The sequence below is a fragment of the Massilia sp. KIM genome (assembly GCF_002007115.1).
Classification (GTDB): domain Bacteria; phylum Pseudomonadota; class Gammaproteobacteria; order Burkholderiales; family Burkholderiaceae_D; genus Telluria.
Map to the genome: position 1 here is coordinate 1078793 of NZ_MVAD01000001.1, position 113489 is coordinate 1192281.

At 67.4% G+C, this 113489-nt stretch carries 100 protein-coding genes and 1 pseudogene (2 of these 101 running past the window's edge); 59 read left to right on the forward strand and 42 right to left on the reverse strand.

The features are described from left to right. The 4 genes from B0920_RS04720 to lldD form a co-directional block, all read left to right on the forward strand. Positions 1 to 192: the 3' end of a LysR family transcriptional regulator gene (locus B0920_RS04720; RefSeq protein WP_078031398.1), read on the forward strand. The gene continues 708 nt to the left of window position 1, outside the view; only the last 192 of its 900 coding nucleotides appear in the window; the start codon falls outside the window, past its left edge; its stop codon occupies positions 190 to 192. 141 nt (positions 193 to 333) lie between these two features. Further along, positions 334 to 705 carry a DsrE family protein gene (locus B0920_RS04725; RefSeq protein ID WP_078031399.1) on the forward strand — a complete coding sequence of 124 codons (372 nt, stop codon included), beginning with the start codon at positions 334 to 336 and terminating at the stop codon, positions 703 to 705. Between the two features lie 61 nt (positions 706 to 766). Continuing rightward, positions 767 to 1423: a cupin domain-containing protein gene (locus B0920_RS04730; protein WP_078031400.1), complete on the forward strand. Its 657-nt coding sequence runs from the start codon at positions 767 to 769 to the stop codon at positions 1421 to 1423. A 125-nt stretch (positions 1424 to 1548) separates the two neighbouring features. After that, complete coding sequence (gene lldD / locus B0920_RS04735; RefSeq protein WP_078031401.1) at positions 1549 to 2682, forward strand: FMN-dependent L-lactate dehydrogenase LldD; 1134 nt, start codon at positions 1549 to 1551, stop codon at positions 2680 to 2682. Here the strand turns inward: lldD and B0920_RS04740 are convergent. The 6 genes from B0920_RS04740 to B0920_RS04765 form a co-directional block, all read right to left on the reverse strand. After that, on the reverse strand, positions 2679 to 3377 hold the full coding sequence (locus tag B0920_RS04740) for a trimeric intracellular cation channel family protein (protein ID WP_229455179.1): 699 nt from the start codon (positions 3375 to 3377) through the stop codon (positions 2679 to 2681). The genes lldD and B0920_RS04740 overlap by 4 nt on opposite strands. 103 nt (positions 3378 to 3480) lie before the next feature. Further along, positions 3481 to 4440: an enoyl-CoA hydratase/isomerase family protein gene (locus B0920_RS04745; protein ID WP_078031402.1), complete on the reverse strand. Its 960-nt coding sequence runs from the start codon at positions 4438 to 4440 to the stop codon at positions 3481 to 3483. Between the two features lie 26 nt (positions 4441 to 4466). Next, positions 4467 to 5123 carry a DsbA family protein gene (locus tag B0920_RS04750; RefSeq protein ID WP_078031403.1) on the reverse strand — a complete coding sequence of 219 codons (657 nt, stop codon included), beginning with the start codon at positions 5121 to 5123 and terminating at the stop codon, positions 4467 to 4469. Between the two features lie 23 nt (positions 5124 to 5146). Beyond that, the gene (locus B0920_RS04755; RefSeq protein WP_078031404.1) at positions 5147 to 5890 is read right to left on the reverse strand and encodes an SDR family NAD(P)-dependent oxidoreductase; all 744 of its coding nucleotides are present in this window, start codon (positions 5888 to 5890) and stop codon (positions 5147 to 5149) included. A 245-nt stretch (positions 5891 to 6135) separates the two neighbouring features. Beyond that, positions 6136 to 7164, reverse strand: a complete 1029-nt coding sequence (locus tag B0920_RS04760) for an LLM class oxidoreductase (protein WP_078031405.1) — start codon at positions 7162 to 7164, stop codon at positions 6136 to 6138. A gap of 99 nt (positions 7165 to 7263) precedes the next feature. Further along, entirely contained in the window at positions 7264 to 8322 is a 1059-nt protein-coding gene (locus B0920_RS04765) for a nitronate monooxygenase family protein (protein ID WP_078031406.1), read from the reverse strand. A 106-nt stretch (positions 8323 to 8428) separates the two neighbouring features. Between B0920_RS04765 and B0920_RS04770 the strand changes: the two genes are divergently transcribed. The 8 genes from B0920_RS04770 (at position 8429) to B0920_RS04805 (ending at position 13889) form a co-directional block, all read left to right on the forward strand. Next, on the forward strand, positions 8429 to 9379 hold the full coding sequence (locus B0920_RS04770; RefSeq protein WP_078031407.1) for a LysR family transcriptional regulator: 951 nt from the start codon (positions 8429 to 8431) through the stop codon (positions 9377 to 9379). Positions 9380 to 9590: 211 nt separating this feature from the next. Then, a complete protein-coding gene (locus tag B0920_RS04775; RefSeq protein ID WP_078031408.1) occupies positions 9591 to 10328 on the forward strand; it encodes an SDR family NAD(P)-dependent oxidoreductase in 738 nt (245 codons plus the stop codon). A 34-nt stretch (positions 10329 to 10362) separates the two neighbouring features. Then, the gene (locus B0920_RS04780) at positions 10363 to 10602 is read left to right on the forward strand and encodes a 4-oxalocrotonate tautomerase family protein (RefSeq protein WP_078031409.1); all 240 of its coding nucleotides are present in this window, start codon (positions 10363 to 10365) and stop codon (positions 10600 to 10602) included. 36 nt (positions 10603 to 10638) lie between these two features. Continuing rightward, complete coding sequence (locus B0920_RS04785; protein ID WP_078031410.1) at positions 10639 to 11193, forward strand: flavodoxin family protein; 555 nt, start codon at positions 10639 to 10641, stop codon at positions 11191 to 11193. 64 nt (positions 11194 to 11257) lie between these two features. Beyond that, entirely contained in the window at positions 11258 to 11650 is a 393-nt protein-coding gene (locus B0920_RS04790) for a nuclear transport factor 2 family protein (protein ID WP_078031411.1), read from the forward strand. Positions 11651 to 11815: 165 nt separating this feature from the next. Next, positions 11816 to 12229 carry a cupin domain-containing protein gene (locus tag B0920_RS04795; protein ID WP_078031412.1) on the forward strand — a complete coding sequence of 138 codons (414 nt, stop codon included), beginning with the start codon at positions 11816 to 11818 and terminating at the stop codon, positions 12227 to 12229. A gap of 15 nt (positions 12230 to 12244) precedes the next feature. Further along, positions 12245 to 13321, forward strand: coding sequence for a thioredoxin family protein (locus B0920_RS04800; RefSeq protein WP_078031413.1), 1077 nt, complete (start codon positions 12245 to 12247; stop codon positions 13319 to 13321). A gap of 148 nt (positions 13322 to 13469) precedes the next feature. After that, a complete protein-coding gene (locus B0920_RS04805) occupies positions 13470 to 13889 on the forward strand; it encodes an Ohr family peroxiredoxin (RefSeq protein ID WP_078031414.1) in 420 nt (139 codons plus the stop codon). Positions 13890 to 13956: 67 nt separating this feature from the next. Here the strand turns inward: B0920_RS04805 and B0920_RS04810 are convergent, their stop codons facing one another. The 3 genes from B0920_RS04810 to B0920_RS04815 all read right to left on the reverse strand — a co-directional run bounded on the left by B0920_RS04810 (position 13957) and on the right by B0920_RS04815 (position 16269). Then, positions 13957 to 14694, reverse strand: a complete 738-nt coding sequence (locus B0920_RS04810) for a response regulator (RefSeq protein WP_078031415.1) — start codon at positions 14692 to 14694, stop codon at positions 13957 to 13959. After that, the gene (locus B0920_RS26385; protein WP_267873358.1) at positions 14681 to 14812 is read right to left on the reverse strand and encodes a hypothetical protein; all 132 of its coding nucleotides are present in this window, start codon (positions 14810 to 14812) and stop codon (positions 14681 to 14683) included. The genes B0920_RS04810 and B0920_RS26385 overlap by 14 nt, the downstream gene beginning before the upstream one ends. 119 nt (positions 14813 to 14931) lie before the next feature. Then, positions 14932 to 16269 carry an ATP-binding protein gene (locus tag B0920_RS04815; protein WP_229455181.1) on the reverse strand — a complete coding sequence of 446 codons (1338 nt, stop codon included), beginning with the start codon at positions 16267 to 16269 and terminating at the stop codon, positions 14932 to 14934. A 235-nt stretch (positions 16270 to 16504) separates the two neighbouring features. Here B0920_RS04815 and B0920_RS04820 point away from each other — a divergent pair, with 235 nt between their 5' ends. Continuing rightward, entirely contained in the window at positions 16505 to 17146 is a 642-nt protein-coding gene (locus tag B0920_RS04820; RefSeq protein WP_218669337.1) for an NUDIX hydrolase, read from the forward strand. Positions 17147 to 17164: 18 nt separating this feature from the next. Here the strand turns inward: B0920_RS04820 and B0920_RS04825 are convergent, their stop codons facing one another. The 3 genes from B0920_RS04825 to B0920_RS04835 all read right to left on the reverse strand — a co-directional run bounded on the left by B0920_RS04825 (position 17165) and on the right by B0920_RS04835 (position 20541). Further along, positions 17165 to 17761, reverse strand: a complete 597-nt coding sequence (locus B0920_RS04825; protein ID WP_078031418.1) for a cyclopropane-fatty-acyl-phospholipid synthase family protein — start codon at positions 17759 to 17761, stop codon at positions 17165 to 17167. 15 nt (positions 17762 to 17776) lie between these two features. After that, a complete protein-coding gene (locus tag B0920_RS04830; protein WP_078031419.1) occupies positions 17777 to 19180 on the reverse strand; it encodes an APC family permease in 1404 nt (467 codons plus the stop codon). A 335-nt stretch (positions 19181 to 19515) separates the two neighbouring features. Continuing rightward, positions 19516 to 20541 carry a sugar kinase gene (locus B0920_RS04835; RefSeq protein ID WP_078031420.1) on the reverse strand — a complete coding sequence of 342 codons (1026 nt, stop codon included), beginning with the start codon at positions 20539 to 20541 and terminating at the stop codon, positions 19516 to 19518. 148 nt (positions 20542 to 20689) lie between these two features. Between B0920_RS04835 and B0920_RS04840 the strand changes: the two genes are divergently transcribed. Further along, positions 20690 to 21640 (forward strand): 2-hydroxyacid dehydrogenase, encoded by a 951-nt coding sequence (locus tag B0920_RS04840; protein WP_078031421.1) that lies wholly within the window; start codon positions 20690 to 20692, stop codon positions 21638 to 21640. Between the two features lie 90 nt (positions 21641 to 21730). Here the strand turns inward: B0920_RS04840 and B0920_RS04845 are convergent, their stop codons facing one another. Next, on the reverse strand, positions 21731 to 22819 hold the full coding sequence (locus B0920_RS04845) for an alpha/beta fold hydrolase (protein ID WP_143745644.1): 1089 nt from the start codon (positions 22817 to 22819) through the stop codon (positions 21731 to 21733). 170 nt (positions 22820 to 22989) lie between these two features. On the opposite strand from B0920_RS04845, the gene B0920_RS04850 reads away from it, so the two are divergent. After that, complete coding sequence (locus B0920_RS04850; protein WP_078031422.1) at positions 22990 to 23352, forward strand: DUF2784 domain-containing protein; 363 nt, start codon at positions 22990 to 22992, stop codon at positions 23350 to 23352. Positions 23353 to 23356: 4 nt separating this feature from the next. Here B0920_RS04850 and B0920_RS04855 read toward each other — a convergent pair whose 3' ends face one another. Genes B0920_RS04855 through B0920_RS04865 form a run of 3 tightly spaced genes read right to left on the reverse strand, consistent with a single transcriptional unit; the run spans position 23357 to position 27764 of the window. Beyond that, positions 23357 to 25762: an ABC transporter permease gene (locus B0920_RS04855; RefSeq protein ID WP_078031423.1), complete on the reverse strand. Its 2406-nt coding sequence runs from the start codon at positions 25760 to 25762 to the stop codon at positions 23357 to 23359. A gap of 11 nt (positions 25763 to 25773) precedes the next feature. Beyond that, positions 25774 to 26454 (reverse strand): ABC transporter ATP-binding protein, encoded by a 681-nt coding sequence (locus B0920_RS04860; protein WP_078031424.1) that lies wholly within the window; start codon positions 26452 to 26454, stop codon positions 25774 to 25776. A gap of 26 nt (positions 26455 to 26480) precedes the next feature. After that, positions 26481 to 27764, reverse strand: coding sequence for an efflux RND transporter periplasmic adaptor subunit (locus B0920_RS04865; RefSeq protein ID WP_229455184.1), 1284 nt, complete (start codon positions 27762 to 27764; stop codon positions 26481 to 26483). Positions 27765 to 27960: 196 nt separating this feature from the next. On the opposite strand from B0920_RS04865, the gene B0920_RS04870 reads away from it, so the two are divergent. The 3 genes from B0920_RS04870 (at position 27961) to B0920_RS04880 (ending at position 31201) form a co-directional block, all read left to right on the forward strand. Next, positions 27961 to 29316 (forward strand): sigma-54 dependent transcriptional regulator, encoded by a 1356-nt coding sequence (locus tag B0920_RS04870; RefSeq protein ID WP_078031426.1) that lies wholly within the window; start codon positions 27961 to 27963, stop codon positions 29314 to 29316. Beyond that, a complete protein-coding gene (locus B0920_RS04875; RefSeq protein ID WP_078031427.1) occupies positions 29306 to 30541 on the forward strand; it encodes a PAS domain-containing sensor histidine kinase in 1236 nt (411 codons plus the stop codon). Before B0920_RS04870 ends, B0920_RS04875 begins: the two co-directional genes overlap by 11 nt. A gap of 114 nt (positions 30542 to 30655) precedes the next feature. Beyond that, complete coding sequence (locus B0920_RS04880; RefSeq protein ID WP_078031428.1) at positions 30656 to 31201, forward strand: hypothetical protein; 546 nt, start codon at positions 30656 to 30658, stop codon at positions 31199 to 31201. Positions 31202 to 31279: 78 nt separating this feature from the next. Here B0920_RS04880 and B0920_RS04885 read toward each other — a convergent pair whose 3' ends face one another. Then, on the reverse strand, positions 31280 to 32203 hold the full coding sequence (locus tag B0920_RS04885; protein WP_078031429.1) for a LysR family transcriptional regulator: 924 nt from the start codon (positions 32201 to 32203) through the stop codon (positions 31280 to 31282). Positions 32204 to 32377: 174 nt separating this feature from the next. Here B0920_RS04885 and B0920_RS04890 point away from each other — a divergent pair, with 174 nt between their 5' ends. Next, positions 32378 to 33016, forward strand: a complete 639-nt coding sequence (locus B0920_RS04890; protein ID WP_078031430.1) for an NAD(P)-dependent oxidoreductase — start codon at positions 32378 to 32380, stop codon at positions 33014 to 33016. A gap of 49 nt (positions 33017 to 33065) precedes the next feature. Here B0920_RS04890 and zwf read toward each other — a convergent pair whose 3' ends face one another. Then, entirely contained in the window at positions 33066 to 34532 is a 1467-nt protein-coding gene (gene zwf, locus B0920_RS04895; RefSeq protein ID WP_078031431.1) for a glucose-6-phosphate dehydrogenase, read from the reverse strand. A gap of 387 nt (positions 34533 to 34919) precedes the next feature. Here zwf and B0920_RS04900 point away from each other — a divergent pair, with 387 nt between their 5' ends. The 4 genes and pseudogenes from B0920_RS04900 to B0920_RS04915 form a co-directional block, all read left to right on the forward strand. Then, positions 34920 to 36347, forward strand: coding sequence for a glycoside hydrolase family 30 beta sandwich domain-containing protein (locus tag B0920_RS04900; RefSeq protein ID WP_078031432.1), 1428 nt, complete (start codon positions 34920 to 34922; stop codon positions 36345 to 36347). A gap of 261 nt (positions 36348 to 36608) precedes the next feature. Beyond that, on the forward strand, positions 36609 to 39308 hold the full coding sequence (locus tag B0920_RS04905; protein WP_078031433.1) for a TonB-dependent receptor: 2700 nt from the start codon (positions 36609 to 36611) through the stop codon (positions 39306 to 39308). A 31-nt stretch (positions 39309 to 39339) separates the two neighbouring features. Continuing rightward, positions 39340 to 40794, forward strand: a complete 1455-nt coding sequence (locus B0920_RS04910; RefSeq protein WP_218669338.1) for a glycoside hydrolase family 30 beta sandwich domain-containing protein — start codon at positions 39340 to 39342, stop codon at positions 40792 to 40794. 65 nt (positions 40795 to 40859) lie between these two features. Continuing rightward, positions 40860 to 41837: pseudogene (locus B0920_RS04915) on the forward strand (LacI family DNA-binding transcriptional regulator); the annotation flags it as partial. Here B0920_RS04915 and B0920_RS26525 read toward each other — a convergent pair. Then, positions 41827 to 41967: a PEP-CTERM sorting domain-containing protein gene (locus B0920_RS26525; RefSeq protein ID WP_373887893.1), complete on the reverse strand. Its 141-nt coding sequence runs from the start codon at positions 41965 to 41967 to the stop codon at positions 41827 to 41829. The pseudogene B0920_RS04915 and the gene B0920_RS26525 sit on opposite strands and share 11 nt — an antisense overlap. Positions 41968 to 42002: 35 nt before the next feature. Then, positions 42003 to 43157: a UDP-galactopyranose mutase gene (gene glf, locus B0920_RS04920; RefSeq protein ID WP_078031435.1), complete on the reverse strand. Its 1155-nt coding sequence runs from the start codon at positions 43155 to 43157 to the stop codon at positions 42003 to 42005. 194 nt (positions 43158 to 43351) lie between these two features. On the opposite strand from glf, the gene B0920_RS04925 reads away from it, so the two are divergent. Beyond that, positions 43352 to 44044: an SOS response-associated peptidase gene (locus B0920_RS04925; RefSeq protein ID WP_078031436.1), complete on the forward strand. Its 693-nt coding sequence runs from the start codon at positions 43352 to 43354 to the stop codon at positions 44042 to 44044. Positions 44045 to 44048: 4 nt separating this feature from the next. On the opposite strand, the gene B0920_RS04930 is transcribed toward B0920_RS04925, so the two are convergent. Next, positions 44049 to 45083, reverse strand: a complete 1035-nt coding sequence (locus tag B0920_RS04930) for a DUF4380 domain-containing protein (protein WP_078033295.1) — start codon at positions 45081 to 45083, stop codon at positions 44049 to 44051. 192 nt (positions 45084 to 45275) lie between these two features. Between B0920_RS04930 and B0920_RS04935 the strand changes: the two genes are divergently transcribed. After that, complete coding sequence (locus B0920_RS04935; protein ID WP_078031437.1) at positions 45276 to 45926, forward strand: zinc ribbon domain-containing protein; 651 nt, start codon at positions 45276 to 45278, stop codon at positions 45924 to 45926. A 327-nt stretch (positions 45927 to 46253) separates the two neighbouring features. Here the strand turns inward: B0920_RS04935 and B0920_RS04940 are convergent, their stop codons facing one another. The 7 genes from B0920_RS04940 to tssK all read right to left on the reverse strand — a co-directional run bounded on the left by B0920_RS04940 (position 46254) and on the right by tssK (position 54481). Further along, positions 46254 to 46967, reverse strand: a complete 714-nt coding sequence (locus B0920_RS04940; protein WP_373887894.1) for a M949_RS01915 family surface polysaccharide biosynthesis protein — start codon at positions 46965 to 46967, stop codon at positions 46254 to 46256. Positions 46968 to 47089: 122 nt separating this feature from the next. After that, positions 47090 to 47743 (reverse strand): GAD-like domain-containing protein, encoded by a 654-nt coding sequence (locus tag B0920_RS04945; RefSeq protein WP_078031439.1) that lies wholly within the window; start codon positions 47741 to 47743, stop codon positions 47090 to 47092. Positions 47744 to 47753: 10 nt separating this feature from the next. Then, a complete protein-coding gene (locus B0920_RS04950) occupies positions 47754 to 48773 on the reverse strand; it encodes a polymorphic toxin type 15 domain-containing protein (protein WP_078031440.1) in 1020 nt (339 codons plus the stop codon). Further along, positions 48770 to 49696 carry a DUF4123 domain-containing protein gene (locus tag B0920_RS04955; protein WP_179119095.1) on the reverse strand — a complete coding sequence of 309 codons (927 nt, stop codon included), beginning with the start codon at positions 49694 to 49696 and terminating at the stop codon, positions 48770 to 48772. Before B0920_RS04955 ends, B0920_RS04950 begins: the two co-directional genes overlap by 4 nt. 13 nt (positions 49697 to 49709) lie before the next feature. Next, a complete protein-coding gene (locus tag B0920_RS04960) occupies positions 49710 to 52355 on the reverse strand; it encodes a type VI secretion system Vgr family protein (RefSeq protein WP_078031442.1) in 2646 nt (881 codons plus the stop codon). Beyond that, on the reverse strand, positions 52355 to 53122 hold the full coding sequence (icmH, locus tag B0920_RS04965) for a type IVB secretion system protein IcmH/DotU (protein ID WP_078031443.1): 768 nt from the start codon (positions 53120 to 53122) through the stop codon (positions 52355 to 52357). The genes B0920_RS04960 and icmH overlap by 1 nt, the downstream gene beginning before the upstream one ends. An 18-nt stretch (positions 53123 to 53140) precedes the next feature. Beyond that, positions 53141 to 54481 carry a type VI secretion system baseplate subunit TssK gene (gene tssK, locus B0920_RS04970; RefSeq protein WP_078031444.1) on the reverse strand — a complete coding sequence of 447 codons (1341 nt, stop codon included), beginning with the start codon at positions 54479 to 54481 and terminating at the stop codon, positions 53141 to 53143. A gap of 235 nt (positions 54482 to 54716) precedes the next feature. Between tssK and B0920_RS25895 the strand changes: the two genes are divergently transcribed. From B0920_RS25895 to B0920_RS25460, 13 genes are all read left to right on the forward strand, one after another. Then, entirely contained in the window at positions 54717 to 55352 is a 636-nt protein-coding gene (locus tag B0920_RS25895; RefSeq protein ID WP_078031445.1) for a hypothetical protein, read from the forward strand. Between the two features lie 33 nt (positions 55353 to 55385). After that, positions 55386 to 55898, forward strand: a complete 513-nt coding sequence (gene tssB, locus B0920_RS04980; protein WP_078031446.1) for a type VI secretion system contractile sheath small subunit — start codon at positions 55386 to 55388, stop codon at positions 55896 to 55898. A gap of 1 nt (position 55899) precedes the next feature. Beyond that, the gene (gene tssC, locus B0920_RS04985; protein WP_078031447.1) at positions 55900 to 57378 is read left to right on the forward strand and encodes a type VI secretion system contractile sheath large subunit; all 1479 of its coding nucleotides are present in this window, start codon (positions 55900 to 55902) and stop codon (positions 57376 to 57378) included. 27 nt (positions 57379 to 57405) lie between these two features. Beyond that, positions 57406 to 57897, forward strand: a complete 492-nt coding sequence (locus tag B0920_RS04990) for a type VI secretion system tube protein Hcp (RefSeq protein WP_078031448.1) — start codon at positions 57406 to 57408, stop codon at positions 57895 to 57897. Between the two features lie 21 nt (positions 57898 to 57918). Further along, positions 57919 to 58410 (forward strand): type VI secretion system baseplate subunit TssE, encoded by a 492-nt coding sequence (gene tssE / locus B0920_RS04995; protein WP_078031449.1) that lies wholly within the window; start codon positions 57919 to 57921, stop codon positions 58408 to 58410. A 1-nt stretch (position 58411) separates the two neighbouring features. Next, positions 58412 to 60256 (forward strand): type VI secretion system baseplate subunit TssF, encoded by a 1845-nt coding sequence (gene tssF / locus B0920_RS05000; RefSeq protein WP_078031450.1) that lies wholly within the window; start codon positions 58412 to 58414, stop codon positions 60254 to 60256. After that, complete coding sequence (gene tssG / locus B0920_RS05005) at positions 60220 to 61323, forward strand: type VI secretion system baseplate subunit TssG (RefSeq protein ID WP_078031451.1); 1104 nt, start codon at positions 60220 to 60222, stop codon at positions 61321 to 61323. Before tssF ends, tssG begins: the two co-directional genes overlap by 37 nt. A gap of 43 nt (positions 61324 to 61366) precedes the next feature. Beyond that, on the forward strand, positions 61367 to 64012 hold the full coding sequence (gene tssH / locus B0920_RS05010) for a type VI secretion system ATPase TssH (protein WP_078031452.1): 2646 nt from the start codon (positions 61367 to 61369) through the stop codon (positions 64010 to 64012). A 115-nt stretch (positions 64013 to 64127) separates the two neighbouring features. After that, the gene (locus tag B0920_RS05015) at positions 64128 to 67163 is read left to right on the forward strand and encodes a type VI secretion system Vgr family protein (protein ID WP_078031453.1); all 3036 of its coding nucleotides are present in this window, start codon (positions 64128 to 64130) and stop codon (positions 67161 to 67163) included. Positions 67164 to 67182: 19 nt separating this feature from the next. Beyond that, the gene (locus B0920_RS05020) at positions 67183 to 67692 is read left to right on the forward strand and encodes a hypothetical protein (RefSeq protein ID WP_078031454.1); all 510 of its coding nucleotides are present in this window, start codon (positions 67183 to 67185) and stop codon (positions 67690 to 67692) included. A 1-nt stretch (position 67693) separates the two neighbouring features. After that, positions 67694 to 69541 (forward strand): LysM peptidoglycan-binding domain-containing protein, encoded by a 1848-nt coding sequence (locus tag B0920_RS05025; RefSeq protein WP_078031455.1) that lies wholly within the window; start codon positions 67694 to 67696, stop codon positions 69539 to 69541. 652 nt (positions 69542 to 70193) lie between these two features. Beyond that, positions 70194 to 70928 carry a hypothetical protein gene (locus B0920_RS25455; RefSeq protein ID WP_143745646.1) on the forward strand — a complete coding sequence of 245 codons (735 nt, stop codon included), beginning with the start codon at positions 70194 to 70196 and terminating at the stop codon, positions 70926 to 70928. Between the two features lie 588 nt (positions 70929 to 71516). Next, positions 71517 to 72017 (forward strand): hypothetical protein, encoded by a 501-nt coding sequence (locus B0920_RS25460; protein ID WP_143745647.1) that lies wholly within the window; start codon positions 71517 to 71519, stop codon positions 72015 to 72017. 288 nt (positions 72018 to 72305) lie between these two features. Here B0920_RS25460 and tssA read toward each other — a convergent pair whose 3' ends face one another. The 7 genes from tssA to B0920_RS05060 are packed head-to-tail and all read right to left on the reverse strand — an operon-like array spanning position 72306 to position 81403. Beyond that, on the reverse strand, positions 72306 to 73319 hold the full coding sequence (gene tssA / locus B0920_RS05030) for a type VI secretion system protein TssA (protein ID WP_078031456.1): 1014 nt from the start codon (positions 73317 to 73319) through the stop codon (positions 72306 to 72308). A 30-nt stretch (positions 73320 to 73349) separates the two neighbouring features. Beyond that, entirely contained in the window at positions 73350 to 74120 is a 771-nt protein-coding gene (locus B0920_RS05035; protein ID WP_078031457.1) for an OmpA family protein, read from the reverse strand. 2 nt (positions 74121 to 74122) lie between these two features. Then, complete coding sequence (gene tagF / locus B0920_RS05040) at positions 74123 to 75109, reverse strand: type VI secretion system-associated protein TagF (RefSeq protein WP_078031458.1); 987 nt, start codon at positions 75107 to 75109, stop codon at positions 74123 to 74125. After that, positions 75106 to 78873, reverse strand: coding sequence for a type VI secretion system membrane subunit TssM (gene tssM / locus B0920_RS05045; protein ID WP_078031459.1), 3768 nt, complete (start codon positions 78871 to 78873; stop codon positions 75106 to 75108). The genes tagF and tssM overlap by 4 nt, the downstream gene beginning before the upstream one ends. A 23-nt stretch (positions 78874 to 78896) precedes the next feature. Beyond that, positions 78897 to 80285 carry a hypothetical protein gene (locus B0920_RS05050; RefSeq protein WP_078031460.1) on the reverse strand — a complete coding sequence of 463 codons (1389 nt, stop codon included), beginning with the start codon at positions 80283 to 80285 and terminating at the stop codon, positions 78897 to 78899. 1 nt (position 80286) lies between these two features. Continuing rightward, positions 80287 to 80550: a PAAR domain-containing protein gene (locus tag B0920_RS05055; protein ID WP_078031461.1), complete on the reverse strand. Its 264-nt coding sequence runs from the start codon at positions 80548 to 80550 to the stop codon at positions 80287 to 80289. Positions 80551 to 80560: 10 nt separating this feature from the next. After that, positions 80561 to 81403: a M15 family metallopeptidase gene (locus B0920_RS05060; RefSeq protein ID WP_078031462.1), complete on the reverse strand. Its 843-nt coding sequence runs from the start codon at positions 81401 to 81403 to the stop codon at positions 80561 to 80563. Positions 81404 to 81749: 346 nt separating this feature from the next. On the opposite strand from B0920_RS05060, the gene B0920_RS05065 reads away from it, so the two are divergent. The 5 genes from B0920_RS05065 to B0920_RS05085 all read left to right on the forward strand — a co-directional run bounded on the left by B0920_RS05065 (position 81750) and on the right by B0920_RS05085 (position 88978). After that, entirely contained in the window at positions 81750 to 82511 is a 762-nt protein-coding gene (locus tag B0920_RS05065; RefSeq protein ID WP_078031463.1) for a hypothetical protein, read from the forward strand. 2 nt (positions 82512 to 82513) lie between these two features. After that, positions 82514 to 85384 (forward strand): type VI secretion system Vgr family protein, encoded by a 2871-nt coding sequence (locus tag B0920_RS05070; RefSeq protein ID WP_078031464.1) that lies wholly within the window; start codon positions 82514 to 82516, stop codon positions 85382 to 85384. Further along, positions 85381 to 86271, forward strand: coding sequence for a DUF4123 domain-containing protein (locus B0920_RS05075; protein ID WP_179119096.1), 891 nt, complete (start codon positions 85381 to 85383; stop codon positions 86269 to 86271). Before B0920_RS05070 ends, B0920_RS05075 begins: the two co-directional genes overlap by 4 nt. Positions 86272 to 86441: 170 nt before the next feature. After that, on the forward strand, positions 86442 to 86906 hold the full coding sequence (locus tag B0920_RS05080; RefSeq protein WP_143745648.1) for a hypothetical protein: 465 nt from the start codon (positions 86442 to 86444) through the stop codon (positions 86904 to 86906). A 56-nt stretch (positions 86907 to 86962) separates the two neighbouring features. After that, on the forward strand, positions 86963 to 88978 hold the full coding sequence (locus B0920_RS05085; protein WP_078031467.1) for a DUF2235 domain-containing protein: 2016 nt from the start codon (positions 86963 to 86965) through the stop codon (positions 88976 to 88978). A gap of 232 nt (positions 88979 to 89210) precedes the next feature. On the opposite strand, the gene B0920_RS05090 is transcribed toward B0920_RS05085, so the two are convergent. Next, a complete protein-coding gene (locus B0920_RS05090; protein ID WP_078031468.1) occupies positions 89211 to 89672 on the reverse strand; it encodes a hypothetical protein in 462 nt (153 codons plus the stop codon). A 108-nt stretch (positions 89673 to 89780) separates the two neighbouring features. Here B0920_RS05090 and B0920_RS25465 point away from each other — a divergent pair, with 108 nt between their 5' ends. The 6 genes from B0920_RS25465 (at position 89781) to B0920_RS05110 (ending at position 93980) form a co-directional block, all read left to right on the forward strand. Next, entirely contained in the window at positions 89781 to 90242 is a 462-nt protein-coding gene (locus B0920_RS25465) for a hypothetical protein (RefSeq protein ID WP_143745649.1), read from the forward strand. Between the two features lie 307 nt (positions 90243 to 90549). After that, positions 90550 to 90945 carry a hypothetical protein gene (locus tag B0920_RS05095; protein WP_143745650.1) on the forward strand — a complete coding sequence of 132 codons (396 nt, stop codon included), beginning with the start codon at positions 90550 to 90552 and terminating at the stop codon, positions 90943 to 90945. Positions 90946 to 91067: 122 nt separating this feature from the next. After that, positions 91068 to 91439 carry a hypothetical protein gene (locus B0920_RS05100; protein ID WP_078031470.1) on the forward strand — a complete coding sequence of 124 codons (372 nt, stop codon included), beginning with the start codon at positions 91068 to 91070 and terminating at the stop codon, positions 91437 to 91439. An 83-nt stretch (positions 91440 to 91522) separates the two neighbouring features. Next, positions 91523 to 92008 (forward strand): hypothetical protein, encoded by a 486-nt coding sequence (locus B0920_RS25470; RefSeq protein WP_143745651.1) that lies wholly within the window; start codon positions 91523 to 91525, stop codon positions 92006 to 92008. Between the two features lie 116 nt (positions 92009 to 92124). After that, entirely contained in the window at positions 92125 to 92604 is a 480-nt protein-coding gene (locus B0920_RS05105; protein ID WP_078031471.1) for a nuclear transport factor 2 family protein, read from the forward strand. Between the two features lie 53 nt (positions 92605 to 92657). After that, entirely contained in the window at positions 92658 to 93980 is a 1323-nt protein-coding gene (locus B0920_RS05110) for a GDSL-type esterase/lipase family protein (protein ID WP_078031472.1), read from the forward strand. An 11-nt stretch (positions 93981 to 93991) separates the two neighbouring features. Here B0920_RS05110 and B0920_RS05115 read toward each other — a convergent pair whose 3' ends face one another. Further along, on the reverse strand, positions 93992 to 94678 hold the full coding sequence (locus tag B0920_RS05115; RefSeq protein WP_229455186.1) for an MOSC domain-containing protein: 687 nt from the start codon (positions 94676 to 94678) through the stop codon (positions 93992 to 93994). Between the two features lie 58 nt (positions 94679 to 94736). Here B0920_RS05115 and B0920_RS05120 point away from each other — a divergent pair, with 58 nt between their 5' ends. Further along, entirely contained in the window at positions 94737 to 95897 is a 1161-nt protein-coding gene (locus B0920_RS05120; protein WP_078031473.1) for a Gfo/Idh/MocA family protein, read from the forward strand. A 9-nt stretch (positions 95898 to 95906) separates the two neighbouring features. On the opposite strand, the gene B0920_RS05125 is transcribed toward B0920_RS05120, so the two are convergent. Continuing rightward, entirely contained in the window at positions 95907 to 96707 is an 801-nt protein-coding gene (locus tag B0920_RS05125; protein ID WP_078031474.1) for an HDOD domain-containing protein, read from the reverse strand. Between the two features lie 162 nt (positions 96708 to 96869). Beyond that, entirely contained in the window at positions 96870 to 98324 is a 1455-nt protein-coding gene (locus B0920_RS05130) for a M28 family peptidase (RefSeq protein ID WP_078031475.1), read from the reverse strand. A gap of 222 nt (positions 98325 to 98546) precedes the next feature. Between B0920_RS05130 and B0920_RS05135 the strand changes: the two genes are divergently transcribed. Beyond that, a complete protein-coding gene (locus tag B0920_RS05135) occupies positions 98547 to 99644 on the forward strand; it encodes a sensor histidine kinase (protein WP_078031476.1) in 1098 nt (365 codons plus the stop codon). Beyond that, complete coding sequence (locus tag B0920_RS05140) at positions 99641 to 100438, forward strand: LytTR family DNA-binding domain-containing protein (protein WP_078031477.1); 798 nt, start codon at positions 99641 to 99643, stop codon at positions 100436 to 100438. Before B0920_RS05135 ends, B0920_RS05140 begins: the two co-directional genes overlap by 4 nt. Positions 100439 to 100444: 6 nt before the next feature. Here B0920_RS05140 and B0920_RS05145 read toward each other — a convergent pair whose 3' ends face one another. Both B0920_RS05145 and B0920_RS05150 read right to left on the reverse strand, forming a co-directional pair. Beyond that, positions 100445 to 102568: a bifunctional diguanylate cyclase/phosphodiesterase gene (locus B0920_RS05145; RefSeq protein ID WP_078031478.1), complete on the reverse strand. Its 2124-nt coding sequence runs from the start codon at positions 102566 to 102568 to the stop codon at positions 100445 to 100447. Positions 102569 to 102673: 105 nt separating this feature from the next. Beyond that, complete coding sequence (locus B0920_RS05150; protein ID WP_078031479.1) at positions 102674 to 103387, reverse strand: hypothetical protein; 714 nt, start codon at positions 103385 to 103387, stop codon at positions 102674 to 102676. Positions 103388 to 103598: 211 nt separating this feature from the next. On the opposite strand from B0920_RS05150, the gene B0920_RS05155 reads away from it, so the two are divergent. Both B0920_RS05155 and B0920_RS05160 read left to right on the forward strand, forming a co-directional pair. Continuing rightward, entirely contained in the window at positions 103599 to 104399 is an 801-nt protein-coding gene (locus tag B0920_RS05155; protein WP_078031480.1) for a ferritin-like domain-containing protein, read from the forward strand. Next, positions 104399 to 106783: a DNA polymerase II gene (locus B0920_RS05160; RefSeq protein ID WP_078031481.1), complete on the forward strand. Its 2385-nt coding sequence runs from the start codon at positions 104399 to 104401 to the stop codon at positions 106781 to 106783. The genes B0920_RS05155 and B0920_RS05160 overlap by 1 nt, the downstream gene beginning before the upstream one ends. Here B0920_RS05160 and B0920_RS05165 read toward each other — a convergent pair. Further along, positions 106780 to 107976 (reverse strand): NAD(P)/FAD-dependent oxidoreductase, encoded by a 1197-nt coding sequence (locus tag B0920_RS05165; RefSeq protein ID WP_078031482.1) that lies wholly within the window; start codon positions 107974 to 107976, stop codon positions 106780 to 106782. The two genes, B0920_RS05160 and B0920_RS05165, sit on opposite strands and share 4 nt — an antisense overlap. A gap of 202 nt (positions 107977 to 108178) precedes the next feature. On the opposite strand from B0920_RS05165, the gene B0920_RS05170 reads away from it, so the two are divergent. The 5 genes from B0920_RS05170 to B0920_RS05190 form a co-directional block, all read left to right on the forward strand. Continuing rightward, positions 108179 to 109138: a chemotaxis protein gene (locus tag B0920_RS05170; RefSeq protein ID WP_078031483.1), complete on the forward strand. Its 960-nt coding sequence runs from the start codon at positions 108179 to 108181 to the stop codon at positions 109136 to 109138. A 73-nt stretch (positions 109139 to 109211) separates the two neighbouring features. Next, positions 109212 to 110180, forward strand: a complete 969-nt coding sequence (locus B0920_RS05175; RefSeq protein ID WP_078031484.1) for a LysR family transcriptional regulator — start codon at positions 109212 to 109214, stop codon at positions 110178 to 110180. Positions 110181 to 110299: 119 nt separating this feature from the next. Further along, complete coding sequence (locus B0920_RS05180; protein WP_229455188.1) at positions 110300 to 111733, forward strand: efflux transporter outer membrane subunit; 1434 nt, start codon at positions 110300 to 110302, stop codon at positions 111731 to 111733. A gap of 13 nt (positions 111734 to 111746) precedes the next feature. Continuing rightward, positions 111747 to 112928, forward strand: coding sequence for an efflux RND transporter periplasmic adaptor subunit (locus tag B0920_RS05185; RefSeq protein ID WP_078031485.1), 1182 nt, complete (start codon positions 111747 to 111749; stop codon positions 112926 to 112928). A gap of 13 nt (positions 112929 to 112941) precedes the next feature. Further along, positions 112942 to 113489 carry the 5' portion of an MFS transporter gene (locus B0920_RS05190; RefSeq protein WP_078031486.1) on the forward strand. It continues 889 nt past the right edge of the window, so only the first 548 of its 1437 coding nucleotides appear in the window; the start codon lies at positions 112942 to 112944; the stop codon falls past the right edge of the window.

Consider the following 113489-nt stretch of genomic DNA (forward strand, 5'->3'; position numbering starts at 1 on the left):
TGCCGGCTGCTGTCCTACCAGATCGCGGACGAACTCGGCGCCGGCCGCCTGAAGATCGTGCTGGAAGAGTACGAGGAGGCGCCCTGGCCGGTGCACCTGGTGCACCGCGAGAGCAAGTTCGGTTCGTCCAAGGTGAGGAATTTCATCGACCTGCTGGCCGAGCACCTGCGCGCCCACCCGCACCTGAACTGACGGAGCTGTTTCGCGTGGCGTAACGATCTATTGCTTTACACATGGTTTATCTCTCCGTGCGGCGTCCCTAGAATGGCCTCATCCGCTGCAGACACAGCGGACCGAACTCTAGCGACTCAACCAACACCAAGGAGAACCACCATGAAAGCAGCCATCATCATCCTGTCCGATCCGAAAGCCGGCGAAGAAGCGCTCGGCCGCATGTTCAACGGGCTGGCCGCCGCCTACGACTTCAAGCAGAAGGATACCGAGGTCGGCATCTACTTCCAGGGTACCGGCACCCGCTGGCCCGGCGTGCTGGCGAACAGCGCGCACCCGATCCACGCGCTGTATAAAGCGGTGGAAGACCGGGTGGTGGGCATCTCCTGCGGCTGCGCCGACGTGTTCGGGGCGCGCGAGGAAGTCGAGAAAGCCGGCTTCGACCTGATCACCGACAACAGCGTGCCCGGCACCTCGGGCCTGCCGAGCATCGCCCAGATCTCGGCTGACGGCTACACCGTCTTCACCTTCTAAGCCTGCGCCGGACGGGACCCGATCACAATAGTGGCCGGGCCCGTCCTCATGCGACACCGCAATGAACACCGTCGTCCTTCCCCCGGCGGAGCCAGCCGAGATCCTGATGCTCTACCCTGGCGGCTATCCGGTCCATCTCGATGTCCCTCAGTGCGACATCGGTGGGGCCGGGACCGCGATGCGGTTCACCTTACCCCTGCGCGGCCATAACCTTCCCCTACGCCACGCGCGCGAGCGCAAAATGGTGGTCGCCCTGTCCGGCGAACTGCGGGTGCGCAGTGGTGCGCGAGTCCTGGCGGTGCTTCGTCCCGGCGAGGCGCTGTTGCTGCCGCAGGGCGTCGGTCACAGGATTTTCCAGCATGGACCGGAGCCGAGCACCGTCGGCGTCGCCCTGTGGCCAGGGAGGGTCGAAGAAGCCTTTCGCGCGCTGGCGCGGGCCGTCGAGGCGCGCGGCTTCGCGCGTGAGGAGGCCGCGCGAATCCTGGCGTCATTCGGGCTTGCCTGGGACAATGGCGCGACGCATGAGGCCAGAGGCGACGTCGCTGTCCTGCCGGCCTGCGTGGCGCTGGAACGGCTGCCGCTCCTGCTGGCGGGCGCGCTGCGTGAGCGATGGCGAACATGGCTGCGGCTGTCCCCGGGAACTGGACGCGCGAACCGCATCGAGGGGATGGAGCCTGGTGCGACACTCGCCCCGGTGAACGCGAGCAAGCGCTCGTAAACGCTTGTTTCCCCTCTGGTCGGCTGGCGATTCGAACCGCATTTCGAGGTGATCCAGCAATCCGGCGAGTGCGGGGCTGCGCAGGCGATATACTGCTGGGCGCCACCTCTTGCCCAGGACGCCCGATGATCATCTCTTCCGCCACCGACTTTCGCGAAGCCGCCCGGCGCCGGCTGCCGCCCTTCCTCTTCCACTATCTCGACGGCGGCGCCGGCGCCGAGCAGACGCTGCGCGCCAACGTCGAGGACCTGCAGGGCGTGCGCCTGCGCCAGCGAGTGCTGCGCGGCTCGGAGCAGCTCGACCTCGGGGTCGAATGGTTCGGCCAGCGCTACGCCCTGCCGGTCGCGCTGGCCCCGGTAGGGCTGGCCGGGATGTATGCCCGGCGCGGCGAGGTTCAGGCGGTGCGCGCGGCCGGCCGCTGCGGCATTCCCTTCATCCAGTCGACGGTGTCGGTGTGCCCGCTGGCCGAAGTGGCGGCCCAGGCGGCCAGCCCGATATGGTTCCAGCTCTACGTGCTCAAGGACCGCGGCTTCATGCGCGACGTGATGCGCCGCGCCTGGGAGCTGGGCGCCACGACCCTGATGTTCACGGTCGACATGCCGGTGCCGGGCGCGCGCTACCGCGACGCCCACAGCGGCATGAGCGGGCCGAACGGTCCGCTGCGGCGCGTGCTGCAGGCCATGCGGCACCCGCGCTGGGCCTGGGACGTGGGCTTGTTCGGCCGCCCCCACGACCTGGGCAACATCTCGGCCTATCGCGGCCATGCCACCGGGCTGGCGGACTACATCGGCTGGCTGGGCGCCAACTTCGACCCCGGCATCGGCTGGCGCGACCTGGAGTGGATCCGCGACGAATGGGGCGGCAAGCTGGTCATCAAGGGCATCCTCGACGCCGAGGACGCGCGCGACGCACTGGCCTTCGGGGCCGACGGCATCGTGGTGTCCAACCACGGCGGGCGCCAGCTGGACGGCGCGCCGTCCACGGCCCGGGCGCTGCCCGCCATCGCCGAGGTGGCCAAGGGGAGCATGACGATCTTCGCCGACGGCGGGGTGCGCACCGGGACCGACGTGTTCCGCATGCTGGCCCTGGGGGCGGACGGGGTGCTGCTGGGGCGGGCCTTCATCTACGCGCTGGCGACCCAGGGGCAGGCCGGGGTCGAGCGCCTGCTGGCCATCATGGAGAAGGATTTGCGGACCAATATGGTGCTCACCGGTGTTGGGTCCGTGGGCGAGATCGGACCGCAGGTACTGGCCGCCTAGCGCGACTGGTCGCGGTTGCCACTCTCTGGCTGCTGGGCCTCGTCCGGTTCGCGCGAGCGCACCGTCGGCAAGTGCCAGTCGTAGCGGATCGCCGCCATGCGCAGACCGAAGCAGAGCACGGCGCCGGCGATGGCGGTCGGGGTGGTGGGCAACTGCAGCGCGTCGCCCAGCACCACCACGCCGGCGCCGGCCAGCGCCGCCACCGCGTAGACGTCCGAGCGGAACACGGCCGGCACGTTGGACAGCAGGACATCGCGCGCGATGCCCCCGCCGATCCCGGTCAGCATGCCGAGCAGCGCCGCCATCCAGGGCTCCAGCCCGAACACCAGCGCCTTCTGGGCGCCGGCCACGCAGAACAGGGCCAGGCCGGCGGCGTCGAAGATCAGCACCGAGTTGCCCAGGCGCTTGACCAGGGGGTCCCAGAAGAAGATGCACAGGCCGGCCAGGCTGGACACCACCAGGTAGCGCCAGTCGCTGATCGCGGCCGGCGGGGTGGCGCCGATCAGGAGGTCGCGCACGATGCCGCCCGAGCAGGCGGCCACGAAGGACAGCACCAGCACCCCGAAGATGTCGAGCCGGCGGCGCGCGCCCGCGGCGGCGCCGCTCAGGGCGAACACGAAGGTGCCGATCAGGTCGAGCGTCAGCACCAGGGTCTTCATGGCGGCCCCCATGTCGAGGGAGAGGACTTCAAACACGATGGATGTCGGATAAGCAAAGAGGTACCACGCCGAACGCATGGCAATCCGGCATGGTACCCGGCCCGGCCGACATTGGGAAGCGCAGGCTTCCCGGGCGGGCTTACTGCTTGCGGTAGGCGGCGGTGCGGGCGCCCAGCTTGCGCTCGACCTCGGGCTTGCGCTGCAGGCCCTGGTCGACCAGGGACTTCAGGCGCGCCTGGGTGGCGGGACGCTTGACCGAGGCGATGAAGGCGTCCCAGCCCGGCTGCATCTCGGCGTCCGGCGGCAGACTCGCCACGTCGACCAGCTTCTTGGTCTCGACGATGGCTTCGCGCTCGAAGGAGGCGATGCGGCGCGCCAGGCCGTCGACGAAGGCGTCCAGCTCGGCGTCCGGCAGGGCGCGGTTGACGTAGCCGTAGCGCTCGGCCAGTTCGCCGCCGATGTCGTCGGCGCCGACCAGGATTTCCAGCGCCCGGCCGCGTCCGACCAGGCGGGGCAGGCGCGCCATCGGGCCGCCGCCGGCGACCAGGCCGGCGCCCACTTCCCATTGCGACAGGATGGCCTTCTCGCGGCTGGCGAAGCGCATGTCGGCCGCCAGCGCCAGTTCGCTGCCGATGCCGGTGGCGCGGCCCCGGATCGAGGCGATGGTGATCACCGGCAGGCGTGCGATGCGCACCATCAGGTCGGGCACCGGATGCATGCCGGTCGGGCCGGGCGCCATGCCGGTCGAGTCTTCCAGCGGCGTGAGCAGGTCGTAGTGGGCGATGAAATAATCGGGCACCGCGCTGTCGAAGACCACCACCTGGACGGCTGGATCGGCTTCGATCTGCTCCACGATGCGCACCAGCTGGCGCACTTCCTTGGGGCCGACGATGTTGAAGGGCGGGCTGGCGAAGGTCACCTTCCAGTAGGCCGGGGTGACGCGGGTGAGGCGGATCTGGTCCTGGGCCGCCTGCTGGCTTGACGCTGCCGCCACCGCTGCCGGTGCTGCGCCGGCAGCGCCGCCTTCTTCGGCATGGGCCGCGCCGATCACGAATGCGGCGGCGATGGTGGCGGCGGCGAGTTTGAGAGTGGTTTTCATGATCGTTCCTTTCAGTCTGGATTGACTTAGTTATTGCGGGAGCCGCCGGCACGGACCAGCAGCGATTGCAGGCGCTCTTCCAGCACGGAGGCATGGGCATAGCCGGGGCTGAGCTCGGCCAGGCCTGCGGGGGTTTCCAGCAGCAGGGCCGGGAAGCTGCGCACGCCGAGCGAGCGCGCCAGATGGAAGTCGGCCCGGGTTTCCGCGATGGTCTCCGCCGACTGCCAGACGGCGAAGTAGTCGTCCGCGCTGGTCGGGTGGCCAAGCTCGCTCAGTGCCCGCGCGCCGACCTCGGACAGCACGCGGCCGCTGGTCGTGTCGAGGCCGTCGACGTAGAAGGCGTGCTGCAGCTTGCGGAACACCGTCAGCAGGTCGGCCTCGGGGGCCAGCTTCCGGGCGGCGACCACGGCGCGGCAGATCGGCTCGGTGTCGTACACGAAGTTCTCGCGCGCCAGCAGGGCCTCGCGGTTGAAGGGCAGGCCGCTGTTGGCGGCCACGCGCTCCCAGTGGCCGAGGCGGAACTGCTTGCCTGCGTCGTCCAGGATGTCGGTGGCGCCGGCGCGCACGCCGCCGACCACGATGTCCAGTTCCAGCTCGGGGTGCATCTGCACCAGGGCGCTCAGCTCCTTGCCGAAGCCGTAGCACCAGGAGCACATCGGATCGCCCACGTAGATCAGTTTCATGTCGTTCTCCCGGAAGCGCTCGATCAGAACACGCCGGCGGTGCCGCCGCCGTCGACCGGCAGCACGATGCCGGTGGTGAAGCTGGAATCGCTCAGGTAGAGCACCGCGTCCACCACGTCCTGGGTGACGCCGGTGGTGGCGGTCGGGGCGAGGGTGTTGTAGAAGGCGCGGGTGCTTTCGTAGTCGCCGTGCAGCGGGGTTTCGATGATGCCGGGGGCGACCGAGTTGACCTTCACGCCGCTGCCCGCCAGTTCCAAGGCCAGGGCGCGGGTTGCCTGGTTCAGGCCGCCCTTGATGAGGACCGGCAGCAGGGCCGGCACCTTGATGTTCGGCTGGATCGAGATGCTGGCGGTGATGTTGATGATGTGGCCCTGCTTGCGGCCGGCCATGTGCTGGGCGGCGAGCTGCGAGGGGTAGAAGAAGCCCTTCAGGTTGGTGCCGACGATGGCTTCCACGTCCTGCTGGGTGTACTCGGCGATCGGCTTGGCGATGAAGATGCCGGCGTTGTTGATCAGGATGTCGACCTGGCCGAAAGCGGCGATGGCGCGGTCGAACAGGGCGCGTGCGGTGGCCGGTTCGGCGATGTCGCCGGCCACGCCGATGAAGTTGGCCGGGTTGCCCAGTTTGGCGGCGGCGCTGTCGAGGCGGTCCTGGCTGCGGGCGTTGCCGACCACGTTGTAGCCGCGCTGGAGGTAGGCCTCGGCGATGGCGAAGCCGATGCCGCTGGAGGCGCCGGTGACGATGACGGTTTTCTGATTCGAGCTCATGAGTTTCTCCTTGGGTGACTGGTTGGCGCAGCGTTCGTTGCTGCGATGGGGAAACTATACTTTTGCGCCCGATGCGGATAAATATGCATTGGCACAAGATAATTGATACACCGTGTAATGAATGGCGCGAGGCGGAACGCCGTTCTCTCTGGACGTGGGCGCGCCTGCGCCCACTGGGGCGCACGGCAAGGCGGAACGAAATGGGGAAGAGAGCGCCGCCGCCCGCACGGGCGGCGAGCCGGGACTTACTCGTGGGCCGGGAAGGCGGGGAGGATGGTGTCGGCCAGCTGATCGAGGATCTCGGCATAGGGCTGGCGGCTGACCTTGGGATTGAGGGCGATGTGGGACACGCCCGCTTCGCGCGCCTGTTCCAGGTAGTCGCGCAGGCCCTCGCGCCCGGCGCGAAAGCCCCCGGGCACCCGCATGAAGGGGTGGTGCGGGTCCTCGTGCAGGTCGAAGTAGCCGCCGATCCCCAGCGGCTTGAACACCGGGGTGTCGTGCTGGGCCGCGACCTGGGCCCGCCAGGCGCGCCCCAGGGTGGCCAGCTCGCCGGGCTGGGGCACGAAGGCAAGATAGCCGTCCATGTGGCGCGCCAGCCAGTCCAGGTGCTGCTGCGACTGGCCGACGGCGATCGCGGGTATTCGCCCGAAGGCCGGACGCGGCACCAGGTCGAGCAGGCCGCCGGCATGGCCGAAGCGCGCCGAGTCGTAGCGCGGGTAGCGCTGTTCGAGCAGGGTGCGCAGCACGCCGTAGGCGTCGCGATAGCGCTCGCCCCGGCTCTCGTAGTCGATCCCGAACATCGGATAGTCGCTGGGCCGGTCGCCCGAGGACAGCCCGAGCACCAGCCGGCCGCCGCTCAACTGGTCGAGCGAGGCGGCCTGCTTGGCCAGCATCAGCGGTTCGCGCGTGGGCAGGACGATGCCGGTGGTGCCGAGGGCGATGCGGCGGGTGACGGCGGCCAGGTGGGCGATGTAGACCAGCGGCTCGAAGATCTGGGCCACGTCGCCATAGTGCGGATCGTAGAAGGGGATGTCGCGCATCCAGAGCGCGCCGACGCCGAGCCGGTCGGCGCGCTGGGCCATCTCGATGTGGCCCTCCATGGTTGGCGCGGGTCGGCCCGGGTGGGTCTCGAGCGGCAGGATCAGGCCGACCGTGAGGGCGCCGGGCCGGAACAGGCGCCGGAAGCCCGGATGGCGGGCAAGGCCGGGGTGGGGCGAGGGTTGGGGAGCGGCCGGGCTGCCGTGGCGGTCGGCCAGGGCGGGCGAGGTGTTCATCGGGTTCTCCTTCGGCGGGTGGTGGGGTATGCCTGCACTCTAGAGAAGGGGCCGGCGCTCCGGTAGCCGGCCGTCCCGCAAAAAACCTGTTCCGCGATGTTAAAGATCGGCGCGCATCTCAGCCGCCAGCAGGCGCACCAGCTCGGCCGCCGGCATGGCACGCGCCAGCGCATACGCCTGGCCGGCCCAGTTCACCGAATAGTCCTGCACGCCCTGGGCGGCGGCCGCCGCGTGCAGGGCCTTGGCGGCGTCGTAGGCGATCGGGTAGTCGGGCACGGAAGGGTGGCCCGGCCCGCCGATCTCGTCGAAGAAGCGGTTGACCAGCCCGCGCGCCGGCCGGCCGGAGATGGCGCTGGTGATTGCCGTGCCGCGCGCAGCGTCCTGCAGGAGGGCGCGGTGGTGGGGCGTGGCCGAGGATTCCGGGGTCGGGATGAAGGCGGTGCCGAGCTGGGCGCCGCTGGCCCCCAGGCGCAGCGCGGCGGCGATGCCGCGCCCGTCCATGATGCCGCCGGCGGCGACGATGGGCAGCGCCACGGCGTCGCGCAGAAGCTGCACCAGGGCGAAGCTGCCCAGGCCCTCGTCCGGCGCGTCCGGGTCGAACACGCCACGGTGGCCGCCGGCCTCGTTGCCCTGGGCGACGATGGCGTCGATGCCCGCGTCGCGGGCCGCGCGCGCTTCCGGCGCCGAGGTGGCGGTGGCCAGCAGCACGCTGCCGGCGCGGTGCAGGGCCTCCGCCTGGCCGGCCGTGGGCAGGCCGAAGTGGAAGCTGACCACGGCCGGCCTTGCCTCGACCAGCGCCTCCAGCAATTCCGGGTCGGCCAGGAAGCTGGTGTAGATCTCGCGCAGCGCGCGCGGCGGCTCGGCGCCCTGGGCAGCGAAGTGAGGCGCGAGCCAGTCCAGCCAGGCCGCTTCGCGCGCCGGGTCCGACTTGGCCGGGCGGTGCGCGAACACGTTGACGTTGAAGGGGCGATCGGTGAGCGCCCGCAGCTCGGCGATGGCGGCGCGCGTCTGGGCCGCGCTGCCTGCGCCGACCGCGATCGAGCCGAGCGCGCCGGCGTTCGAGACCGCCGCCGCCAGGCGCGCGGTCGACACGCCGGCCATCGGCGCCTGGATGATGGGCAGCTCGACGCCGAGCAGGCGGGTGAGGGAAGTGGTCATGCTGGCCTCCGCGTGGTTGACAGGTGTTGGCCGAGTATAGGCAGTCCACGGCAGGGCGAACAATCAAGTATGATGCACAACTATTGATACATCGTGTAATGAAACGATGACACGCCAATTCGACGATATCCTGCTGGGCAGCATCGAGCTGTTCTGCTCCGCCGCGGAACTGGGCAGCTTCACCGCCGCGGCCACCGCCGCCGCCGTGACGCCGGCCGCCGTCAGCCGCGCGGTGTCGCGCCTGGAAGCGCGCCTGAACGTGCGCCTGTTCGTGCGCACCACCCGCACCCTGCACCTGACCGAGGCCGGACGCGAATACTTCGCCCAGTGCCGCCAGGCCCTCAACCAGCTGGTCGAGGCCGAGCGCCTGGTCACCGGGCGCCAGAGCGCGCCTTCGGGCCTGCTGCGCATCTCGATGCCGACTCCCTACGGCCACTACCGGGTGCTGCCGCTGCTGCCGGAATTCACGCGCCGCTATCCGGACGTGAAGGTCGAGTTCCACCTCAGTAACCGCAACGTCGATTTCGGCGACGAGGGCTTCGACCTGGCGATCCGTGGCCGCGCGCCGGCCGATTCGACCATGATCTCGCGTAAGCTGGAGGACTCCGAACTGGTGGTGGTGGCCACCCCCGACTACCTGCGCCAGGCCGGCACGCCGCGCAGCCCCGAGGACCTGCGCGGGCATAACTGCATCCAGTTCGCCCTGCCCAGCACCGGCCGCAACATCCCCTGGCTGTTCCACCAGGACGGCGAGGACATCGAGCTGCCGACCGCGGGCCTGTACGGCTGCGCCGAGGACATCCTGGGCGCGGTGACCCTGGCGCGCGCCGGCGGCGGCCTGTTCCAGACCTACCGCTTCATTGTCGACGCCGACCTCAAGGCGGGGCGCCTGGTGGAGCTGATGCCGGAATATGGCGGACGCTCGCGCCCCTTTTGCCTGATCTACCCGCACGGCCGCCACGTGGCGCTGCGGGTGCGCGCCTTCGTCGATTTCCTGGTCGAGCAGTTGCGCGACCAGCCCGCCCGTCCCGCGCGCCGCCAGCCGGTCGCGCCCTGATTTTTCCCTCCTGAGCATGGCCCGCCCCGCCCTCGGCGGCGGGGTAGCCGCGTCCTTCGCGCGCGCATCGATTCATTACATCGTGTATCGATTGTATTGCTCTTATCCATCTTTTTCGCCCCGTCCCCGCTGCCTATAGTTCAGTCCAACGACGGCGCGCTGCATCCATCCGGACGCAGGCGCCGCCCCCTCAACGGACAAGGAGTACAGCATGGACGCAGCAGCACGCACCGTCGTCATCACCGGCGCCTCGAGCGGCATCGGCCTGGCGCTGGCCAAGGCCTACCTGGAACGCGGCTTCAACGTGGTCGGCAACGCCCGCACCGTCGAACGCCTCGAACAGGCCAAGGAACAGCTGGGCAACCCGGACAACTTCTACGGCGTGGCCGGCGACATCGCCGAAGCCGACACCGCCGAAGCCATCTTCACCGTCGCCAAGGCGCGCTTCGGCAAGGTCGACATCCTGATCAACAATGCCGGGATCTTCAACGCCAAGCCCTTTCATACCTACACTCCGGAGGAAGTCGAGCGCCTGGCGGACACCAACCTGAAGGGCTTCTTCTATCCCTCGCAGCAGGCCGCGGCCCACATGAGCGCGAACAAGGGCGGCCACATCGTGAACATCACCGCCAGCGTCTCCATCCAGCCCAACGCGCAGGTGCCGGCCGTGCTGCCGGTGCTGGTCAAGGGGGGCCTGAACAGCGCGACCCGCGCCCTGGCACTGGAACTGGCGCCGCACAACGTGAAGGTGACGGCGGTCGCTCCCGGGATCATCGATACCCCGCTGCACGACCCGGGCGCGCGCGAATTCCTGCAAGGCCTGCAACCCACCGGCCGCATCGGCCGGGTGGAGGACATCGTCGACGCCGTGCTGTACCTGACGGACGCCAGTTTCACCACCGGGATCGTGTTGAGCGTCGACGGCGGCGCCACCGCGGGCACCTGGTAATCACCGACCCACTCACACAAGCAAGGAGAACATCATGCCCTACATCCTCATCCAGGTGACCGACGAAGGCGTCACCAAAGCACAGAAAGAAGCCATGATCGCCGGCGCGACCGATCTCATGGTGAACGTCCTGAACAAGGACCCGGAGTCCACCTTCGTCGTGATCGACGAAGTCGACACCGACAACTGGGGCCATGGCGGCGAGGTCGTGACCAAGCGCCGCGCACGCCAGGCGGCCGAGAAGGCCGCCAAGGCCGCCAAGGCCGCGAAGTAAGCAAGCACCCACCGAACACCCTGAAAGGAGCACATCATGAGCAAGAACATCGTCATCGTCTATCACAGTGGCTACGGCCATACCCGCCGCATCGCCGAAGCCGTCGCCGAGGGCAGCCGCGGCCACCTGCTGGCCATCGACGCCGAAGGCAACCTGCCGGAAGGCGGCTGGGAGCGCCTCGAGGCCGCCGACGCCATCATCTTCGGTTCGCCGACCTACATCGGCAACGTGAGCTGGCAGTTCAAGAAGTTCGTCGACCAGTCGTCCAAGGTGTGGATCACCCAGGGCTGGAAGGACAAGCTGGGCGCCGCCTTCACCAACTCGGCCTCGGTCAACGGCGACAAGCAGACCACGCTGTACACCATCTTCACGATGGCCCAGCAGCACGGCATGCTGTGGGCCGGTACCGGCCTGATGCCGAGCAACGCGAAGTCGGCCCAGCGCGACGACGTGAACTACCTGTCCTCGTTCGCCGGGCTGGCCACCGCCACGCCGTCCGACGCATCGACCGACGAGATGGTGGCCGGCGACCTGCGCACCGCTGTCCTTTTCGGCGAGCGGGTGCGCGCCAGCGCCGAACGCCTGGCCTGATTCGCGTTTTTCTGCATGACGTGGCGGCCACGGCGCCGCCGCGCCGCCACCCAAGGAGCCCATCATGCACGACCACCAAGCCATCCTGACCGTCCTGGCCGACTATTTCAATGGCCTGTACACCGGCGACACCGAGCTGCTGCGCTCGGTGTTCGATCCCGATGCCGCCCTGTTCGCCGAGATCGGCGGCCAGTCCTACCACAAGCGCCTCGACGACTACCTCGAGGGTGTGTCCCAGCGCGAGTCGCCCGAAGAACTCGGCGAGCCTTACCAGATGAAGCTGCTGTCCCTGGACGTCACCCACAACATCGCGAGCGCGCGGGTACATGTCCCGGCTCGAGGTTTCAATTTCTACAACTATCTGACACTGCTGCGCCGCGACGGGGTCTGGGTCATCGTCAACAAGACCTTCGCCGACGTACCGGTCCGCGCCGACAGGCCGGAATCCAGGGCCTGAATTGTGTCGGTATGTGTCAAGCGCGGCGGCGGAAACATCTCCCTTCAGTTCGGGGCGGTTTTCGACACGCGCGGGACACTCCCGGCGGGTGTAATGCACACATCGACTTCCTGCACGCGACCGCCATCCTGGCGGCGCGGGAGCAGGTACCACCGGAGGAATATCATGAACCTTGCCCGCAACCTCGTCCGCAGCGCCGCCCTTGCCCTCATGCTTGCCGCCGGCGGTGGCCTTGTTCCCGCCCACGCACAGAAGCTCGACGCCAACGGCATCGGCCGCACCGAAGTCGTGCGCCATAGCTACGACCACAAGCACGAAGCCATCCAGGTGAAGGTCGATTTCGGCCCCGGCGTGAAGTTCCCGAAGCATTCGCATCCTGGGGTGGAACTGGCCTATGTCCTGAGCGGCGAATTCGAGTATGAACTGGACGGCAAGGTGGTGCGCCTGAAGGCCGGCGAATCCCTGTACATCCCGGCCGGCGCGGTCCACTCGGCCAAGAACGTCGGCACCGAGGTCGCCAGCGAACTGGCCACCTACATCGTCGAGAAGGGCAAACCCGTTCTCACCCTCGACAAATAAGCCCGGAGCCCGACGATGAAACGCCATTCCCTCGCCGCCCTCGGCGGCATCGCGGTCCTGGGTGCGGCGGCCGCCCTGGCGGTCTCCGGGCCCCTGGCCGCCGGTCCGGCCCTGCTGGGCGGCTCGCTCCCGGTGAAGGGCAGCAGCCCGGGCTTCGCCGGCGCCACCACCTGGCTCAATGGAACGCCGCTGAACGCCCAGCAGCTCAAGGGCAAGGTGGTGCTGGTCGATTTCTGGACCTATTCCTGCATTAACTGCATTCGCACCTTCCCCTACCTGCGCGCCTGGGCCGACAAGTACCGCGACCAGGGCCTGGTGGTGGTCGGCGTGCACACGCCCGAGTTCAAGTTCGAGCAGGACCTGAGCAACGTGAACGCGGCCCTGGCCCGTTACAAGATCGACTTCCCGGTGGCGGTCGACAGCGACTACCGGATCTGGGAAGCCTGGAACAACCAGTACTGGCCGGCCTTCTACCTGGTCGACGCCAAGGGCAAGATCCGCTTCCAGCACTTCGGCGAGGGCGACTACGCCAAGGTCGAGCGCGCGATCCAGTCGCTGCTGGTGGAAGCCAACGGCAAGCCGGTCGACGAGAGCATCGTCAATCCGAGCGGCGCGGCCGAGCAGATGGCGCCGGACCTGGCCAACGTCGGCTCGGGCGAGGCCTACCTCGGCTATCGCAAGGCGCAGGACTTCCGCTCGCCCGAGCGCCTGAAGCCGGACAGCCCGCGCGACTACACGGTCGGCAAGCTGAACGTCAACCAGTGGGGCCTGTTCGGACAGTGGAACGTCGGCGCGGAAAGGGCCGTCGTGGCCCAGCCCGGCGCCGGCGTGGCGCACCAGTTCAGCGCCCGCGACCTGCACCTCGTGATGGGTCCGGGCGCCCCCGGCCGCAAGGTGCGCATCAAGGTGACGGTCGACGGCCGCGCGCCGGGCGCGGACCATGGCGCGGACGTCGACGCCGAAGGCAATGGCGTGGTGACCGAGACCCGCCTGCACCAGCTGGTGCGGCAGTCGGGCAAGGTTGGCCAGCGCCGCTTCGAGGTCCGCTTCCTGGACGCGGGCGCCCAGGCCTACGCCTTCACCTTTGGCTGAACTCCCGGCCGCGATGTATGTCCGATTGTGTCGCGGCCGATTTTCACTACAAAACCAATATAAGGCGCGGCGGCGCGCTTGCTAGCATGACCGGCATGCGTACACCGCACATCACAACCCAGCACCACCTACCCTGAAGGAGCACACCATGCAAGCAATCGAACAAGTTCTCTACACCGGCAAAGTCACCACCAGCGGCGGCGGCCGCGACGGCGTCTCGCGCAGCGACGACGGCCGCCTGGACGTGGCGCTGTCCTCGTTCACCTCGGGCGGCCAGGGCACCAACCCCGAGCAGCTGCTGGGCGCCGGCTGGTCGTCCTGCTACATCGGCGCGCTGCACCTGGCCGCGGCCGAGCGCAAGCTGCGCATGCCGGAAGGCGCGCGCGTCAACGCCGAAGTCGACCTGGGCAAGACCGGCTCCGAATACTACCTGCAGGCGCGCCTCGAAGTGCACATCCCCGGCCTGCCGCTCGAGGTGGTCGAGGAGCTGGCCGAGCGCGCCCACGCGACCTGCCCGTATTCCAAGGCCCTGACCAAGAGCATCGGCGTGACCACCCGCGTGGTCTGAGCGACGCGCCACTAAAAAAGCCCGGCACGCGCAGGCGTGCCGGGCCTTTTATCGTTCGGGGCCGGGCTTACTTGGGCTCGATGATGGTGACGGTAGACGAGAACACGTAGCCCTCGTTGCGCAGGGTCTTGATGTAGCGCGGGTCGCGCGCGTCGTCGCCCAGGCGGGTGCGCAGGCGGCTCACCAAAATGTCGATCGAGCGGTCGAACAGGTCGACCCCGGCGCCATGGGTCAGGCTGATCAGCTGGTCGCGCGAGAGCACGCGCTGCGGATGGTCGAGGAAGACGCGCAGCAGGCGGTACTCGGCGCCGCTCATGGTCACCACCACGTCGTCCGGCCCCACCAGGTGGCGCGCCGCCGTGTCCAGGCGCCAGTCGCCGAAGCCGAGCATGGCGGCGGCGTCGGTCACCTGCAGGTTGGGCGGCAGCATGTGGGTGCGGCGCAGCACGGCGCGGATGCGCGCCAGCAGCTCGCGCACCGCGAAGGGCTTGGCGATGTAGTCGTCGGCGCCCATTTCGAGACCGACCACGCGGTCGGTTTCGTCGTCGCGCGCGGTCAGCATCACGACCGGAATGGCGCGGTACTTCCCGGCGCGCAGCTCGCGGCACAGGACCAGGCCGTCGTCGCCCGGCATCATGATGTCCAGCACGATCAGGTCGGGCGTGGCGCGCGAGAGCGCGGCCCACATCTCGCGGCCGTTGGCGGCCAGGGTGCAGTGCAGGCCCTGCTTTTCGAGGTAGGCTCCCACCAGTTCGCGGATGCCGCGGTCGTCGTCGACGACCAGGATGTGTTCAGTGTCGCGCATGCTTGTCCTTCTCCGTTGTCAGGCTCGGGCGGCTGGTCGAGAGCGGGCAGGGGCCCGGCCTCAGTTCGGCGGTAAACGTGGCGGCCACCAGCGCGGCCCAGGCGAACAGGCGTTTCATAGCATTCTCCAGGATCAGGGAATCCTACTCTAGCCAAGTTTCGCCACCGCTTTGTTTCCGATTATGTCGGCGCCCGCCGCCGACACAATCGCCCTGCAAAATTCCTTGTAGGCGCGGCCTCACGCGCGCGTTTCCTGCTCCAGGCTGCGCAGCCGCAGGCGCGCTTCCAGCCCACCCTCGGGCCGGTTGTGCAGCGTCAGCTCGCCACCCAGCGAGAGCGCCAGCTGGCGCGCGATCGACAAGCCGAGGCCGGTGCCGCCGGTCTCGCGGTTGCGCGAGCTCTCCAGCCGGTAGAAGGGCTCGAACACGGCCTCCAGCGATTCCGCCGGGATGCCCGGCCCCTCGTCGCGCACCGTGATCACGGCTTCCCGGTCGCTCGGGCGCTCCAGCAGCACCTCGGCCTTGCCGCCGTACTTGATGGCGTTGTCGATCAGGTTGCTCAGCACCCGGCGCAGGGCTTGCGGGCGGGTCACCAGCGCGCCGCCGCCGGCCCGCGCCTGCAGGCTCACCGGCTGGCCACTGTCGCGGTAGTCGAGGGTGATGGTGTCGAGCAGGTTGCCGAGGTCGAGGGCGGCGGCCGGCTCCGGCTTGCCGTGCATCGAGCGGGCGTAGCCCAGGCCTTCGCGCACCAGGTCCTGCAGTTGCTGCAAGTCTTCCGAGAAGCGCTCCTGCTGGCTCTCGTCGTCCATCATGTCCACCCGCAGGCGCATGCGCGTGATCGGGGTCTGGAGGTCGTGCGAGATCGCCGCCAGGATGCGCAGGCGCTCGTCGACATAGCCCTGGATGCGGCGCTGCATGGCGTTGAAGGCGCGCGCCGCCGCTTCGACCTCGGAGGGGCCGTGTTCGGGCAGGTCGACCGGGCGCAGGTCGGGGCCGAGGGCGTCGGCCGCCTGGGCCAGGGAGCGCAGCGGCCGGGTCGCCAGGCGCACGGCGGCCCAGCAGGCCAGGGCGACCAGGGCCAGCTGGCCCGCCAGCACATAGGGCAGCCAGGGCGAGAGCGGCAGTCCGCGGCGCGGGAAGAAGTCGACCGTGAGCGGCTGGCCGTCCGCCAGGCGCAGGTGGACCTGGAAATCGTCGCGCCCGCCGGGCACGGCATTGGCGGTGAATGGGTAGTCCGGCGTGAGCGCCCGGGTGACCGAGTTCATGAGGCGCAGCGCATGGTCGGAGCTGACTTCCGGCCCGGTCTCGCCAGGCCCGAGGATGAAGCCGTAGCCGCCGCGGCGCAGGCGCGGCAGCCATTCCTTGCGCTGCTCGTGCGGCAGGCGGTCGAGCAGGGCGACGGCGGTGCGCAGGTCGATCTCGACGTAGTCGATCATGGTTCCCATGCTGACGTCGTTGCGCTCGGTGTAGGTGAGCGTGGTCGACAACAGCTGGGCGGTGGCCAGGCCCGCGATCAGGATCAGGCTCAGGCGCGCGAACAGGCTGCGCGGGACCAGCCTGGCCAGCAGGCCGCTCACGGTCGCCTCCCGACTGCGGGGTGTGGGGTGTCGAACATCGGCTGCCTCCTCGAATACTGGCAGGCGGGCCGGGCCCGGCGGTGCCGAATGGGTCGTGAATGATACGCCGCGCGCCTGGGCAGCGGGCTGAACTCTTGCATTGTAGACGCGTAGCTTGGCGCCGATCAAGATGGACCGAGGATAGAGCGCCGGGTCTCGCCGGGTTATCATGGCGCTCCATCACCCACCAGCGACCATGAGCGACATCGTCTACCACCCCAAGCCGAACGACGAAGGCAGGCCGGAGCGCCTGCTGTCCCCCAGCAGCGAGGCCGGCCTCGAACGCATGGCCGATCCCGCGGCGAACCTGGTGTTCGTGCCGGGCAGCGTGTGCGGGGAGGTGCTGAACGGGGTCGCGCTGGCGCGCTGCGCGATGGCGCCGGCGCCCGAACTGGCGCCGGACCCGGACAGCCTGGCGCTCGCGGAGCCGCCTTTCGTGCCCGCGCTCGGCCTGAAGCCGGCCGCCGGCGCGGTGGTGCTGGAGCCGGACGGGCGGGTGTGGCTGGTGGCGCCGTCCAACGGCTTCGGCGGCTACCGGATCAGTTTTCCGAAGGGACGGGTGGAGCCGGGCGTGTCGCTCAAGGCGACCGCGATCCGCGAGGCCTGGGAAGAGACCGGCCTGCGGGTCAGCCTGAGCGCCTGGCTGGGCGACTTCGCGCGCACCCAGACCTGCACCCGCTTCTACCTGGCACGCCGCACCGGCGGCCACCCGGGCGACATGGGCTGGGAATCGCAGGCCGTGCACCTGGCCACCCTGGAGCGGGCGGCCGAGCTGCTGCACCGCGATACCGACCGCGCGGTGCTCGCGGCCCTGCTGCGCGCCCTGGGACGGGCCTAGGCGTCTTCCCTCAAGGGCTCAGGCGACTTCCTTCTTGTTGGCCTGGGTGATGGTCCAGTAATAGATGCGGCGGCCGTCGACCTCGGCGGTCTTTTCGGGCGGCCACTCCGGTCCCATGTCGAAGGCGTGCGAGACCACGCGCGTGCCCACTTTGAGCTGCTTCCAGAGCTGCGGGCGCAGCTTCACGTTCACGGTCGGCAGCAGGTAGAGCGTGACCACGGTCGCCTCCGAGACGTCGGTCTTGAACAGGTCGCCCACCCGGAAGCTGGCGCGGTCGGACACGCCCGCCTTCTTGGCGATCTCCTTGGCCTCGGCGATGCGGGCCGGATCGAGGTCGATGCCGGTGCCGCGCGCGCCGCGGTTCTTGGCGGCGGTGACCACGATGCGGCCGTCGCCGCAGCCCAGGTCGTACAGCACGTCGTTCTTGCCGACCTTGGCCAGGTCGAGCATCTTGTCCACGACTTCCTGGGGCGTGGGCACGTAGGGCACGTCGAGATTGCGCTCGGGCGCGGCGGCGGCGGCCTGCGCCAGCGCGCGGTGGGCGGGCAGCATCAGCAGGCCAGTGGTGGCGGCTGCGGACAGCAGCAGGGTACGGCGGCGGGGTTGCGGCTTCATCGGCACATCTCCTGTCTATGGTGTGGACTGGGGTGGATGGTGGTTTTCGCGGCGCCCGCGCAGGAACAGCAGCAGCACCAGCCCGAAGGCCAGCACGGCCACGCCGATCCAGGCGGCGTTCAGCCCGCCCAGGGTCTGGCTGTAGACGTACGACAGGCTGGACCACAGCATGTAGGCGCAGGTGGCGCAGAACAGCAGGGGAAGCAAGGGGTAGAGCGGGACCCGGAAGGGCCGGGGCGTGCCGGGCTCGCGCCGGCGCAGCACGAACAGCGAGACGCCGGTGAGGAAGAAGAACAGCCAGAACACCGGCGCGGTGAATTCGACCATGGCCTTGAAGCCGCTGCCCAGCGTCGCGCCGACGCCGACCAGGACCAGGGCGGCCCCGCATTGCACCGCCATCGCCACGCGCGGCGTGCCGCGCTCGCCGTCCCAGTGGCCCAGGCCGCGCAGCGAAGTCCAGTCGCGGCCCATGGCGTAGCCGGTGCGGGCGCCGACGATCATGGTGGCGTTGATCGAGGTGAGAGCGGCGATGGCGACCAGCACGGAGATGATTTTCTCGCCGGTGGGCCCGAAGACTTGCCGCATGAGGTCGGCGGCCACGGCGTCGGAGGCGGCCATGCCGCCCATGCCGAGCACGGTCCAGTAGGCCCAGCTCACCAGGAGGTAGAGGCCGGTGATCACGGCGATCGAGATGATCAGGGCCTTGACCATGCGCGCCGGGCCGCCGCGGATCTCTGCGCTGATGTAGGCGGCCTCGTTCCAGCCGCCGTAGGTGAGCAGGACGAAGACCATGGCCAGGCCGACGTTGGGCGGCCCGGTGGCGGCGGGCGGCCCGGCCGGAGCCGGGCCGGCGAAGAACAGGGCGGCGGCCGCGATCAGGAGCAGGCCGCCGATCTCGGCCAGCGTGAGCAGGGTCTGGGCCCCGGCGCCGGCGCGGATGCCGCGCAGGTTGAGGGCGGAGAGCACGACGATCACGGCGCAGGCGTAGAGCGTGCTGCCCCAGCCGTCGGAGACGCCGAGCGGCAGGGCCTGCTGCATGTAGTCGCCGAACACGAAGCCGAGCAGGGCGATCGAGCCGGTGGTGATCACCGAGAAGCGCGCCCAGCCGAACAGGAAGGCGACCGAGCGCCCGAAGGCGCGCTGCAGGTAGTGGTAGTCACCGCCGGCGTGGGGGTAGGCGGTGGTGAGTTCGGCGTAGCACAGGGCGCCGATCAGGGAGACCAGCCCGCCCAGCGCCCAGAAGGCGAACATGGCGCCGGGGCTGCCACTGAAGCCGGCGACCAGCGAGGGCGACTTGAAGATGCCGGCGCCGATGACCACGCCGACGATGACGGCGATCGCCTCGCGCAGGCCGAGCGTGGGCCGCGGCCGGGCGTCGCGCTGGGCAGAGGCAAAACGTTCCGCTTCGATGGCATCCATGACGAAAGGGGTGCATTGCCGACGCCCGGGAAACGCGACGCCGTACAGGGTTGGAAAACCTGGTAGCCGCTACAGTTCGACCGGATCATAACGGCGCGCTCGTCCGAACGTCGCGCGATTGAACTCGTGCGTTCGACACCTTTCTTGTGGCAGGTTTCCATGCTAACCGAGACGCACGCTATCAGCTCATCGCACGGAAGGTAGAAATTGTCATCCTACTAAGGTCTGGGCAAGGGGGGCGGCAAGGCCGGCGACCGGGCTGGCAAGGCCGATGACCGGGCCCGCAAGCATGGCGGGCACGGGCGCGGGCTGCGCCCGTCGTGGCGCGCCGCCTGCTAACGCCGCACGTCCAGCGAGCCCGAGGCCACCGCCTCGATCTGGGCCCGCGAAGCGGTATTGAAATCTCCTGCGATCGAGTGCTTCATGGCCGCCGCCGCTAGTCCGAAGCGGGCCGATTCTTCCAGTCCGCGGCCGCGCATCAGTCCATCCAGCACCCCGGCCGCGAAGGCGTCGCCGGTCCCGATCCGGTCCACGATCTCGTGCAGGTCGAAGGGCCCGGCCACCGCGCAGGCCCCGCGCGCATGCAGCACTCCCTCCAGCTCGTGCTGCTGCACCCCGATCTGGCGCCGGCGCGTGTAGGCCACGTGGGCCAGCTGCGGGAAGGCCGCGAACGCCGCCTCCACCGCCTCCTGTTCGCGCCCGCCCTCCGCCAGCTCGGGCCTGCCCAGGACCAGGGCGAAATCGCGCTCGCCCGCGAAGGCCAGGTCGGCCTCGGCCATGAGGCTGCGCAAGGTGGCGGCGCCGTCCTCGCCGCGCGCCGCCCACAGGCTGGCGCGGTAATTGCCGTCGTAAGAGACCTTGACGCCCAGCGCGCGGGCGGTGCGCATCGCTTCCAGCACGGCGCGCGCCGGCAGTTCGCCGACCGCCGGCGAAATCCCCGAGACGTGCAGCCAGGTGGCGCCGTCGAGGATCGCCTTCCAGTCGTAGCGCGCCGGGTCGGCCGTCGCGAATGCCGAGCCGGCGCGGTCGTAGACGATCTCGGAGGGGCGCAGCACCGCGCCCGGGGTCAGGAAGTACAGGCCCATGCGGCCCGGCCCATTCAGCACGGCCGCCGTGTCCACCCCGTGGGTGCGCAAGGCGTCGCGCGCGATGTCGCCAAGGGCGCTGTCCGGCAGGACCGTCACCATCGATGCCCGGTGGCCGAGGCGGGCCAGGGAGACCGCCACGTTGGCCTCGGCGCCGCCGGTGCACAGCTCCAGGTGCGAGGCCTGGGGCAGCAGGCGGCCGGCCGGCGCGGACAGGCGCAGCAGCATTTCGCCGAAACAGATGATACGGCCGGGGACGGGATGCGACGCGGACATGGGGCTCCTCTGGGTGACGTGGTGACGCCGGCCAGTATAGTCGAGGCGGCGCGCATGCTCCAGCCGCGTCTGGCATACTCCTCGTGTCCGTCACTTTCGGCCTGAGCGCGCGTGCCCGCTTGTCCGCGCCGAAGCCAGCTATCGCCCCATGAAACCCGAACTTCTTGTCCTCGGCAGCGACTGGCCGGCCCATGTGCTGAGCCAACTGGAACAGCATTTCCACTGCCACTTCCTGGCCCAGGTGCCGCAGGAGCGGCGCGCCGCCGCGCTCGCCGACATCGGTCCGCGCGTGCGCGCCGTGCTCACCACCGGCACGGTCGGCATCCAGGCCGCGATGCTGCCGGCGCTGCCGGCGCTCGAACTGGTGGCGGTGAACGGCGTCGGCGTCGACGCGCTGCCGCTGGCGCTGCTGGCCTCCAGAGGCATCGCCGTGACCAACACCCCCGACGTGCTGACCGACGACGTGGCCGACCTCGCCGTGCTGCTCCTGCTGGCCGCCGTGCGCCGCCTGCCCCAGCTCGACCGTTACGTGCGCGAGGGCCAGTGGGCGCGCGCGGCGCCCCTGGAGCACGCGCGCAGCCTGAAGGGAAAGGTGGCGGGCATCGTCGGCTACGGACGCATCGGGCAGGCGGTGGCCGCGCGCCTGAAAAGCTTCGGGCTGCGGATCCGCTATTACCAGCGCAGCCTGGGGCCGGCGCCGGAGCAGCGCAGCGCCTCGCTGCTCGAGCTGGCGCGCGATAGCGACATGCTGGTGCTGTGCATGCCCGGTGGCGCCCAGACCGAGCGCATGGTCGGCGCCGAGGTGCTGGACGCGCTCGGGCCGGAAGGCACCCTGGTGAATGTCGCACGCGGCTCGGTGGTCGACGAGGCGGCCCTGGTCGCAGCCCTGCGCGAAGGGCGGCTGGGCGCGGCGGCCCTGGACGTGTTCGAGCACGAGCCCGAGGTTCCCGAAGCGCTGCGCGCGCTGGCGAACGTGGTGCTCACGCCCCATGTCGGCAGCTTTACGGTCGAGACCCGCCGCGCCATGGGCGATCTGGCGGTGGCCAACCTGCTGGCCCATGCCGAGGGCAGGCCGCTCCTTACGCCCGTGCGCGCCTGACCCAGCCCGCTTGCAAACGATATTTGCACCGGGACGCCCCTGTGCAAATTTCCTTTGCACGCGGGCTGGAACAGGCGTCCTGGCCCGGAATCAGGGGCGCGCTTCGCGATCCAGCCAGTCGAAGATCGCCGGCCAGATGCGCGCATGCGCGCTGTGCCCGACCAGCACGCCCACGTGCTGGAGGTTGACGCCGACGTCGCCCTCGTAATGCAGCAGCAATTTACGCGCGCTGCCCGCTGCGTCGTGGAAGGCCACCATGGCGTCGAGCGGGATCACCTTGCTGCGCGGGTCGGCCACGCAGGCCAGCGGCTGGCGCAGGTCGGCCGGCCCGATCTTGCGGCCGTCGATGTCGAGGGCGCCGCGCATGAAGGCGTCCTTGCGGTACAGGTCCTCGACGATTTCGGTGAAGAGCCGCCCCGGCAGCGGGAATTCGTCGTGCGACCAGCGCTCGACCCGCATGTGGTTGGCCAGCGCCTGCGGGTTGGCCATGGACAGGAAGCGGTCCACCATGCGTTCGAGCTGGAAGGCCTGGGGCTCGGCCATCGCGCTCATCATGTTGAGGAACATGCCGGGCACCTGGCGGTAGGTTTCGGCGATGGCGCGCGCATGCGGCACCTGCCGGATCAGCTTGTGGAAGCAGCAGGACTCGGGATCGACGTGCAGGGGCGACTCCAGCAGCACGGTCGCGCGCAGGTGCTCGGGATGCATGGCGCTGTAGATCGCGGCGAGGATGCCGCCCAGCGAGTGGCCGGCGATGACGGCCTGGCGCTGGCCGCTGTCCTGGGCCATCACCTCGCGGCAGACGCCCAGCAGGTAGTGGCCGTAGTCGTCCAGGCCGAAATGGTCCTTGTCTTCCGGCACCGGCACCCATTCCGCCAGGTAGACCTGGTAGCCGCGCTGCAGCCAGCGCTGGACCACGCTGACCTGGGGCGCCAGGTCCCAGATGTAGGAACGCTTGATCGGGGCCGGCACCAGCAGCACCGCCGGGCCGTCGGGCTGGGCGCCTTCGTAGCGCCGGACATTGAGGCCGGTTTCGCTGTGCAGCACGGTCGACGGCGTCTGCTGGGGGCCGTAGCCGGCCCGCTCCAGCATCTTGCCGCGCGCCTGGCGCGAGCGGTCCATGTTCTTGAGGGCCTGGGCCCCGAGGGTGTTCAGGTAGTTCCAGCTTGTGGCGTACATGGCGACCTCGTCGGATTCGGAACCCCAAGACTCTACGCCGTTTCTGCTTCGCTTCCAACCGTGTTCCAATTGAACGCCGCCGCGCCTTGCGGTGGGCCAAATACCGCCCTCGCCGGAAGGCTGCTAGCATTGGAACAAGGCATCCCCTTACCCGGATTGGGTCGATAACCATGCTCTACCGCATCCTGGCCGACGCAGTCCTGCTGCTGCACCTCGGCTTCATCCTCTTCGTCGTGTTCGGCGCCCTGCTGGTGGCGCGCCGGCGCGGCCTGATGCCGGCCCACCTGCTGGCGGCGGTGTGGGGCGTCGGCATCGAAGTCACGCGCGCGGTCTGCCCGCTCACCCATGTCGAGAACGCGCTGCGCCGCAGGGCGGGCGGCTCCGGCTACGAGGGCGGCTTCATCGAGCATTACCTGTTGCCGCTGATCTATCCGCCGGGCCTCGACCCCGGTTTCCAGTACCTGCTGGCGGCTACGGTGCTCGTGATCAATGTTGCTCTGTACACATGGATCCTGCGCCGACGCCGCGCCTGAGGGCTTATTCGCGCAGCGCCTGGGCCGGACGAATGCGCATTGCCGCCAGTGCGTGGCGCGCCGTCGAGCCCAGCGCCACCAGACAGGCGATCGCCAGCGCCGCGCCCACGGTCCAGGCGCCGATCGGCGCGCGCTCCATGAAGCTGGCCAGGTAGCGCGTGATGGCGACATAGGCCAGCGGCAGGCCGATCAGGGCGCCCACGCCCAGAAGGAGCGCGAACTCGCGCCCGACCAGGCGCCCGATCGCCGCGTTGCCGGCGCCATACAGCTTGCGCAGCACGATTTCGCGCGCGCGCCGCTGCACGCTGTAGGCCGCCAGCACGTAGATGCCGAAGGCGGCGATGGCGGTCGCGATCACGCTCGACGCGGCCAGCAGCTTGGCCAGGCGCAAATCGTCGGCGTAGTTGAGGGCGAACAGGCTGGCGGCGCGCTTGACCTCCAGCACGTCGTTGGGGAAGTAGCGCGGCCACAGTTCCTCGATCGCCTGGCGCACCGCCCCCTGGCGCGCGTCGGTGCGCACCGTGAAGGTGCCCACCCGTTCGTGCAGGATGTAGAGGGTGTCCTGCATCTCTTCGCGCGCCGAGCGGTGGCGGATGTCGGGCACCACGCCGATCACCTGCATCGGCGCGTACGAGCCGTCCGGCACGCCCACGTATTTGCCGACCGCGTCCTCGGCGCTGGCGAAGCCGAGCTTGTGCACCGCGGCCAGGTTGATCACCAGCCTGTCGCGGTCCTGCAGCTTGTCGCGCGCCGGGTCGTACAGGCGGCCCGCGAGCGGCGCCAGGCCGTACACGCCGAAGAACTCGGGGCTGACCAGCGAGGTGCTGATCTCCACCGCGTCGCCGCCGTCGCGCTTGAAGGCGCCGCTGTTGTAGTTGACCGTCACCGGCGTGTCGCTCTCGGCCACGCCGGTCACGCCCGGCACCCGCAGCAGGGCGTCGCGGAAGGCGCGCACATTGGCGCTGCGCATGTCGCCGGACGTCTCGACGATGAGCAGGGGATCGGGGTCGAAGCCTGGATACAGGCTGCTGGCGTAGCGGGTCTGCCAGGCCACCGCCAGGGTCATGCCGATCAGGCCCATGGCGGTGGCGAACTGCAGCACCGTCAGCACCCGGCGCAGGCGCAGCCCGCCCACGGTCTCGCTGTTGCCGCGTCCCTGGAGGGCGGCGGTCGGATGCACCTTGAGGGCCGAGAAGGTCGGGTAGGCGCCGGCCAGCATTCCGAGCAGCACGCCCAGGCTCAGCGACAGGCCGAGCGAGAGCGGGGTGAACATCCGGTCCAGCCTGCGCTGCACCAGGTCGGCGAACACCGGCAGCAGCAGCCAGGCCAGCAGCAGGCCGATCAGGGTCGCCACCAGGCAGACCAGGATGGACTCGGCCAGGAACTGGCGGCTGACCGCGCCGGCGCCCGCGCCCAGCACCTTGCGCACCGCGATCTCGCGCTGGCGGCGCAGGGTGCGCACCGTGGCCAGGTTGACGTAGTTGGTGGCGGCCAGCGCCAGGATCAGGAGCGCCACGGCGGCCAGGCCGAAGATGGTCTGGCGGTCGCCGTGGCGGGTCGGCTCGCCGCGGGTGTCCGGGTCGAGATAGGCCTCGGCCAGCGGACCGAGACGGAAGTCGATCAGGTCGCGCCCGTTGAGGGCCGCGATCTGGTCCGGCGTCTGGCGCTGGTAGAAACTGGAGGCCAGCATGGCGCGCCGCACCGCGTCCAGCACCTGCCGGGCGTCGGCGCTGGAAGCCAGCTTGACGTAGACCTGGCCGTGCGAGGAGCCCCAGTTGGTGGTCACCAGCTGGCGGTATTCCTCGTCCCAGATGCTGGTGCCGATTCCGGCCAGGATCCCGAAGGGCAGGGTGGTGGCGGCCGGCGGGTCTTCCAGCACGGCGGCGATGCGGTAGGGGCGCCCGCCCACATGCACGGTCTTGCCGAGGGCGTCGATGCTGCCGAACAGCTTGACGGCGGTCTCGCGCGTCAGCGCCAGGGTGTCGGGCCGCGCCAGCGCTTCCTCCAGGTTGCCGGCCAGGACGGGCGGCTGGAAGATCTTGCGGAAGTCCGGATCGACCACGGTCAGCTGCATGGTCTGGACCTCGCTGCCGAGCTTCACGTTGATGTCGCGCTGGATGTAGGCCGCAGCCAGCACCGGCACCCCGCTGCCCACCACGGCCTCGCGCGCGCGCAGGCTGCTGGCGTCGCTCCAGCGGCCGCTCGCGCCCGGGTTGTTCCAGCGCTGCATAAGGCGATAGACCTGCTCGCGCTCGGGCACGTGCCGGTCGTAGGACAGCGAATGGACCACGTAGCCGAGCAGCAGGAAGCAGGCGGCGAAGCCCACCGCCAGGCCCAGGATCACCACCGCCGAGTAGGCCGGTTCCTTGACCAGCAGGCGCCAGCCGATGCGGAAGTCGCGCAGGTTCATGGCGGCGCTCCTCATGCCGCCTGCAGCGCGTCGACCACCACGCGCCCGTCGAGCAGGTGCAGGGTGCGCGAGGCCTGGGCCGCGTGGGCCGGCGAGTGGGTCACCATCACCACCGTCGTGCCCTCGGCGTTGATGGCGCGCAGCAGGCGCATCACCTCGTCGCCATGGGCGGTGTCGAGGTTGCCGGTCGGTTCGTCGGCCAGCAGCATGGCCGGCCTGGCCACGAGGGCGCGCGCGATCGCCACGCGCTGCTGCTGGCCGCCGGAGAGCTGGGACGGGCGATGCCGCGCGCGGTGGGCCACGCCCAGCCGCTCCAGCATGGCCTCCACGCGGCGGCGGCGCTCAGCCGCCGGGGTGCCGGTGTACTCGAGGGCCAGCTCCACGTTCTCGTAGACGCTCAGCTCCTCGATCAGGTTGAAGCTCTGGAAGATGAAGCCGACCTTGCCGCGGCGCAGCGCGTTCAGCCGCGCTTCGCTCCAGCCGGCCACGTTCTGCCCCTCGAACCAGTAGGCCCCCGCGGTCGGCACGTCGAGCAGGCCGAGCACGGAGAGCAGGGTGGACTTGCCGCAGCCGGAAGGGCCGGTGATGGCGACGTACTCGCCGGCGGCGATCTCGAGGTCGATGCGGTCGAGCGCGGTGGTCTGGACTTCGCCCGCGACGTGGATCTTGCTGACGCCTGATAGTTTGAGCATGCTGTTTCCTTGGTGAGTATGGGATCTTAACGTGTGATCCGGAGCTGTTCGGCCTTGCCGAAGGGCTGGTAACTGGAGACGATGACCTGCTCGCCGGCCTTGAGGCCGGACAGGACTTCGACCTGGCTGTTGTTGCGCCGGCCCAGGCGCAGGCTGCGCCTCTCGGCGTGCGCGCCACCGGCGTCGAGCACGAAGGCCCAGGCGCCGCCGCTGTCGTTAATGAAGGCGCCGGTGGGCAGGAGCAGGGCCTGGGCCGGTTCGCCCAGGCTCAGGCGGGCGTCCAGGCTCTGGCCGGGGCTGATGACGGGCGGCTGTTCGCCGGTGAACACCAGCTCCGCCGTGAAGCGGCCCTCGCGGATCTGCGGAAAGACCGCATGCACCGTCACCGGATAGCGGGCCTCGCCCTGGGTGACGCTGCCCTGCAGGCCGGTCTTCACGCGGCTCAGGTAGAACTCGTCGATCTGCACCCTGAGCTTGAAGCGGCGCGGGTCGTCGATGCGGCCGATGTGCTGGTCGGGGCGCACGGTCTGGCCGACCTGGAGGCGGAAATCGGCCAGCATGCCGTCGGCCGGGGCGCGCACCGCCAGCGCCTCGACGGTGGCGTCGACCAGCTGCAGCCCGGAGCGCAGGCCGCGGATCGCGCTTTCCATCTGCTGCAGGCCCTGCTGGCGCACGCGCTCCTCGGTCGCCACGCTGTCGCGCTCGACCCGCAGGGCGCGCCTTTGCTGGGCCAGCTTGTCGGCCGACTCTTCCAGCGCGACGGCGGAGATGAAACCCTGGGCCGCGAGCCGGGTATTGCGGGCGTGCTGCTTTTCGGCCTGTTCGAGCGCGAACTCGAGGTCGGCGATGCGGCGCTGGTGGTCGGTGCGGCCGGCTTCGCGCGCCACCTGCAGGTTGGCCAGGTTGGAAATCTGCTGGGCGTGTTCGGCCTGGCGTTCGAGCAGCTCGAGGTTGCGCTGCGGGTTCGACAGGCGAAAAAGGAGCTGACCTTTTTTGACGGCGTGGCCGTCCTGCACGAACACCTCTTCGACCCGGCCCGATTCGACCGAGTCGAGCATGATGGAATTGAGCGGCTCGGCGCTGGCGCGCACCACGATGTCGTCGCGGAAGATGCCGGGGGTGGCGCGGGCGATGCGCAGGTCTTGCGCCGCCACCTCCAGGCCGCGCGGCATCGCCTGCCAGCCGGCCCAGGCCAGCACGGCCAGCAGGGCGGCCGCGAGGCCAAGGCGTGCATAGGTCCTGGCGCGGCGCCTGGGCAGCGGCGCGTCCATCGCGGCCCCGGTCACGGCATGGGAAGGAGGTCGGTCCATGGTGGTCCTCGAAACGAAATACACGGGCTTTTGCAAGCTCCGTGCCACCCGCTCCAGCGGGCGCTTTGGGCCGCGTTCTCGCGCGAAGTGTCCGGATCCGGACAGGTGGCGGTGTGCGCATCCGGACAGGTGTGCGCGGCCCGTCGCCGGGGCCGCGCGGCGCTGCTAGAATGGCGCACCAACCCTGCCGGACGCCATGGCCGAATCCACCGCCCACATCCTGATCCTCGACGACGACCGCGACGTCGCCTGCGCCGCGCAGATGCTGCTGCGGCGCCGCCACGGCAGGGTCGAGACCCTGGAGGATCCGGCCGGGCTCGACGCCCTGCTGGCGGCGCGCACGCCCGACGTCGTGCTGCTCGACCTCAACTTCACGCCCGGCCGCATCGACGGCGCCGAGGGCCTGCAGGTGCTGGACCGCCTGCGCGCCCAGCCGCGCCCGCCCGCGGTGATCGCCCTGACCGCCTATGCCGACGTGCCGCTGGCGGTGGAAGCGCTCAAGCGCGGCGCGGGCGACTTCATCACCAAGCCCTGGGACAACGCGCGCCTGGCGGCCGCCGTCGACGCCGCCATCGCCCGGCGCGCGGCCAGCGGCGGCGGGCTGTCCTCGAGCCTGATGGGCGACTCGCCCGCGCTGCGCGAGGTGAAGGCGATGATCGCCAGCGTCGCGCCGACCGAGGCCAACGTCATGGTGCTGGGCGAGAATGGCGTGGGCAAGGAGCTGGTGGCGCGCGCCATCCACGCGGCCTCGCGCCGCGCCGCCGCCACCTTCCTGGCGGTGGACATGGGCGCGGTGCCCGAATCCACCTTCGAGAGCGAACTGTTCGGCCACCGGCGCGGCGCCTTCACCGACGCCAAAGCCGACCGCGCCGGCCGCTTCCAGGCCGCGCGCGGCGGCACGCTCTTCCTCGACGAGATCGGCAACATGCCGCTGGCGGCCCAGGCCAAGCTGCTCACCGCGCTGGAGCGGCGCGAGGTGACGCCGATCGGGGCCGACCGGCCAGAGGCGATCGACGTGCGCATCGTCAGCGCCACCAACCTCGACGAGGCGCGCCTGTTCGATCCGAACGTGTTCCGTCCCGACCTGCTGTTCCGGCTGAACACCATCGTGATCCGGGTGCCGCCGCTGCGCGAGCGCCGCGACGACATCCCGGGCCTGCTGCACCATTACCTGTCGCTCTACGAGTCGCAGTACCAGCGGCCGGTGCGCGAGCTCGCGCCCCAGGCCCTGGAGCGCCTGTGCGCATGGTCCTGGCCCGGCAACGTGCGCGCCCTGCGCCATGCCTGCGAGCGCGCCGTCATCCTGGCCGGGCAGCCGGAATACCGGTTCGAGGACTTCGGCCTGGCGGGTCCGGCCGCCGCCGTGACGGCAAGCGCGGCGCCCGAGCCGCCCCGCGCGCCTGGGCCGGAGAGCTTCAGCCTGGATGCACTGGAACGCGAGACCATCGCCGCGGCGCTCGACAAGGCCCAAGGCAACATCAGCCTGGCGGCGCGCATGCTGGGCCTGAGCCGGGCCGCGCTCTACCGCAAGCTGGGCAAGCATGGCTTCTAGCGCGGTCTTGAAGGCGGGGATGGCGCTCGGCCTGCTCGGCGTCGCCGCGCTGTCCTTCGCCGCCGGCGCCCAGCACGAGTCGCCGCGCCTGGCGGTGCTGTGCGTGCTCGCGGCCCTGCCTTTCGCCGCGCTGCTGTGGCGTTGCGGCGCACGCTTGCTGGCCTTGCGCAGCGCGCCTGCGCCGCGCCAGGGCAGCGCGCTCAACATCGAGCAGCAAAGCCTGGTCGACAACGCGCTGGCGCTGGAAGCGCGCCTGGAATTCGCGCCGATCGCCCTGTTCCTGATCGAGGGCGGGGCCGGCGAGGGCGCGGTCACCCCGCTCAATGCCAACGCCCGCAAGCTGGGCGCACCGGGCCGGGCCACGGACCGCGCGGAGCTCTACCGCCAGCTCGCCTCCCAGACTGCCGAGCGGCGCGCCATGATGCAGTTCGAGACCGAGCGCGGCGCCGAGCGTGCGCTGGTCGCGGTGGCCTCCGTGGCGCTCCAGGGGCGGGCGCAGCGCCTCGCGGCCCTGATGCCGGTCGAGAGCGAACTGGAGGCGGAAGCGCTGAACGCCTGGCGCCAGCTGGTGCACGTGCTGACCCACGAGATCATGAATTCCCTGACGCCGGTGGCCTCGCTTTCGCACACGGCCTACGACCTGTTGCGCGAGGAGGGCGGGGCGCTGGATCCGGGCGTGCACGCCGACCTCGGCACGGCGCTCGATGCGATCCGCCGCCGCGCCGACAGCCTGGTCGATTTCGTGGCCAGCTACCGCAGCCTGTCGAATGTGCCGCCCGCCAACCCGGAGCGCATCCGCGTGAGCGAGATGTTCGAGCGGGTGGGCGCGCTGGTCGGCCCGCTGTGGCGTGCCCGCGGCGGGCAGGTGCACTTCTCGGTGGAGCCGGCGTCGATGGAGCTGGTGGCGGATCCCGGCCAACTCGAACAGGCTTTGATCAACCTGCTCAAGAACGCCTTCGAGGCCAGCGCCGGGGTCGAAGGCGCGCAGGCCTGGGTCAGCGCGCGCCTGGTGCGCGGGGCGCGCCTGCGCATCGAGGTGCGGGACGAAGGCCCAGGGGTGCCGGAAGCGGCCGTGCCCCACATCTTCACGCCTTTCTACACCACCAAGAAGCAGGGCGGCGGCATCGGCCTGGCGATGGTGCGCCACCTGGTGCACGCCAACGGCGGCACGGTGCGTTATGCCCGGCCGCTGGGCAAGGGAGCGCGCTTCATCATCAGCTTCTAGCGCGCGGCAGATGAGGCCACCCTTGCGCTAAGCGGGCGACATGGAGGTGCGGGACGGTGGATAATGTCGGGCACAATATTTGTCCATGAAACGGCTTTATTTCGAAGGGAATGTATGAAACCCGTTGTCCACGCCACCATCGCCTTGTCCCTGGCCTTCTTGAGCCCTGCCTTCGCTGCCGCCAGCGCGCCGCCGGCGACAGCGCCTGCGGCCGCGCCGAGCGCCGCCCACCTCAAGTCCGTGCAGGACCTGCTGGCCGCGATGCAGGCCGAAAAGCTGATGCGCAACGTGGCCGCGCGCAGCCGCTACGCCAGCGAGGCGCAGCGCCAGTCCGTGTTCGCCAAGATCGACAAGACCCCGCCCGCCGAGGTCTACCAGCGCCTGGCGGCGCCGGTGGCGAAGATCGTGTCCGCGGAGACCGCGGCCGAAATGACGCGCTTCTATGGCACTCCCTACGGCAAGAAGGTCATCCACGACAAGTACAACAGCAGCTCGCAGATCATCTTCCCCGGCGCGACGCCCGCGGTTCCTCCGGAAGAGAAGAAGGAGCGCAAGCGCCCGGCCTATGTCCGCGCCAGCAAGGAGCTGGCCGACGCCCAGCCGGCGATCGAGCACGAGGCCTTCAAGCTGCTGCAGGCGATCATCAAGGAAAAACGCTGAGGTCCCGGTGCGCGTCTCGAGGGCGCGTACGTGCCGCAGGGATGCGCGCGCGCCCGTCCCTTGAGGCGTCCCGCAGCCTCACGCCCCGCTGGCCGCCGCCAGCCCGTTCAGGTAATCCTGGTAGAAATCGATGAAGGCCCGCAATTTGGCGGGTAACTGGCGGCCGGGCGGCAGTACCGCGTAAATGCCGGCCGGCGGGAGCGACCACTCCGGCAGCAGGCGCACCAGGCTGCCGTCCGCGATACCCACCCCGGCGTTGTACTGATCGAGCACCGACACCCCGGCGCCGGCCTGCAGCAGGGCGCGCAAGGCGCTCGGAGAGTCCACGCGCATGTGCGCTTTCACCTGCACGGTCTCCGCCTGTCCGTCGGGACCCGAGAAGCGCCAGGTCAAGGGCGTCGGCAACAGGCCGAGCGCGATCCACTCGGTCTGCGCAAGCGCATGCGGCCCGTTCGGGCGGCCGGCGCGCCGCAGGTAGGCGGGCGATGCGACCACCATCTGCTGGAACTCTCCCAGCTTGATCGCCCGCAGCGATGAATCCTTCAACCACCCCAGGCGTATGGCAAGGTCGAGCCCCTGCTCGATCATGTCGACCACGCGGTCGCTGGTGCGCAGGTCGATCGTGAGGCGCGGGTGGCGGCGCGCGAACTCGGCCAGGGCCGGCGCCAGGGTCAGGCTGGCATGGTCCACCGTCGTGCTGATGCGCAGCGAGCCTGCCAGCTCTCCGCGTTCCGCCCCCGCCTGCGCGAGCGCGCCGTCCAGGCCTTGCAGCAGGGGGCGGCATTCCTCGTACAGCGCCTGGCCGGCGTCGGTCAGCGCGACCCGGCGCGTGGTGCGTGAAAACAGCGTCACCCCCAGCGCCGCTTCGAGCCGCACGATGTCCACGCTGACCCTGGCCGTCGCGATGCCGAGGCGGTTCGCCGCGGCCGTGAAGCCGCCGGTCTCCGCGACGGCGTCGAAGACCACGAGGGCATTCAGGTCGATCCTGCCGGGTAGCGCCATGGACTGTCCTATTTTTAAGAAATCCGTAAAAGTGAATTATGGATTATTGCATTTATCTGATCAATTCCTCGTGCGAGGATGCGCCGGTCGCTTCACCGAACACAGCCGTACGAATCTCCGGACGGCCGACGTGCGGTGGGCCATCCATCCACAATCAGATCAGGAGTCCATACCATGAATATCGCAATCATCGGCGCAAGCGGCTACGTCGGCTCGGCCTTGCTGGCGGAGGCGCTGGCGCGTGGCCACGCGGTGACCGCGCTCGTGTCGAATCCATCCAGGCTGTCGCCGTCGGAAGGACTGCGCGTGGTCCAGGCCGACGCGCAATCCCCGGATGGGCTGGCGGCGCGCCTGTCCGGCCATGAGGCGGTGATCAGCGCCTTCAGCGGCCACGCACAGGAAGACGTGCTTGGCTATTACCTGTCGGGGATGCGCTCGATCATTGCGGCCACCAAGGCGGCCGGCGTGCCGCGCCTGCTGGTCGTCGGCGGCGCCGGCGGCCTGGAGGTGGCGCCCGGCGTGCAGCTGCTCGACACGCCGCAGTTCCCGGCCCAATGGAAGGCGACTGCCGAGGGGGCACGCCAGGCGCTGGCCCTGCTGCGCGACGAGACCGTCCTGGACTGGACCGTGCTCGCGCCCTCGGCGCACCTGGAGCCGGGCGAGCGCACCGGCGTTTTCCGCCTCGGCCGCGACCAGTTGCTGGTCGACCAGGGCGGCGCGAGCCATGTCTCGCTGGCCGACTATGCGGTAGCCATGATCGACGAACTGGAACGGCCGGCGCATTCGCGCACCCGCTTCACGGTCGGCTATTGAAGGGAAGTCCGGCGCCGCGGGCTTGCTTGCCCCGGCGCCGCGCCGGCTGCTACTCGACCCAGGCGTGGCCGTCGCGCGCCAGCAGCGCGAAGGATTCGGCCGGGCCCCAGGAGCCTGCCGGGTAGGGATGCGGCTTCTCGCCCAGGGTGGTCCAGCCGTTGATGATCGGATCGGCCCATGCCCAGGCGGCTTCCAGTTCGTCGCGGCGCATGAAGTGGGTCAGGCGGCCGCGCACCACGTCGATCAGGAGGCGCTCGTAGGCTTCGGCGCGGCGCTGCTGGAAGGCCGACTGCAGGTCCAGGTTGAGGGTCACCTGCTGCATCTGCATGCCGCTCCCAGGCTGCTTGGCCATGATCTGCAGCTTGATCGCTTCCTCGGGCTGGAGTTCGATCACCAGGCGGTTGGCGACGCCGCCCGGCGCGTCGGGGAACAGCGGGAAGGGCGGGTTGGCGAATTCCACCACGATCTTGGACGAGCGGCGCTGCATGCGCTTGCCGGTGCGCAGGTAGAAGGGCACCTTGGACCAGCGCCAGGTGTCGATGTAGGTGCGCAGGGCCACGAAGGTCTCGGTCTTGCTGTCTTCCGGCACGTTGCGCTCTTCCAGGTAGCCCTCGACTTCCTGGTTGCCGCTCACGCCGTGGGTGTACTGGCCACGCACGGTGTCGCGCGCGATGTCGGCAAGGGTGAAGCGGCGCAGCGAGCGCAGCACCTTGAGCTTTTCGTCGCGCACCGCGTCGGCGTTGAGCGAGGTGGGCGGCTCCATGGCCACGATGCACAGCAGCTGCAGCAGGTGGTTCTGCAGCATGTCGCGCATGGCGCCGGTGCCGTCGTAGAAGCCGGCGCGGCTGCCCACGCCCAGTTCCTCGGCCACGGTGATCTGCACGCTCGAGATGTTCGGCGCGCGCCACAGCGGTTCCAGGATCGAGTTCCCGAAGCGCAGCACCATCAGGTTCTGCACGGTTTCCTTGCCCAGGTAGTGGTCGATGCGGTAGATCTGCGATTCGGCGAAGTGCTTGCCGACCGCCTCGTTGATCTCGATCGCCGAAGGCAGGTCGTGGCCGAGCGGCTTTTCCAGCACCACGCGGGCGTTGCCGTCCACCAGGCCGGCCGCGGCCAGCTTGTCGCAGATGATGGTGAACAGGGCCGGCGCGGTCGAGAGATAGAACACGCGCTGGGCGCCCGGACGCGAGACCTGGGCCAGGCCGCCGAAGTCGGGCGCCGCCTGCACGTCCAGGCGCACGTACTCGAGCAGCTTGAGGAAACCGTCCCAGGTCTTGTCGTTGAAGGCGGACTGGGTGATGAAGGAACGCGAATTCTCCTCGACGTGGGCAAGGTAGGCCTCGCGGTCGAAGTCCTGGCGGCCGGTGGACACGATGCGGGTCGTGGCGGGCAGGTTCCCGTGCAGGAAGGCCATGTACAGGGCCGGCAGGAGCTTGCGCATCGCCAGGTCGCCCATGCCGCCGAAGATGATCATGTCGAGGGGAAGGCCGTTTTCAATCTCAGTCGAGGGATTCATTTCGTGTGTGCTGTAAGAGGTTGGATGATGGCCCTGTGCGCGGGGCCGCAGTCGCCTGCGCCGCGCCGCCGGGCCGGCAAAGCGGGGAAAAGACCGCCGGCGCGCCGCGGATGCGGGACGCGAAGGCAGCGGTCGCACACTCCCTGCATGCGGCTTGTGGCCGGCCGGGAGTGCGGATGAAAAGCTGGCGGGAGGGGTCGCCCGGGTGTCGTCATGTGAGCCAGTACGCTGACATCTTAAACAATCTTCGTCAAATGATAACCGTTGTTGTCCGCGAGTGTGAGAATTGCCGGTGCTTGCGGAGCCGCCGGATGCCCGTGCTATATTGTGAACCGATTTTGGCAACGTTTCCAAAATTCGTCCACAGACCACTACAAGGAGACAAGCATGCACAATCCATCCGGGCGGCTGCAGGCCGCCGTGCTGGCATTGCTGGCCGCGGGCTCGCTGTCGGCGGCCGCCGCCGGCAGGCCGGTTCAGGCCTGGATCACCACCGGGGACCAGTCCAGGTTGCTGGCGCGCGAGGCCGACCTCCGTTTCGGTCCGGGCCAGCCGGCCACCACCGTGATCGAGATCGACCCGTCCCGGCGCTACCAGGAGATGCAGGGCTTCGGCGCCTCGATCACCGACGCCTCCGGCATCCTGATCCAGCAGCGCATGAACCCGGCCCAGCGCGAAGCCCTGCTGCGCGAACTGTTCGGCCCCAGCCCCGGCCTGGGCATGGCCTTCACCCGCCTGACCATCGGGGCCTCGGACTTCTCGCCGACCCATTACAGTTTCGACGACATGCCGGCCGGCCGCAGCGACCCGGAGCTGAAGCACTTCAGGATCGAAGCCCAGCGCGCCACCGTCCTGCCGACGGTCAAGGCGGCCCTGGCGATCAATCCGGAGCTGAAGGTGATGGCCTCGCCCTGGAGCGCCCCCGGCTGGATGAAGAGCAGCGACAGCCTGGTCAAGGGCACGCTCAAGCCGCAGGCCTTCGACGCCTTCGCCCGCTATCTCGGCCGCTACGTCAGCGTGATGAAGGAGGAGGGCGTGCCGATCTTCGCGCTCACCCTACAGAACGAGCCGCATTTCGAGCCCGACAACTATCCGGGCATGCGGGTCGAGCCGGAAAAGCGCGCCGCCTTCATCGGCCGCCATCTCGGCCCGCTGCTGCAGCGCGAGCATCCCGGCACCCAGATCTTCGACTGGGACCACAACTGGGACGAGCCGGATTCGCCGCTGACCGTGTTGGCCGACAAGACCGCCCGGCGCTATGTGCAAGGCGTGGCCTGGCACTGCTACGGCGGCAATGTCAAGGTGCAGGCCGAGGTGCGCGCCAAATTCCCGGACAAGGACACCTGGGTCACCGAATGCTCGGGCGGCCGCTGGTCGCCGGATTGGGCGAACAACCTGATGTATTTCACCCGCACCCTGATCATCGACACCACGCGCGGCTGGGCGCGCGGCGTGCTGCTGTGGAACCTGGCCCTGGACGAGAACGACGGCCCGCACCTGGGCGGCTGCAACGACTGCCGCGGCGTGGTGACCATCGATTCGCGCACTGGGGAGGTGACCCGCAACGTCGAGTACTATGCGCTGGCCCATGCCAGCCGCTTCGTGCGGCCGGGCGCGCGCCGCGTGGCCTCGAGCGAGGCGGCGGGGCAGTTGTCCAACGTCGCCTTCCGCAACCGCGACGGCTCGCTGGCCCTGGTGGTGGCCAATGGCGGCAAGGAAGCGCGCGCGTTTTCCGTCAGGCTCGGCAAGGAGCAGTTCTCGTACACGCTGCCGCCGCAGAGCGTCGCCACCTTCGCCTGGGATGGCAAGCCATGAGAAAACGCCACACTCCCGCTCGCCCTTATTGACAGTGAAATAAAAGCAAGCAGATAATGTGTCCAACGGTTTGGCAACGTTTCCAATTCGAGCTGCATGAATTGGCGGACGTGCCGCACCGAATGGAAGCGTCGGCCGACCGGGTCCGGCGGCTTACTGGCAATGCTCCAGTGCGTCTTGGTCTGGAAACGTTGCCAATAATTTTCGCCACATCTGGCAACGTTTCCAAACACATATAACAACATTCTCTGGAGACCGAACATGGCAAGTCTTGGCAACGCCCGCGGCGCCCGTCCCGCCCTCACCGTCACCCCGATCGCCGCCGCCTGCGCCGCGCTGCTGTGGAGCTTCGCTGCCGCGGCCCAGGATGGCGCGCCGTCCACCGTGGTGGTGACCGGCATCCGCGGCAGTATCGAGAGCTCGATCGCGATCAAGAAGGAATCCGATTCGATCGTCGAGGCCATCACCGCCGAGGACATCGGCAAGCTGCCCGACTCCTCGATCGCCGAATCGATCGCCCGCCTGCCGGGCCTGACCGCCCAGCGCGTGGCCGGCCGCGCCCAGGTGATCTCGCTGCGCGGCCTGGCGCCGGATTTCGGCGTCACCCTGCTCAACGGCCGCGAGCAGACCAGCACCAGCAACGACCGCAGCGCCGAATTCGACCAGTATCCGTCCGAGCTGCTCAGCGGCGTGACCGTGTACAAGACCCCGGACGCCAACATGACCGCGGCCGGCCTGTCCGGCACCATCGACCTGCGCACCGTGCGCCCGCTCGACCGCAAGGGCCGCACCATCGCCTTCAACCTGCGCGGTGAGCACAACAGCAACAAGGAACTCAACAGCGGCTGGTCGAACAAGGGCAAGCGCGTGTCGGTGTCCTATATCGACCAGTACCTGGACGGCAAGCTGGGCCTGGCGATCGGCTACGCCCACCTCGACACCCCGGGCCAGCAGAAGGAATACAAGTCCTGGTGGTGGGGCACCGACAACAACCTGGGCCCGGGCAACCAGGACGTCACCGCGCTCAAGGGCGCGGAAGTCACCGCCACCTCGCGCAAGCAGGTGCGCGACGGCGTGCTGGCCGTGGTCGACTTCAAGCCCAACCGCGACCTGCGCTCGACCCTGGACCTGTACTACTCGGAGTTCGACCAGAAGGAGATCATGCGCGGCGTGATGTGGAACTCGGCCGGCACCGTCACCTACCGCGATCCGCGCATCGAGTCGGTCGGCGGCATCCGCATGCTCACTGGCGGCACCCTGGTCAATCTCGAGCCCATCGTGCGCAACGACTACAACACCCGCAAGGACGAGATGTCGGCCGTTGGCTGGAACACCAGGCTGCGCCTGAACGAGCGCTGGTCGGTGGATGGCGACCTGTCCTATTCCTCGGCCAAGCGGCGCGAAATGACCTCCGAAACCTACGCCGGCCTGGGACCGGGCGGCACGGGCGCGGCCGACAACAACTTCGGCTTCGACATCCCGCTCGGCGCCGGCCTGCCGCGCTTCACGCCCTCGGTCGACCTGGCCAACCCGGCCCTGATCCGCCTGACCGACGTCGGCGGCTGGGGCCACGACGCCACCCAGCACCACCCGATCGTCGAGGACCGCCTCGGCGCGGCCAAGCTGAACGTGCGCGGCGAGCTGGATGGCTTCTTCCGCGACGTCCAGGCGGGCCTGAGCTATTCCAAGCGCGAGAAGTCGCACTCGGACGTGTCGCAGACCTTCTGGCTCAAGAACAACCGCGCCCTGACCACGGTGCCGGCCGACCTGATCGGCCCGACCACCTCGCTGGCCTGGGCCGGCATCCCGGGCGTGCTGTCCTTCGACCCGCGCGCCGCCCTGGCCACCTTCTACGACAAGCGTCCAGTCGACACCGACGTCGCCCAGCAGGACTGGGAAGTCGAGGAAGAGCAGGCCATCGGCTACCTGCGCCTGGGCATTGACAGCGCGCTGGGCAAGGTGCCGCTGCGCGGCAACCTGGGCGTGCAGTACGTGCGCGTCGACCAGACCGGCATGGGCAAGGCGGTCAGCGGCAACGTGATCACCCCGCTGCGCGGCGACCACAGCTACCACGACTGGCTGCCCAGCCTGAACCTGAACTTCGACCTCGGCAACTACGTGCACGACACCTACCTGCGCGTGGGCATGGCCAAGACCGTGGCGCGTCCGCGCATGTCGGACATGCGCGCCGGCGTCTCGGCCGGGGTCAGCACGACCACCCTGCGCTGGAACGGCGGCGGCGGCAATCCCAAGCTGGAACCGTGGCGCGCCAATTCCTTCGACCTCTCGCTCGAACACTACCTGGGCAAGGGCAGCTATGTCTCGGCCGCCTACTTCTTCAAGGACCTGAAGAGCTACATCTACAACCAGCAGCGCGAGTTCGACTACACCGGCTTCCCGAATTCGAGCGCCGTGGTGCCGATCTCGAACATCGGCACCATCAACCAGCCGGCCAACGGCCAGGGCGGCTTCGTGCGCGGCATCGAGATTACCGCCGCCCTGCAGTTCGGCATGCTGTGGGAGCGCCTGGACGGCTTCGGCGTGCAGGCCAGCGCCTCGGGCACCGAGAGCTCGATCCACCCGAACGGCCCGAACACCAAGGAAAAGCTGCCCGGCCTGTCGGGCGTCGTGGCCAACCTGACCATGTTCTACGAGAAGAATGGCCTGTCGGCGCGCGTGGCCCAGCGCTACCGCTCGGCCTTCCGCGGCGAAGTGACCGGCTTGTTCGCCCAGCGCGCCTTCAGCGAGATCCTGGCCGAGAAGCAGGTCGACCTGCAGCTGGGCTACGAGTTCCAGGACGGTCCCTACAAGAACCTGTCCTTCCTGCTCCAGGTGAACAACCTGGGCAACGAGCCTTACGAAACCCGCCAGGGCAGCCCCTTCGCCAGTGGCGCCAATGCGCCGGAACGCTACACGACCTACGGCCGCCAGGTGCTTTTCGGCGTGAACTACAAGCTGTAAGCTTCGGCTTACCGAAACAGAGGAGAACAGAGTGACGACACGACGACATGCGATGCGCCTGCTGTGCGGGGCATCCCTGATGGCCGCCTTCGCGGCCCACGGGGCCCCGGCGGCCAAGGCAGCGCAGTGGCAGGTGTTCACGACCGCCGAAGGCGCGCCGCAGCGCTTCGCCGCAAGGACCCTGGACGCGCCGCGCCCCGCCGGCCAGCCGCTCGAGACCGAGACCGCGGTGTTCGTGGACACGCGCCAGCGCTACCAGGAGGTGTTCGGCTTCGGCGGCGCCATCACCGACGCCACGGCGGAGGTCTACGCGCGCCTGACGCCCCAGGCCCAGCGCGAATTCATCAAGGCCTACTTCGACCCGCGCGAAGGCCTGGGCTACAACGTGCTGCGCACGACCATCCACAGCTCGGACTTCAGCAGCGAGAGCTACACCTACGTCAAGGACGGCGACCGCTCGCTGGCGTCCTTCAGCATCGAGCACGACATGAAGCACCGCGTGCCGCTGCTGCGCCAGTCGCTGGCCGCCAGCAAGTCCTACGGCACCGGCATGCGCGTGTTCGCCAGCCCGTGGAGCGCCCCGGCCTGGATGAAGACCAACAAGAACATGCTGCAGGGCGGCAGCCTGCTGCCGGGCGACCGCGACCTGTGGGCCAGCTACATCGTCAAGTTCGTGCAGGCCTACGAGAAGGCGGGCATCCCGCTGTGGGGCCTGTCGGTGCAAAACGAGCCGATGGCCAAGCAGACCTGGGAATCGATGCTCTACACCGCCGAGGAGGAGACCCGCTTCCTGGGGGACCACCTCGGACCGGCCTTGAAGCGCGCCGGCCTGGGCGACAAGAAGATCATCGTCTGGGACCACAACCGCGACCTGCTGCCGCAGCGCGCCGCCCACATCCTGTCCGACCCCAAGGCCCGACCCTACGTCTGGGGCGTGGGCTTCCACTGGTACGAGACCTGGGCCAAGGGCCAGCCCATGCACCGCAACGTGGCCGCCGTGCACGCGGCCTACCCGGACGTGCCCCTGATCATGACCGAGGCCACGGTGGAGAAGTTCGACCCGGCCAGGCTGCAGTCCTGGGCCAACGCGGAGCGCTACGGCAGCGAGATCCTGGCCGACCTGGCGGCCGGCGCCTCGGGCTGGGTGGACTGGAACATGCTGCTCGACATGCGCGGCGGTCCCAACCACGTGGGCAACTACTGCTTCGCGCTGCTGCACGCGACCGACGACGGCCAGCTGGTGAGCACCCCGAGCTATGCCTACATGGGCCACTTCACCCGCTACATCAAGCCCAAGGCGCGGCGCGTGGGCGCCACCACCAGCCGCAGCACGCTCGACACGGTGGCCTTCCGCAACGCCGACGGCAGCCTGGCGGTGGTGGTGCTCAACAAGACCGACGCGGCGCAGCGCTACCGCCTGATGGTCGACGGCCAGGAAGTGGCGGTCGAGATTCCGGCCCACGCGATCCAGACTGTGGTACGGTAGCGGCAGCCCAGGCGGCGGGCCCGGACAGGCCGGCCGCCGCCCGCTTTTTTGACCAAGGATCCTTCGTGCCGACCATCAAAGACGTCGCCCGCCTGGCCGGGGTGGGACTCGGAACCGCCTCGCGCGTGGTGCGCGGCAAGGGCTCGGTGTCGCCGGACAAGTTCGAGCGCGTGAAGAAGGCGGTCGACGCGCTGGGCTACCGGCCCTCGCACGCTGCGCGCTCGCTGCTGTACGGGAGCTCGCGCATGATCGGCGTCTACATCCCGATGCTGTCCGGGACCTTCTACACGGCGATCCTCAAGATCGTCGACGCCGAGCTGCGCGGCGCCGGCCTGCACATGATGGTCGCCTTCGGGGTGGGCAAGGGCGATGCGCGGCGCGAGGCGATCGACGGCGTGGGCCTGCTGATCGAACGGGGCTGCGACGGCGTGATCGTGCTCACCAGCCCCCTGCAGGAAAGCGACCTGGCCTTGTTCGGCCCGCGCCGCGAGCGTCTGATCGCGCTGAACACCAGTTTCGACAGTATCGCCAGCCAGTGCTTTACGGTCGACCACCGCCTGGGCGGCCGGCTGGCGGCGCGCGCCCTGCTCGAACAGGGCCACCGCGAGATCGCGGTTATCGCCGGGCCCTGGAAGGTGGCGGACAACGTGGAGCGCCTTCAGGGCTTCATGGAGGAACTCAAGACGGCGGGAATCGACACCGAGGCGATCTGGGTGGCCGAGCGCGACTTCTCCTCCAGCGGCGGCTGGTCGGCGGCGCACGAGCTGCTGGCCTCGCGCCGGCGCTTCACGGCCCTGTTCTGCGCCAACGACGAGATGGCGCTGGGCGCCATGTCCTGTTTCCATGAAGCCGGCATCCACGTGCCGCGCGACGTATCCGTAATCGGCTACGACGACGCGCCCAGCGCGGCCTTCTCGGCGCCGCGTCTGAACTCGGTGCGCATACCCTGGCGCGAGATGACCCACAGCGGCATCGCGATGCTGCTCAATCTTCTCGACGGCGGGCAGCGGCCGGTAATGCGCAACTTCCCGATCAGCGTGACCGTGCGCGCGTCCCTGGCCGCGCCGGGAGCGGGCGTGCCCGCCGCCGCGGCGCCGCCAGCAGCACCAGCAGCCCGGCGCCGCTCAGCGCCCAGGACGCCGGCTCGGGCGCCGCAATGAGCGCGAAGGCGATGCAGCGCCACGCGCTTTAGGCGCGGGGCGGTAGGATCAGGCCAGCGGATCGATCGCGAAGGCCGGCATCTGCGCACTGTCGCGGGCGCAGGCCAGGAACTTGTCGGCGGTGACCAGGGCTTCGTTGATGGTCACGTCCATGTCAAGGTAGCGGTAGGTGCCGAGGCGGCCGACGAAGGTCACGTTCGGTTCCTTGCGCGCCAGGTTCACGTACAGTTCCAGCTGCTGCTTGTCGCGCGCCAGGCGGATCGGGTAGTAGGGGATGTCCTTCTCCTCGCACTGGCGGCTGTATTCGACATAGCAGACCGTCCCTTCGTGGCTTTCCCAGGGCGAGAAGTGCTTGTGCTCGGTGATCCGGGTGTAGCGTTTCTCGTCGTCGCAGTAGTTGATCACGGCGTTACCCTGGTAGTCGCCGGTGTCGCGGAAGACCTCGAAGTCCAGGGTGCGGTAGGGCAGGCGGCCTTCGGCGTGGTTGAACCAGGCGTCGATCGGACCGCTGTAGAACACGTGCGCATAATCGCCCTTGTTGGCCGGGTCGAAGCGGGTGTTCAGGTGCACGCTCACGCCCGGCACGTCGAGGATGCGCTCGACCAGGGCGGTATAGCCGTCGGCCGGCATGCCCTGGTACTTGTGGGCGAAGTAGTTGTCGTCGTAGTTGAAGCGCACCGGCAGGCGCTTGAGAATGCTGGCCGGCAGCTCGCTGGGGTGCAGACCCCACTGCTTCATGGTGTAGGTCTTGAAGAAGGCCTCGTACAGCTCGCGGCCGACGAAGCGCAGCGCCTGCTCCTCGAAGGTGGTCGGGTTCTCGATGCTCTTGTCGCCCAGTTCGCGCAGGAACTCCTGGGCCTCGGCCGGGCGCAGGGTCTTGTTGAAGAACTGGTTGATGGTCAGGAGATTGATCGGCAGGGTGAACACCTGGCCGCGGGTGATGGCCTTGACGCGGTTGACGAAAGGCTTGAATTCGCTGAAGCGGTTGACGTACTCCCAGACCCGCTCGTTGTCGGTGTGGAAGATGTGCGGTCCATAGACGTGCACCATGACGCCGGTATCGCTGTCGCGCTCCGAGTGGCAATTACCAGCGATGTGGTTGCGCGACTCGAAGACGTCGACCGTGTAGCCGGCCTGGGCGAGCTGATTCGCAATGACAGCTCCTGAGAAGCCCGCGCCGACGATGGCGATGTTTTTTTTCATGAGTGGTTCCTATGTTTCTGTAGTGATCTGTTCCGTTTCATTCCACGGTCTTGTTATGGAGATATCGGTGAGGCGGTGAGAATGGTGCTAAAAATATATCATCGATACCCGGTTTCATACCGCACAATTGACAATGGCGGCCGCCCGTTGGCGGCGCTGTTATCATCTTGTTCCCTGCAGGAAGTGAACCCATCATGTGTGTCAACTATCGGACTCCCACGCGCGAGGAATTCGGCACCCTCGGCGCCTTCAGCGAGCTGCCGGCCGACTGGCGCTGGCCGGAAGAGGTGTGGAAGGATTACCAGGCGCCCATCCTGCGCCGCGACGGCGCGGGGCGCCTGGCGCCGGCGCTGGCGAGCTACGGCATGGTGCCGCGGCGGCACATCCCGCCCGGGGTCAAGCCTTTCGACACCATGAACGCGCGCGCCGAATCGCTGGGCGAACGGCGTTCCTTCGCGCCGGCCTGGCGGCGGCTGCAGTTCTGCGCGGTGCCCATGACCTGTTTCTACGAACCCTGCTACGAGAGCGGGCGCGCGGAGCGCTACGGCATCGGCATGCAGGACGATGCTGTGTTTTTCGTGGCGGGGCTATGGCGCGAGTGGAGCGAGGCGGATGGATCGGTGCAGGCCTCCTTCACCCAGATCACCATCAACGCCGACGAGCATGCGCTGATGCGCCGCATGCACAAGCCGGACGACGAAAAGCGCTCGCTGGTGATCCTGCCGGCAGGCGAGGTCGAAGAGTGGCTGGCCTGCCGCGACCTTGAGACGGCGCGCAGCTTCCTGCGCCACTATCCTGCGGAGAGAATGAAGGCATGGGCGGCCCCGCGCACCGTGGCCAAGGCCGCGCCGGCGCCCGAGGTCTCGCCCAACCTGTCCCTGTTCTGAGCGGCTAAAGGGCCGACAGTCCCAGGTGCCTGGCGTGCTGGCGCAGGAAGGCCAGGTGGGCTTCGCGCGTCGGCGGGCCGTCGTAGGGCAGGACGGTCCAGCGTTCCGAGGCCCGCATCGACCGGCCCGGCGCCAGCGTGCGCAGGGGCGCGTGCACTTCCATTTCGATCATTCCCGAGACCGGATCGCCCGGCGCCACGTCGTGGTAGAGCTCGACCTGTCCCTGGTCGGGATGGATCGCGCCGCGCGGCTGCAGCGGAAACTGGATGATGAAGGCCTGGGCACTGTGGAAGCCCGCCATCCAGCCCGCCGCCGGCTGGATGAACAGCTTGCCCTTGCGGACGGCCGCGTCCGGCTCCGGCAGGTCGACGCTCACGAAGCCGTCCTTCATGGTGTAGCGGATCGGATCGACGCCTTCGGGCGACTGCATGCGCACGTCGCCTTCAGCGGCGATCGGCACGTAGACGTGGGTGTCGACCCGCACGCGGGTGTTGAACCAGATGTCGCGTACGACCTTCTTCTTGCGAATGTTGGTCGCGGTGACTTCGAGCTGGAGGCTGTTGGGACGGTTCTTGACGAAGGCGTAGCGCTTGCGCAGCTGGATGCCGGTGACTTGGCTGGGCAGGCTTTGTACGACCAGTTCGGACGGCGTGCGCTGCATCAGGCTGTAAGGGGCCAGGGTCAGGAAGGGATCCGGCGGCCAGCTGGCCTTGGCGGCCGCGCGATCGGGCAGCACGTCCTGGTCGGTCCACCAGGTCTTTTGCGGGCCGACCCAGACTTCGTGGCCCTGGTAGCGGATGTAGCCGGTGGCGGCGTTCACGGGCGCGTCGGCGTCGCCGGCGGTTTCGTCGACGTGGAGGACGTTGGCCTTGCCGCTCAGGCCGAAAGACAGCACGCGGCCGCCCGCGGCCTCGCTGGCCAGCACGGTGATGCTGCCGTTGTCGAGGCGGTGGGCGGGGATCGGGGCCGCGGCCTGGGCGGCGGTGTGGACGGCGCCGATGAGGGCAAGCGCAAGCGTGAACCGTGAAGAGGCGGGCATGTCGGTGTGTTCGGCAGGGACCAGGACCGCCAGCATAGCAAGAAAGCATCGTCCTGCGGCGGGCGAGCGACAGCGATGTGCCGGTTTCCTATGGGTGTTGCATAGAGTGCACGAGATATCATGCGCACAAGGTTTTACGGGGTGAGCTCTGGTTATAATTTCACGCTTACCAATCCAACCGGGCAGGGCGTCATGTCGGCTGAAATACAGTTCTCGAACAACTACCGTGACCTGAGCAATTCATCCGGCGTCGATGCCGGCTTCCAGTTCGAGTTCTACTGCCAGCGCTGCAGCGACCGCTGGCGCACCCACTTCAAGCCTTATCGCAGCGCCCAGGCCTCGGGCTGGCTGCAGAAGGGCGCCAGCATGTTCGGCGGCATGCTGGGCAATGCGAGTTCAGTGCTGAGCGGGATGGCGCAGGCCGGGTGGCACAGCGCGCGCGACGAGGCCTTCAAGGAGGCGGTGGCGGCGGGCAAGGCCCACTTCAACCGCTGCGGCAACTGCCACAGCTACGTGTGCAGTCCATGCTTCGATGGCGCCAACGGCTTGTGCTTCAACTGCGCGCCGAACGTGCAGGTCAAGATCACCCAGGCGCGCGCGGCAGGCGAGGTGCAGAGCGCGTCGGACCTGGCCTACGACGAGGGCAAGAGCCGCGGCGTGCGGCACGACGTGCGCCAGACCATGCAGCTCGTGTGTCCGCAATGCCGGGCGGAGACCCATGGGGCCAAGTTCTGTCCTGAGTGTGGCTACCGGATGGCGCAGCAGGTGGCGTGCGTGAGCTGCTCCACGATGCTGCAGCCGGGGTCCAAGTTTTGCACGGAGTGCGGGACGCGGCAGGGCTGACGGACAGGGGGGGGGGCACCGGCTGATGGACGGCGAAGGTGGCGCGGTCGGGCTGATGGTGGGGCCCGGGGGGGCGCTATACGCTGTCGCTGTTTCAAATGCCGTCCCATCGTCACGCGTACGCCTTCGTACCGCTTGCTAACATCGGTGCGGGAATCCTGGTTTCATTAGCGGTCAGCGCATGTCGCGTCGAGCGCTCGTGACATGCTTTCGGATCTCATTGATGCGCCAAGGTCGCTAATTACGTCTTTACATTGGTAACCGGACGCTCCCAATCATCTCACCGGTTCTGGCTCCCCAAGCACTTGGCTTGCACGAGATGGCGACCTAGCGCTTCTCGACTGCGACCTGGTCCCAAATCGCGGTCATGTGCTGCCTGTAAAGCGCCGCTTCGGGCTTATTCAGTGCAGCGTCGAGTTTGCGCTCCCCTCCAAATGCTTCGACTCCCGGCTGCCGTGGCTGTACCAAGGAGGCGCCGCGAATTGCCAGTTTTGTCGCGCCTTCACGCAGGATGACCTTGATAGTCGAGGGGTCGACCCCGCCTCCACAATATAAGCTATAGGGTACGGTGACCTCTGCCTTCCCGTCCTTGTTGAGATCCGTGAAACGAACCTGCGCCGTAAAGAATTCACCGTCGACGTCCAGGCCGGGGCAATCGCTCATGTCGCGGATGGTCCATTCGCGTTGCCACTGACCGGGGGAGAGACGTCGATAAAAATCCGCGCGGAGGTCGACGCGTTCGATGCGGCCCGAGTGTGGTGCGGAGGGTGACGCGCCGGACTTTCGGCTGAGAACCAGGATGTGTTCGCCATCGCGGTCGGCAATGCGAAAGGCCGCGGCGAGCCTGCCTTCAATGGGAATGCGCTCGGCCGCGAGCTGCTTGGCGTGGACTCCGTGTGGCTTGCCGACCCCAGCCTGCGCTTTGCTGTCGCCCGTTGACCACAGCATGCAGGCGCCCACGACAATATGTGTTAAGTATGCAAGGGCTGAACAAGCACCTTTCTCGTACAGCAATTGCGAAGTTCTCGAGAACTGCGCCATCAGCGTCACTATGTTGCCTGCGCTACGCGCCCTGAGTTCATGTCGGGCGCTGGAGGATATGCCGGATGTGGATTCCCGTTGCAATCGACACCAGAATGGCCAGGATCACACATGTCGTCAGGCTATATCGATCCCAGATGCTGTCTGATCGCCATGCTAACAATCTCGACGTCGCCTAACTGCGGTAGCAGCAGGAGATGCTCTATCGCACTTACCTTTCTTAGGTTTTCGAGAACGGGCATCCCGCCCAGCACAAGGGCTGGCTCAAAACCGTACATTTCGTTATCGTTGAGCGGTCCGAGCTTCTTCAGAGCTCGCCGGAATAATCCCTTTTCGTTGACATCCTCGAGATCGAGGTCGTCGGGATTCTGCATGCCGATAAAGATCGACAGGTGCAGATCCGCTTCTTCTGGTACTGGCGCGGTGCGCGCGTCTGATCGGTAAATGGTTTGATCCGAAGCCGATATCGTGACTATCGATGTCGTTGACTCGTCCCATAAAAAGAGTTGGCCAAAGGCGCTTCTCGCGATGATCCATAAACCACCGCTGTCAAGGCCACCTGCTTCGGCCCAAGCCTTCGCCACTGGCGAATACTCGATCGGATCGACGAGCCAGAACAGGCCATCACCAAACCCGCCCAACCCAACTTCGCGCCAATACTCAAAAAGCTTTTCCGGTAAGTGGCCGGACAATATCTTGGCGTGCTCAGCACTCGGTTGACGACGCAAGCTTGTGGGGGGGAGATGAGCAATGAGGTCCTTCAGATCATCATCCATGATTATTCCTTCAACATTTTGGTAATTTTACATTCATCAAGGTCACTTTTCGATCAGCCGCTGGAACTTGTGAGGCCGCATCGTCGAGCTGCTCTATTCGAGATTTCCACTGGCTACCAATAGACGAGTTAACTGATCGGTCGCCCATTCTGGCGACCCTATCAGCGCCGCCGGCAATCATATCTGGTTCGTGTAAGGCGGCAAGGTTCTTCATCACTTCGCCAGCCCGCGTCCGTGCAGCCCCTTCAGCTTCGTCCCGTGACATCCCTTTCCTTCGGTATTCTGCTCGCAGCCCGGCCTCCAAATTCTTTCTATACTCAGCGCGTGCCTTCCGCTGGGCGCTTCCTCTGCCACGTCCATTTTTTTTGAAGTAAGCTCTGGCGTTTTCAAACTCCTCAACCGTCAGTCGGTTCAGTGCTTCTTCCTGACGTCGGAGCTGTGCAGCAAACTCATCGGCTTTCGCAGGGTCGAGGTTCTCTGCGCTGAAGCACGGCTCGACGCGGCGAAGCGGCATCTTGCGTGCGCGCGTCGCCACCGGATTAGATTCGCCGCCACATTCCTGACAGTCCTTGTCTTTCGACGGAGCCAATCCAGTTTCGACCTCGTCGGAGTTTTTCGTGCTTCTTGCGGTTTTTCCGTCGCCGGCGCGCTCGATCGCCTTCGCGTCCGTACCCGCGAGTCGCTTTTCGGCCTTGCGGAGCGTCTCGGCTTTCTCGTTAAGATCACTCAACTGCGCGCGAAGCGCAGCCAGCCTCTTGGTGGCCCGACCTGCTTTGACCGGCTTCGCAAGCGCATCGCCGGCATACGGGATCATACTCGCGAGGCTGAGACCTGCACCAATCCAGTCACCTTTATAGATGGCGATGCTTGCGCCCACAATATCGGAAGCTGGCGTCGGGTCGACTATGCCGGTCAAATCGGCAGCACTGGCGGCCATCTCGAGCTGCAGCGCCCTGTCTGCATTAGCAATCGCAGCGGTAGTTTCTGCGAGCTGCGCTCGAACTTCCGCAAGACTCATTCCATAGTTCATGCGAGACTCGTCCTCGGACGCGGTTCCTTTTCGAACAGCGCGTCGTAGCGTTTTGCGGTTTCAATTTCGCGCCAGGCGTCTTCCGGCAGCGCTTTGATCAGGTAATGCACGCGCTCTTCCTGCGCTATCCCCGCATCTTCGAGAATCCGCCTTGCCGCAGGATGATGGTCGAACGAAGGCGAAACCTTCATCATCAGCCCGGCAAACAGGATCTGACTATTGGGCGAGACGATGCCGTAGCTTGTGCAGCGTGCTACGGCCGCGATGGCGATTTCGCGCTGGACCGCAACACCCAGGTGTTGGACAAGCCGGGGAGCCTGCACTGCCCAATGATCGAGAATCGCGTCGTACAGGTTTTCCTTGTCGTAGTACATGAGCTGCTCCCGCTGCGCATCGGTGAAACTCAGCGGAGCAAAGGCAAACCTTGGCGCCGGTGCGGCATCCTCGGGTGGGGAGACGGTGTAGTAACGCTGTCGTCGGGATTCCCAGGTAGTCCAGGCGCTCACCGGAAAGAAGAAGTGGCGGCGTTGCTCCACATCGAGCGCTGATGCAAGGCCGAGTAGAATCCGCGGATCCCAAAATCGGAGTATGGCTTCCTTGTCTCCATCGATCAGGCAGGGCATCCGTCCGCTAAGCATCGAGCCAAGTGTCGCGAGTCCGAACCTGCTTTCGATCCAGCTCACGCTTGGGACGCGGCGTTCCAGCTCAATGAGCCATTTCCTCAAACGAGAGTCATCGCTATCGGGCCTGACTGCCAAGAGAATCGGGGCAGCACTTACCAGTTCGCTCTCTGACGTTCCCTCGAACAGCGAATACCATGCCGACTCCGGAAAACGGCTCACCAGCTCTGCATGGGCGCCATCATGAGCAGCGCAGTCGAGAAGGGCGTAATAGTTGACGGTCTGGTCGGTGTCGTTCGACATAAAGAATCGCATTTCAACGAACAAGGAAGGCAGCCCCTTTCGCGGCCGCCTTCTTCAAGCAATCGATACAAACCGTGGTCTTTGCCGAGGGAAGTTCTCCGAGACTGGCTGCCTTGTTAGCACCGCTTTCGAACGAATGCTGACCGCCTTTGACAGTGAAGCTTCCGGGACAGGCAAAGGTAATGTTGGCGCCATCAAGGGTGACGGACGACTGTCCCGCATGCAGCACGATCTTCTGCTTGGCCTGGATCGAAATGCAATCGTTCGCCGACAGCACCGTGACTTCCTTGTCCGCGAGAATCTCCAGCTGATCCGTGTGCGATTGCAGCGAAACCGGACCATTGCCCGCGATTGCCCGAATCCCGCCTTCATGCGCATAGACGCTGGTCGCCTCCGCCGCCACCGACGAAACTGTAAACCCGGCGGCGATGTGTGCATCTCGCTGCGTTGTCCATTGCATTTGCTGGCCTGCAAATAACACCGTCGACGCCGGCGTCGCCCAATTCATTCCGGCCTGTGCATCAAGGATCACATGCGGCGCCGCAAACTTCTCCACCGGCGCACCCCGGTCCAGCTCCCGCGCCCCGGTCTTCCCCTTGAGCGCATCCTGCCCGCCTACGGCGCCGTCGAGTTTGCCTTTCTGCTCTGGATCAATGGCTGACAGCAGCTCCTTGTGCGCCGCGCGAGCGGCCTTGCTTGTCAGCGCCTGCTGTGCGCTGGCGGCGTCCAGCAGCGCGGTATCCAGGGTTTCCGCCGCCTTCAGGGCAGCCACGCTCTCGCTCGTGTCCATCTGCGTCGACGTCACGCCGCTGCCATTCGCCGCTCGCGCCTGCGTCGTCAGCAGCACCCCTTCACCCCCGCGCACCACGCCCCAGGCGTCGGTGCGCAGCTCGAAGCCGCTCCCGCGGTAGCCGCCGCGCTGCGCCGTCCCCGGCGACTGCTGCACCAGATGGCCCAAGTTCAGCTGGGTATTAGCGGTGCTGGTCGCCAGCCGCATGCGCAGCTGCCCCTGCGTATCGTCGAGCTGCCACTGGTTGTAGCCGGCTCCGTCGAAGCTCCGCGTATGGATCCCCGAGATCGTCCCCGCATGGTTGGCCTGCGCATCGACCCCGGCCGCGAAAGGCGGCGCATCGGCGCCCGTGTAGAGCTGGGCCACGACCAGCGGCCGGTCGATGTCGTTCTCGATAAAGTCCACCAGCACCTCGGTGCCGATACGGGGCGTGAACTGCGAGCCCCAGTTCGGCCCGGCCAAGGCCTCGGCCACGCGCACCCAGGTGCCGGAGCGCTCGTCACCCGGCGCCGCGCCTTGCTCATCGACGTCGTGCAGCATGCCGCCCGGATTGCTCCCCTGGCCGCGCTGCCAGGCGAACTGCACCCGCACCTGGTGGTCGCGCACCGTGGTGGCGACTGAATCGGCCACCCCGACCACGAGCGCCGTCTGCGGCCCGAGCGCGGTATGGGCGTGAGGCAGGGCGGTCGCACGCGGCACGATCGGCACCGCCTCGCGCACACAGCCGAAGCGGTTGCGATACGTGCCCGCCTCGACCCAGCCAGCGGCGTCCGCCACCGCGATCTGGGCATCGATGTTGTTGCGCGCCTCGTGCTCCACCCACAGGGTCTTGAACGCATTGTCGCCCTCTGGATAGCGCTCGTGCCGCGTGAGCTGGAAGGCGCAGCCGGGCGCCAGCCGGCGCACCGCGCCCTCGCCCTCGAACAGCTTGTTCTCCAGCTCCAGCGCGCGCAGCATGAGTTGCCCGTGCAGGTCGGCGGCGTCGGCGGCGATGCGTTCTCCACTGCCGTCATAGACCGGCAGCGGCGGCAGCTCCCCCGCGTCGAGGCTGGACGCCAATTCGGCACTTGGGGCGAGCAGCTGCGCCGGGTCCCAGCTGCTGATGCTGACCAAGTTGGCCGCCACCTGGCGGCGCGCGCTGAACTTGTCGATGGCGTCGTCCACGTCGGTCGCACGCACCCCGTGGAAGCGCAACGCTGCATCGCCCGGTAGTGCCGGCGCCGCCGCCTGGCTGTCGAAGATCACCAGCTTGTGGCGCGCCTGCCCGTCCTCGCCCTCCGGCGCCTGGTCATGCTCGAAGCGCCAGGACAGCCCCTCCGAGGCCATCAGGCGCACGAAGAAGTCGTAGTCGCTCTCGCGGTACTGGGTGCAGATCGGGCGCACCGCCAGCTCCTGGCTCAGGTCGAACTCGAAGCGCAGCTGGGGGTAATCGGCGAACAGCTCGGTCAGGATGTCCTGGACGTGCTTGTCCTGGAAGATGTAGCTGTCGCGGCGCAGGCGCAGCAGGGCCAGCGCCGGCTCCAGGCGCAGGCGGTAGCGCGCCACGCCGCCGTCGGCGCCCAGCCACTCGGCGCGGGTGCACAGGCCATGCCAGGCGCGCCGGCTGCCGTCGGGCTGCAGCAGGGTCACGGTCAGCTCTTCGCCGATGAACTGCTCGAGCTCGAGGTCGGTCGAGGTGGACAAGGCGTCCACGTCGAAGCGATACAGCTCGTTGAGCGCTTCGCGCCCGCGCAGGCGCTCGGCCATCAGGGCCTCGGGCAGGGCGCCGTCCTGGCTGCTCGCCAGGGTGACGAGGCGCGCGTGCTGCGACAGCCTGGTCCCGAAAGGGCCCAGCCCGGACACCGCGCCGATCCGGTCCAGCAGCTCCATCAGGGCAGGGTGATCGTCAGGTTGGCCTGGCGCGGCGCCATCTTGACCACGTCGTTGTGGGCCGCCATGCGCTCCTCGGTGGTCTTGGCCAGCGTGGTGCGCAGGCCGATGTAGCCGAGGGCGCAGATGAGCGCGAACACGGTCGCCAAGACCCACAACGGCAGGTCGTTGCGCAGCTTGTGCACCACCTGGTCGGGACGCTCCGCATGGGGCGCGAAGCCGCCGCGCTTGCCCTTCATCTGCGCGATCTCGTCGCCCAGGCGCGAAGTGAAGTAGTTCAGCTTTTCGGTGCCTTCGAGCGCGTAGCGTCCCTGGAAGCCGAGCAGCAGGCACATATGGAACACCTCGAGCGCCTCGAGGTGGCTGGAGCCGCGCACGCGCAAGGCTTCCAGCCGGTTGAAGAAGTTCTCGCCCGCCAGCTGTTCGCCGAACAGGGTCAGCTGCAGCGGATTCCTGGCCCAGCTGTCGCGGATCGTGAAGCCGCTGCGCAGGATGATCTCGTCGACCGCCGCGCAGAAGGCGTACTTGGAGGCGTCGATGTCGTCGGTCGACGCGCCCTGTTTCCTGGCCGCGCGCCCGAACTCGTCGAGGAACTGGGTCATGCGGGCGGCGAACTCGCCGTCGTTCTTGGGTGCGTTGCCGTTCTTGAGCATGAACAGGGCGTAGAAGCCGTCATACATCAGGTCGAGCAGGGTCTGGGGCGCGGCCGGGGCTGCGTTGGGCAGGGGCGCGGCGCCGATCAGGGAAGGTGCGGTCATGGTGTTCATGGTGCGCTCGATGGGGTTCTAGGAGGCGACGGCGACCAGTTCCATCGACAGGTCGCTCATGCCGGCGGGGACGTAGACCGAGACCGACTGGGCCTGGAGCATGCGCTCGTACAGCTGGCCCTTGGCCTCGACCAGGAAGTAGACGGTGTCCGGCCGCACCGGCACCGCAGCCGGCACTTGCGGCGCGTGCTGCAGGCGCACGCCCGGCATCGCCGCCAGCACCAGCTTGTCGACGTCGTCCGGCGAGCCGACCTTGAAGCGCAGCGGCACCGCGCCCACCAGCTCCACCACAGGCATGGCGGCGGTCACGGCGAGGTAGAACACGGTCTTGTCGTCGATCTTGCCGGAGTCGAGCTTGCCCAGCCAGTAGGAAGGCTTGATTTCCTCCAGCGCGATGGCGAAGTACTTCGAGGAGATCACGGTGTCGATCAGCTCGCGGATGATGGCGTACAGCTTGCCGAAGGCCGGACCCGGGTCGGCGTGCTGGTAGGCCGGCAGGTCGGCCAGGGTCCAGCTTTTCGAGAAGGTCATGAGCGAGCCGGCCAGGCCGAGCAGCTGCTCGTACAGGCGCTCCGGATGCAGCGCCGGATGGTGGTAGTAGTGGGTCAGCGAGGCGTAGGCGGTGCTGGCCGTGTGCAGCAGCCAGAACGAGGACATGTCGCCCGAGCGGTACTCGATCACGTTGCGGTTCGGCTCGCGGTGGTGCCCGTACAGGGCGCTGACCTTGGCCTGCAGGGCGTCGAGCAGGCGGCGCAGCTGGTTGCCCAGCACCGGCGCGCTGTGCACCGACATGCTGGGCGGGACGAAGTCCGGATCGAGCTCGAAGCCGCCGGTGGCCACGCGGCGCAGGCGCAGCAGCGGGAAGCTGGTGTAGGAATCGCGCGGCTCGTGCTCGGGCACCAGGCGCACCGCCTTCTTCAGGTAGGACAGCTGGGCGTGCGCGGCCTGGGTGTAGAGGTCGGGCGTCTCTCGGTTGTCCTGCACGTAGCGGGCGCTGTCCTGCGCCTGGCCGGGCTGGGCGAAGTTGCCGCCGAAAGGCTTGAAGGCGGGCAGCGCGGCGTAGAAGGTCACGCTCTGCTGGTTCTGCAGCAAGGTCGAGAGATCGATGCTGGCCGGTAGTACGTCGACGGCCGGCGCGTCGACCAGTTCGCCGTCCTGGAAGCGCAGCGACAGCTCCAGCACCCGCAGCACATTGCTGCCGAGGGCGTCGATGTCGATGCGCAGCGTATTGACGCCCCAGGCGTAAGGATGGACCGCGCGCAGGCTCTCGTGCAGGCGGCGCTCGTGGTACTGGTCCTGCTGCTGGAAGTGCTGGGGCCGCAGCAGGAGCCCCTCTCCCCATAAGACTTTGCTTGTCATTCCGTCATGATCCCGAAGGGCCGAAAAAGAGACCGGCTTTTACAAAATTGAGCGGATAGTAACATTCCTGCGGGACACAAGTCGCGCCGGATTTCAATCGTGCGCGGGTAGCACAGAGTGAGAATTAGTGAGATTCAATTGAAAATTGCAAAAATTTGTTTTCTGCTATTGTGCCGCCGAACGTGCAATGTTTAACACAAGTAATAACCACTAGTTACCCGTTAAGGATAAAAAAATGCCGTACAGCATCTCGCCCTTGTCCTCGCTGTCGCTCCGTGGCCTGCGCCGTGGCGTCCGCCTTGGCTTCCGCCTTGGCGCCGCCGTCGCCCTGGCCGTCACGCTCAGCGCCTGCAGTTCGACCCCGACCGCCGTTCCCAAGGCGCCGAACCTGGACGAACTCCTGACCCAGGCCAGCCAGGCCGCCGCCACCGGCAACAAGGAGCAGGCCGTCACCCTGTGGAAGCAGGGCGCCGCCGCCTTCCCGGCCGAAAAGGCGCCGTGGAGCCACATCGCCCAGACCCGCTACGAGGCCGGCCAGTACGGCGACGCGATCCAGGCTGCGCTCGAGGTGCTGGTGCGCGACCCCAACGACAAGCTGGCCAACAGCATCATCGCGATCAGCGGGCTGCGCCTGTCGACCCGCGCCCTGGGTGACCTGAGCCGCCAGAACAACCTGTCCGGCTCGATCAAGAGCGAATCCCAGGAGCTGGCCAAGCTGCTGCGCGAGAACCTGGGCGAATCGGTCCTGGTGCCGCCGCCCGCGGCGCCGGCCGTGGCCGAGCGCCCGCCGGTGCGCAAGGCCAAGAAGGCCGCCAAGTCCGCCGCCAATACCGGCAGCGGCAACGCCAATCCCTTCCAGGCGCTGAACTGACGCCTTCCCGCAACCCCAACACAAGAGGAAACCATGTCCAAGTCTGAAAGTGTGCAGAAGCGCCTGCAGAAGATCCGCCCGCCGCGCGTGCAGATGACCTATGACGTCGAGATCGGCGACGCCATCGAAACCAAGGAAGTGCCGTTCGTGCTGGGCGTGGTCGGCGACTTCGCCGGCAAGTCCGAAGTCGAGCAGAAGCGCCTGAAGGACCGCAAGTTCGTCAACGTCGACCGCGACAACTTCGACGAAGTCATGAAGGGCATCGAGCCGCGCGCCGCCTTCCAGGTCGAGAACACCCTGGCCGGCGACGAGACGAAGATCGGCGTCGATCTCAAGTTCACCTCGCTCGATGACTTCCGTCCGGAAGCCGTGGTCGAGCAGGTCGAGCCGCTGCGCAAGCTGCTCGAGGCGCGCACCAAGCTGGCCGACCTGCGCAACAAGATGGCCGGCAACGACAAGCTGGAAGACCTGCTCAACGACGTGTTGAACAGCACCGAGAAACTGGCCGAACTGGGCCAGCAAGCCACTAGCAAGAAGGAAGACTGACATGTCCGCCGTACTCACTCCCTCCGGCGCCGGCGCCCAGGAAGCCGGCCTGCTCGACCAGATCGTCGAGGAAAGCCGCGTCGCCAAGTCCAGCACCGAGCATGCCCGCGCCAAGGACCTGATCTCGGAACTGGTGAACCAGGTGCTCGAGGGCACCGTGGTGGTGTCCGACAACCTGGCCGCGACCATCGACGCCCGCGTGGCGGAGCTGGACCGCCTGATCTCCGAGCAGCTCTCCGCGATCATGCACGCGCCCGAGTTCCAGACGCTGGAATCGAGCTGGACCGGCCTGCACTACCTGGTCAAGAACAGCGCCACCGGCGCCAACCTCAAGATCAAGATGCTCAACGCCACCAAGCGCGAGCTGGTCAAGGACTTCCAGAGCGCGCTCGAGTTCGACCAGAGCACCATGTTCAAGAAGGTCTACGAAGAGGAGTTCGGCACCTTCGGCGGCGCGCCCTTCGGCGCCCTGGTCGGCGACTACGAGATCACCCGCCAGCCGGAAGACATGTACTTCATCGAGCAGATGTCGCACGTGGCGGCCGCCGCCCACGCGCCTTTCATTTCGGCCGCTTCGCCGGAACTGTTCGGCCTCGAGAGCTACGCCGACCTGGGCCGCCCGCGCGACCTGGCCAAGGTCTTCGACACCGTCGAATACGCGAAGTGGAAGTCCTTCCGCGAATCGGAAGACGCGCGCTACGTCGGCCTGACCCTGCCGCGCTTCCTCGGCCGCCTGCCGTACAACCCGCTGGACGGCGCCACCACCGAGGGCTTCAACTTCGTCGAGGACGTGGACGGCACCGACCACCACAAATACCTGTGGTGCAACGCCGCCTATGCCTTCGCCAGCAAGCTGACCGCGGCCTTCGAGGACTACGGCTGGTGCGCCGCGATCCGCGGCGTCGAAGGCGGCGGCCTGGTCGAGAACCTGCCGACCCACACCTTCAAGACCGACGAAGGCGAGGTCGCGCTCAAGTGCCCGACCGAGATCGCGATCACCGACCGCCGCGAGAAGGAGCTGTCCGACCTCGGCTTCATCTCGCTCGTGCATTGCAAGAACACGGATTACGCCGCCTTCTTCGGCGCCCAGTCGGCCCAGAAGGCCAAGAAGTACAACTCGGACGCGGCCAACGCCAACGCGGTGCTCTCGTCCCAGCTGCAGTACATCTTCGCGGTGTCGCGCATCGCCCACTACATGAAGGCCATGATGCGCGACAAGATCGGCAGCTTCGCCGCCGCCTCGAACGTCGAGGATTTCCTGAACCGCTGGCTGGCCCAGTACGTCCTGCTGGACGACAACGCGAGCCAGGAGCAGAAGGCGCAGTTCCCGCTGCGCGAGGCCTCGGTCCAGGTGTCCGAGGTGCCGGGCCGCCCGGGCGTGTACCGCGCGGTGTCCTTCCTGCGTCCGCACTTCCAGCTCGACGAGCTCTCCGTTTCCCTCCGACTGGTCGCGGAGCTTCCGGCATCGACCAAATCGTAATCACTCATCATCACTGAAAGGAACAACATGGCAATCGACGTCTACCTCCAAATTGACGGGATCAAAGGCGAATCCGCCGACTCGGGTCACAAGGACTGGATCGAGGTGAAATCCGTCAACTGGGAAGTGCTGCAGCCGAAGTCGGCGACCGCCTCGACCGGCGGCGGCCACACCGCCGAGCGCACCGAGCACCGCGACATCGTGATCTCGAAGCTGGCCGACCTGTCGACCCCGCTGCTGCTGCAGAACTGCTCGTCGGGCAAAACCCTGCCGAAGGCGAAGCTGGAATTCCTGCGCGCCGACGGCCAGGGCGAGCGCGTCAAGTACTTCGAGATCGAACTCGAGAACGTCCTGATCAGCAGCGTGGCGCCCTCGGTCCAGCCGGGCGACATCCTCACCGAGGACGTCAAGCTGAAGTACTCCAAGGTCAAGTGGAAGTACACCCAGCAGAAGGTCGGCGGCGGCGCGGGTGGCAACACCTCGGGCGGCTGGGACCTGGCCTCGAACAAGACGGCCTGATAGCCTGAAGGCGTGGCGACCATGCAAGGATACGTTCCCGGGCTGCTCGACCGCTTGATGGACGGCCCGTCGCATGGTCCCGGCGGCGCCGGGGTCGCGCGCGTGTCGATCGAGGAACTCAAGGACTCGGTCGCGCGCGACCTCGAGGCGCTGCTCAACACCCGCATCGCGATGCCCGAGCTGCATCCCAAGCGTTTTCCGGAGTGCCGGCGCTCGCTGGTGACCTATGGCCTGCACGATTTCGCCGGCCTGTCGCTGTCGAGTTTCGACGACCGCGCCCACATCTGCGCCTGCCTGGAGCAGGCCATCGCGCGCCACGAGCCGCGCCTGCGCAACGTGCGCGCTTCGCTCGAACTGCGCGAGGACGCCGTCAACTGCCTGAATTTTTCGATCACCGCGCTGCTGGTCGTGCATGCTGCCCAGGAGCCGGTCAACTTCGACGCCATCCTGCAGCCCGCGAGCCAGCACTACACCATCAGCCGGGCGCGTCGCAGCCATCTCGCAGGAGCCTGAGTTGGAAGAGCTGTTACCGTATTACGAAAGCGAACTGGGATTCCTGCGCCGCTACTCGCGCGAGTTCTCGGAACGCTACCCCAAGATCGCCGGGCGCCTCCTGATGGGGGGCGAGGTCTGCGAAGACCCCCACATCGAGCGCATGATCCAGGCCTTCGCCCTGATGAACGCGCGCGTGGCCAAGCGCCTGGACGACGACTACCCCGAATTCACCGAGGCGCTGTTCGAGGTGCTCTACCCGCACTACCTGCGCCCCTTCCCGTCCTGCTCCATCGTGCAGATGGACTACGCGGCGGCGGCCAGCCAGCTGACGGCGGCCACCAGCATCGCGCGCGGGACCCTGCTCGGCACGCGCAAGGTGCGTGGCGCCGAATGCACCTTCCGCACCGCCTATCCGGTCACGGTGGCGCCGGTGGCCCTGAGCCATGCGAGTTTCGCGCCGATCATCGAGGCGCCGGCGGCGGCGCGCCTGCCGGCGGGGGCGAGTTCCGGCATCCGCATCACCCTGTCCGGCACCGCGCCCGAGGTGCCGCTCGCCAGGATAGGCCTGGGCAGGCTGCGCGTCTTCATGGATGGCGAAGCCTCCTTCTGCGCGGCCCTGCGCGACGCGATCTTCATGCGCACCGTGGCGGCTTACGTCGAGGACGGCGACTCGGGGCGCTGGATCCAGCTCGACGCGCTGCCGGTGATCCCGGCCGGCTTCGACGAGGAGGACGCCCTGATCGACTTTTCGGCGCGCTCCCACCCGGCCTATCGGCTGCTGACCGAATACTTCAGCTTCCCGGAGAAGTTCAACTTCATCGACATCGACACCGACGCCCTGGCGCGCGCGCTGCCGGCCGGCTGCCGCGCGGCGACCCTGCACCTGGCCTTGAGCAGCGTGCGCAGCGACTCCAACGTGGCGCGCACCCTGGGCACGCTCTCGAGCCGCAACCTGCTGCTGGGCTGCACCCCGGTGGTCAACCTGTTCAAGAAGCGCGGCGAACCGATCCGCCTGACCCACACCAAGGCCAGTTATCCGGTGATCGCGGACGCGCGCCGCGCCTTCGCCTACGAGGTGGTGTCGATCGACTCGGTCAAGCTGGTGCGCCAGACGCCGCAGGGCGAATCGGTGATCCAGTTCCGTCCCTTCTATTCGCTGCGCCACGGCCAGACGCCGGACAAGCACGGCCACTACTGGGTGATGCGGCGCGACGAGACGGTGGCGCGCCTGAGCCCCGGCTACGAGACCGAGATCTCGATCGTCGACATCGATTTCGATCCGGCGGCGGTGGAAACCGACACCCTGAGCCTGGAGCTGACCTGCACCAACCGCGACCTGCCGGCCATGCTGGCCTGGGGCCAGCGCGGCGGCGACCTGTTCATGGAAGGCGGGGCGCGCGTGAACGCGATCACCTTCCTGCGCAAGCCCAGCCTGTCGCACGGCTTCGAGCGCGGTGGCGGCGCCCACTGGCGCCTGATCTCGCACCTGTCGCTGAACCACCTCTCGCTCAGCGGGGCTGGCGTGGAAGCGCTGCGCGAAATGCTGGCCATGTACGACCTGCCGCGTTCTCCGGCCTCGCAGCGCCAGATCGGCGGCATCCACGCGGTCGAGTACAAGGCCAGCACCGCCTGGCTTCCCGGGAATCCCTTCGCCAGCCTGGTGCGAGGCATGGAGGTGCGCCTGACGATCGACGAGGAGGCATTCGTCGGCAGCGGCATCCACGCGTTCGCGCATGTGATCGAACGTTTCCTGGGCCTGTACGTCCACGCCAACAGCTTCACCCAGCTGGTGGTGGTATCGAGCAAAACCGGAGAAGAGCTATTGAAATGCAAGCCCCGCAGCGGCGATTCGAGCCTGCTGTAATCGAGCGCCTGTTCGCGCAGCCGCAGCGCTTCCAGTACTTCCAGGCCGTGCGCCTGCTCGAGCTCTGGCTCAAGCGGCACGGCGGGGTGCGCAGCGGCGCCGTGGCGAACCTGCTGCGCTTCCAGAATTCGACCCGCCTGAGCTTTCCCGCGAGCGAGCTGGAAGCCATGCAGGCCGAGCCGCGCGAGCGCACCCCGGGACGCGGCGAGCCGGGGCAGGACGCCGAACCGCTGCGCTACGTGCGCATCACGCCGGCTTTCATGGGCCTGCTGGGCGGCGCCGGCGCGCTGCCGGCCCACTACACCGAACGCATCGCCGGCCAGATCCTGCACGAGAAGGACGAGGCGCCGCGCGCCTTCCTCGACACCTTCTCGAACCGCTCCCTGGCGCTGTTCTACGAGGCCTGGCGCAAGTACCGGCTCGAGCTCAAGTACCAGGTCGACGGCCGCGACGGCTTCCTGCCGCTGCTGCTGTCGATGGCCGGCGTCGGCCAGGAGCCGCTGCGGCGCCGTTTCGTCGACGACGTCCACGGCGAGCTGCTGGACGAGTCGGTGGCCTACTTCGCCACCAGCATGCGCCACAAGCCGGCGTCCGCGGTGCAGATCGCGCGGGTGCTGTCGGAGTACTTCGGGGCACCGGTGAAGGCCGAGCAGTTCGTCGGGCGCTGGTACGACGTGCCGCCGGAGCAGCAGAGCCGCCTGGGCTTCGGGGCGGCGGTGCTGGGCGCGGGCGCCATGGCCGGGACCCGCGTCTGGCAGCGCGACCTGCGGGTGCGCATCGTGGTCGGCCCGCTCGAGCGCAGCCGCTTCGACGCCTTCCTGCCGGGCGGGAAGGCGGCGCGCGCCCTCGGCAGCATGCTGTCCATGATGACCGGGGTGACCCTCGAATACGAGGTCCAGCTGGTGCTGCGCGCCGCGGACGTGCGCGGCGCCGCGCTCGGCGGCGCCCAGGACGAGGCCGGCGGCGCCTGCGGCCGTCTGGGCTGGGACAGTTTCCTGTTGACCGGCGAGGAGGGGCGCGATCGCGACGACGTGCGCTACGACATCCATGCCCTGGAATTGGCCTGAGAGCGGCCTGAATGACAACATCGACATCCAAAGGGATCCCTGTATGAGCCTCAACCTGAAGACCCTGATCGGCAAACTGAACGACACCTGCCGCAACGCCGCCACCCGCGCCGCGGGCCTGTGCGTGGCCCATGGCCAGTATGAAGTCGACCTGGAACACCTGTTCCTGGCGCTGCTGGAGCAGCCCAAGAGCGACTTCGCCATCATCGCACGCCAGAGCGGCATCCCGGCCGGCATGCTGGAAGCCGACCTGCAGGCCGAGATCGCGCGCCTCCGGTCAGGCAACGCCCGCACGCCGGTGTTCTCGGCGCGCCTGCCCAAGCTGTTCGAGCACGCCTGGCTGATCGCCTCGCTCGACATCCCGGCCGGACGTCCGGCCGCGATCCGCAGCGGCCACCTGCTGCAGGCGCTGCTGGGCGACCCCGAGCTGTCCCAGCTGGCCTACCGCGGCTCCAAGCTGTTCGACCGTTTCGACGTCGACCAGATCAAGCATAACCTCGACAAGATCGCCGCCGGCTCGCAGGAGGTGGTGAGCGTCGAGCCGCCCAAGGCCCAGGGCAGCGACCCGGTGGGAGAACTGACGGCCGCCGCCGCGTCCAGGACCCCGGCGCTGGACCAGTACACCACCAACCTGACCCAGCGCGCACGCGAGGGCAAGGTCGATCCGGTGATCGGGCGCGACCCCGAGATCCGCCAGGCGATCGATATCCTGATGCGCCGCCGCCAGAACAATCCGATCCTGACCGGCGAGGCGGGCGTCGGCAAGACCGCGGTGGTGGAAGGGCTGGCCCTGCGCATCGCCGCAGGCGACGTGCCCGAGGTGCTCAAGGGCGTCGAAATCCATACCCTCGACATGGGCTTGCTGCAGGCCGGCGCGTCGGTGAAGGGCGAATTCGAGAACCGCCTCAAGAATGTCATCGACGAGGTCAAGAAGAGCCCGCACGCCATCATCCTCTTCATCGACGAGGCCCATACCATGATCGGCGCGGGCGGGCAGGCCGGCCAGAACGACGCCGCCAACCTGCTCAAGCCGGCCCTGGCGCGCGGCGAACTGCGCACCATCGCGGCCACCACCTGGGGCGAGTACAAGAAGTACTTCGAGAAGGACGCCGCGCTGGCGCGCCGCTTCCAGGTAATCAAGGTCGAGGAACCGAGCGAAGAACTGGCCTGCGCCATGCTGCGCGGGATGGCGCCGCTGATGGAGAAGCACTTCGGCGTGCGCATCTTCGACGAGGCGATCACCGAGGCGGTGCGGCTTTCGCACCGCTACATCGCGGGCCGCCAGTTGCCGGACAAGGCCATCAGCGTGCTCGATACCGCCTGCGCGAAGGTGGCGCTGGGACAGAACGCGACGCCGGCCCTGATCGAGGACCTCACGCGGCGCCTGGAGCGCCTGGAGGCCGAGGCGGGCGCGCTCAGGCGCGAGCGGGCTGCCGGCGCCGCCCATGCGCAGCGTCTCGGAGAGCTGGAGGAAGAACGCGCCCAACTGAGCGCGCGGCGCGAAAGCCTGGCGGCGCGCTGGGAGCAGGAGAAGGGCCTGTCGCAGCGTATCGTGGACGCGCGCCAGGCGCTGGAGCAGGGCGGCGGCCTGGATGGCGGGGCGGGCAAGGACGTCCAGGCGCTGGTCGGCGAGCTGCGCGCGCTGCAGGGGGAGAGCCCGATGGTGCCGGTGCAGGTGGACGGCCATGTGGTGGCCGAGATCGTCGCCGGCTGGACTGGCATCCCGCTCGGGAAGATGGTCAAGGACGAGATCCGCACCGTGCTCAACCTGAAAGGCACGCTGGAAGAGCGGGTGATCGGCCAGCCGCACGCGATCGAGGCGGTGGCCCAGCGGGTGCGCACCGCGCGCGCCAACCTCGACGATCCGAACAAGCCGAAGGGCGTGTTCCTGTTCGTCGGCCCCTCGGGCGTCGGCAAGACCGAGACCGCGCTGGCGCTGGCCGACGTGCTGTATGGGGGCGAGCGCAAGCTGGTGACGATCAACATGAGCGAGTACCAGGAGGCGCACAGCGTCTCCGGGCTCAAAGGATCGCCGCCGGGTTATGTCGGCTATGGCGAGGGCGGGGTGCTGACCGAGGCGGTGCGCCGCAATCCCTACAGCGTGGTGCTGCTGGACGAAGTCGAGAAGGCCCACCCGGACGTGCTCGAACTCTTCTTCCAGGTGTTCGACAAGGGCGTGATGGACGATGCCGAAGGGCGCGAGATCGACTTCCGCAACACCATCATCATCCTGACCTCGAACGTGGCGTCGAGCGTGATGATGCAGGCTTGCCTGAACAAGGGCGAGGAGGAGCTGCCGTCCCCGGACGCGCTGGAGGAGATGATCCGGCCCTACCTGGTCAAGCAGTTCAAGCCGGCTTTCCTGGGGCGCCTGAAGGTGGTGCCGTACTACCCGCTGTCGGACGACGTGCTGGCCGAGATCATCGAGCTCAAGCTGCGCCGCATCGGCGAGCGCATCGCCGCCAACCACAAGGCGGACTTCGAGTTCGACGAGGCGCTGGTGGAGGCGGTGCTGGCACGCTGCACGGAAGTGGATTCGGGGGCGCGCAATGTCGACAACATCCTCAACGGCACGCTGCTGCCGGAGGTGGCGGAATCGGTGCTGGCGCGCATGGCCGAGGGGGCAGTCATCGAGCGCATTGCCGTGACGGCGGATGGGGAGGGTAGATTCGCCTACACGATCGCTTGATGCCGTACAGGCCTGCCACCCAGCGTTCATGAGCAGGCGTCCTGGTCAAAATCCGTGTTTAGATCAACTATAGAATGGCATTTTATTTAACGTTGGCAACTTCTAGGGGAACAGCATGACAGCCTCGATCGCATCCTTGGCGTCCGCTGTCCTGGAAGGCCTTGGTGGCCGCTTTACCCAGCACCGGCGAGTCCTTCGCTTGAGCACGCCCGCTGGCCCGGACGTGCTGCTGGCCGAAAGCCTGCGCGGCAGCGAGGGGTTGAGCGAAGGCTTCCGTCTGGAGGTGGCGGCGCTCTCGCTGGACGCCGCGCTGCCTCTGAAGGGACTGATCGGCCAGCCCGTACTGGTCGAGCTGCTGACCGACGGCAGCCATGACGCGCCGCGTCCATTTCATGGCCACGTCACGGCGGCCGAGCTGACCGGGGCCAACGGCGGCTTCGCGCGCTACCGGCTACTCATCGAGCCCTGGACGCGCTTCCTCGGCCTGGGCCGGGACAGTCGCGTGTTCCAGGACATGACGGTGTGCGACATCCTCGACGCGGTCTTCCGCGCCTATGACCACAAGGGGCGTCTGGCGCCGGCCTGGCGCTTCGAGCTGAGCGACCGCAGCGTCTACGCGAAGCGCAGCCTCACCACCCAGTACCAGGAAAGCGACCTCGCCTTCGCCGAGCGCCTGATGAGCGAGGAAGGGCTGTTCTACTTTTTCGAGCACGAGGGCGACGCGTCCAGCCCCGGCTTCGGCAGCCATACGCTGGTCGTCGCGGACCACAACGGCGCCTTTGCCCGCAATGCGAGGTCGGATGTGCGGTTCACCCAACCGGGCGCGGTCATGCGCGAGGACAGCATCGACCGCTGGCGCATCGAGACACGCTTGCAGACCAACGCCATCGAACTGGCGAGCTGGGACTACCGCAGCCGTTCGCTGCGCGAAGTGAGCAGCGGCACGGGTGAGGCGATCAGCCTGGCCAGCCGCGACATGCCCGGTGTCTACGCCTATGGCACGCGCGAGCAGGGTTTGCGGATCGCCGACCGCCAGTTGCAGGCGCTGCAGGCAGGACGCGAAATCCACGTCGGCGCTGGCACCGTGCGCAGCTTCCGGCCCGGGACGAGCTTCACCCTGCACGATCACAGCCGCTTCGATGGCGGCGAGGATGCGGCCTTCAATCTGGTCCGTGTCACCCACCTGGCGCACAACAACCTCGACGCCGACACCGGCAACGCGCTGGCGCGTCTGCTCGGCGAGTGCGCGCTGCGCCGGGCGAACGACGAGGATCTTGCCGGCAGCCTGCACGCGCTGGGCTGCGGGCCAGGCGAGCGGCCGGTCTACCGCAACCGCTTCGAGGCGATTCCTGCCGCGGTGCCTTACCGCGCCAGCCGCACCGACGGGCATGGAAAGCTGCTGCACCCGAGGCCGCGGGTGCAGGGGCAGCAGACCGCGATCGTGGTGGGGCCGCCGGGTGCGGTGATCCATACCGACCGCGATCACCGCATCAAAGTGCAGTTCCACTGGCAACGCGGCGATGCGAGCCATAGCCGGCTGCCGCATCCGGCGCCCGATGGGCACTCGGGAGCGCCGGGCAACGACCAGGCGGGAACCTGGGTGCGCGTGGCCACGCCGCTGGCGCCTGTCGCCGGCGCCAACTGGGGCAGTCATGCACTGCCGCGTGTCGGCCAGGAGGTGCTGGTCGATTTCCTTGACGGGAACATCGATCGTCCTGTAGTGATCGGAGCGGTCTATAACGGAGCGGGTCGGATGGATGCCCAGCACAACCAGGTAGCCCAGGGCGGCGGCGCCGCGACCGGCAACGCGCCGGCGTGGTTTCCGGGCGAGGGTGGGGCGCACGCGCATCCGGCGGCGCTGTCGGGCATCAAGAGCCAGGCCATGCAGGCCAGCCAGGCCGGTAACGGCGGGTATGGGCAACTGGTGTTCGACGACAGCGCCGGGCAGGCGCGGGTCGCGCTGCAGCGGCATGCCAAACCCCACGAGGGCACGGACGAATTGAACCTGGGGCACCTGCGGCACCAGACCGACAACCAGCGGCTCGATCCGGTGGGATTCGGCGCGGAGCTGAAGTCGGCGCGCTCGGTCGCGCTGCGGGCGGGGAAGGGGATGCTGGTGTCGACCGATCAGGCCTCGGTGGGGGGCGCGCAGCTGGATTCGACGCCGGCGGCGATGCAGATCGAGCGGGCGCTCAATCTGGTCGGGGATCTTGCGGCGACGGCGCTCAAGCACAAGGCGCAGTTGCCGGGCGAGGGCAAGCCGGAGGATTTGTCGGCCGCGCGCGATTTGCGGCGCAGTCTGGAGACGGTGCAGGAAACCGGGGCGGGGGCAGCCGGGGCGGGGGCAGCCGGGGCGGGTGAAGGTGGTCTGGGAAGGGCGGTGGCCTATGGCGAAGCGCAGATGCAACTGTCTTCGCCGTCGGGAATTGCGGCGCTGACGCCGGCCAGCGCGGTGTTCAGCGCCGGTGCGTCGACCAGCATTGCAGCCAGCCAGGATGTCAACTTCGCCGCTCAGGCTAATTGGTTCCATGTGGCCAGGCTTGGGATAGGCATGTTCACTTACGGTAAGGCAAGCGATGCGAACAAGCCGAATCAGGAGACGGGGATTCGCCTGCACGCCGCGTCGGGGAAGTTCAGCATGCAAAGCCAGAATGGTCCGAGCTCACTGATGGCTGATAACTCGGTCATCGTGGCTAGCGTCGAAAAAGACATCAGGATCGCTGGAAAAAAGCATGTGCTCCTGACAGCGCAAGGAGCTTACATAAAGCTCGAGGGTGGGAACATCGAAGTACACGGTCCTGGGAGGATCGAGTTTAAAGCTTCGTCAAAAGAGCTCGCTGGACCAAAGTCTTCGACACTTTCTGAATTGCGTCTCCCCACTCGAAACATCATGCTGAGCAATGAGATTTGGCACACTTTTGCCGCAAGATACAGAGTCGTGTCGAATAACGTCGCGAAACCCGCTCAAGCATATATCTTGGATTTGCCGGACGGTTCTCGATACTTCGGAGAAACGAATTCCGATGGCGAAACGATCAAGGTAGGCACGTCTGAGCCGAAGGATATCAAATTGTCACTAATCGAAAAGGATGATTGGGGCCAGGAGAATATCAACGTCTGGCACCAAGAGATGGATAAGGACTGGGACTGACCGAAACTCGGAGATCACAATGAGGAATGCCACTAAATTCATGCTTGTCTTTGCTGCCATTGGCGCATGGGGGCATGGCCAGGCCGCGAACTTAGCCTACAAAGAATACACGGCCAAGATGACTTGCGGGAAAATTAGCTATGCGGTCACATCGATTTGCAAAAAAAGCGGAGATGCTTTGACGTTGAATGAATGCAAACGGCAAACCTTGAAAGTGGCGAACGGCGGCGTAAAGCGTGTGGCTTCCTTGCCGGACTTGACCAAGCTAGAGCGCGCGCGTATCAGGGAAAGTGGTGGAGATTTGAAGGACTTATACGTGATCGCATGGGCCTGCACAGAGTCGAGTATTGGGCCCGTCGCAACGTTCTACTACTCTATCGGCGGAGGCACCGCGGAGTATTCTGAGGCGCTAGCACACTACGACATGTCGGGTATGTTGATGGATGCCGGGCCCAGACTCACACCGAACGATATATCGGAGGCAATGCGAAACTTGAAGCCGGTGCCATCCATCATGCCTGATCAATAACATGGGAACGATCTACGATTACTTGCGCACGAAACGTGGCGCGGCATACTCTGACAAGCAAATTATAGAGCGTTCCTACCTACGCCGGAAACCTGAGATTGACAAGCCTCCCGGTGCGCTTGCAGGGCGCTCTCGTGTGATCGGTGACGCGACGGACGAGGTACAAGACCGTGTAATGGATATCCTCATCGAAATCGGGGCTCGTTATAAGCTTTCATATCGGGATATCGCACATACTCTGCTAATCTGTCGGGTTGAGTCTGGGTTCAACCCGGACGCTGCCGCCGGAACAACAACGGCTGCTGGACTTGGGCAGTACACGGAGGCCACCGTTATTGAAGCAGCAAAGGACCATATCTCGAAGAAGCGTTTGGGATTCAACCTCGATCTATCCGGAGATGGCGTCTTCGACGCAGAACGCGGTGCCTACGGTGTAGTGCTTTCCTACATGTTGAGCAAAGAGAAGGCGCTAAAGTTTTTCGGCCGGGATTGGGAAAGACATGTATACATCTTTCATCACGAATCTTGGTACTTCAATCCGACCCCCAAAAGAATGGGCCGCGAAACTGTTCGCGAGGTCCAGAAAATTATTGGCACCAAGATCATGCCGCTTCTTGGCCCCGCGGAGGCGCTCTTGAGGCAAAAAGGCATCGTATCCTTTAAACTCCTTACAAGTGATAACAAGCCCTATGCGGATCAACCCTACGTCGCAATCGTGCCACCAGTTGCATCGGTGAAGCGTCCTTCCACTATTCAAGCCGATAAACCGCCCAAGCCGAGTATCGTGAAAGGGCGCACGGATGGAAGTGGCAAAACCCAGCAGATCGAGACGTCAGGTCTGGCTGAGGTCGTATTTGTTATCCTTAACCATAACTACAAAGATTATATTGACGTTTCTGGCACGGTTGAAGACGTGGTGCACACGGTAAAACCGGGAGAAACTCTCGGTCGTATCGCTGCTGCCAACGGAAAAACCGTAGAGGAACTGCAAAAATTGAACAATCTCAAAAATCCTGACCGGATCAGGGCAGGCCAGATTTTGCGGATCCATGATGGAGAGTACCTCTGGCGGCGCCCGCCGATCGAACTCATAGGTAGTTATCTGTCGGAGGTATTAAACATGCGCCCCGCAGCTGCTCCAGCGATCGTAGAGCACAAGCGCAGTCATATCGTCTTGCCTGAAGGAAACGCTGCTCAGCGGCATGGCGGCGAGTCTAGAGTCATCGCTATACGCGGAAAAGCCACGAGTGAACAAGTTGCTACTCGGGCGAAAGCGACGAAAATCCCACACACGACCGTAGAAAAGGAGATTAAAAAGACCGTCGCCGTACCCGGCAGGAACGGACGAGTGCTACGCGAAGGGCTGTTATTCCCAGTACCATTCCGCTCGACGGCCAGATACGATACGGAGGCCCGACGTTTTGGCTCTCCCCGCGGGAATGGACGCCTTCACGGGGGGTGCGATCTCTATGCTCCTGTAGGGACACCGGTTAGAGCAATGGACGACGGTCGCATCTTGAATGTGTACGGGTTTTATTGGGGAACTGATGCAATTGAGGTTCTCCATGGAAATTTCATCGTTCGGTACGGCGAGGTAGCTCCGAGATCCGTTGCGGAGCGGAAGAAATTGGTCGGGAAGACCGTTGTACGTGGCGAAACTATCGGAACGGTAGGCCGTTTGGTTATGCCCAGTGGCAAGCCGTATAAGCACTCCATGCTTCACCTCGAGATGTATTCCTCAGATGAATTACCATCGAAATCTGAGCTTACCGTTAATTCCGGACCTTATAGGCGAAGGGCGGATTTGGTAGACCCAACGCCAACTTTAGATAAATGTGTTGATAGATGATAAATATGAGATGCTTAACAGGTTTTACCTTAGTCTTTTTAAGCTTGATCGGATGCTCTGCCCAGGCCCAGGATCCGCCAGGGGACTTCCGAAAGGTTTTTGAATTGATCAGTAGTAGAAAGGTTCTTGCGACACCTTTTAAGCACGTAATTTCACAGTTAAGTGGAGTGTGCAGTGAGCGGTTGAGCAGCGATCCCGATTATCTGACCAGAGGCAACGTGGCTTGCGGAAAATCTGCAGGCTCTGATTCCTTGCTACTTAGCGGCTCAAATAGTCCTGCTATTTCAATGGTGCAGGCTAGTTTTGTTGGGTCCGAGAAATGCGGGTATATGTTCACTCGACTGGTAAGCAGCTATGGAAAGCCAAAGCCGGTTAAGCAACCGTGCGGTGGTGTTTGGAAATTGTCTGGGGGGCAAGATTCACGTGCGCTCGTTATTGAGCTTGAGGTATCTAAAGAAGAAAATCTGGTCTACTTTACGATGATGCGAGAACAGGGCCCATAATAGCTACCTCGTCGCAAGAAGTTGAGATTGGGCGATTGGCCTACGGCAGCCATGACGCGCCGCGTCCTTTCCTGGCGACGGCTACGTAGTCGCAGCTATGCTCGTCGAGTGGCGGATGAGTAACTTCATCTCAAGAATAAGGTTGCAGAATGGACGCGGTGAAGGAAGATGTAGGTTCTGGAAAGTTGATCTTGTCGCTCAGCCTTCTTCTACTCGGCGTGGCTGGCGGGTGGTTATTGACGTCTAAAATGGCGGGTACTGGCGCAGGTTACAGCGCTTTGCTCGTTTGTGGTATCTTGGCGGCACTGACGTTCGGCATTCAGCTTGCCGTACATTTCACGATCAATAACCGTTTGTGGTTGGCACCTCTCTTCTACGCCGTGTTCGGTCTGGACCTTGCATGGTTCTTGTTGAGCTTGTTCCTTCCTATTTACTGGGTTGAAGGCTTACCCGTTTCGGTGAAAGTACTTGTTACCTGTATTCTAGGATGGCTATGCGCGGCAAATTTTGGCAGGGGTTACAAGGCGTTTTCGAAACGCTGGTCAGAGTGTCATGATCCGGCTCGTATCGGAAAAGTCAACGCACAACGACGTACCATCGAATGGTGGAGAGTGCAAAAAATATTGCGGCATCATACGCACCTGTATATCCCAGGTGTGCCACACCGAGCCATATCTTTCATTGCGGTGGTGTCCGTCTTCTCTATGCTAATCGGACTGAATTTGCGTATTCCCTATCCGGTATTTAGCGCATTCGCGTGGGGAATTCCTTGTGCCATATTTGGCGCATTTTTCTTTCAACTGATCGGGAATCGGATTGCCGAGGCCAAGGCGATCGACGACTTACAAAAGCAGCTCGGAATTATCTTCACGTGCGCGCCCTAGTGAGTGCAAGACTAAACCCGACGCCCTGGCGAGGTGGTGCCGCATCCCACGCTGACCGCAGTTCCGACGGTTAAAAGTAGCGTCAATCACCCGTTTGCAGCGAGATCGGCGTCTCGCTCGGAGACCATGGCGGCGAGGAGAAATCTTCTGGCTTCTTGAACTTTCGGGGCCATCGCACATAGCTGCAATGAATGACGCCGTGGAGGAGGAGTAGGCGGCCGGCGGCAAACTTGTTCGAACGAAAGAAATCAGGACGAAACAATGAATGGTGACTTCGAGCGACGTCGTCGTCAGCCCTATATCGATGCCCAGTGCTACCACGCTACGCTAAGGCATCTTAATGACGACCTGGCCAGGTTGGCGCAACCTGCACAATCGATGAACGACGAACAGAATGCGGTGTGCGCTGGTCCTCCACACGACGGTCGCTGTCCGCTGGGATCGCTTTCTCAACTCGTTGATCCATCTCGAGATGTACTCGACAAACAAATCGCCTGTGAAGAACAGGTTGACAAACAAGTCAAGCCCTTATATGCGCAGAGCGGATCTCGGGGACCCAACTGCGACCCTGGATAAAAGCGTCGATCAATGAACTATCAAGCATTCAAACAAGCTCTCGTCCTCATATTGGTCTTGGCGGGTTGCCAAGCCCATGCGCAGCCCCCGACGCCAGAATTCGCAGCGGTATTCGCCGTGATTAGTTCTGAGCAGGTTCTAACGTCGTCCTTTCCGGCCATCATGCTCAAGCTAAAAGGCATTTGCACGGAGCGAATGGCAGAAGACTGGGACTACGTTAAGAGAGGCAATGTTTCATGCACTGAGGCTGCAGCCGTCAACCGACTGACACTAAGCGGCAGCGACGAGCCCTCTTTATCGATGGTGCAAAGCAGTTTCAAACAGGCCGAAAATTGCGCCTACATGAAAGCTGAACTGAGTCGGCGTTATGGAAAACCGCATTCCAGTGATGGCGTATGTGCCAGCAAATGGCGCATCACCCCCAAGAAGAAGCCAGCCCGGATAATCAAGCTAGCCGAGCGCAAAAAATCCAATCTTGTGTTCTTCACATTTCAGGAAGAAGAAAGCCCTTGAATTGGTGGTTAGCTGCTGACGTGCAAGAACGCCCGGTGCGGACCCAGGATTAGTGGCGCGTTGTCTCCGCCGCATCATCATCGTTTAGATCTTAGACCTTGGAGTGGCGGTACGATCAAGGTCAGCAGCCCGAAACCGAAGGATGTCGACCAGGCGTGAACATGATGATGCAACGCTGTTCGGTATCGCCGCTCATGGTCGGCGCGGCGGGCGCCATCTACGTGAGCGCAATTGCCGAGGACCCGCAGATTGGTCAGCCCGCTCCCGTTGCTACCGCGAGTTCTTCCCTTAACTTTGCGGCGGTTGCACCCCAAGCATCTCCTCGATATGCGCCAGCGAGGCCGAATCCTTCACCACCGAGCGCAGCCATGTATGCAAATCCTGCTCCCCCGCATTGGCCGCCTTGTCCGCAAAATAGGACACCGGGCTATGCGGCTCCGTGCGTCGGAAGAAGTCCGCAATCGCCCGTAACTGGGTGATCGCCTGCTGACGCGAGCTGATCGCCCCCGCTGGCCCCGCCTGGATCACCGTGGTCGGCGCCGCATCGCCCGCCAGCGTCAGCGCGCCCTCCGCCTCGATTGGCGCTGCCGGTGCGTTCCCCGGCGCCGGCATCAAGCGCGCCAGGTTCTGCACAGCGTCGCGCGCCCCAACGAAGCCCGGCGCGTCATTGCCGAGGCGCGCGTCTGCCGCCCGCTCCAGGTCGAGCAGCGCCTCCAGGCAGGCCTGAGCGTCGGCCGCGAACGCGGCGCGGAAAGCGGCCGAACTGGCGCGTTTTGCCGCCTCCATCTCCGCCAGCCTGCGCCCATCATCGAGATTCGCCTTGCGCGCAGTATCGAAGTCGAGCAGGGTCCAGGCGCTGCCCTTGCCGTCGGTGACCGGAATCTCCTGCAGCATGGCCGGAATGCGCGCGAGCAGCCAGGCCAGGTTGCCGATCCGCTGTTCCTGGTCACCGTCCTCGGCTTCCGGATACAGCCCCTGATCCCAGAAGCGCTCCACCAGCCCGGCGACCACCCGCAGTCCCTGCGCCAGGCCGGAAAGCTGGTGGCGCTTGGTCGCCGCCTCGGTCAGCCAGACCGCCAGGCGCAAGTCCTTGCTGGTGTCGTTCAACAGGGCCGCGCAGCGCCGCACCACGAAGTCCCAGTCCGCTTCCTTCAGGTCGGTCACCCATTCGCCCTGGTCGAGCGAAGGATCGTCGAAGCGGCGCGCATGGGCGATCGCGTCCATGTCGCTGGAAAAGGTCAGATCGCTCCCGGATGGCTGGTCGGGGCTGATGGGCTGCAGCAGTTCTTCTGCGGTGAACATGATTCGTCCTCTTGAGCGTGAGCCTCGCGCTTATTGCGCGATGCGGAATTCGATACGGCGGTTGCGCGCCCGGCCCTCAGGCGTGTCGTTGCCGGCGACCGGCCGGTCCGATCCCTGGCCGGATGCGCTGAGCAAATCGCCATTGATGCCATTGGCGGCCATGTAGGCCTTGACGGCGTCGGCGCGCGCCTGGCTCAGGCCGAGGTTGGTGGCGCGCAGGCCCACATTGTCGGTGTGGCCGATGATCTCGACCTTGCGCCCTTTTACCTTCTGCATGGCGCGGATCATCTCGTCCAGGATCGCGCGGCCAGCCGGCGTCAGGGTCGCCTTACCGCTCTCGAACTCCACGGTGCGGTTGGCCAGCGCGCTGTCGAGGATGCCCTGTTCGCTGCTCGACACACGCAGCCCGTTGTTGACGGTATAGGTCGGGTTCAGGCTAGTCGCGACGTCGCTGGCGATCTTCTGGCGCTGGGCCTCGTTGGCCACCTCGCCGCGCAGGCTGACCGTGGTGCCGTCGATCTTGAGCTGGCCGCGGCTGATCTGCTTGAGGTCGGGGCTCAAGAGCTTTTGCACGTAGCCATTCCAGTTGGCCGGCATCGCCACCTGTCCGATGCTGATCTGGTCGACCACCTTGTCGTCGCCATACAGTTCGCGCAGGCGCGTCAGCACGCTCGCCTTGGTGGCTTCGTCCGGCACGGTGCCCGAGGCCAGCACCTGGCCAGGCTGGGGCGCGACGCCCTGTGCCTGCGTGTTCGCGCAGCCGGCCAGGGCAAGGAGGATTGCGGGTAAGAGTCTTGCCATGATCAGGTTCCAATAAAGGCCGTGCCGAGGGAATCGAGCGCGGACTTGAGCGAGAGGTCGGATTGCGCCAGATAAGTGGAGAGCTTCTTGACGGCGTAGTCGTCGTCGACCTGGTCTTCCACCCAGTCCAGCTGGTCGAAACTGATGTGCCGTTCCAGGCCCGCATGCGGGTCGATGATGGCTTGCAGGGTATGGGCGGACGCGCCCGAAAATCCCAGCACCAGCGCCGGCCGGTCCGCGATCCGGGTCAGGAACAGGGCGAGCTCGAAATCGGCGCGCGCCAGGAAGGGCGTGATCAGGTGCATCCAGTAGGCCGCGACCAGATTGCGGTACATCGGGTCGCGCGGCAGCGGCAGCAACAGGCTCTTTTCCAGCCGGCTGGAGCTGCTGGCCAGCACCGGCTGCAGCAGCATGCCCAGGGCCAGCAGCACCTGGCGCACCGAGCCCTCGAAGCCGGCCTGGGCCAGCATGGCCTGCAGGCCGCCGACGGTCTGCATCTCGAGGAAGTCGGCGAAGGCGGCGTCGTAGGCCGAGGCGCGCAGGTCGAGTTCGACCGTCTGGCTGGCGGCCGCCGCCAGCGGCGCGCTGGCGTCCGGCGCGCTGACCACGCCGGTGCTGAGGGTCTCCAGCCGGTTCCACAGCCGGTTCAGGACCAGCGGCGCGTCCGGCACGAATTCGGACGGGTCGTTCACTTCCAGGGCGCTCATCATCAGGAAGGGAAAGCGGCGGCTGGACTGGTCGGCGCTGGCGACGATGTGGCCGGCGATCGCGTGGCGCCGGCGTGGCCCGATGATGGCGAAGTGCAACGGCGCCATGGCGTCGTAGCTGAGCTTCCAGCGCGCGTCGCTGCTGAGCAGGTCCATGGCGCGCGCCAGCCAGTCGTCCAGCACCTTGATCAGGGCCGGGTTGTCGCTGCCCTTGATGAAATCGCCCCGGCTCGGAATCTTGCCGAAGTAGCCGATGGTGGCGGGGGTGGCGGCGCGGCTCATTGCGCGGCTCCTGCCGGTGCGGCGGCGGCGATCACGGTCTCCGGCAGGCGCAGGCGCTTGAAGCCCTGGCCTGCGCTGGGAGCGGGCGCGGCCACCGGCTTGCGGGTGCCGACCACCTTCAGGTTGGCGGTGACGCTCACGCCTTCCGCCGACCAGGTCAACTCGAACACGCCGCCGTCCTTGCGCTTGCGGTTGGACGACTCGATCATGTTCTTCAGGCCCGAGCGCCCCGGTTCGTTGAGCAGGGTGACGGTGCGGCCCTGCGGGGTGATGGCGGTGATGCGCGCGCCGGGCGCGCCGAAACTGCTCGGCCAGGCCATGTGCACCCAGGGCTGGGGCTGGCCGCGCCAGCGCAGCGCCTGGCCGTCGATCTCGATGGTGAACTCGGTGGCGCCATTGGCGCCCAGGGCCTGGAGGTCGAACATGGTCTGCTCCTCACCGCCGCTGACCGCGGCCACGTTGGCCACGCCGCCCGCCGACAGCGGCGCGACCCAGCCCGGGAAGCTGGACATCACCGCCGGCGACAGGCGCACGCCCATGTCGGCCCAGGTGCGGGCGGCCAGGGTGTCGCCACGCCGGACCACCAGCGGGCCGACGGTGGTGTCGAAGAACCTGGCGATCGCGCCGCTCGGGCCGAACACCTCGCCGATCTCCTGGTTGCTGGCCTCGAGCTTGGATTCGACCGAGAACGGGTATTTCGGGGCCAGGTTCTGGCGGAAGGGCTTGACCACCTGGGCCGCCCAGACCTTGTCGATCTCGGCCTCGGTCGGCTTGACGATCACCGCGAAGCTCTGCATCAGCGGGCGCACCAGCAGGGGGCGCACCGCCTGCTTCTGGACGTCGGTCATCCCGGTCAGCATCTGCTCGTCCACGTACTTGAGGGCGTCGGCCAGCTCGGAGCCGTTGCCGTCCAGGGTCTGCTGCATCAGCTGCTTGGCGCCGGGGCCGGGGTCGCCCTGGTTCTTGATGGTGTTGAAGCGGCTGCGCAGCTTGGACATGTGCTCCATGTAGCCGCGCATGAGCGAGGCGTTGTTGTCCTTGGCGACCACCATGCGCGCCACGCCGGCGAATTCGCGTCCGACCGGTCCGAGCGGGAGGGCGGCGTTCTGCGCCTTGGCGTCGGCAGGGATGTTGATGTTCACCTGCGAGGGCTTCTGGCGCAGGATGGTCTCGCGGAACCAGGCCATCGCTCCGCGCTGGGCCTGCTGGATGCCGGCGTCGACCAAGGTCGGGTTGTCCCAGGAGGTCTGCTCGTAGACCGTGGTCACCAGCTTCGCGATCGGCGAGGTCTGCGGGTCGCCCAGGCGGTTCATGGCGCCGGCGGCGGCGTCGAAGCCGCCCAGCTCGCGGATGGTCACGCCCTGCAGGAACTTCTGCCACTCCTTGGCGTACTCGTTCTTGTACAGTTCCACCAGGGCCTTCTGGATCTGCTCCGGACTGCCCTCCAGCGTCAGGTCGTCCTTGGAAGCGGTCTTGAGCACCCAGTCGGCGCTTTGCAGCTCGCGGTTGGCGGCGTCGCGGAAGGCGTCCTGCACGAAGCCTTCCCAGGCCTGGCGGGTGAAGGTGCCGGGAATGGCGTAGCTGCCCAGCACCAGCTCCTTGTCCTGCTCGCCGACGATGCGTGCCACGGTCATGGTCGGGAAGCGGGTGGCGGCGCGCGCCTTGACGTCCGCGTAGACGCGCTCGCGCGCCGGCATGCCGCGCACCACGCGGCGCAGGTTGTCGCGGGTCTGGTCGACCAGGGCCAGCTTGGGCTCGAGGCGCGGCCAGGACACGTCCTGGACCTGGGCCAGGTAGAAGCTGATGATGCGTTCGGCGCCGCGGATCATCTCCTCGCGCGGCATCGCGCCGCGGTTGGCGTCCAGCCAGTTGCGCCAGAAGCGGGTCAGCTGGTCGTTCAGGTGGGCGCCCTCGGCGCGCGCCGGATCGGCCAGCATCAGGTAGGTCTTGAGGGCGTTGTAGGCGTCCTCGCTGCTGGTGGGCGAGGAATCCTTGAACTGCTGGGCGAGCTGGGCCTGGGCGTTGGCGGCGGCCTTGTCCTCGCCTTCGGCGCTGGTGCGCGAGGACGGCTGGAGCTGGGCCGCGTTGCGGTTGACCTCCGTGAGGAAAGCTTCGAGCGACTCGGCCACCGGCTTGAGCATCACCTCGCGCACGCCGCTGAAGTACTCCTCGCGCAGCTTGCGTTCCAGGTAGTCGCCCTGGTACAGGCCCAGGCTGAGCGAGAGCGGGCGGTCCGCGCGGTAGGCTTCCAGCTGCTCGATGCGGTCCTGCAGGATCTGCAGGGCCTCGAAGCGCGACTGCAGGTCCACCCGCTTGGCCTGCACCCGCGCGGCCTGGGCCAGGTCGGCTTCGACGTTGGCCACCAGCTGGCGGTTGTTCATGGTCGACCAGGTCCAGCCGCCCAGGGCCAGCCCGGCCAGGGCCACGCAGGCGATGAAGGCGGCGTAGCGCATGCGGATCTTGGCCGGGCTGGCGTATTGGGCCACCAGGTCCTTGTCGGCGAAGATCACCTTGCGGAACAGGTTGAGCAGGAAGTAACCCTGCTGCTGCTGGACCTCGTCATGCTCCTGCGGCTGCAGCTTGATGTCGAAGCGCTGCGCCACGCGGCGCGAGGAGGCCGACACCGGCTCGCCTTCCTGCAGCGCGCTGGTGAAGTAGAAGCCGCGGAACACCGGCTTGAACTGGAAGGGGTTTTCCTCGAACAGGGTGGCGATGAAGGCGCGCAGCGGCGCCTTGATGGTCGAGAATTCGAGCGGGAAGGTGAACACGCCGGGCGGCATGCGCTCGCGCCACTGCAGGGCCATGTTGGCCGCGCTCATGTCCTTCAGGCCTTCGTACAGTTCGTCGAAGCGGGCGTCGAACTGGTCCAGCACTTGCTGGCCGGTGACGTTCTGGTTGTAGGGCAGGGTGGCGCCCCAGACGCGGTCGCGTTCTCCCCGCTCGGCATCCTGGAAGAACTCCGAGAAACCGGTGATCAGGTCGGCCTTGGTGAACACCACGTAGACCGGCGCATGCACTTCGAGTTTCTCGGTCAGCTCCTGCACGCGCTGGCGCAGGTTCTTGGCCAGGTTGATCGCGAACTCCGGCCGGTTGCCGGTGAGTTCGGCCACGCTGACGGCGATGATCACGCCGTTGATGGGCGCCTTCTTGCGGTACTTCTTCAGCAGCGACAGGAAGCCGAACCACTCGGCCCGGTCTTCCTCGTGCACGGCATAGCGCCCTGCGGTGTCGATCAGGATGCCGTCGGTGGTGAAGAACCAGTCGCAGTTGCGGGTGCCGCCCACGCCGTGGACGATCTTGCTGTCGGCGAAGGGGAACTGCAGGCCGGAGCTGGCGATCGCCGTGCTCTTGCCGGCCGCCGGGTTCCCGATGATCATGTACCAGGGCAGCTCGTAGAGGGCGGCGTCGCCCGAGAGCTGGCCCAGCTTGGAGCCCTTGATGGTGGAGATGGCTTCGAGCATGCGCTCGCGGATCTCCTCCTGCTCCTGGCGCTGGGCCGGGCTGGCTTTGACGGCCGCGCTGGGCGCGGCAGCGGCCTGCTGTTCCAGCATGTCGCCGAGCTGGCCGGCGGCCTTGCGCCGGCGCAGCCAGCGCCACAGCCAGGCGGCGCCGCCGGCGAGGATGGCCAGGATGAAGATGCCGTAAGCCCAGGCGGCCGGCAGGCCGAGCAGGGCGGTGGCGATCCACAGCAGCGCGGCAAGGGCCAGAAGGCCGATCACGGTCATGCCGGTGCGCGAGGTCAGGTGTTGCCAGAGTGTTTGCATCATCGCTCAGGGTGGTTGCTTGATCAGGTTTGCCCGCTCAGGTCGGGCGGCGCAGCTGGGCGGACCAGGGCCGCGCTGCGTTGTTGTTCGGCTTCGTTGGCCACGCACAGTGCGGCGGCGCCGGTCTCGAGGGCGTGCTGGTGGGCCAGGGCCAGCGCCGCCAGGAAGGGCGCGTCGCCGCAGGCGCCGCAGGCCGCGCCCAGGCGGCGCACATCCAGGCCCGGGTCGAGGTGGGGCAACAGCGCGCCGCTGAGCGCCATCAGTTCCATGATCGGGGCCGTGCGGTGACCGGTGTCGGCGTAGACCGCCGTCACCATAGCCGCGTCGCCGGACCCGGGCAGCAGCTCGTCGGTCAGGCGGCGCAGCAGCGCCGCATCCGGTTTCCCCGCCGCGCCGCCCTGGTGCGGCGCGAACGCCACCTGGAGCAGTGGCGCGGGCTCGGCGAACAGGCGCGCCTGCCAGGCGTCGGCCAGCAGCAGGCCGGCCGCGCCTTCGCCGGGGATCCGGCCCTGCGGCCGGCCGGCCGCGAACAGCTGGCCGGCGCGCGCCATCTCGTCGACGCTGTCGGCGCCGATGTGCGAGCCGAAGGCCAGCACCAGGGCCAGCACCGGCTCGGCGCCGTGTTCGGCCTGGGCCGCCAGTTCGGTCAGCAGGGTGGCTCCCGGCGCCACGCCCAGCGGCGGCATCACCACGGCGCGCACCTTGTCTTCAGGCCAGCCGGCCTGCACCACGGTTTCGGACAGCCAGGCGGCCGCGGTGGCGCACTGCTCGACGGTCCAGTCGGCGGTGGCGAAGGCGTGCAGGTGCAGCAGCGGCGCTTGCGGATCCTCGGGTCCGGCCAGTGCGTCGGGGTGCGCGGCCGCGTGCAGGGCCAGCTCGGAGGCGACCGCGCTGCCCAGCACCAGGGCGCGCCACTGGGCCGCGCTCCATGCCGGGTCGGGCAGGCCGGTGAGCAGGAGCCAGTCTTCGATGTCCTTCCTGAGCGCGGCGTCCAAGGCGTCGTCGGCGCGTAGGGTCATCAAGGGGTAGCCCTCGTCGTCGAGCAGCTCGGGATCGAGGTCGGCGCGGGCGCGGCCCTCGGCGAGCGCCTCGTCCAGGGCCGGCGCGGACGCGCCGTGCGGGGTGCGGATGCTGGAGGCCAGCACGGCCAGGGAGGGCAGGCGAGCCGGCGCGGCGGCTGCCGCCTGCGCCTGGGGCGCGGCCGTCGCCGCGGCGGACGCCGCCGGCAGGGCGGCCAGGCGCCGTCCGACCCAGAGCGCGAGCAGGACCGACAGCGGCAGCGCCACCATGTAGGCCAGCAGGTCGGTGGTCGAGGGCATGCGGTTGGTGGCGCGCCAGTACCACACCGCGCCCGCCCACGTGGCGGCGAACACGAACAGGGCCAGCATCGAGGCCTTCATCCAGGGACGCATGTCAGACCTTGTCCACGGTGGCTTGCTGGCCGGCGATCAGGCTGGCGCCGCAGGCTGTCATGTCGCCATGGCGCGCCGCCGGCTTGCCGTCCACGATCAGGGTCATGTCGCCGCTGATGATGGGCACCACGCCGTGCATGGGGCAGGCGGTCTTGTCGCCCATGCGGGCGATGCCGACGCCGCCGGCGTCGCTGGCGCCGCTCGCCTCGATGACGGCGCCGCCGTGGGTGGTCTTGTCTCCGAGCCTGATCAAAGGTCCTGGCATGTCGCTCTCCTCACTTCCGTTTCATCACGCCGGGCACGCGCAGTTCGGTGTGCCCGAGGTCCATCAACTTCCAGCGGCCGCCCCAGGTGAGGCCGACCGATTCCGCCACCTGGCCGTACAGCTGGTAGCCGCGCATCGCCCACGGGTCTTTTTCCGAGATGACGATGCGGCCGTCGCGCACGAAGGCGCTGTCGGCGGCCAGGCCGTACTGGTGCCAGCTCTGGAAGGCGGCGGCATTGGTGACGTTCGGGCCCATGGCGGCCAGCAGCTGCTGGCGCTCGGGGCCGCGGTAGCCTTCCAGCAGGGTCATGTCGTAGCCGTGCTGCTCCTTCATGATGCGGAAGGCCAGCAGCAGGCGCTGTTCGAATTCGGGACGCAGCATGCCCCAGTCGCGGCTGGCCGAAGCGATCAGCGGACGTTCCTGGCGCACTTCGGCCGTCGTGAAGGCGACAGGCGGCAGGGGCGGCGGCGGGGCCAGGTGCTCGCCTTCGAGCAGGGCGGCGACCTGGCCGTTGACCTCGCGGGTGGAATCCTGAAAGCCGCTCAGGCGGGTGTGGGCGCCCGACAGGATGGCGGCCAGCGGCGGCAGGGCCAGCAGGATGGCGCCGATTATGCAAATTACATAATGCTGTCGGAGGAAGTTGCGTGCCTCGCCGACAAGGGCGCGGCCCGACTGGTTGATCGATGCGACCCGCAGCGTGCGCCGCTGCGTCATCGATTGCCAGTGCCGTTGGATGCGCGCTCCCGCGCCGGACAGGGTCTGGATCACGAAGGCGCGTCCGGTCGGAAACAGGAGCATCCAGCTGATCAGGCAGGCCAGCACGAAGTAGAGCGCCACAGCGAAAAACAGCAAGGCGGATCTTCCTTCTAAGGCAAGGTTGTTACGGAAAGTTAGTTTCCGCGGAGTATAACTTTACTCAGCGATAACACCCCGCACGATTGAAATTATGAGTAGCGGGTAAGGCGCGCACAATTGGTTACTTGATTTTGGGCACTGTTTTTACATTTGGCGTAGAGTTATGTTTAGCTCAACAAAGGAGTGTGTTTTGTCCGACAGTACCCAGCATCGGCCAGGGCCAGGCCGACCCAGCCTGCTAACCCCCGCCCAGGCGCCGGCCGAAAATCGCGGCATCCTCAGTCAGCTCGACGGTGAGGCGGCGCCTGCATGGACGGCTGCGAAGCCGCGCAAGCGCGGCGTCGTGCTCAGCGTGCTCGCCGTGGCGCTGGCAGGCGCAGGCGCGGTGCTGTGGTTCGTCAAGGCCGACACGGCGCAGGCGCCGGAGGCGGCGATGGCGGCGGCCGCCACGCCTGCCCGCGCCGGCGTGAGCGCGCCGGAGGCGCCTCCGTCGGTCGCCGAGGTGTCGGCGGTGCTCGCCGCGGCGGCCCCGGTCGTGCCCGCGGCCGCCCGCATCGAAGACGAGGCGCCCGCCGAGCCGGCGCGAGCCGATGGCGCGCCCGCGCTGGCTCCGGACAATGTGCTGGCCCAGGCGCTGAGCGCGCCGCCGGCCGCGGCGGCCAGCCCCAAGCCGGCGCCTGGCGCCGGTGACGGAAAGGATGAACTGGCGCCTTTGCTGGCGGCCGCTCCCGCCCAGGATGCACCGAAAGCGGACCAGGCGCCTGCCAAGCGGGCGGAAAAGGACGCGCCGCGCAAGGAAGCGAAGAAGAAAGAGGCGCCGCGCCTGGCGAGCGCCGACAAGCAGCGCGCCAAGCCTGCGCCGGCCAAGCCGAAGCCCGCGCCGAAGAAGGCCGAGCCGGCGGTCGACAGCGACGTGGCCCTGCTGGCGGCGCTGCTGGCGCACTCCAAGTCTCCGGCGCCTTCCAAGGCGGCCAGCGATTTCAAGCGCTGCGCCGCGAGCGCGAGCAGCGCGGAAGCCGAGCGTTGCCGCGTGCGGCTGTGCGAGGGCAGCGCCAAGGGCGCGGCCGAGTGCAAGGGTGTGCGGATCTCCAAAGCGTCGAGTTGACCATGCGTAGTGACCTGCTGGACCAGGCCCTCGGCGCGCTCGCCGGGTTCGCGAGCGCGACGAGGCTGTACGCGCTGACGCTGGGCGAAGGGAGCGAGGAAGGCGCCCCGGACACGCTGCTGGTCGAGGCCTTCGCCGCGCAGGACATCGTGCACGGGGTCGGCGCGCGCGAGGTGATCGCGCTGTCCACCAACGCCAACATCGATCCCGCTTCCCTGCTGGGCCAGCAGGCGGCATTGGAAGTCAGCCTGGCCGACGGCAGCCGCGCCCGCTTCGGCGGCGAGGTCAGCGCGGCGGCCCTGCTGGGCAGCGAAGGTGGTTTCGCGCGCTACCGCCTGCGCATTTCGCACTGGGTGTGGCGCCTGGCCCACGTGCGCAACAGCCGCGTATGGCAAGACCGCACGGTGATCGAGATCGTCGACGCCGTGTTCGAGGCCTACGCTCCGGCGGCGCGCTGGCGCTGGAGCGAGGATGCGCTGGCCTTCATGGGTGGCGCGCTGGCGCGCAGCTACTGCTGCCAGTACCGCGAGACCGACCTGGACTTCGTCGAGCGCCTGCTCACGGAGGAAGGACTGGCCTGGCGCTTCGAGCAGGGCGAGGAGGGGCCCGCCATGGTGCTCTTCGCCGACACCACCATGCCCAGCGCCATTCCCGAGGACCCGAGCAGCCTGGGAACCGGCGTACGCTTTCATGGCGCCCACGCCCGCGAGCAGAGCGACACCGTCCAGGCCCTGGCGGCCCAGCGCGGCCTGGCGCCGAGCGCGAGCACGGTCCTGAGCTATGACTACAAGGCGAAGAAGGCGGTGGCGGCCAGCGCCCCCTCGCGCCTGAATCTGCCGGCCCGCCTGCCGCCGCTCGAATCCTATGACACGCCCGGCCAGTACGCCTACGCCAGCCGCGAACAGGCGGAGCGTTACGCCAACCTGCAGATGGAGGCGCGCGAGGCGCGCACCCAGCTATGGCGTGGCCGCTCCACCGTGCGCACCCTGCGCGCTGGGACCCGCCTGAGCATCACCGGTGCGCCTCTGCAGCGGCTTGGCGAAGCGGCAGGCTACACGGTGTTTCGCGTCACCAGCGTCGGTGTCAACAACCTGCCGTCGCGGGCCCGGGAAGCGCTGGCGGAGCTGTTCGGCCCTATTCCCGAGCTGCTGCAGGAAGCTGTCGGGCAGGATGCGCCACCGGAGCTCGGGCTGATGATCGAGCAGGCGCGCAAGTCCGGCTATGCCAACTGCTTCGAGGCGGTGGCCGCCGATCTGCCCTGGCGTCCCCAGCTCGGCGGCAGCGACGGCCGCGCCCATCCGCGTCCGACGGCGGGCGGCGCGCAGAGCGCGATCGTGGTCGGGCCGGACGGCGCCGACACCCCGAACGGCGCGGACGAGGTGTATTGCGACCGGCTCGGGCGGGTGCGCATCCGCTTCCACTGGCAGGACAGCGGCGACGCCACCTGCTGGGTGCGGGTGGCGCAGCGCCTGGCCGGCGGTGGGCTAGGGAGCCAGTTCCTGCCGCGCATCGGCCAGGAAGTGATCGTCCAGTTCATCGAGAACGACATCGACCGTCCGCTGATCGTGGGCGCGGTCTACAACGGCCAGGGGGAAGGCGGTGTGGCCCCGACTCCCGGCGGCGCCGCGGACGACGCGCAATCCGGCAGCGCCCCGTTCGCGGCCGCGCACGATCACGCCGTCTCAGGCCAGGGCAATCTCGCCGGCGGCAACAGCCCGGTATGGCATGGCGCCTCCGGCGACAGCGCCGGGCACCGCAACGCGGCCGCCCTGTGGGGCGTGCGCAGCAAGGAGTTCGGCGGCGCCGGCTACAACCAGCTCCTGTTCGACGACACCGATGCCCAGGGCCGGGTCCAGCTGCGCACCACGGCGGCGGCGACCGAACTCAATCTGGGCCACCTGGTGCATGGGGCCGACAATTATCGCGGCAGCTTCCGTGGCCTGGGCGCGGAACTGCGCACCGACGCCTACGGCGCACTGCGCGCCCATGCCGGGCTGCTGGTGTCGAGCTACCGGATCGAGCATGGCGCCGGCGCGCGCGATCCGGGCGGCGACAACGTGGCCGGCATCGCGCTGCTCAAACAGGCGGTCAAGCTGGGTGAGAGCTTCAACCAGGCGGCCCTGACCCATCAGACGGTGGGGCTGGCCTCCCACCTGGGCGCGGCCAGGCCGAAGGTCAGCGTCCTCGATCCGAAGGCTGCGCCGCTGCAGGCGATGCTGACCGCGGTCTCCGGCATGGTCGGCAGCGAAGGGGCGGACGCCGCACTGGCCGATGGGGCCAGGAAGGACACCGCGCCGGGCGACGGCAAGCTGCCGCATTCGAGCGACCCGGTGATCGCGATCGCGGCGAAAGCGGGCCTGGGCGTGACGGCTGGCGGCGCAGTGCAGCTTGCCAACGGCGAGACCGTGAGCCTGATGAGCGGCCAGGACACGCAGTTCGTCACCGGCGGCCAATGGCGGGTGCACAGCGGGCAGGCGATCGGCGTGCTCGCCGGCGCGGTCAAGGCGGGCGAGGGCGGCATCGGCCTGCAGATGATCGCCGCCAAAGACGCGATCGATATCCAGGCCCAGGCCGACACCCTTACAGTGCAGGCCCGCGACGAGCTCAGTGTGGTGAGCGCCAACGCCCACATCGACTGGGCGGCGGCCAAGAGCATCAGCCTGTCGACGGCCGGCGGCGCGAACATCACGATCGAAGGAGGCAACATCACCGTGCAGTGTCCAGGGAAGATCACCATCCACGCCGGCAAGAAGAGCTTCGGCGGCAGCACCGAGCGCAATTACAAGCTGCCGATCATGCCGCAGTCTGTTTGTCTCGAATGCCTGGCCAAGCGCGCCGGCCAGCGTACGGCTTTCGTCAACAAGGGGGCATGATGCGGCGCGAGCACCCCGAGCAATTGCGGACTTTCCTCGACGCCGCTGACGCCGATCCCGAGCTGCGCTGGTATGCGATCGCCGACAGCGCGCAGGCGTTCGACCTGCCACGCGCGGTGCTCCAGCCGGGCCGTTCGGTGCGCTGCCTGTTCGACGCAGAGCAGGGTACGCCGCTGGCGGGGAAGGCGCCGCACCTGGTCGAGCTGCCGTCTCCATCGGCCGGTGAGCCGGCCTGGCAATGGATCCTGCGCGAAGCGCCGCATGCGCCTTGCCTCACCGTGATCGCCACACGCCTTGGCTTCGACGCGCTGTTCGCGCAGTGCCAGGCGGCGTCGCAGGTGGTGCTGCCGGACGACTACGAGATGTTCTTCGCGTTCTGGGATCCGGCGATTCTCGGTACGCTCGTGGGACAGCCGGACGATACGACCTTGTACGTGCCGGGCCCGGTTTTGGGGCCGGCGCAGATCGCGGCGCTGACTTGCGAACTGGCTGGCTGGTGGTACTGGGACCGCGACGGTGGACTACATGCCCTCGCGACCATGCCGGAGCGTGTCGAGCCTGCGCCCTTGCCCTTCGTGCTGACGCAGGAGCAGGTCGATGCGCTGGTCGAGGCCAGCATGCCGGATCATTTACTGTATTACGTCGACCTGAATCAGCGTCACCTGCTCGACCGGATCCAGGGCGAAGCTCCGTATCGCTTCATGTGCCGCGCTTATGACGAGGCGCGCATGCATGAGATCACGGGCTTGCGCGACCAGGTCAACTTCGTCTGCGCAAAGCTGATTTATGGTGCGCGATTCGACACCGATCCCGCGATTGCCGCACTGCTCGCGCGAGTGCGTGCCGGCAGGCTCACTTTTACCGATGCAATAGCCGAGATTGCGTAGTATTGATCGATTTCGGCGCATAAACTCATGCATATCAAATTACCGACCAGCAAGCACTATCCCAATGAGACGGAGGAGGAAGAACTGATGCCGGCATCGCCCCACTGGGGCCACCGCTTGGCCGAACTGTCAGCGTGGGCGACCCATGAAACCATACGGATTAATCATCCATGACTATAAAACCATTTAAATTGCTGCGCCGTCGCATTCTGGCTCTGGTGGCGCTGGCACCCGCCATCTCTTCATGCAAGGCTTCGCCAATGACCGTGACCCTCGACATCGTGTTTTTCAATTATCTGAACCGTCCAATTTTCGACGCATTCATTGATGGTGAGGCCGGAGGTGTCTCGTTTCCATATCCGGACACCGGAGGCAGCACCATAAGTGGCGTCAGATTACGTCTGGGTCCTAAGATCGTCACCTGGACGCTCGATGGCCCGAAAGGCATGCCGCGGAATGGCGAGACCGTAGTTGCAAGGAATAAGCTCGAGCTCCTGCAGCCGCCCTCAAACACGGAATTCCTTGCGGTACATATCTATCCCGACGAGACGGTCGAGCTGATCCCGACGATTCACTATCCGCGGGCGACCGAGAAGGGAATTGCGATGGCTCGGGCTGCTCAGGAACGCCGGTAATCGGCGATTGCCGGACTTACCCGAGATTGAACGAAGGGGCGAGTGAGGATCGTCTGATGCCAATAGAAGAATCGATTGAAGCAACAGCGGCAAACCGGGACCTGAACGAAGAGCCCACTGGACCGTTCCAGGACTGTCGCGACGTCGTGCACATTTCCGTCTATTTCGATGGCACCGGAAATAATCGGAACGCCGATGAAGCCAAGAAAAGTTGGAGTAATGTCGCTCGCATCTTTTATGCAGGGCACCAGTCGCCAGAGCGGGGCCAGTATCACATCTATATCGCAGGCGTAGGCACAGCCTTCAACGGAGATGCGACGGGTTGGCTCGACAGTGCCGGTATCTGGATTGAGGATGGCCTACCAGGACTGATCGCGGGAGCGGGTGGGGAGAGGCGACTGATTTTTGGCGGCGTCACTGTCAATAGGTTTCTCCGCGACGCTTTGCTGCTGAATGCCATCGCTCACGGTGGCGAGGTTGCGTCCTATGCGAAAGCCAGCGGCGACAAGAGCTTCGATGAATTGAACAGGGCGCTGGGCAAACATAGGCTGATCAAGCAGATCAACTTGTCGGTATTCGGCTTTTCGCGCGGTGCGGCGCTGGCGCGCGCCTTCACCAATCGTATTCTCGACCTGTGTGAGGAAGACAATGGCGGTCTGCTCTATCAAGGCTATCCAATCCGCGTCAATTTCCTCGGCCTGTTCGACACGGTTGCGTCATTCGGATTGCCCTCACAGAATGTTCAGGCACCGTTCAGAGTCAAGGACCTGCGCGTTTCAACCAAGGTCGAGCGCTGTGTGCACTATGTGGCCGGCCATGAAATCCGGTTTTCATTCCCGGTAGACCTCATTCGGCTGAACGGCAAACTAGGTGGCGACTGGGTGGAGAGAACCTATCCTGGGGTGCATTCCGACGTGGGGGGCGGTTACGAGCCTTTAGCCCAGAACATCGACAACAATTACGCCCGAATCCCAATGGGCGACATGATGCGCGAGGCGCGTGCGTCAGGCGTGCGTCTATTTAACGACGAGACCCTGCGAAAGAAATCCGAACTCTTGTTCGCTCAGCGCTTCGAATGCAGGTCCGATACATTGGCCGCGTATCAAGGCTACATGCGTATCTACGGCGAGGCGTCCGGACCTATTGAAGACCAGATGAAGCGGCACATGCGGTTTCTTTACGCGGCATATGGCACTATGCACCGGCGTGGCTTACTCAATCCCGGCGACCTTAGTCGCGCCGCCAGTGCATGGAAGCGTATTGGTCCTAAGGGGATGGCCGCCGAGGTCAAGAAATACCGCGATGCATTGGCCCACAGTGCGCAGTTGGAGGCCGCCGCTGGTACGCTTGGGCGTAGTCCCGTGGCTGCTCAGGCAGCAGGGTGGGTTCGCATCGGTGGAGTCGCAACGAATTCGTACGCTCAGTACGTCAAAATCCCGGACTGGCAACTTGAAGCGTGGGACAGTAATGCTCAACCGGGTATTCTCGAATTCGTGGCTCGCTTCGTGCATGATTCGAAGGTCGATTTCATCGCTAACAAGGAGCCTTTCAGCTATTTCAAAGCTCGTGGAGTCGACGAGTCAACGTCCAGCGTATGGCAGGATGCCAGTGCCTGGATTCAAACCACAGCAGCTGGGGTAAGCGACACCGTGCAATCCACAGTGGCAGCGGGCAAGGCGAAGGCGGGAGAGGTTGCCGACACTCTAAAGACTACTGTGGAAGATACTGCCCACGAGGTCGCTGAGACAGTGCAGGAAGCCGCAGAGGCAGCCAAGCGACGGGCAGTTGAGGCAAGGGACTACGCCGCCAAGAAGGTCGACCACGCGGTGGGTGTGGCGCGCGAGACTGCGGAGAATATCGCGAGCGGTGCGAGGCGCACGGCGGACCAGGTTGGCCAGGCAGCCGGCAACGTGTACACCGCCGCTTCGCAGAAGGCACGCCAGGCGGCACATGCGGCGGCCGAGCGTGCACGGGCCGCGAAAGAGAGTGCGGATCGGATGATTGAGTCGGGGACGTCTTGGGTTCGAAGCACTTTCAACGATTGGTTCGGAGAAGGGAAAACTAGTGACTAGGGCTTCTTCCTTGGGCTTCGTTCGATTTGCCCCCCTCGCTATTCTCCTAAGGAGCTGCCTGGGCCTGATCCCCGCTGCCGGAATAGTGCCATCGTTATCGGCTTTTACGTAGGAACACGCCATGACTTCTTGCGTAACTGCAGTGCGCCGCCATTTTCTGGCCGCTCTAACCGCGATGTTCGCAGTTCCATACGGCACTGGAGCTCCCATGAGGGTCCCTACTAACCTTGTCTTATTTAATTACCTCGACAGGCCTATCTATGAGGTATTCATCGACGGAGAGGCCGGCGAAAGCTCGAGCGCATACCCGGCAACTGGTGGCGGCACGATCAGTGGCGTAAAGCTCAAGCTCGGGCCAAAACGAGTGACCTGGCGTCTGGGCGGCCCCCCTGGAATGCCAAGGAATGGCCAGCAAATCGAGGCAATCAATGAAGTCGTTCTCGACGGAGTGCCACCTGATGCAGTGTATCTTGGGGTTCATATATACCCCGATTACACAGTGGAGTTGCTGCCAAGTCGGCATTATCCGAAAAGGACAGAAAAAGGTGTCGCCATGGCCGCTACGGCCGCGCGCTAAAGAGCTGCCCAGGTTTGCGCGGCTGGTTTCAAGGGTCCAATGGCGAGCACTTTGCGCGACCAGAGCAAATTTATGCATGACGCCGATGGTGGAACTTGATAATTTATCGACCATCATTTGACGCTCTCCTGGCCCGGACATGCGCCCGTAGGCGCCAGTTACCGATGCGATGGCAGAGATGCTTGAGTGCTTACGACCATACGCTAATCAAATTGATGTGAACAAATGACGTACGAGAATCACACGCCTGCGCGCCGCCGTATCCTGCACATGACGATGATGTTCCCTTTCTTTTCTTCCTGCAAGGCAGCCCCAATGACCGTAGTTCTCGACGTCGTCCTTTTCAACTATCTCGACCGTGCGATCTTCGATGTGTTTATAGACGGCAAAGCGGCTGCACTCTCGACTCCATATCCGCATACCGGGGGAGGCACTATTAGTGGCGTTCGCCTGCAACTTGGACCGAAGACAGTAACCTGGCGACTCGGCGGACCCGAAGGCATGCCACGCAACGGCGAGACAGTGGCTGCGAAGAATCGCCTCGAATTAACTAGTCTGCCGCCGAATGCTGAGTTTCTGGCTGTGCACATTTACCCGGGTGACATTGTTGAATTGATTCCGAGCGTCCATTACCCCCAAGAGACTGAAAAAGGAGTTGCCATGTCCATGAAGGCCAAGCGACGCTGATAGTTCTTCCTTCGGAAAATACAACGAAGCCAATCAACAAGTTTGACGGGTATCTTCGAATGCCAATTGAAGAATCGATCGAAGCCACTGCGGCCAGGCGCACCAACCCGCGATTGCCGTTTTGCTGGCTCGCATACGCTGGCAGGCTCGGTTTGCCGATGCGAGCGCAGGATTGCCATGCTCGCGCAATCTACTCTCCTTTGACTAAATGAATTCCATGATCGACCGTGAGCTTACGAATTGTCGGCGCCGTCTCCTCCTGATGGTGTCAATGCTTCCAATTCTTTCTTCCTGCGAGGGAGCTGCCATGACCGTCACCCTAGACGTTGTCTTCTTCAACTATCTGGATCGGTTCATTTATGACGCGTACATCGACGGCAAGGCTGGCGCAGTCTCGGCACCCTATCGAAAAACTGGCGGAGCTTCTTTCAGCGGCGTGCGGTTGAAGCTGGGACCAAAGACAGTGACGTGGCGGCTGGATGGTCCCGAAGGAATGCCGCGCAACGGAGAGAAGGTGGTGGCCAAAAACTGGCTGGCGCTGGCTGATCTGGCTCCGGATGCCGAGTTCCTGGGCGTGCACATTTATCCTGACGAGACGGTCGAACTCATCCCTAGCAGACACTACCCCGTTGAAACAGAGAAAGGAAAGGCCATGGCGGCCGGGTCTCTACTTGGGCAGCTCCCGACAGATCTGCCGGGCTGACGACGCGCGCAACGCATGGCGATACATCATCCATGACAATGAAATCCGTATGTCTGCAGCGCCGTCATGCCCTCATTTTGATGACGCTGGCACCTGTTATTTCATCCTGTAAGGCTGCTCCCATGACCGTGACGCTGGATGTCGTCTATTTCAACTACTTCAACCGCCCCATCTTCGACGCCTTCGTTGATAACAAGGGCGGCGGCGCTTCGACCCCCTATCCCCACACCGGCGGCACCACCATTAGCGGTGTAAGGCTCGCTCTCGGACCGAAGCGCGTAACCTGGCGGCTCGACGGACCTGAAGGCATGCCACGTAACGGTGAGACGATCCTTGCAAAGAACAGCCCGTCACTGAACGCGGTGCCACCCGACGCCGAATTTTTGGCTGTTCATATCTATCCGGATGAAACCGTGGAATTAATCCCTACCGTGCACTATCCGCGCAAGACCGAAAAGGGCCACGCAATGGCACGCGCGGCCGTCAACCAGTGAGCGCGGATCACCACCATGCTTGAGCACCAGACGCCCTGACCCTGATGCGCACGTCTAGCTCCTTTATAGAAAGCTAAGTAAGGATGTTTACTCCACTCAAGCGTCATAGTTGCCGCCTGCTCGCAGCTGCGGGGATCATCGCATCGCTCCCAGCTTGTTTGAAATCGCCGAAACGCGTCACCCTGGACCTCGTGCTCTTCAATTATCTGAACCGTCCTATTTTCGAAGTCCTTATAGATGGTAAGGACAGTGGCGTATCGTCTCCCTATCCCAACACTGGCGGCGGCACGATCAGCGGCGTCACCTTGGAGCTGGGGCCAAAAATCGTGCATTGGCGCTTGGATGGACCGGAAAGCATGCCCCGCAACGGTGATCGCGTGAATGCCACCAATGCGCCGACCTTGTCGTCGGTGCCCGATGGCGCATGCTTCCTTGCGGTTCACATCTATCCGGACTATACGGTCGAGTTGATCCCAACCGTCCACTATCCGCAGGAGACCGATAAGGGCCTGGAAATGCAGAAGGAGTACCGGCGCCGTGGTCATCCTGACACATCACCAATGCTCTGATGTAGTGGTAAAGCCACATTCCGGGCCAAGCTGACGCATGCGCACGCCCATGAGGTAGCATCTATGTACCCAAGCGCGTCCCCGCCCCCGACGCGCAGTGAACCGAAAGACCGCATTTGAAGCTTTTGCAAAGTTTGCTGCTCGCCGCCGCGATCGCCTTGCCCGCGGCCGCCACACCGCTCGCGCCACCGCAGCTGCGCGCCACCCTCGTTTCCCTCGAACGCGATCGCGCCGAGGCGATCGCCAAGGGGGACGCCGAAACACTGCGTCGCCTGATGGATCGCAGCTACCTGCACGTCGAAAGCCGTGGCCGGGTACGCAGCAAGGCCGAGATCCTCACCCTCCTGAACCGCCAGGAAATGCAGTTCCGCGCCTACGAGATCGAATCGGCCGAAGTCCAGGTGCTCGGCAGGGGCGACGCCGCCCTCGTGACCGGCGTCTTCCAGTCCGTCATGCAGTCGGCCTCCGGCCCGCGTCCCTTCCGTGGACGCTACGCCCGCGTGTGGGTGCGCCAGCCGGACGGCTGGAAGAACACCTACCACCAGGTCACCGCCATCCAGCCACCTACGCTAACATCCGATAACAGATTGCGTTAGCGATAACAATCGCGCATCATGGTGTCACCTGTACAAAAAAACAAGGAGACACGATGACGCATACTCCGCGCGCCTTGGGCGCCGCTTTCGGCACCGCCTTGACCGCCGCGCTGCTTGCCGGCTGCGCCACCCCCGGGCTGGCGCTCTACGACAGCCGTCCTCTCGACGGCTACCAGGTGGTCGCGATCGACCCCGACAACGAGCATCCGCTCACCGGGCAGTCCCTGAGCATCGACGCCGCACTCCAGCCCAAATTCCCCAATAGCGCCATCAGCCTGGCGCGTACCGGCAAGCAGGGCGCCGACGATGCGCTCACCCTGCGCTGGCAGAACATCTGGAAGAGCGGCCTGCGCCTGCAAGGCGCGCCGACCGACCTGCGCCCCTACCTGGACGGCGGCACCCTGGCCTTCGACCTGAACGTGACCGAGCTGTCCAAGGGCGGCATCGCCTTCAAGATGGGCTGCGGACCGGGCTGCGAGCGCCCCGTCTCCTACGTCCTGCCGGGGCGCGCGGCACAAGGCAAGGGCTGGCAGCACGTCGAACTGTCGCTGAGCTGTTTCTACCGCGAGGGCGACGATTTCAGCGCCGTCACCCGGCCCTTCAGCCTCGAGGGCACAGGCAGGGGGGAAGTGAGCGTGGCAAATGTCCAGATCAAGCGCCGCGGCGCGCCGAATACCAGCTGCCCCGACTACCGCACCGTCGGCGTCACCCCGTCTCCGCTGAACGAGTCCTGGGCCCTCGACTGGTGGATGCCGCGCCACCTCAAGAAGCTGGAAGACATCAAGGCCATGAAGGCGGCCGGCCGCAGCCCGCAGCTGGTGTTCATCGGCGACTCGATCACCGAAGGCTGGGAAAAGGAAGGCGCGAGCATCTGGGACCGCCTCTACAAGCGGCATGACGCGATCGCCCTCGGCTTCGGCGGCGACCGCACCGAGAACGTGTTGTGGCGCCTGGTGAACGGCGAGGTGGACGGCATCGATCCCAAGCTCGTGGTGCTCATGCTCGGCACCAACAACACCGGCCAGCGCCAGGACATTCCGGCCCTGACCGCCCAGGGCGTCAAGCGCAACATCGAAGAGCTGCGCCGGCGCCTGCCGAACTCGCGCATCCTGCTGCTGGCGATCTTCCCGCGCGACGAGACCCCCGAGGGGCCGCTGCGCCGGCTGAACCAGCAGGTCAACGCCATCCTGCCCGGCTTCGCCGACAATCGCCATGTCTACTACCTGGACATCAACCAGGCCTTCCTGCAGCCCGACGGCCGGCTGCCCAAGGAGGTGATGCCGGACCTGCTGCATCCGAACGAGAAGGGCTACGAGATCTGGGCGCGCGCCATGCAGCCCGAGCTCGACCGGCTGATGGCCTTGCCGCGTCCGTGAGCCCGAGGGCGTCAGCCCGACGCCGCGCCTTCGTCCTCGAACAGGCCCGCGCCCGTCCAGCGCGGCAAGCCGGATTCGCTCCCCGCGGCGACCGCCTTGCCCGCATAGTCCGGACCCAGGCGGCGGATCGCGGCGGGGAAGGCGCGGCAATAGCTGGACATGAGTCCTGCCAGGCGGGCCAGGTCGCGGTATTCGATGACCTGGCCAGGCGGCAGCGCGTCGAGCACGCGGCGCACGCGCCCGGGCCACTCCTCGGGCCAGGCCGGAAGCCGCTGGCCGAGGATGCTGACCTGGTCGCCGACCCGGATGTCGCTGCCGCCCACCACCCGCGCCAGCGCCCCGCGCCGCGCGCCGATCCGGCCCGACAGTCCCGGCTGGTGGCGATCCAGGCCGCCGCAGGCTTCACACTGGAACATCACCCTGAGCAGCGCATCCGCTCCCACGCGCAGCAGGGTGCCCGAGGCCAGCGCGGAGGTATCGATGTCGAGCAGCAGGTTCTCGCGCAGGGCCAGCGGAGCGAGACCCAGCTCGCGGTAGACTGCGGTCCCGGCGAGCAGCACCTGCCGGGGCGAATGTGGGTCGGCATGGCGGTCCCCGGCGATCCCTGCGCCGCCGATCAGCGTCGCCGCCTGCGCCTGCGCCGGCGCTGCCTGGCCGCGCACCGCGATGCCGACTAGTCGTCCTGAAACGTTTATCATGCGGCCATTCTACCGGCGCCGCCTGGCCGCGCCATCACAACACCCCGAGGAGCATCCCATGAGCAGTCCTTCCGCGAACCATCGAATCCGCCTCGGCATGGTCGGCGGCGGCGAGGGCGCCTTCATCGGCGCCGTGCACCGCATCGCCGCCCGCCTCGACGACCGCTACGAACTGGTGGCGGGGGCGCTGTCTTCGACCCCGGACGCGGCGCGCCGCTCCGGCCAGGCCCTGGGCCTGGCGCCGGAACGCATCTACGACGACTACGCACGCATGGCGCGCGAGGAAGCGGCGCGGCCGGACGGCATCGAGGCGGTCAGCATCGTCACCCCGAACCACCTGCACGCCCCGATGGCGCGCGCCTTCCTGGAGGCCGGCATCCACGTCATCTGCGACAAGCCGGTGACCACCACCAGCGCCGACGCCCGCATGCTGCGCGACCTGGCGCGCCAGCGGGGACTCGTGTTCGCGGTGACGCACAACTATTCGGCCTATGCGATGGTGCGCCATGCGCGCCAGATGGTGGGCGAGGGCGAACTGGGCGAGATCCGCGTGCTGCAGGTGCAGTACGCCCAGGACTGGCTGACCCTGCCGATCGAGCAGGAAGGACAGAAACAGGCCGCCTGGCGCACCGACCCGGCGCGCTCGGGCGGCGGCACCATCGGCGACATCGGCACCCATGCCTGGCAGCTGGCCGACACCATCCTCGGCCAGCCGCTGGCCGAAGTGGCGGCCGAACTGAGCGCCTGCGTGCCCGGCCGCGCGGTGGACGACAACGTGCAGGTGCTGCTGCGCTACCGCGGCGGCGCGCGCGGCATGCTGTGGGCGAGCCAGGTGGCCCCGGGGCATGGCAACGACCTGCGCATCGGGGTCTATGGCAGCAAGGGCGGGATCCAGTGGCGCCAGGAAGCGCCGGACGAATTGTGGTGGACGCCGGTGGGCGAGCCGACCCGGATCCTGAAGCGCGGCACCCCGCACGCCAACGCCGCCGCGGCGCGCCTGTCGCGCATCCCCGGCGGCCATCCGGAGGGCTATCTCGAAGGCTTCGCCTCGCTCTACATCGAGATCGCGGCCCACCTGCTGGCCGCGCGCGAAGGCCGCTCGGCGCCGCCCGATGCCTGGTTCCCGACCATCGACGACGGCTTGCGGGCGGTCGAGTTCATCGAGGCCGTGCAGGCATCCAGCCGCGCCGGCGGGAGCTGGACCGCGCTGCCCGGCTAAGACGCGCGCTCAGGCCGCGGCGGCGAAGGACTCGTGCGCGGGGAAGCGTGCCTGCATCCACTCCTTGCGCAGGCGCAGGGTGTCGAGCAGGTCTTGCGGCAGCTCGTCGACGATGGCGGGATCGTCGCTGGGCGTGTCGGCCAGCAGGCTGGCCAGGTGGATGACGCCGGCCAGCTGGCAGAAGGGATGGGCGGCCAGCGGATCCGACGAGCACTCCAGCGCGCGCACCAGCTTGGCCGGGAAGTTCCAGCGCCGTCCGAGTTCGGCGGTGATCTGGCCCTCGGACAGGCCCAGCAGGCGCTGCTCGCGCTCCCAGCGTCCACCCGGCAGATGGGGCTGCTGCTCGATCTCGGCGAAGGTCGAGGGCGAGACCTGGTAGATCAGCAGTTCGCCCAAACGCAGCATCATGCCCGCCAGCCAGGCTTCGCTGCCGTCGATCCCCAGGCCGCCGGCCAGCCACTTGGCATAGCCGGCGCAGGCCATGCTGCTCTTCCAGAACTCGTCGCTGTCCAGGCCGGGCAGTTCGGGGAAGGCGTCGGCGAAACAGGCCGCCAGCGCCAGGGTGCGGATATGGCCCATGCCGGCCAGGGCGATCGCTTCGTCCAGGGTGGCGACGTGGCCGCGCGAGCCGAAGCGGGCGCTGTTGGCAAGGCGCATCAGCTTGGCCGTGAGGGCCGGATCGCGGGCGATGATGGCGGCCACGCTCCTGGCCGAGGCGTCCTCGTCGTCGAGGGTGGCGATGAGGGAATGCGCGACCTGGGAGATGGTCGGCAGCTTGAGGTCGTGGAAGAAGTCGCTGAGGGCGGTCATGGGTTTCTCTCGGTTGGACGCTGCCAGGCGGCAGTCATGTTGTTCAAACGAGTGTAATGCCCAAATGCAAGTAAATACCGCTTACTTGCCTATTCCTCAACGAGGCTGTTGCGGCGACGCCAAAAGGCGCCCGGCCGGATGGCCGGGCGCACCGGGATCACCTCATTTCCCGCCGTGCAGCTGGCGCGAGGCTTCCAGGTATTTGGCCGCGTTGGGTACGCTCGTCCAGGCCGGCTTGCTGGAGTCGTTGGCGATGTTGCGCAGCGCCAGGGCGACGGTGCGGGTGACGCGCGCCATGTTGTCGTAGTCGATCTTGTCCCAGGTGTCGTCCTTGCCGTGGTAGTCGCCGAAGCCGAAGGCGACCGCCAGGGTGTGCGAGGGCACGCCGAGGTCGGCCAGCGACTGGTTGTCGCTGCGCGCGAAGTACATGTCGCTGTTCTTCGGGTGCTTCCACAGGCGCACGCCGGTCTGCTCGCCGGCCTTGCGCAGGTAGTCGCTGACGTTCGAGTAGTCGAATCCGGTCATGGTGACCGAGGCCACCTGTGGGCCTTCGCTGTCGTCGGTGCGGCCGACCTGCTCCAGGTTCAGGTTGGCGACCGTGTCCTTCACCGGGAACACCGGATGGCGGCCGTAGTAGCGCGAGCCGAGCAGGCCGAGTTCCTCGCCCCACAGGGCGATGAAGACGATGCTGCGTTTCGGGCGCTCCTTCTCGGCGGCCAGGGCGGCCGCGGTCTCGATCACCGCCACGGTGCCGCTGGCGTCGTCGTTGGCGCCGTTGTAGATCTCGCCGTCGCGGATGCCGAGGTGGTCGTAGTGGGCCGATAGCAGGACATAGGTGTTCTTCAGCTGCGGGTCCGATCCGCGCAGCAGGCCGACCACGTTGCGCAGCTTGACAGGCCTTACCTGCGGCGGCTTGACGCTGGCCGCGACCGTGGCCCCGCCTTTTTCGAGCGCTGCTGCGGCGTCGGCCGCGTGCAGCAGCACCACCGGCGGCGCGCCCTTGACGACCGGCTGCTCCGGGTCGATCAGCCAGCCGTCGCCGCTGCGGCTGTGGCGGCGCTCGCGGTCGACCATCAGGATCAGGGCGGGCTTGCTCTTGAGCTGCTTTTGCAGGGTCGCGGCGGCGCCGGGCACCGGGGCGGCCGGCACCACCAGCACCTTGCCGTTGGCCGCGCCGCCGTCTTCCAGCGCCGCCTTCCAGCTCATGAACACCGCCGGCGTGGCCGCCAGGCTGAGGGGGTCGAGGAAGCCGGCGCTGGCGCCGCCATGCGGCACGTTGAGGGTGGCGCCGCCCGCGTTCACGGTGAGCGCCAGGTCGCCCGGCTGGCGCTGGGCGTATTGCCAGTTGGCGGTCTGGAAGTATCCGTCGTCGCCGGCCGGCTCCAGGCCGGCGCGGCGGAACTGGGCGGCGATGTACTCGGCCGCCAGGTCCAGCCCGCGCGAAGGCGTGGCGCGGCCCTCCAGCAGGTCGGAGGACAGGTAGGACAGGTGGCCGCGCAGCGAGTCGGGCGAGATCCGGGCTCCGAGGGAGCCGGCCCCGTCCTGCGGGGCCTGGGCCAGGGCGCCGGCGGACAGCAGGGTGGTGGCGAGGGCGGTGGCGAGGGCGAGTTGGCGCATGCGGAACGCTTTCTTCTGATAGTAAGAATGGCAATATCGCATGGGAGGCGCGCGCCGGTCAACACGGTGCATCCGTCCATATGCATGCCGCCTCCCACGGTTTCGCTCGATCGGGAAGCCGTTTGGCGCCGTCCCGGGCGCGCTTCGTCGCGTCCGTCTTGCCGCGCCGCCGGGGGAGGGGCACAATGCGGCCATTCTTGTACTGCGGATGAAGAGCACGCGATGACCACCGACGCCGTCCCCCTGCCGCCCGAGCGGCCCCGCCTGGCGCGCTTCCTCGAGGACCTGAGGCTGGCCATGATCATGTGCGTGGTGGCGGCCATCGTCATCACCCTGGTGGTGGGCAGGCCCGAGACCCTGTACGAGCAGATCGTGTTCTCGCTCTGCATCGGCACCCTCGCGTTCGGCATCGTCGACGGCGCCCGCCTGCTGTTCTGGGACCGTCCCATCATCACGCTGCGCCAGTGGCTCGCTCTGGTCGGGGTGATGCTGCTGGCCGCGCCGATCGCCCACTTCACCGGCATGCACATGGGCTTCGCGATCATGGGCTACGAGCCGCCGACCCTGGCCGAGTATCCGAACCCCGGCCGGGTCAGCATGATCGGCCTGACCTTCATGGTGATCGCCAGCGTGACGATGCTGGTGCGCCACCGCGAGCGCCTGCGCCGCATCCGCCAGGAGCACGCCGACGCCCGCCTGCGCGCCGAGATGATCGAGCGCCAGGCGCTGCAGGCCCAGCTGCGCCTGTTGCAGGCCCAGATCGAGCCCCACATGCTGTTCAACACCCTGGCCAACCTGCAGGGCCTGATCGCCCTCGACCCCGAGCGCGCCGGCCGCATGCTCGACCAGCTGATCCAGTACCTGCGCGCTACCCTGGGCGCCACGCGCAGCGAGCGCACCACCCTGGGCCAGGAATTCGCGGCCATGGAAGCCTACCTCGGCCTGATGCAGGTGCGCATGGGCGAGCGCCTGTCCTTCCACCTCGAGCTGCCGGAGGCGCTGCGCAAGGCCGGCATGCCGCCGATGCTGCTCCAGCCCCTGGTGGAAAACGCCATCATCCACGGGCTGGAACCGAAGATCGAAGGCGGCGAGGTGCGCATCGTGGCCGAGGCGCGCGACGGCCTGCTCGAGATCTGCGTGCGCGACACCGGCCTGGGACTGCGTGACGCCCCGGCCAGCCGCGGCGGCGGCGTCGGCGTGTCCACCACCCGCGAGCGCCTGCGCGCCATCTACGGCGAAGCCGCCGGCGTGGTACTGGCTCCGGCCCAGCCCTCGGGCGCGATCGTACGACTGACCTTACCATTGGAGACCACGGCATGACCCGAGCACTGATTGCGGAAGACGAACCGATCCTGGCGGCCGTCCTGGCCAAGACCCTGCAGCGCCTCTGGCCCGGGCTGGAGATCGTGGCCACCGCGCCCAACGGGGTGGCGGCGGTCGAGCAGGCCCTGGCCCTGCGCCCCGAGGTGCTGTTCTTCGACATCCGCATGCCGGGCTTGAGCGGGCTGGAGGCGGCCGAGGAGCTGGCCGAACGCTGGGAGGGGCCGGAGCCTTTCCCGCAGGTGGTGTTCGTCACCGCCTACGACGACTACGCGGTGCAGGCCTTCGAGCGCGCCGCCGCCGACTACGTGCTCAAGCCGGTCAGCGAGGAGCGCCTGGCGCGCACGGTCGACAGGCTGCGCGCGCGGCTAGCGTCGCCGGCGCCCGAGGTCGCCACCGCCGGGGAAGGCGCGCTGTCGCAGCTGGTGAGCCAGTTGCAGGCGCTGCTGCCGCAGGGCGGCTCGCCCGAGCGCCTCACCACCATCCGCGCGGCGGTGGGCAATATGGTGCGCATGATTCCCGTGTCCGAGGTGGTGCTGTTCCAGGCGGTCGACAAGTACGTCAACGTGGCCACGGCCGACAGCGAGGCCCTGATCCGCCTGCCCCTGAAGGACCTGCTGCCCCAGCTCGACCCGCAGGAGTTCCAGCAGATCAACCGGGGGACGGTGGTCAACATGCGCTGCGTGGCCAGCGCCACGCGCGACACCATGGGCAAGACGGTCCTGCACCTGCGCAACCGGCCCGAGAAGCCGCGCGTGAGCCCGGTCTATGCCCACCTGTTCCGGCAGATGTAGCCGCGCCTAGGACGCGCCCCCGCCCCCATAGCGGCGCTCGAATTCGGCGACCGGGACCGGACGCCCGAGCAGGTAGCCCTGCAGGCCGTCGCAGCCGCAGGCCTCGAGGTAGCGCCGCTGGGCGTCCAGTTCCACGCCCTCGGCCACGGTTTCCAGCCCCAGCTTGCGCGCCAGGGCGACGATGGCCTCGACGATGGTGGCTGCGCCGGGGTCCTCGTGGGCCTCGTGCACGAAGGAGCGGTCGATCTTGAGGGTCGCGAGCGGCAGGCGGCGCAGATAGGCCAGCGAGGAATAGCCGGTGCCGAAGTCGTCCAGCGCGAAGCGCACGCCGAGCGCGCGCAGGCGCTCCATGCGTTCGGTCACTTCCGGCAGGTTTTCGGCGAACACGCTCTCGGTGATCTCGAGCACCAGCAGGTGGGCGGGAGCGCCGCTGGCCGCGAGGGCGGCGCCCACGCTTTCCGGAAAGCCGGGCTCGCGCAACTGGTGCACGCTCACGTTGATCGCGAGCTTGAGCCGGGCCAGGCGCGGATCGTGGCGCCAGCGCGCCAGCAGACCGCAGCCCTGTTCCAGCACGTGGCGCCCGAGCGCGCCGATCAGCCCGGAGGACTCGGCCAGGCCGATGAATTCCCCCGGCGGCACCAGGCCCAGGGGACCGCGGTCCCAGCGCACCAGGGCCTCGGCGCCGACCAGGCTGCCGTCGCGCGCGAACTGGGGCTGGCAATGCAGCACGAACTCGCTGCCGCCCAGCGCCCCGCGCAGCGCCGCCTCCAGCGCCATCTGGCGGTCGGCCGCCGCCTGCATCCCAGGCTCGAAGAAGCGCACGGTGTTGCGGCCCTCGGCCTTGGCGCGGTACATGGCCAGGTCGGCCTGCTTGAGCAGGGTTTCGAGGGCGACCGGCTCGCCGTCGAACATGGCGATCCCGATGCTCGGGGTACTGGTGGCGAGGTGTCCGCCGAGCTGGTAGGGCTGGCACAAGCCGGCCAGGATCTTGGACGCGACCCGTCGCGCCTCGGCTGCGGCTTCGTCGGGGCAGGGGTCGAGCGCGTCGAGGATGACCACGAACTCGTCGCCGCCCAGGCGCGACAGCAGGTCGCTGCCGCGCAGGACGGCGCGCAGGCGCTGGGCCACGTGGCGCAGCAGTTCGTCGCCGACGTCGTGGCCCAGGGTGTCGTTGAGCAGCTTGAAGTTGTCGAGGTCGATGAACAGCAGGGCCGCGTAATGCTGTTGGCGCCGGGCCCGCGCCACCGTGCAGCCGAGCTGCTCGATCACCTGGCGGCGGTTCGGCAGTCCGGTGAGCGGATCGAAATTGGCCAGCTCGTGGATGCGCTGCTCGGCGCGCTTGCGCTCGGTGAGATCGGTGTTGGTGCCGGACAGGCGCAGCGCCGCGCCGCCGGCGTCGCGCAGCACGAAGCCGCGCGCCAGGATCGGGACGTAGTGGCCCTGCTTGTGGCACAGCCGCAGCTCGAAGCTGAAGCTCTCGGGGCCATCGGCCATCAGCCCGGCGAGGACGGCATGTACCCTGTCGAGGTCGTCGGGGTGGGTCAGGTCGACCCAGGTGTCGGGGTTGCTCGGCAGTTCGTCGGGCGTGTAGCCCAGCATCTCCCACCAGCGATCGGAATAATAGACCTCGTCGTTACGCAGATCCCAGTCCCAGATGGCGTCGGTGGAGCCGCGCAGGGCCAGGCGCAGGCGCTCTTCCGATTTCTGGGCGGTCGACTGCGCATGCTTGAGGGCGGTGCAGTCGGTGAAGCAGACCACGACCTGGGCCAGCGCGCCATCCGGCCCCCGCTCCGGATAGGCATTGCAGAGCACCCAGCGGACATGGCCCGGCGGCGGCCGTTGCAGGCCCACCACGAGGTGCGACACCGCTTCGCCGCTGCGCAATACCCGGTTGACCGGAAACTCGTCGGCCCGCATCGGCGTGTTGTCGTCATGCAGGAAAGACCAGGCCGCGGTATCGGAGCGCATCCCGACCAGCTCGCCCTCATCCCGGCCCAGCAGGCGACAGGCGAGCGCGTTGGCCGACAGGATGCGTCCATCGGCGTCGTGCACGACGACGCCCGCCGGGAGATGCTGGAGCAGCTCGTCCAGGCGCCGTTGGGGATCGGGCGTCGAGCGGGGCGTCATCATGGTTCGTCAGGTCAACTAGTTACGCCTGGGAGCATACTAACAGTTGCCCTGAACCATGGGCGCGAGCTTGAAACGGGCGCGGCCATGCCTGGCCGCGAGGCGCGCTCAGGCGGCCAGGGCGAGGGGGCGGGGCGCCACGATGGCCCGCTGCCAGCTCTCGAACATGGCTTCGAAGAGGTCGAAGAGTTCGTGCACCAGGCCGGCCGCGGTGGCGACCTCGCCGGCGCGCGGCACGTAGTTGAGCAGGGGCGGCGGGGGCGGCGCCGGGATCCGCGCCTGGCCTGGCCAGCCGCGTGCGGGCGCCTGCGTCAGCCCGAGCGAGCGCAGGCCCTCGTCCAGGCCCAGCTCGCGCACCGTGCGGCCCAGCGATTCGTTGAAGCAGCCGAGCATCGCGTCCATCGCATCCAGCACGGCCATGCGCAGATAGGGTGTCTGGTGGGTCCGGGCCAGGAAGGCCGCGTGGCGGACCAGGTCGCGGGTGCCCCGGTGCACGCGCGCCCAATGGGCGGCGGCGTGCTCGCAGGACGGGGCCAGCAGGCGCCGCGCATGGTCGATGCGCGCCAGGTCCTCCATGTAGCACAGGCCCAGCACGTGGGCGGTCTTGCAGCGCGCGTGCACCTTGCGCTGCAAGGCGCTGCGGTCGAACTCGTCCTGCAGGGCGGCCAGCACCTCGCGCGAACCCAGGGCGAAGCACAGCATGGCCGGCACGACGGCAAGGCGGACCGGCGGATCGCCGGCCGGGTTGGCGATCGTGGTGCAGAGGGCGGACTGGCGCAGGCGCGCCTGGCGGCGGGCGATGACGTGGTCGAGCAATTCCATGGCGTCCCAAAAACGTGGTGGCAGGCGTCGGTGGACGGATTCGCCAGCCGGCCCGGCGCTGTGCGTGTGCGCAGTGCAGAGGCAGGCGGGCAGCTTGCAGTCTAGGCAGGGCGGCCGGACATGTCTCCCCCCACCGGCGGGGGGATCGCCGGCCCTCGCGGCGGCGGCCCGGCTTTGGTAAACTCCATGCTTTTCCAGCCTGGACCCAGCCATGGAGCGACCCACCGAGCTGCGCGCGGCCGCACTGCAGGCCCTGCTCGACCCTGACCCCGCCACCAAGACCGCCGCCGTCGCGGCCATGGCCGACGCCTGCCGCGCCGGCGCCTTCGCGCTCGACGCCGACGCCCCGATGACGTCGCAGGGGGCGATTCCGGGCCGCCCGGCACGCCCCGAGCTGGTGCCGCCGCGCCTGGTCGGACGGCGTTCGATGGCCAGCACCGAAGGGCGCGCGATGCTGATCCACGCCCTGGCCCACATCGAGTTCAACGCCATCAACCTGGCGCTGGACGCGCTGTGGCGCTTTCCCGGCATGCCGCGCGCCTATTACCTGGATTGGCTGCGCGTGGCGCACGAGGAGGCGATCCATTTCGGCATGCTGTCGGCCCACCTGGCCACCCTTGGCCATGCCTATGGCGACTTCCCCGGCCACGACAGCCTGTGGGAGATGGTCGAGAAGACCCGCGCCGACGTGCTGGCGCGCATGGCCCTGGTGCCGCGCACGCTGGAGGCGCGCGGGCTGGACGCGATCCCGCCGCTGCGCGCCAAGCTGGCCCAGGCCGGCGACCATGCGGCGGCCGCCATCCTCGACCGCCTGCTGGCCGACGAAGTGGGGCACGTCGAGATCGGCAACCGCTGGTACCTGCACCTGTGCGCCGGGCGCGGGCTGGACCCGGCGCCGACCTACGACGAACTGACCGTGCGCTATGGGGCGCCGGTGCTCAAGGGGCCGTTCAACGTCGAGGCGCGCCGCCAGGCCGGCTTCAGCGAAGCCGAGCTGCAGCGCTACGCCTGATGGACGCTGCCGGCGCCCCGCAGCGGGGCTTCCTCCTGACGCGCCACTGGCGCGACACCGACGCCGGCTGCGAGGTCGAGTTCTGGCTCGCCACCGAGGCCGGGCCGCGCCGGGTGCGCCTGGCGCCGGCCATGCCGGTGGCCTTCGTGGCGGCCGAGCTGCGCGCTACGGTCGAGCAGTTGCTGGAGCGCGAGAAGGGCTGGGAGCTGCGCGAGCTCGCCCTGTGCGACTTCCGCCACCGGCAGGTGCTGGGCCTGTACTGCCGCCACTACCGCCAGCTGCTGCGCATCGAGAAGCGCCTGCGCCAGCACGGCGTGGCGCTGTACGAAGCCGACGTGCGCCCGCCCGAGCGCTACCTGATGGAACGCTTCATCACCGCGCCGGTGGTCTTCGCCGGCACGCCGGCGGGCGACGGCCGCCTGCTGCTGGACGGGCAGCTCAAGCCCGACCCCGACTACCGCCCGCGCATCTCCACCGTCTCGCTCGACATCGAGACCACCTTCCAGGGCGAGCTGTATTCGATCGCGCTGGAGGGCTGCGGGCAGCGCCAGGTCTACATGCTGGGCCCGCCCAACGGCGACCCGGCGCTGTGCGCCGACCTCGGCATCGATCTGGAATACTGCGCCACCCGGGTCGAGCTGCTCGACCGGCTGGAAGCCTGGTTCGAGCGCCACGACCCGGACGCCATCATCGGCTGGAACGTGGTCCAGTTCGACCTGCGCGTGCTGCAGCAGCATGCGGAGCGCTTCAAGCGCCCGCTGCGCCTCGGGCGCGACGGCGGCGCGCTCGAATGGCGCGAGGACCGCGGCGGCCAGGAGCACTACTTCGTCGGCATTCCCGGGCGCCTGGTCATCGACGGCATCGAGGCCCTGCGCTCGGCCACCTGGAGCTTCCCGTCCTTCAGCCTGGAAAGCGTGTCCCAGACCCTGCTGGGCGAGGGAAAGGCGATCGAGAATCCGCACGACCGGATGGCCGAGATCGACCGCATGTTCGCCCAGGACAAGCCGCTGCTGGCGCGCTATAACCTGAAGGACTGCGAGCTGGTCACCCGCATCTTCGACAAGACCGGCCTGATGGCCTTCCTGCTCGAACGGGCCAGCGTGACCGGACTGGCGGCCGACCGCAGCGGCGGTTCGGTGGCCGCCTTCGAGCACCTGTACATGCCGGTCATGCACCGCCAGGGCCGGGTCGCGCCCAACATCGGCGACGTGCCCGGCGCGGACAGCCCGGGCGGCTTCGTGATGGATTCGCGCTCCGGCCTGTACGACTCGGTCCTGGTGCTCGACTACAAGAGCCTCTACCCCTCGATCATCCGCACCTTCCTGATAGACCCGGTGGGCCTTGTCGAAGGCCTGCGCGAGCCCGAGGAAGCGACCGTGCCGGGCTTTCGCGGCGCGCGCTTCTCGCGCACCAGGCATTGCCTGCCCGGGATCGTGACCCGCATCTGGGCCGGACGCGAGGCCGCCAAGCGCGAGCGCAACGCGCCCCTGTCGCAGGCGCTCAAGATCATCATGAACGCCTTCTACGGGGTGCTGGGCACCACCGGCTGCCGCTTCTTCGATCCGCGCCTGGCGTCCTCGATCACCATGCGCGGCCACGAGATCATGCACCGCACCCGCGAACTGATCGAGGAGCAGGGCTACCAGGTGATCTACGGCGACACCGATTCGACCTTCGTCTGGCTCGGGCGCGCCCACGCGGACGCCGAGGCCGAGCGCATCGGGCGCGCCCTGGTCGACCACGTCAACGGCTGGTGGCGCAGCCACCTGAAAGAGGAGCTGGGGCTGGACAGCGCGCTGGAGCTGGAGTACGACGTGCACTTCCGGCGCTTCCTGATGCCGACCGTGCGCGGCTCGGAGGAGGGCAGCAAGAAGCGCTACGCCGGGCTGGCCGGCACCGCGGACGGCGGCGAGGAGATGGTCTACAAGGGACTGGAGACGGTGCGCACCGACTGGACGCCGCTGGCGCAGCAGTTCCAGCAGGGGCTCTACGAGCGCATCTTCAAGGGCCAGCCCTATGCCGCCTGGCTGCAGGACTACGTGGCCGCCACCCTGCGCGGCGATCACGACGCGCTGCTGGTCTACCGCAAGCGCCTGCGCCGTCCGCTCGAGGACTACCAGCGCAACGTGCCGCCCCACGTGCGGGCGGCGCGCATGGCGGACGAGCATTTCGAGCGCCAGGGGCGGCCGCCGATCTACCGCAGGGGCGGCTGGATACGCTACGTGATGACGACCAACGGCCCGGAACCGCTCGAGACCCTGCACTCGCCGATCGACTACGAGCACTACCTGAGCCGGCAGCTGGAGCCGGTGGCGGACGCCATCCTGCCTTTCCTGGGCGAGCGCTTCGACCGCCTGACCAGCCGCCAGGGCGCCTTGTTCTAGTCCGCTCCCGGGAGCTCCGGCGCGCCCGTGGCGGCCCAGGCCTGGCGCACGCTGCGCCGCGGCGCCGCGATACTGCGCCGCATCAGCCAGCGCGTGCCGGGCAGGTGCAGCGCCCCGGCGAACAGCAGGTCGCGCCACAGGCCGCGCCCATCGCGCTGGAAGCAGGGCGTCAGCGCCCGGCTCAGGGCCTGGTAGGCGCGCACGGCGCCCAGCCGGCTCTTCGAATACGCGAGCGCTCCCCGTTCCGGTCCGGCCTGGCCGACCCGGGCGGCGAGGGCCAGCGCATCCTGCACCGCCAGGGTCGTGCCCAGGCCCAGTTGCGGGCTCATGGCATGGCCGGCGTCGCCGACGATGCAGACCCGGCCCTGGGCCAGAGTGCGTGGCCGCGCGTGGCAATACGCCGCGAAGGCGAACTGATCATGCCCGTGGATGCGCCGCACGACCGGCTCGGCCTCGGGCCACAGGGCGAGCAGTTCGCGCCGGAAGTCGGCGATGGGGGTATCCAGCCAGGCCTGGTGGCGGTCGCGGCGCAGGCTCCAGAACAGGGACACGCGCAGGCGTCCATCGATGCGCTCGGTCGGCATGATGCCGAACATGCGCTCGGTGCCGCCATAGCGCTGGGCCAGCACCTCGGGCTGGGGCCAGTCGTCGAGGTCGATCAGCGACCACAGCGCGCCCCAGCGGTAGGGCGTCGCGCGCACCGCCAGGCCGCTGGCCGCGGGCAGCAGCGAGCTGGCGCCGTTGGCGATCACCGCGAGGTCGTAGTGGTGGGCGACGCCGCCCGCGACCACCACGCCGTGCCGGCCCTGCCCGGCGACCGTTTCCACCTCGGCCCCGAAGCGCAGGCGCACGCCGAGCCGCTCGCACTCGCGCAGCAGCACACCGCCCAGGGCCGCGCGGCTGACGGCGCGCGCCTCCAGGGCGTCGTAGGCGATGTCGACCAGGGGCCAGCCGCGCTCGCAATGGCCGATCAGGCGCCGGACCGGCACGCTGGCCTGTTCGAAGGCCGGGCCCACGCCCAGGTCTCCGAACGCGGCCACGCCCTGCGGCTGGATGAGCACCCCGGCGCCCAGGGTGGACAGGGCAGGGTGCTTTTCGAATACCTCGACCTCGTGTCCGGCGCGGGCGAAGGCGATCGCGCTCGCGAGGCCCGCAGTGCCGGCGCCGACGATGCCGATGCGGTAGGCTGACATGGACTTCCCTTCTTGTAGATATCCTTAGGGCAACAGTATATGCCCCCTTGCCCTTGCGGCTTATGCAATGTTTTGTAAGATTCCGTGGTTTTTTGGGAACGCTTACCGGTCGGATTGCACGGAATTTGATGGCGTATTGACCCAAGCTCTCGACCTCCCTCTAGAATGGTTTCCGCACGGCATTACTACTCCAGGAATCCACATGAAATCGGTACAACAAGAAGTCGACGAGCGCAGCAACCTGACCGGCACCAACAAATTCGAACTGCTGCTGTTCCGTCTCGGCGGCGACGAGAACGGCGAGCGCAGCGAGCTGTTCGGCATCAACGTATTCAAGATCCGCGAGATCGTGGCCATGCCGTCGATCACCGCGGTGGCCGGCGCGCCCGAACACGTGCTGGGCGTGGTCAACCTGCGCGGCCAGATCATCCAGGTGCTGGACCTGCCCGCCATCGCCGGCGTCAAGCCCAAGACCGGCCTGAACATCATGCTGGTGACCGAATTCGCGCGCACCACCCAGGCCTTCGCGGTCGAGAGCGTGGAAGAGATCGTGCGCCTGGACTGGAACCAGGTGATGTCGGCCGAGCACAGCGCCGGCAGCGGCATGGTGACCTCGATCGCCCGCCTCGATCCAGTGGACGGCCTGCCGGGCCGCCTGGCCCAGGTGCTGGACGTCGAGACCATCCTGCGCAAGCTGAACCCCGAGCAGGAGCCGGAGAACCTGCAGCAGGCGGTGGGCGACCGGATCGCCATCAAGCCGGGCAGCGTGATCCTGGTGGCGGACGACTCGGTGGTGGCGCGCGCCCTGATCGAGCAGGGCCTGGACGCGATGGGCCTGCCCTTCGTGATGACCAAGAGCGGCAAGGAAGCCTGGGAGCAGCTCAACGCGATCGCCAGTTCGGCGGAAGCCGAGGGCCGCTCGGTCTACGACCGCGTCGCAATGGTGCTGACCGACCTCGAGATGCCGGAGATGGACGGCTTCACCCTGACCCGCAACATCAAGAACACCAACCGCTTCAGCAACATGCCGGTGGTGATCCATTCCTCGCTGTCCGGCACCACCAACGAGGAACACGTCAAGAACGTGCGCGCCGACGCCTACGTGGCCAAGTTCTCGGCCGAGGACCTCTCGCGCACCCTGCGCAAGGTGCTGCACGCCTGAACCCCGGCCCGGGGCAGTGCTATCATGCCGCCACCCGCGCCGCTCCCGGCGCGGGCGTCCCGGAGCCACCCAGATGGAATTGCCTGAATCCGCGTCCCGCGCACGGCCAGTGCGCAGCGCGGCCGAGCCCGCGGCGCTGCCCGAGCTGTCCCAGCTCGTGGTGCTCGACTGCCTGCTGCGCGAGCGCAGCCTGACCCGCAGCGCCGAACTGCTCGGCATGGGCCAGCCCACCGTCAGCCGCGTGCTAGCGCGCCTGCGCACCCATTTCAACGATCCGCTCTTCGTGCGCGCCGGCCAGCGCATGCAGCCCACCGCGCGCGCGCTCGAACTGGCCGAGCCGGTGGCCGCGCTCCTGAATGCGGCGCGCCGCCTGCAGGAAGGCGGCGCCGCCTTCGATCCGGGCAGCGCGCGCCGCTCCTTCGCCCTGTTCATGGTCGACGGCGCCATCGTGCACGTCCTGCCGCGCCTGCTCGATGCGCTGCGCCATACCGCGCCCGGGATCCAGCTGCGCAGCGTGCAGGGCGATCCGCTGGCGCTCGAAGGGCGACTGGAACGTGGCGAGATCGACCTGGTCATCGGGCGCTATACCCACCTGGTCAACAACATTCACCGGCGCCTGCTGTGGGACGACGACCATGTGGTCATGATGCGGCGCGACCATCCCCGCGCCGGCGGACTCGACCGCTCCACCTACCTGGCCCAGCGCCACGTCCTGATCAACATGTTCCAGACCAGCCACCACGACGTGGAGGTCACCCGCACCCTCGAGGAACTGCTGCCGCCCGAGAACATCCTGTGCCACGTGCCGGGCTTTACGGCCGCATCCCACATCGTCCTGCACACCGACGCGGTGGTCACCATGCCGCGCCGGCTTGCGACCGCGCTGGCGCGCGACCTCGGGCTGGTCTACGTCGCGGTGCCGGTGCCGATCGCGCCCCTCCAGCTATCGGTGTACTGGCACGAGCACGCGCACCGCGATCCGGCCAACCGCTGGCTGCGCGAGTTCGCGCGCACGACCCTGCTGGCGCCAGAAAACGCATAATTCCTTGTCTTGAACGCAGAGGTCATGCAGATTCCGCATGACCTGAATGCGGCTTGCGGCATGGCGTTGGTGACCGATGGCAACTATGCTTCCGGCATCGAATTCGCCAGGGGTGCGCCATGTCCTCACCATTCCGCCGTCCCAACGCGGCCCACGCCGCCGCCGCGCTGCTGCCGCTGCTGCTGGCCGGCTGCATGTCCTTCGGTCCCCAGGGCGAGCGCGCGCGACTGCGCGACGCCGCAGCCGTGCCGTCGAGTACCGCGATCGCGGCGCTCGCGGCCTCGGACACTGCGTGGCCGGCCCAGGACTGGTGGCGCGAGTATGGGGACCCTCAACTCGACGCGCTGATCCGCCAGGCGCAGTCCAGCAGCCCGACCATCGCCGTGGCCGCCGCCCGGGTGCGCCAGGCCGCCGCCCTCGAGGGCGTGGCCGCCGCCGCGCTCGGCCCCCAGGCCTACGCCGGCGCGCGCAGCACGCGCCAGCATTACAGCGAGAACAGCAGCGTCCCCAAGCCCCTGGCCGGCAGCTGGCAGTGGGTCAACGAGGCCAATCTCGGCCTCTCGATGGAACTCGATTTCTGGGGCAAGAACCGCGCCGCCGTAGCCGCCGCCGCCGGCCGCGTGAACGCCCAGCGCGCCGAGAGCGAGGCCGCCACCCTGGCGGTGTCGACCGCCCTGGCCCAGGCCTATTTCCGTCTCGACCTGCTGCATCGCCAGCGCGACCTGGCCGAAGCCGAGCTGCGCCAGCGCGAGCAGATCCTGGAACTGGTCGGCAAGCGGGTGAAGGCCCAGCTCGACAGCCAGGCGGAGCTGAAGCAGGCCGAGATCGGCGTGCCGCTGGCGCGCGGCCAGATCGCGGCCCTGGATGAGGCGCTGGCGCTGACCCGCGGCCAGCTGGCCGCGCTGGCAGGGCAGGGCCAGGACGCGGCGGCCGCGATCCGCCGTCCGCAGCTGAAAGAGCCTCAGCGCGCCGGCGCGCCCGCAGAACTGCCGGCGGCCCTGCTCGGGCGTCGCCCCGAGCTGGTGGCCCTGCGCTGGCGCGTGGAGGCGGCCGCCAGGGACATCGACGTGGCCAAGGCCCAGTTCTATCCGAGCGTCAACCTGTCGGCCCTGATCGGCCTGCAGAGCCTGGGCTTCGACCGCCTGCTGCAGGGCGGGAGCCTGGCGGTGTCGGCCGGCCCGGCGATTTCCCTGCCGCTGTTCGACGGCGGGCGCCTGCGCGGCCAGCTCGGCGCGCGCAACGCCGAGTACGACGTGGCGGTGGAACAATACAACGGCGCGGTGGTCGAGGCCATGCGCGACGTGGTGGCCCAGCTGACCTCGCTGCAGGCGCTGCACGGGCGCCTGCGCGAGCAGGACCTGGCGCTGGCGGCCGCCGAAGACGCTTACGCCCTGGCCTTGCGGCGCTATCGCGCCGGGCTGGGCACCTTCCTGCAGGTGCTGGTGGCCGACACCCAGGTGGTGGCCCAGCGCCGCGCGCGCGCCGACCTCGCGGCGCGCGCCAAGGAACTCGACCTCAACCTCGTGCGCGCCCTCGGCGGCGGTCACGCCTGATTCCGGAGTCATCATGCAGAACACCACCACCCCAGACAAGGCGCCCGGGCGCGGACGAATCCGCCTGGCTGCCGGGCTGGCGGCCGCCGTGGCCGCGGCGGCGGCCGGCATCGCCATCAGCGCGCCAGGCATCCTGCACCTCAAGCCGAACACCGAGTTCACCGAGGACGCCTACGTCGAGGGCAACCTGGTCCAGGTGACGCCCCAGGTGGCGGGCACCGTGACCCGCATCGGCGCCGACAACACCGACTTCGTGCGCGCCGGCGAGGTGCTGGTCCAGCTCAACGAGCTGGACGCCAGGCTGGCCCTGGACCGCGCCGAGGCCGGGCTGGCCCGCGCGGCGCGAGGCGTGCGCGCGCAGTTCGCGAACGTCGGGCAGATGCGCGCCACCGTGGCCCAGCGCGAGTCCGACTTGGCGCGGGCCGAGAGCGATCTGGGACGCCGGCGCGAGCTGGCCGACAGCGGCGCCATCGCCGGCGAAGAGCTGCGCCACGCCCAGGACGCGGTGGCCGCCGCGCGCGCGGCCCTGGCGGCGGCGCGCCAGCAGGCCAGCGCCAGCCATGCCCTGGTCGACGGCGCCACCGTCGAGAACCATCCCGAGGTAGCGGCGGCGGTCGCCCAGGTGCGCGACGCGGCGGTCAGCCTGCAGCGCACCGCCCTGGCCGCGCCGGTTGGCGGCATCGTCGCCCGCCGCAACGTGCAGCTTGGCCAGCGGGTGGCGCCGGGCGCGCCCCTGATGGCGATCGTGCCCCTGGACCAGATGTGGGTCACGGCCAACCTGAAGGAAACCCAGCTGCACGACGTGCGTATCGGCCAGCCGGTCACCGTCACCGCAGACGCCTATGGCAGGAAGGTCACGTTCCACGGGCGCGTGGCCGGCCAGGAAGCGGGCACCGGCAGCGCCTTCGCCCAGGTGCCGGCCCAGAACGCGACCGGCAACTGGATCAAGGTGGTGCAGCGGGTGCCGGTGCGGATCGCCCTCGATCCGCGCGAAGTGGCGCGTAATCCGCTGCGCCTGGGGCTGTCGATGAAGGTCGAGATCGACACCAGCCGGCGCGACGGTCCCACGCTGATGGGGGCGGGCAGCAGCCGCCACCGCTACGAGACCGCGGTCTATGCCGCCGAGGACGTCGGCGCCGAGGAGGCGGTGCAGCGCGCGCTGGGCGGGGTCGACAAGGCCACCGCCGCGCGCTGAGCCGGGGCGCGCCATGGGCTTCCCGTCGATCCCGCGTCCCGCCCTGCTGGCCGCGATCTTCCTGCTGAACTTCATCGAGTTCTTCCAGACCGGCATGCTGGTCTTCGCCGCCGGACCGATCCAGGGCCATATCGGCGCCGCGCCCGAGGAGTACGCGGCGATCAGCGCGCTGTACGCGAGCGTGGCCGTGCTGTCGATTTCCCAGCTCACGGTGCTGGTGCAGCGCCTGGGCTGGCGCAACTACCTGCTGTCGGCCCTGCTGTGCTTCGTGCTCGGCGCCTGGCTGTGCGCGGGCAGCAGCAGCGTTCCGGTGTTCGCGCTCGGCCGCGTGCTGATGGCGATGGGCGGGGGCGTGTTCATGACCTTCTCTCGCATGCTGGTCAACCTGATTCCGCCCTCGCCCCAGCGCATGCAGGGCATCGCCGCCTTCGGCGGCGCGCTCTCGCTCGGGATCACGCTCGGGCCGGGCGCCGCGGCGCTGATGGTCGGCCACCAGGCCTGGGGCGGCATGTTCCTGGCGCTGGCGCTGGCCGCCATCGGGGCCGCGGCGCTGGCGGCGCG

What these genes read in the sequence shown, in the direction of transcription:
- B0920_RS04725 (WP_078031399.1), top strand. Translation starts at nt 334, where the DNA reads ATGAAAGCAGCCATCATCATCCTGTCCGATCCGAAAGCCGGCGAAGAA.
- B0920_RS04730 (WP_078031400.1), top strand. Translation starts at nt 767, where the DNA reads ATGAACACCGTCGTCCTTCCCCCGGCGGAGCCAGCCGAGATCCTGATG.
- lldD (WP_078031401.1), top strand. Translation starts at nt 1,549, where the DNA reads ATGATCATCTCTTCCGCCACCGACTTTCGCGAAGCCGCCCGGCGCCGG.
- B0920_RS04745 (WP_078031402.1), bottom strand. Translation starts at nt 4,440, where the DNA reads ATGAAAACCACTCTCAAACTCGCCGCCGCCACCATCGCCGCCGCATTC.
- B0920_RS04750 (WP_078031403.1), bottom strand. Translation starts at nt 5,123, where the DNA reads ATGAAACTGATCTACGTGGGCGATCCGATGTGCTCCTGGTGCTACGGC.
- B0920_RS04755 (WP_078031404.1), bottom strand. Translation starts at nt 5,890, where the DNA reads ATGAGCTCGAATCAGAAAACCGTCATCGTCACCGGCGCCTCCAGCGGC.
- B0920_RS04760 (WP_078031405.1), bottom strand. Translation starts at nt 7,164, where the DNA reads ATGAACACCTCGCCCGCCCTGGCCGACCGCCACGGCAGCCCGGCCGCT.
- B0920_RS04765 (WP_078031406.1), bottom strand. Translation starts at nt 8,322, where the DNA reads ATGACCACTTCCCTCACCCGCCTGCTCGGCGTCGAGCTGCCCATCATC.
- B0920_RS04770 (WP_078031407.1), top strand. Translation starts at nt 8,429, where the DNA reads ATGACACGCCAATTCGACGATATCCTGCTGGGCAGCATCGAGCTGTTC.
- B0920_RS04775 (WP_078031408.1), top strand. Translation starts at nt 9,591, where the DNA reads ATGGACGCAGCAGCACGCACCGTCGTCATCACCGGCGCCTCGAGCGGC.
- B0920_RS04780 (WP_078031409.1), top strand. Translation starts at nt 10,363, where the DNA reads ATGCCCTACATCCTCATCCAGGTGACCGACGAAGGCGTCACCAAAGCA.
- B0920_RS04785 (WP_078031410.1), top strand. Translation starts at nt 10,639, where the DNA reads ATGAGCAAGAACATCGTCATCGTCTATCACAGTGGCTACGGCCATACC.
- B0920_RS04790 (WP_078031411.1), top strand. Translation starts at nt 11,258, where the DNA reads ATGCACGACCACCAAGCCATCCTGACCGTCCTGGCCGACTATTTCAAT.
- B0920_RS04795 (WP_078031412.1), top strand. Translation starts at nt 11,816, where the DNA reads ATGAACCTTGCCCGCAACCTCGTCCGCAGCGCCGCCCTTGCCCTCATG.
- B0920_RS04800 (WP_078031413.1), top strand. Translation starts at nt 12,245, where the DNA reads ATGAAACGCCATTCCCTCGCCGCCCTCGGCGGCATCGCGGTCCTGGGT.
- B0920_RS04805 (WP_078031414.1), top strand. Translation starts at nt 13,470, where the DNA reads ATGCAAGCAATCGAACAAGTTCTCTACACCGGCAAAGTCACCACCAGC.
- B0920_RS04810 (WP_078031415.1), bottom strand. Translation starts at nt 14,694, where the DNA reads ATGCGCGACACTGAACACATCCTGGTCGTCGACGACGACCGCGGCATC.
- B0920_RS26385 (WP_267873358.1), bottom strand. Translation starts at nt 14,812, where the DNA reads ATGAAACGCCTGTTCGCCTGGGCCGCGCTGGTGGCCGCCACGTTTACC.
- B0920_RS04820 (WP_218669337.1), top strand. Translation starts at nt 16,505, where the DNA reads ATGAGCGACATCGTCTACCACCCCAAGCCGAACGACGAAGGCAGGCCG.
- B0920_RS04825 (WP_078031418.1), bottom strand. Translation starts at nt 17,761, where the DNA reads ATGAAGCCGCAACCCCGCCGCCGTACCCTGCTGCTGTCCGCAGCCGCC.
- B0920_RS04830 (WP_078031419.1), bottom strand. Translation starts at nt 19,180, where the DNA reads ATGGATGCCATCGAAGCGGAACGTTTTGCCTCTGCCCAGCGCGACGCC.
- B0920_RS04835 (WP_078031420.1), bottom strand. Translation starts at nt 20,541, where the DNA reads ATGTCCGCGTCGCATCCCGTCCCCGGCCGTATCATCTGTTTCGGCGAA.
- B0920_RS04840 (WP_078031421.1), top strand. Translation starts at nt 20,690, where the DNA reads ATGAAACCCGAACTTCTTGTCCTCGGCAGCGACTGGCCGGCCCATGTG.
- B0920_RS04845 (WP_143745644.1), bottom strand. Translation starts at nt 22,819, where the DNA reads ATGTACGCCACAAGCTGGAACTACCTGAACACCCTCGGGGCCCAGGCC.
- B0920_RS04850 (WP_078031422.1), top strand. Translation starts at nt 22,990, where the DNA reads ATGCTCTACCGCATCCTGGCCGACGCAGTCCTGCTGCTGCACCTCGGC.
- B0920_RS04855 (WP_078031423.1), bottom strand. Translation starts at nt 25,762, where the DNA reads ATGAACCTGCGCGACTTCCGCATCGGCTGGCGCCTGCTGGTCAAGGAA.
- B0920_RS04860 (WP_078031424.1), bottom strand. Translation starts at nt 26,454, where the DNA reads ATGCTCAAACTATCAGGCGTCAGCAAGATCCACGTCGCGGGCGAAGTC.
- B0920_RS04865 (WP_229455184.1), bottom strand. Translation starts at nt 27,764, where the DNA reads ATGGACCGACCTCCTTCCCATGCCGTGACCGGGGCCGCGATGGACGCG.
- B0920_RS04870 (WP_078031426.1), top strand. Translation starts at nt 27,961, where the DNA reads ATGGCCGAATCCACCGCCCACATCCTGATCCTCGACGACGACCGCGAC.
- B0920_RS04875 (WP_078031427.1), top strand. Translation starts at nt 29,306, where the DNA reads ATGGCTTCTAGCGCGGTCTTGAAGGCGGGGATGGCGCTCGGCCTGCTC.
- B0920_RS04880 (WP_078031428.1), top strand. Translation starts at nt 30,656, where the DNA reads ATGAAACCCGTTGTCCACGCCACCATCGCCTTGTCCCTGGCCTTCTTG.
- B0920_RS04885 (WP_078031429.1), bottom strand. Translation starts at nt 32,203, where the DNA reads ATGGCGCTACCCGGCAGGATCGACCTGAATGCCCTCGTGGTCTTCGAC.
- B0920_RS04890 (WP_078031430.1), top strand. Translation starts at nt 32,378, where the DNA reads ATGAATATCGCAATCATCGGCGCAAGCGGCTACGTCGGCTCGGCCTTG.
- zwf (WP_078031431.1), bottom strand. Translation starts at nt 34,532, where the DNA reads ATGAATCCCTCGACTGAGATTGAAAACGGCCTTCCCCTCGACATGATC.
- B0920_RS04900 (WP_078031432.1), top strand. Translation starts at nt 34,920, where the DNA reads ATGCACAATCCATCCGGGCGGCTGCAGGCCGCCGTGCTGGCATTGCTG.
- B0920_RS04905 (WP_078031433.1), top strand. Translation starts at nt 36,609, where the DNA reads ATGGCAAGTCTTGGCAACGCCCGCGGCGCCCGTCCCGCCCTCACCGTC.
- glf (WP_078031435.1), bottom strand. Translation starts at nt 43,157, where the DNA reads ATGAAAAAAAACATCGCCATCGTCGGCGCGGGCTTCTCAGGAGCTGTC.
- B0920_RS04925 (WP_078031436.1), top strand. Translation starts at nt 43,352, where the DNA reads ATGTGTGTCAACTATCGGACTCCCACGCGCGAGGAATTCGGCACCCTC.
- B0920_RS04930 (WP_078033295.1), bottom strand. Translation starts at nt 45,083, where the DNA reads ATGCCCGCCTCTTCACGGTTCACGCTTGCGCTTGCCCTCATCGGCGCC.
- B0920_RS04935 (WP_078031437.1), top strand. Translation starts at nt 45,276, where the DNA reads ATGTCGGCTGAAATACAGTTCTCGAACAACTACCGTGACCTGAGCAAT.
- B0920_RS04940 (WP_373887894.1), bottom strand. Translation starts at nt 46,967, where the DNA reads ATGGCGCAGTTCTCGAGAACTTCGCAATTGCTGTACGAGAAAGGTGCT.
- B0920_RS04945 (WP_078031439.1), bottom strand. Translation starts at nt 47,743, where the DNA reads ATGGATGATGATCTGAAGGACCTCATTGCTCATCTCCCCCCCACAAGC.
- B0920_RS04950 (WP_078031440.1), bottom strand. Translation starts at nt 48,773, where the DNA reads ATGAACTATGGAATGAGTCTTGCGGAAGTTCGAGCGCAGCTCGCAGAA.
- B0920_RS04955 (WP_179119095.1), bottom strand. Translation starts at nt 49,696, where the DNA reads ATGTCGAACGACACCGACCAGACCGTCAACTATTACGCCCTTCTCGAC.
- B0920_RS04960 (WP_078031442.1), bottom strand. Translation starts at nt 52,355, where the DNA reads ATGGAGCTGCTGGACCGGATCGGCGCGGTGTCCGGGCTGGGCCCTTTC.
- icmH (WP_078031443.1), bottom strand. Translation starts at nt 53,122, where the DNA reads ATGAACACCATGACCGCACCTTCCCTGATCGGCGCCGCGCCCCTGCCC.
- tssK (WP_078031444.1), bottom strand. Translation starts at nt 54,481, where the DNA reads ATGACAAGCAAAGTCTTATGGGGAGAGGGGCTCCTGCTGCGGCCCCAG.
- B0920_RS25895 (WP_078031445.1), top strand. Translation starts at nt 54,717, where the DNA reads ATGCCGTACAGCATCTCGCCCTTGTCCTCGCTGTCGCTCCGTGGCCTG.
- tssB (WP_078031446.1), top strand. Translation starts at nt 55,386, where the DNA reads ATGTCCAAGTCTGAAAGTGTGCAGAAGCGCCTGCAGAAGATCCGCCCG.
- tssC (WP_078031447.1), top strand. Translation starts at nt 55,900, where the DNA reads ATGTCCGCCGTACTCACTCCCTCCGGCGCCGGCGCCCAGGAAGCCGGC.
- B0920_RS04990 (WP_078031448.1), top strand. Translation starts at nt 57,406, where the DNA reads ATGGCAATCGACGTCTACCTCCAAATTGACGGGATCAAAGGCGAATCC.
- tssE (WP_078031449.1), top strand. Translation starts at nt 57,919, where the DNA reads ATGCAAGGATACGTTCCCGGGCTGCTCGACCGCTTGATGGACGGCCCG.
- tssG (WP_078031451.1), top strand. Translation starts at nt 60,220, where the DNA reads ATGCAAGCCCCGCAGCGGCGATTCGAGCCTGCTGTAATCGAGCGCCTG.
- tssH (WP_078031452.1), top strand. Translation starts at nt 61,367, where the DNA reads ATGAGCCTCAACCTGAAGACCCTGATCGGCAAACTGAACGACACCTGC.
- B0920_RS05015 (WP_078031453.1), top strand. Translation starts at nt 64,128, where the DNA reads ATGACAGCCTCGATCGCATCCTTGGCGTCCGCTGTCCTGGAAGGCCTT.
- B0920_RS05020 (WP_078031454.1), top strand. Translation starts at nt 67,183, where the DNA reads ATGAGGAATGCCACTAAATTCATGCTTGTCTTTGCTGCCATTGGCGCA.
- B0920_RS05025 (WP_078031455.1), top strand. Translation starts at nt 67,694, where the DNA reads ATGGGAACGATCTACGATTACTTGCGCACGAAACGTGGCGCGGCATAC.
- B0920_RS25455 (WP_143745646.1), top strand. Translation starts at nt 70,194, where the DNA reads ATGGACGCGGTGAAGGAAGATGTAGGTTCTGGAAAGTTGATCTTGTCG.
- B0920_RS25460 (WP_143745647.1), top strand. Translation starts at nt 71,517, where the DNA reads ATGAACTATCAAGCATTCAAACAAGCTCTCGTCCTCATATTGGTCTTG.
- tssA (WP_078031456.1), bottom strand. Translation starts at nt 73,319, where the DNA reads ATGTTCACCGCAGAAGAACTGCTGCAGCCCATCAGCCCCGACCAGCCA.
- B0920_RS05035 (WP_078031457.1), bottom strand. Translation starts at nt 74,120, where the DNA reads ATGGCAAGACTCTTACCCGCAATCCTCCTTGCCCTGGCCGGCTGCGCG.
- tagF (WP_078031458.1), bottom strand. Translation starts at nt 75,109, where the DNA reads ATGAGCCGCGCCGCCACCCCCGCCACCATCGGCTACTTCGGCAAGATT.
- tssM (WP_078031459.1), bottom strand. Translation starts at nt 78,873, where the DNA reads ATGCAAACACTCTGGCAACACCTGACCTCGCGCACCGGCATGACCGTG.
- B0920_RS05050 (WP_078031460.1), bottom strand. Translation starts at nt 80,285, where the DNA reads ATGCGTCCCTGGATGAAGGCCTCGATGCTGGCCCTGTTCGTGTTCGCC.
- B0920_RS05055 (WP_078031461.1), bottom strand. Translation starts at nt 80,550, where the DNA reads ATGCCAGGACCTTTGATCAGGCTCGGAGACAAGACCACCCACGGCGGC.
- B0920_RS05070 (WP_078031464.1), top strand. Translation starts at nt 82,514, where the DNA reads ATGCGTAGTGACCTGCTGGACCAGGCCCTCGGCGCGCTCGCCGGGTTC.
- B0920_RS05075 (WP_179119096.1), top strand. Translation starts at nt 85,381, where the DNA reads ATGATGCGGCGCGAGCACCCCGAGCAATTGCGGACTTTCCTCGACGCC.
- B0920_RS05080 (WP_143745648.1), top strand. Translation starts at nt 86,442, where the DNA reads ATGACTATAAAACCATTTAAATTGCTGCGCCGTCGCATTCTGGCTCTG.
- B0920_RS05085 (WP_078031467.1), top strand. Translation starts at nt 86,963, where the DNA reads ATGCCAATAGAAGAATCGATTGAAGCAACAGCGGCAAACCGGGACCTG.
- B0920_RS05090 (WP_078031468.1), bottom strand. Translation starts at nt 89,672, where the DNA reads ATGATGGTCGATAAATTATCAAGTTCCACCATCGGCGTCATGCATAAA.
- B0920_RS25465 (WP_143745649.1), top strand. Translation starts at nt 89,781, where the DNA reads ATGACGTACGAGAATCACACGCCTGCGCGCCGCCGTATCCTGCACATG.
- B0920_RS05095 (WP_143745650.1), top strand. Translation starts at nt 90,550, where the DNA reads ATGACCGTCACCCTAGACGTTGTCTTCTTCAACTATCTGGATCGGTTC.
- B0920_RS05100 (WP_078031470.1), top strand. Translation starts at nt 91,068, where the DNA reads ATGACCGTGACGCTGGATGTCGTCTATTTCAACTACTTCAACCGCCCC.
- B0920_RS25470 (WP_143745651.1), top strand. Translation starts at nt 91,523, where the DNA reads ATGTTTACTCCACTCAAGCGTCATAGTTGCCGCCTGCTCGCAGCTGCG.
- B0920_RS05110 (WP_078031472.1), top strand. Translation starts at nt 92,658, where the DNA reads ATGACGCATACTCCGCGCGCCTTGGGCGCCGCTTTCGGCACCGCCTTG.
- B0920_RS05115 (WP_229455186.1), bottom strand. Translation starts at nt 94,678, where the DNA reads ATGATAAACGTTTCAGGACGACTAGTCGGCATCGCGGTGCGCGGCCAG.
- B0920_RS05120 (WP_078031473.1), top strand. Translation starts at nt 94,737, where the DNA reads ATGAGCAGTCCTTCCGCGAACCATCGAATCCGCCTCGGCATGGTCGGC.
- B0920_RS05125 (WP_078031474.1), bottom strand. Translation starts at nt 96,707, where the DNA reads ATGACCGCCCTCAGCGACTTCTTCCACGACCTCAAGCTGCCGACCATC.
- B0920_RS05130 (WP_078031475.1), bottom strand. Translation starts at nt 98,324, where the DNA reads ATGCGCCAACTCGCCCTCGCCACCGCCCTCGCCACCACCCTGCTGTCC.
- B0920_RS05135 (WP_078031476.1), top strand. Translation starts at nt 98,547, where the DNA reads ATGACCACCGACGCCGTCCCCCTGCCGCCCGAGCGGCCCCGCCTGGCG.
- B0920_RS05140 (WP_078031477.1), top strand. Translation starts at nt 99,641, where the DNA reads ATGACCCGAGCACTGATTGCGGAAGACGAACCGATCCTGGCGGCCGTC.
- B0920_RS05145 (WP_078031478.1), bottom strand. Translation starts at nt 102,568, where the DNA reads ATGATGACGCCCCGCTCGACGCCCGATCCCCAACGGCGCCTGGACGAG.
- B0920_RS05150 (WP_078031479.1), bottom strand. Translation starts at nt 103,387, where the DNA reads ATGGAATTGCTCGACCACGTCATCGCCCGCCGCCAGGCGCGCCTGCGC.
- B0920_RS05155 (WP_078031480.1), top strand. Translation starts at nt 103,599, where the DNA reads ATGGAGCGACCCACCGAGCTGCGCGCGGCCGCACTGCAGGCCCTGCTC.
- B0920_RS05160 (WP_078031481.1), top strand. Translation starts at nt 104,399, where the DNA reads ATGGACGCTGCCGGCGCCCCGCAGCGGGGCTTCCTCCTGACGCGCCAC.
- B0920_RS05165 (WP_078031482.1), bottom strand. Translation starts at nt 107,976, where the DNA reads ATGTCAGCCTACCGCATCGGCATCGTCGGCGCCGGCACTGCGGGCCTC.
- B0920_RS05170 (WP_078031483.1), top strand. Translation starts at nt 108,179, where the DNA reads ATGAAATCGGTACAACAAGAAGTCGACGAGCGCAGCAACCTGACCGGC.
- B0920_RS05175 (WP_078031484.1), top strand. Translation starts at nt 109,212, where the DNA reads ATGGAATTGCCTGAATCCGCGTCCCGCGCACGGCCAGTGCGCAGCGCG.
- B0920_RS05180 (WP_229455188.1), top strand. Translation starts at nt 110,300, where the DNA reads ATGTCCTCACCATTCCGCCGTCCCAACGCGGCCCACGCCGCCGCCGCG.
- B0920_RS05185 (WP_078031485.1), top strand. Translation starts at nt 111,747, where the DNA reads ATGCAGAACACCACCACCCCAGACAAGGCGCCCGGGCGCGGACGAATC.